Source organism: Pseudomonas sp. 1121_17, assembly GCF_052850745.1.
In genome coordinates this window covers 1-114,795 of sequence record NZ_VXCX01000011.1, presented here as the reverse complement: position 1 = coordinate 114,795, position 114,795 = coordinate 1, and the positions used below count along the sequence as shown (strand labels likewise).

The 114,795-nt window shown below is 61.3% G+C and carries 102 protein-coding genes, 2 tRNA genes and 3 pseudogenes (1 of these 107 only partly in view); 53 read left to right on the top strand and 54 right to left on the bottom strand.

Annotated features, from left to right (window positions below; genetic code table 11):
• The 3 genes in view from tauC to tauA are tightly spaced (at most 13 nt apart) and all read right to left on the bottom strand, a layout consistent with a single transcriptional unit that may run on beyond the window.
• On the bottom strand, positions 1-216 hold the start of the coding sequence (gene tauC / locus FW789_RS19165; RefSeq protein ID WP_186701393.1) for a taurine ABC transporter permease TauC. 615 nt of this gene lie to the left of the window's left edge; 216 of the gene's 831 nt are visible here — the first part of the coding sequence; the start codon lies at positions 214-216; the stop codon falls past the left edge of the window.
• Complete coding sequence (gene tauB, locus FW789_RS19160; RefSeq protein ID WP_101322565.1) at positions 213-1,007, bottom strand: taurine ABC transporter ATP-binding subunit; 795 nt, start codon at positions 1,005-1,007, stop codon at positions 213-215. Before tauB ends, tauC begins: the two co-directional genes overlap by 4 nt.
• Before the next feature lie 13 nt (positions 1,008-1,020).
• On the bottom strand, positions 1,021-1,992 hold the full coding sequence (tauA, locus tag FW789_RS19155; protein WP_103435330.1) for a taurine ABC transporter substrate-binding protein: 972 nt from the start codon (positions 1,990-1,992) through the stop codon (positions 1,021-1,023).
• 488 nt (positions 1,993-2,480) lie between these two features.
• On the opposite strand from tauA, the gene FW789_RS19150 reads away from it, so the two are divergent.
• The 8 genes from FW789_RS19150 to FW789_RS19115 all read left to right on the top strand — a co-directional run bounded on the left by FW789_RS19150 (position 2,481) and on the right by FW789_RS19115 (position 9,710).
• Positions 2,481-3,827, top strand: a complete 1,347-nt coding sequence (locus tag FW789_RS19150) for an OprD family porin (protein ID WP_411564140.1) — start codon at positions 2,481-2,483, stop codon at positions 3,825-3,827.
• Positions 3,828-3,985: 158 nt separating this feature from the next.
• A complete protein-coding gene (locus FW789_RS19145; protein ID WP_101322562.1) occupies positions 3,986-4,624 on the top strand; it encodes a peroxiredoxin in 639 nt (212 codons plus the stop codon).
• 372 nt (positions 4,625-4,996) lie between these two features.
• Positions 4,997-5,590, top strand: coding sequence for an NADPH-dependent FMN reductase (ssuE, locus tag FW789_RS19140; protein WP_101322561.1), 594 nt, complete (start codon positions 4,997-4,999; stop codon positions 5,588-5,590).
• Between the two features lie 81 nt (positions 5,591-5,671).
• Positions 5,672-6,637 (top strand): sulfonate ABC transporter substrate-binding protein, encoded by a 966-nt coding sequence (locus FW789_RS19135; protein ID WP_446431884.1) that lies wholly within the window; start codon positions 5,672-5,674, stop codon positions 6,635-6,637.
• A 60-nt stretch (positions 6,638-6,697) separates the two neighbouring features.
• Complete coding sequence (gene ssuD, locus FW789_RS19130; RefSeq protein WP_181089023.1) at positions 6,698-7,846, top strand: FMNH2-dependent alkanesulfonate monooxygenase; 1,149 nt, start codon at positions 6,698-6,700, stop codon at positions 7,844-7,846.
• A 10-nt stretch (positions 7,847-7,856) separates the two neighbouring features.
• Positions 7,857-8,654: an aliphatic sulfonate ABC transporter permease SsuC gene (ssuC, locus tag FW789_RS19125; RefSeq protein ID WP_103435326.1), complete on the top strand. Its 798-nt coding sequence runs from the start codon at positions 7,857-7,859 to the stop codon at positions 8,652-8,654.
• Positions 8,651-9,463, top strand: a complete 813-nt coding sequence (ssuB, locus tag FW789_RS19120) for an aliphatic sulfonates ABC transporter ATP-binding protein (RefSeq protein WP_103435325.1) — start codon at positions 8,651-8,653, stop codon at positions 9,461-9,463. The genes ssuC and ssuB overlap by 4 nt, the downstream gene beginning before the upstream one ends.
• A gap of 31 nt (positions 9,464-9,494) precedes the next feature.
• A complete protein-coding gene (locus tag FW789_RS19115; RefSeq protein ID WP_101322556.1) occupies positions 9,495-9,710 on the top strand; it encodes a TOBE domain-containing protein in 216 nt (71 codons plus the stop codon).
• Positions 9,711-9,745: 35 nt separating this feature from the next.
• Here FW789_RS19115 and FW789_RS19110 read toward each other — a convergent pair whose 3' ends face one another.
• The 4 genes from FW789_RS19110 to FW789_RS19095 all read right to left on the bottom strand — a co-directional run bounded on the left by FW789_RS19110 (position 9,746) and on the right by FW789_RS19095 (position 14,809).
• Positions 9,746-10,372: a TetR/AcrR family transcriptional regulator gene (locus tag FW789_RS19110; RefSeq protein WP_103435324.1), complete on the bottom strand. Its 627-nt coding sequence runs from the start codon at positions 10,370-10,372 to the stop codon at positions 9,746-9,748.
• Positions 10,372-11,949, bottom strand: coding sequence for a glutamate--cysteine ligase (gene gshA / locus FW789_RS19105; protein WP_189691747.1), 1,578 nt, complete (start codon positions 11,947-11,949; stop codon positions 10,372-10,374). Before gshA ends, FW789_RS19110 begins: the two co-directional genes overlap by 1 nt.
• 152 nt (positions 11,950-12,101) lie before the next feature.
• Positions 12,102-12,488, bottom strand: coding sequence for a PaaI family thioesterase (locus tag FW789_RS19100; protein WP_103435322.1), 387 nt, complete (start codon positions 12,486-12,488; stop codon positions 12,102-12,104).
• Entirely contained in the window at positions 12,485-14,809 is a 2,325-nt protein-coding gene (locus FW789_RS19095; RefSeq protein ID WP_103435321.1) for a Tex family protein, read from the bottom strand. The genes FW789_RS19100 and FW789_RS19095 overlap by 4 nt, the downstream gene beginning before the upstream one ends.
• Positions 14,810-15,039: 230 nt before the next feature.
• Here FW789_RS19095 and ompR point away from each other — a divergent pair, with 230 nt between their 5' ends.
• Both ompR and FW789_RS19085 read left to right on the top strand, forming a co-directional pair.
• Entirely contained in the window at positions 15,040-15,780 is a 741-nt protein-coding gene (gene ompR, locus FW789_RS19090) for an osmolarity response regulator transcription factor OmpR (RefSeq protein ID WP_103435320.1), read from the top strand.
• A 118-nt stretch (positions 15,781-15,898) separates the two neighbouring features.
• The gene (locus tag FW789_RS19085; protein ID WP_178080802.1) at positions 15,899-17,212 is read left to right on the top strand and encodes an ATP-binding protein; all 1,314 of its coding nucleotides are present in this window, start codon (positions 15,899-15,901) and stop codon (positions 17,210-17,212) included.
• 31 nt (positions 17,213-17,243) lie between these two features.
• Here FW789_RS19085 and rimK read toward each other — a convergent pair whose 3' ends face one another.
• On the bottom strand, positions 17,244-18,149 hold the full coding sequence (gene rimK / locus FW789_RS19080; RefSeq protein ID WP_101322549.1) for a 30S ribosomal protein S6--L-glutamate ligase: 906 nt from the start codon (positions 18,147-18,149) through the stop codon (positions 17,244-17,246).
• Entirely contained in the window at positions 18,146-18,628 is a 483-nt protein-coding gene (gene rimB, locus FW789_RS19075; RefSeq protein WP_101322548.1) for a retropepsin-like aspartic endopeptidase RimB, read from the bottom strand. Before rimB ends, rimK begins: the two co-directional genes overlap by 4 nt.
• Before the next feature lie 109 nt (positions 18,629-18,737).
• Here rimB and FW789_RS19070 point away from each other — a divergent pair, with 109 nt between their 5' ends.
• The 6 genes from FW789_RS19070 to FW789_RS19045 all read left to right on the top strand — a co-directional run bounded on the left by FW789_RS19070 (position 18,738) and on the right by FW789_RS19045 (position 23,085).
• Complete coding sequence (locus tag FW789_RS19070; protein WP_101322547.1) at positions 18,738-19,139, top strand: RNA-binding S4 domain-containing protein; 402 nt, start codon at positions 18,738-18,740, stop codon at positions 19,137-19,139.
• 101 nt (positions 19,140-19,240) lie between these two features.
• A complete protein-coding gene (hslO, locus tag FW789_RS19065) occupies positions 19,241-20,143 on the top strand; it encodes an Hsp33 family molecular chaperone HslO (RefSeq protein WP_101322546.1) in 903 nt (300 codons plus the stop codon).
• Between the two features lie 179 nt (positions 20,144-20,322).
• Positions 20,323-21,867, top strand: coding sequence for a phosphoenolpyruvate carboxykinase (locus FW789_RS19060; protein ID WP_103435319.1), 1,545 nt, complete (start codon positions 20,323-20,325; stop codon positions 21,865-21,867).
• A 190-nt stretch (positions 21,868-22,057) separates the two neighbouring features.
• The gene (locus tag FW789_RS19055) at positions 22,058-22,342 is read left to right on the top strand and encodes a type II toxin-antitoxin system Phd/YefM family antitoxin (protein ID WP_103435318.1); all 285 of its coding nucleotides are present in this window, start codon (positions 22,058-22,060) and stop codon (positions 22,340-22,342) included.
• Positions 22,308-22,616, top strand: a complete 309-nt coding sequence (locus FW789_RS19050; RefSeq protein ID WP_340612800.1) for a Txe/YoeB family addiction module toxin — start codon at positions 22,308-22,310, stop codon at positions 22,614-22,616. Before FW789_RS19055 ends, FW789_RS19050 begins: the two co-directional genes overlap by 35 nt.
• Positions 22,617-22,650: 34 nt before the next feature.
• The gene (locus FW789_RS19045) at positions 22,651-23,085 is read left to right on the top strand and encodes an acyl-CoA thioesterase (protein ID WP_411562447.1); all 435 of its coding nucleotides are present in this window, start codon (positions 22,651-22,653) and stop codon (positions 23,083-23,085) included.
• Positions 23,086-23,154: 69 nt separating this feature from the next.
• On the opposite strand, the gene FW789_RS19040 is transcribed toward FW789_RS19045, so the two are convergent.
• The 3 genes from FW789_RS19040 to fdhD form a co-directional block, all read right to left on the bottom strand.
• Positions 23,155-23,637 carry a glycine zipper domain-containing protein gene (locus FW789_RS19040; RefSeq protein ID WP_186700526.1) on the bottom strand — a complete coding sequence of 161 codons (483 nt, stop codon included), beginning with the start codon at positions 23,635-23,637 and terminating at the stop codon, positions 23,155-23,157.
• Between the two features lie 223 nt (positions 23,638-23,860).
• A complete protein-coding gene (locus FW789_RS19035; RefSeq protein WP_446431883.1) occupies positions 23,861-26,200 on the bottom strand; it encodes an FdhF/YdeP family oxidoreductase in 2,340 nt (779 codons plus the stop codon).
• Positions 26,197-27,036: a formate dehydrogenase accessory sulfurtransferase FdhD gene (fdhD, locus tag FW789_RS19030; protein WP_103435314.1), complete on the bottom strand. Its 840-nt coding sequence runs from the start codon at positions 27,034-27,036 to the stop codon at positions 26,197-26,199. Before fdhD ends, FW789_RS19035 begins: the two co-directional genes overlap by 4 nt.
• 173 nt (positions 27,037-27,209) lie before the next feature.
• On the opposite strand from fdhD, the gene lysM reads away from it, so the two are divergent.
• Positions 27,210-27,650, top strand: a complete 441-nt coding sequence (lysM, locus tag FW789_RS19025; RefSeq protein ID WP_103435313.1) for a peptidoglycan-binding protein LysM — start codon at positions 27,210-27,212, stop codon at positions 27,648-27,650.
• A gap of 57 nt (positions 27,651-27,707) precedes the next feature.
• Here lysM and yrfG read toward each other — a convergent pair whose 3' ends face one another.
• The gene (gene yrfG, locus FW789_RS19020) at positions 27,708-28,370 is read right to left on the bottom strand and encodes a GMP/IMP nucleotidase (protein WP_103435312.1); all 663 of its coding nucleotides are present in this window, start codon (positions 28,368-28,370) and stop codon (positions 27,708-27,710) included.
• Positions 28,371-28,434: 64 nt separating this feature from the next.
• On the opposite strand from yrfG, the gene nudE reads away from it, so the two are divergent.
• The gene (gene nudE, locus FW789_RS19015) at positions 28,435-29,001 is read left to right on the top strand and encodes an ADP compounds hydrolase NudE (protein ID WP_446431882.1); all 567 of its coding nucleotides are present in this window, start codon (positions 28,435-28,437) and stop codon (positions 28,999-29,001) included.
• A complete protein-coding gene (gene cysQ / locus FW789_RS19010) occupies positions 28,998-29,825 on the top strand; it encodes a 3'(2'),5'-bisphosphate nucleotidase CysQ (protein WP_186700519.1) in 828 nt (275 codons plus the stop codon). The genes nudE and cysQ overlap by 4 nt, the downstream gene beginning before the upstream one ends.
• Here cysQ and FW789_RS19005 read toward each other — a convergent pair.
• Genes FW789_RS19005 through rfbB form a run of 7 tightly spaced genes read right to left on the bottom strand, consistent with a single transcriptional unit; the run spans position 29,814 to position 36,885 of the window.
• Positions 29,814-30,269, bottom strand: coding sequence for a YiiD C-terminal domain-containing protein (locus tag FW789_RS19005; RefSeq protein ID WP_103435309.1), 456 nt, complete (start codon positions 30,267-30,269; stop codon positions 29,814-29,816). The two genes, cysQ and FW789_RS19005, sit on opposite strands and share 12 nt — an antisense overlap.
• The gene (locus tag FW789_RS19000) at positions 30,266-31,678 is read right to left on the bottom strand and encodes a sigma-54-dependent transcriptional regulator (protein ID WP_101322534.1); all 1,413 of its coding nucleotides are present in this window, start codon (positions 31,676-31,678) and stop codon (positions 30,266-30,268) included. The genes FW789_RS19005 and FW789_RS19000 overlap by 4 nt, the downstream gene beginning before the upstream one ends.
• Positions 31,675-33,489, bottom strand: a complete 1,815-nt coding sequence (locus tag FW789_RS18995; RefSeq protein WP_101322533.1) for a sensor histidine kinase — start codon at positions 33,487-33,489, stop codon at positions 31,675-31,677. The genes FW789_RS19000 and FW789_RS18995 overlap by 4 nt, the downstream gene beginning before the upstream one ends.
• Before the next feature lie 39 nt (positions 33,490-33,528).
• Positions 33,529-34,389, bottom strand: coding sequence for a dTDP-4-dehydrorhamnose reductase (gene rfbD, locus FW789_RS18990; RefSeq protein ID WP_103438670.1), 861 nt, complete (start codon positions 34,387-34,389; stop codon positions 33,529-33,531).
• A 5-nt stretch (positions 34,390-34,394) separates the two neighbouring features.
• Complete coding sequence (gene rfbC / locus FW789_RS18985; protein ID WP_446431881.1) at positions 34,395-34,934, bottom strand: dTDP-4-dehydrorhamnose 3,5-epimerase; 540 nt, start codon at positions 34,932-34,934, stop codon at positions 34,395-34,397.
• Positions 34,931-35,806, bottom strand: a complete 876-nt coding sequence (gene rfbA, locus FW789_RS18980; protein WP_103435307.1) for a glucose-1-phosphate thymidylyltransferase RfbA — start codon at positions 35,804-35,806, stop codon at positions 34,931-34,933. The genes rfbC and rfbA overlap by 4 nt, the downstream gene beginning before the upstream one ends.
• Positions 35,803-36,885 (bottom strand): dTDP-glucose 4,6-dehydratase, encoded by a 1,083-nt coding sequence (gene rfbB / locus FW789_RS18975; protein WP_103435306.1) that lies wholly within the window; start codon positions 36,883-36,885, stop codon positions 35,803-35,805. The genes rfbA and rfbB overlap by 4 nt, the downstream gene beginning before the upstream one ends.
• Positions 36,886-37,063: 178 nt before the next feature.
• Here rfbB and FW789_RS18970 point away from each other — a divergent pair, with 178 nt between their 5' ends.
• Entirely contained in the window at positions 37,064-39,964 is a 2,901-nt protein-coding gene (locus FW789_RS18970; RefSeq protein WP_446431880.1) for an aminotransferase, read from the top strand.
• Positions 39,965-40,140: 176 nt separating this feature from the next.
• Entirely contained in the window at positions 40,141-41,247 is a 1,107-nt protein-coding gene (gene aguA, locus FW789_RS18965; protein ID WP_101322529.1) for an agmatine deiminase, read from the top strand.
• Positions 41,248-41,703: 456 nt separating this feature from the next.
• Here aguA and FW789_RS18960 read toward each other — a convergent pair whose 3' ends face one another.
• Positions 41,704-43,806, bottom strand: a complete 2,103-nt coding sequence (locus tag FW789_RS18960) for a TonB-dependent receptor (RefSeq protein ID WP_446431879.1) — start codon at positions 43,804-43,806, stop codon at positions 41,704-41,706.
• Between the two features lie 469 nt (positions 43,807-44,275).
• Here FW789_RS18960 and FW789_RS18955 point away from each other — a divergent pair, with 469 nt between their 5' ends.
• The 4 genes and pseudogenes from FW789_RS18955 to FW789_RS18940 all read left to right on the top strand — a co-directional run bounded on the left by FW789_RS18955 (position 44,276) and on the right by FW789_RS18940 (position 48,783).
• Positions 44,276-45,595, top strand: coding sequence for an OprD family porin (locus tag FW789_RS18955; RefSeq protein ID WP_103435302.1), 1,320 nt, complete (start codon positions 44,276-44,278; stop codon positions 45,593-45,595).
• A gap of 154 nt (positions 45,596-45,749) precedes the next feature.
• The gene (locus FW789_RS18950; RefSeq protein WP_446431913.1) at positions 45,750-47,102 is read left to right on the top strand and encodes a Fic family protein; all 1,353 of its coding nucleotides are present in this window, start codon (positions 45,750-45,752) and stop codon (positions 47,100-47,102) included.
• Positions 47,103-47,358: 256 nt separating this feature from the next.
• Positions 47,359-47,610 (top strand): helix-turn-helix transcriptional regulator, encoded by a 252-nt coding sequence (locus FW789_RS18945; protein WP_103438668.1) that lies wholly within the window; start codon positions 47,359-47,361, stop codon positions 47,608-47,610.
• Positions 47,607-48,783 (top strand): annotated as a pseudogene (locus tag FW789_RS18940) (type II toxin-antitoxin system HipA family toxin). Before FW789_RS18945 ends, FW789_RS18940 begins: the two are co-directional and overlap by 4 nt.
• 9 nt (positions 48,784-48,792) lie before the next feature.
• Here FW789_RS18940 and FW789_RS18935 read toward each other — a convergent pair.
• The 3 genes from FW789_RS18935 to FW789_RS18925 form a co-directional block, all read right to left on the bottom strand.
• On the bottom strand, positions 48,793-49,011 hold the full coding sequence (locus FW789_RS18935) for a DUF3079 domain-containing protein (RefSeq protein ID WP_446431878.1): 219 nt from the start codon (positions 49,009-49,011) through the stop codon (positions 48,793-48,795).
• A 145-nt stretch (positions 49,012-49,156) separates the two neighbouring features.
• Positions 49,157-49,441: a DUF3077 domain-containing protein gene (locus FW789_RS18930; RefSeq protein WP_446431877.1), complete on the bottom strand. Its 285-nt coding sequence runs from the start codon at positions 49,439-49,441 to the stop codon at positions 49,157-49,159.
• Between the two features lies 1 nt (position 49,442).
• A complete protein-coding gene (locus FW789_RS18925; protein WP_103435297.1) occupies positions 49,443-49,712 on the bottom strand; it encodes a hypothetical protein in 270 nt (89 codons plus the stop codon).
• A gap of 534 nt (positions 49,713-50,246) precedes the next feature.
• On the opposite strand from FW789_RS18925, the gene FW789_RS18920 reads away from it, so the two are divergent.
• Positions 50,247-50,438 carry a type II toxin-antitoxin system HicA family toxin gene (locus tag FW789_RS18920; protein WP_446431912.1) on the top strand — a complete coding sequence of 64 codons (192 nt, stop codon included), beginning with the start codon at positions 50,247-50,249 and terminating at the stop codon, positions 50,436-50,438.
• Between the two features lie 15 nt (positions 50,439-50,453).
• Positions 50,454-50,861, top strand: coding sequence for a type II toxin-antitoxin system HicB family antitoxin (locus FW789_RS18915; protein WP_446431876.1), 408 nt, complete (start codon positions 50,454-50,456; stop codon positions 50,859-50,861).
• 604 nt (positions 50,862-51,465) lie between these two features.
• Here the strand turns inward: FW789_RS18915 and FW789_RS18910 are convergent.
• The 11 genes from FW789_RS18910 to FW789_RS18860 form a co-directional block, all read right to left on the bottom strand.
• Complete coding sequence (locus FW789_RS18910) at positions 51,466-55,275, bottom strand: SIR2 family NAD-dependent protein deacylase (RefSeq protein ID WP_446431875.1); 3,810 nt, start codon at positions 55,273-55,275, stop codon at positions 51,466-51,468.
• A gap of 220 nt (positions 55,276-55,495) precedes the next feature.
• Complete coding sequence (locus FW789_RS18905; protein ID WP_446431874.1) at positions 55,496-55,789, bottom strand: hypothetical protein; 294 nt, start codon at positions 55,787-55,789, stop codon at positions 55,496-55,498.
• Entirely contained in the window at positions 55,786-56,766 is a 981-nt protein-coding gene (locus FW789_RS18900) for an integrase domain-containing protein (protein WP_446431873.1), read from the bottom strand. The genes FW789_RS18905 and FW789_RS18900 overlap by 4 nt, the downstream gene beginning before the upstream one ends.
• Before the next feature lie 928 nt (positions 56,767-57,694).
• On the bottom strand, positions 57,695-59,014 hold the full coding sequence (locus FW789_RS18895) for a tyrosine-type recombinase/integrase (protein WP_446431872.1): 1,320 nt from the start codon (positions 59,012-59,014) through the stop codon (positions 57,695-57,697).
• Positions 59,015-59,177: 163 nt separating this feature from the next.
• Positions 59,178-59,253 (bottom strand) — tRNA-Thr (locus tag FW789_RS18890).
• 97 nt (positions 59,254-59,350) lie between these two features.
• Positions 59,351-59,599: a hypothetical protein gene (locus FW789_RS18885; protein ID WP_446431871.1), complete on the bottom strand. Its 249-nt coding sequence runs from the start codon at positions 59,597-59,599 to the stop codon at positions 59,351-59,353.
• Positions 59,600-59,901: 302 nt separating this feature from the next.
• Positions 59,902-61,101, bottom strand: a complete 1,200-nt coding sequence (locus tag FW789_RS18880) for a methyltransferase (RefSeq protein ID WP_446431870.1) — start codon at positions 61,099-61,101, stop codon at positions 59,902-59,904.
• A 7-nt stretch (positions 61,102-61,108) separates the two neighbouring features.
• On the bottom strand, positions 61,109-61,798 hold the full coding sequence (locus FW789_RS18875) for an ABC transporter permease subunit (protein ID WP_207072341.1): 690 nt from the start codon (positions 61,796-61,798) through the stop codon (positions 61,109-61,111).
• Positions 61,798-62,490 carry an ABC transporter permease gene (locus FW789_RS18870; protein ID WP_103435289.1) on the bottom strand — a complete coding sequence of 231 codons (693 nt, stop codon included), beginning with the start codon at positions 62,488-62,490 and terminating at the stop codon, positions 61,798-61,800. Before FW789_RS18870 ends, FW789_RS18875 begins: the two co-directional genes overlap by 1 nt.
• Positions 62,491-62,545: 55 nt before the next feature.
• Positions 62,546-63,301, bottom strand: a complete 756-nt coding sequence (locus tag FW789_RS18865) for an ABC transporter substrate-binding protein (protein WP_186700509.1) — start codon at positions 63,299-63,301, stop codon at positions 62,546-62,548.
• Between the two features lie 11 nt (positions 63,302-63,312).
• Complete coding sequence (locus tag FW789_RS18860; protein ID WP_103435287.1) at positions 63,313-64,086, bottom strand: ABC transporter ATP-binding protein; 774 nt, start codon at positions 64,084-64,086, stop codon at positions 63,313-63,315.
• 603 nt (positions 64,087-64,689) lie between these two features.
• Here FW789_RS18860 and gabP point away from each other — a divergent pair.
• Entirely contained in the window at positions 64,690-66,087 is a 1,398-nt protein-coding gene (gabP, locus tag FW789_RS18855) for a GABA permease (RefSeq protein WP_446431869.1), read from the top strand.
• 215 nt (positions 66,088-66,302) lie between these two features.
• On the opposite strand, the gene FW789_RS18850 is transcribed toward gabP, so the two are convergent.
• The 7 genes from FW789_RS18850 to FW789_RS18820 all read right to left on the bottom strand — a co-directional run bounded on the left by FW789_RS18850 (position 66,303) and on the right by FW789_RS18820 (position 72,412).
• A complete protein-coding gene (locus FW789_RS18850; protein WP_101322508.1) occupies positions 66,303-66,746 on the bottom strand; it encodes a hypothetical protein in 444 nt (147 codons plus the stop codon).
• 80 nt (positions 66,747-66,826) lie between these two features.
• Positions 66,827-67,846 (bottom strand): polyphosphate kinase 2, encoded by a 1,020-nt coding sequence (gene ppk2, locus FW789_RS18845; RefSeq protein WP_446431868.1) that lies wholly within the window; start codon positions 67,844-67,846, stop codon positions 66,827-66,829.
• Positions 67,847-67,990: 144 nt separating this feature from the next.
• Positions 67,991-68,452, bottom strand: a complete 462-nt coding sequence (locus FW789_RS18840) for a DUF4234 domain-containing protein (protein WP_157831768.1) — start codon at positions 68,450-68,452, stop codon at positions 67,991-67,993.
• Between the two features lie 213 nt (positions 68,453-68,665).
• Positions 68,666-68,741 (bottom strand) — tRNA-Phe (locus FW789_RS18835).
• A gap of 91 nt (positions 68,742-68,832) precedes the next feature.
• On the bottom strand, positions 68,833-69,105 hold the full coding sequence (locus tag FW789_RS18830; RefSeq protein WP_340612631.1) for an oxidative damage protection protein: 273 nt from the start codon (positions 69,103-69,105) through the stop codon (positions 68,833-68,835).
• A complete protein-coding gene (gene mutY / locus FW789_RS18825; RefSeq protein ID WP_446431867.1) occupies positions 69,102-70,169 on the bottom strand; it encodes an A/G-specific adenine glycosylase in 1,068 nt (355 codons plus the stop codon). The genes FW789_RS18830 and mutY overlap by 4 nt, the downstream gene beginning before the upstream one ends.
• Positions 70,166-72,412 (bottom strand): AsmA family protein, encoded by a 2,247-nt coding sequence (locus tag FW789_RS18820; protein ID WP_446431866.1) that lies wholly within the window; start codon positions 72,410-72,412, stop codon positions 70,166-70,168. The genes mutY and FW789_RS18820 overlap by 4 nt, the downstream gene beginning before the upstream one ends.
• A 379-nt stretch (positions 72,413-72,791) precedes the next feature.
• Between FW789_RS18820 and FW789_RS18815 the strand changes: the two genes are divergently transcribed.
• From FW789_RS18815 to hisF, 6 genes are all read left to right on the top strand, one after another.
• Positions 72,792-74,447: an OFA family MFS transporter gene (locus FW789_RS18815; RefSeq protein ID WP_101322502.1), complete on the top strand. Its 1,656-nt coding sequence runs from the start codon at positions 72,792-72,794 to the stop codon at positions 74,445-74,447.
• A 208-nt stretch (positions 74,448-74,655) separates the two neighbouring features.
• Entirely contained in the window at positions 74,656-75,249 is a 594-nt protein-coding gene (gene hisB / locus FW789_RS18810; protein ID WP_101323128.1) for an imidazoleglycerol-phosphate dehydratase HisB, read from the top strand.
• Entirely contained in the window at positions 75,250-75,888 is a 639-nt protein-coding gene (hisH, locus tag FW789_RS18805) for an imidazole glycerol phosphate synthase subunit HisH (RefSeq protein ID WP_186700506.1), read from the top strand.
• Positions 75,889-76,149, top strand: a complete 261-nt coding sequence (locus tag FW789_RS18800) for a DUF2164 domain-containing protein (RefSeq protein WP_101322500.1) — start codon at positions 75,889-75,891, stop codon at positions 76,147-76,149. It abuts the gene before it with no gap.
• Positions 76,150-76,176: 27 nt separating this feature from the next.
• A complete protein-coding gene (gene hisA / locus FW789_RS18795; protein ID WP_101322499.1) occupies positions 76,177-76,914 on the top strand; it encodes a 1-(5-phosphoribosyl)-5-[(5-phosphoribosylamino)methylideneamino]imidazole-4-carboxamide isomerase in 738 nt (245 codons plus the stop codon).
• Positions 76,915-76,924: 10 nt separating this feature from the next.
• On the top strand, positions 76,925-77,695 hold the full coding sequence (gene hisF, locus FW789_RS18790; protein ID WP_101322498.1) for an imidazole glycerol phosphate synthase subunit HisF: 771 nt from the start codon (positions 76,925-76,927) through the stop codon (positions 77,693-77,695).
• Between the two features lie 37 nt (positions 77,696-77,732).
• On the opposite strand, the gene choV is transcribed toward hisF, so the two are convergent.
• The 3 genes from choV to FW789_RS18775 all read right to left on the bottom strand — a co-directional run bounded on the left by choV (position 77,733) and on the right by FW789_RS18775 (position 80,785).
• The gene (gene choV, locus FW789_RS18785; protein WP_103435281.1) at positions 77,733-78,911 is read right to left on the bottom strand and encodes a choline ABC transporter ATP-binding protein; all 1,179 of its coding nucleotides are present in this window, start codon (positions 78,909-78,911) and stop codon (positions 77,733-77,735) included.
• Positions 78,908-79,756 carry a choline ABC transporter permease subunit gene (gene choW, locus FW789_RS18780; protein WP_178080849.1) on the bottom strand — a complete coding sequence of 283 codons (849 nt, stop codon included), beginning with the start codon at positions 79,754-79,756 and terminating at the stop codon, positions 78,908-78,910. Before choW ends, choV begins: the two co-directional genes overlap by 4 nt.
• Before the next feature lie 81 nt (positions 79,757-79,837).
• A complete protein-coding gene (locus FW789_RS18775; protein WP_446431865.1) occupies positions 79,838-80,785 on the bottom strand; it encodes a choline ABC transporter substrate-binding protein in 948 nt (315 codons plus the stop codon).
• A gap of 452 nt (positions 80,786-81,237) precedes the next feature.
• Between FW789_RS18775 and FW789_RS18770 the strand changes: the two genes are divergently transcribed.
• From FW789_RS18770 to FW789_RS18740, 7 genes are all read left to right on the top strand, one after another.
• Positions 81,238-82,614, top strand: a complete 1,377-nt coding sequence (locus FW789_RS18770) for an L-serine ammonia-lyase (protein WP_207072336.1) — start codon at positions 81,238-81,240, stop codon at positions 82,612-82,614.
• A 460-nt stretch (positions 82,615-83,074) separates the two neighbouring features.
• On the top strand, positions 83,075-84,181 hold the full coding sequence (gene gbdR, locus FW789_RS18765) for a choline metabolism transcriptional regulator GbdR (protein WP_101322493.1): 1,107 nt from the start codon (positions 83,075-83,077) through the stop codon (positions 84,179-84,181).
• Positions 84,182-84,299: 118 nt separating this feature from the next.
• Entirely contained in the window at positions 84,300-84,800 is a 501-nt protein-coding gene (locus FW789_RS18760; RefSeq protein WP_181089912.1) for a sigma-70 family RNA polymerase sigma factor, read from the top strand.
• Positions 84,801-84,900: 100 nt separating this feature from the next.
• Positions 84,901-85,878: a FecR family protein gene (locus FW789_RS18755; RefSeq protein WP_446431864.1), complete on the top strand. Its 978-nt coding sequence runs from the start codon at positions 84,901-84,903 to the stop codon at positions 85,876-85,878.
• Positions 85,879-86,044: 166 nt separating this feature from the next.
• Positions 86,045-88,885 (top strand): TonB-dependent receptor plug domain-containing protein, encoded by a 2,841-nt coding sequence (locus tag FW789_RS18750; RefSeq protein ID WP_411562461.1) that lies wholly within the window; start codon positions 86,045-86,047, stop codon positions 88,883-88,885.
• Between the two features lie 29 nt (positions 88,886-88,914).
• Positions 88,915-91,698, top strand: coding sequence for an insulinase family protein (locus tag FW789_RS18745; protein WP_446431863.1), 2,784 nt, complete (start codon positions 88,915-88,917; stop codon positions 91,696-91,698).
• Positions 91,695-93,362 carry an ABC transporter ATP-binding protein/permease gene (locus FW789_RS18740; RefSeq protein WP_446431862.1) on the top strand — a complete coding sequence of 556 codons (1,668 nt, stop codon included), beginning with the start codon at positions 91,695-91,697 and terminating at the stop codon, positions 93,360-93,362. Before FW789_RS18745 ends, FW789_RS18740 begins: the two co-directional genes overlap by 4 nt.
• Before the next feature lie 6 nt (positions 93,363-93,368).
• Here FW789_RS18740 and FW789_RS18735 read toward each other — a convergent pair whose 3' ends face one another.
• From FW789_RS18735 to choX, 5 genes are all read right to left on the bottom strand, one after another.
• Positions 93,369-93,626 (bottom strand): hypothetical protein, encoded by a 258-nt coding sequence (locus tag FW789_RS18735; protein WP_103435274.1) that lies wholly within the window; start codon positions 93,624-93,626, stop codon positions 93,369-93,371.
• Between the two features lie 239 nt (positions 93,627-93,865).
• On the bottom strand, positions 93,866-94,357 hold the full coding sequence (locus FW789_RS18730; RefSeq protein WP_446431861.1) for a thioesterase family protein: 492 nt from the start codon (positions 94,355-94,357) through the stop codon (positions 93,866-93,868).
• 10 nt (positions 94,358-94,367) lie between these two features.
• Complete coding sequence (locus FW789_RS18725; protein ID WP_446431860.1) at positions 94,368-95,333, bottom strand: L-carnitine dehydrogenase; 966 nt, start codon at positions 95,331-95,333, stop codon at positions 94,368-94,370.
• Between the two features lie 18 nt (positions 95,334-95,351).
• Positions 95,352-96,236: a 3-keto-5-aminohexanoate cleavage protein gene (locus FW789_RS18720; protein WP_446431859.1), complete on the bottom strand. Its 885-nt coding sequence runs from the start codon at positions 96,234-96,236 to the stop codon at positions 95,352-95,354.
• A gap of 70 nt (positions 96,237-96,306) precedes the next feature.
• Complete coding sequence (gene choX / locus FW789_RS18715; RefSeq protein ID WP_103435270.1) at positions 96,307-97,251, bottom strand: choline ABC transporter substrate-binding protein; 945 nt, start codon at positions 97,249-97,251, stop codon at positions 96,307-96,309.
• A gap of 145 nt (positions 97,252-97,396) precedes the next feature.
• Between choX and FW789_RS18710 the strand changes: the two genes are divergently transcribed.
• The gene (locus tag FW789_RS18710; RefSeq protein WP_103435269.1) at positions 97,397-98,344 is read left to right on the top strand and encodes a GlxA family transcriptional regulator; all 948 of its coding nucleotides are present in this window, start codon (positions 97,397-97,399) and stop codon (positions 98,342-98,344) included.
• A gap of 10 nt (positions 98,345-98,354) precedes the next feature.
• On the opposite strand, the gene FW789_RS18705 is transcribed toward FW789_RS18710, so the two are convergent.
• On the bottom strand, positions 98,355-98,756 hold the full coding sequence (locus FW789_RS18705; protein WP_371411593.1) for a lysozyme inhibitor LprI family protein: 402 nt from the start codon (positions 98,754-98,756) through the stop codon (positions 98,355-98,357).
• A 233-nt stretch (positions 98,757-98,989) separates the two neighbouring features.
• Here FW789_RS18705 and FW789_RS18700 point away from each other — a divergent pair, with 233 nt between their 5' ends.
• The 6 genes from FW789_RS18700 (at position 98,990) to etfB (ending at position 106,823) form a co-directional block, all read left to right on the top strand.
• Positions 98,990-99,967, top strand: coding sequence for a dipeptidase (locus tag FW789_RS18700; RefSeq protein WP_446431858.1), 978 nt, complete (start codon positions 98,990-98,992; stop codon positions 99,965-99,967).
• 75 nt (positions 99,968-100,042) lie between these two features.
• Complete coding sequence (locus tag FW789_RS18695; RefSeq protein WP_101322482.1) at positions 100,043-100,573, top strand: DUF5943 domain-containing protein; 531 nt, start codon at positions 100,043-100,045, stop codon at positions 100,571-100,573.
• A gap of 21 nt (positions 100,574-100,594) precedes the next feature.
• Positions 100,595-102,655 (top strand): dimethylglycine demethylation protein DgcA, encoded by a 2,061-nt coding sequence (gene dgcA / locus FW789_RS18690; RefSeq protein WP_101322481.1) that lies wholly within the window; start codon positions 100,595-100,597, stop codon positions 102,653-102,655.
• A gap of 202 nt (positions 102,656-102,857) precedes the next feature.
• Positions 102,858-104,810, top strand: coding sequence for a dimethylglycine demethylation protein DgcB (gene dgcB / locus FW789_RS18685; RefSeq protein ID WP_103435268.1), 1,953 nt, complete (start codon positions 102,858-102,860; stop codon positions 104,808-104,810).
• Positions 104,810-106,042: an electron transfer flavoprotein subunit alpha gene (etfA, locus tag FW789_RS18680; protein ID WP_103435267.1), complete on the top strand. Its 1,233-nt coding sequence runs from the start codon at positions 104,810-104,812 to the stop codon at positions 106,040-106,042. The genes dgcB and etfA overlap by 1 nt, the downstream gene beginning before the upstream one ends.
• 10 nt (positions 106,043-106,052) lie before the next feature.
• On the top strand, positions 106,053-106,823 hold the full coding sequence (gene etfB, locus FW789_RS18675) for an electron transfer flavoprotein subunit beta (protein WP_103435266.1): 771 nt from the start codon (positions 106,053-106,055) through the stop codon (positions 106,821-106,823).
• 690 nt (positions 106,824-107,513) lie between these two features.
• On the opposite strand, the gene gbcA is transcribed toward etfB, so the two are convergent.
• Positions 107,514-108,806 carry a glycine-betaine demethylase subunit GbcA gene (gene gbcA / locus FW789_RS18670; protein WP_103435265.1) on the bottom strand — a complete coding sequence of 431 codons (1,293 nt, stop codon included), beginning with the start codon at positions 108,804-108,806 and terminating at the stop codon, positions 107,514-107,516.
• A 293-nt stretch (positions 108,807-109,099) separates the two neighbouring features.
• Here gbcA and gbcB point away from each other — a divergent pair, with 293 nt between their 5' ends.
• The gene (gbcB, locus tag FW789_RS18665) at positions 109,100-110,200 is read left to right on the top strand and encodes a glycine-betaine demethylase subunit GbcB (protein WP_101322475.1); all 1,101 of its coding nucleotides are present in this window, start codon (positions 109,100-109,102) and stop codon (positions 110,198-110,200) included.
• Positions 110,201-110,230: 30 nt separating this feature from the next.
• Here the strand turns inward: gbcB and FW789_RS18660 are convergent, their stop codons facing one another.
• Both FW789_RS18660 and FW789_RS18655 read right to left on the bottom strand, forming a co-directional pair.
• Entirely contained in the window at positions 110,231-111,094 is an 864-nt protein-coding gene (locus FW789_RS18660; RefSeq protein ID WP_371411592.1) for a methyl-accepting chemotaxis protein, read from the bottom strand.
• Positions 111,086-111,841 (bottom strand): annotated as a pseudogene (locus tag FW789_RS18655) (MCP four helix bundle domain-containing protein); the annotation flags it as partial. The pseudogene FW789_RS18655 and the gene FW789_RS18660, both read right to left, overlap by 9 nt.
• Positions 111,842-112,138: 297 nt before the next feature.
• On the opposite strand from FW789_RS18655, the gene FW789_RS18650 reads away from it, so the two are divergent.
• The 4 genes and pseudogenes from FW789_RS18650 to FW789_RS18635 all read left to right on the top strand — a co-directional run bounded on the left by FW789_RS18650 (position 112,139) and on the right by FW789_RS18635 (position 114,765).
• Positions 112,139-112,369, top strand: coding sequence for a hypothetical protein (locus tag FW789_RS18650; protein WP_103435263.1), 231 nt, complete (start codon positions 112,139-112,141; stop codon positions 112,367-112,369).
• Positions 112,366-112,668 (top strand): cell division protein ZapA, encoded by a 303-nt coding sequence (locus FW789_RS18645; RefSeq protein ID WP_101322472.1) that lies wholly within the window; start codon positions 112,366-112,368, stop codon positions 112,666-112,668. Before FW789_RS18650 ends, FW789_RS18645 begins: the two co-directional genes overlap by 4 nt.
• A 159-nt stretch (positions 112,669-112,827) precedes the next feature.
• Positions 112,828-113,901, top strand: a pseudogene (locus FW789_RS18640) (HAMP domain-containing protein); the annotation flags it as partial.
• A gap of 126 nt (positions 113,902-114,027) precedes the next feature.
• Positions 114,028-114,765 carry a methyl-accepting chemotaxis protein gene (locus tag FW789_RS18635; RefSeq protein WP_371411591.1) on the top strand — a complete coding sequence of 246 codons (738 nt, stop codon included), beginning with the start codon at positions 114,028-114,030 and terminating at the stop codon, positions 114,763-114,765.
• Positions 114,766-114,795 lie beyond the last annotated feature (30 nt).

The following is a 114,795-nucleotide window of genomic DNA, read 5'->3' as shown; positions in this document are numbered from 1 at the left end:
GTAGCCTTGAGTAAGCAGCACCCAGGCTTTGCCGAGGATGTCTGCCGGTGGTGGTAGAAACAGCGGTTCGACCAGCTCGGCGGCGGTGACCGCCCACCACAGCAGTAACAGGCTGGCCAGGGTCAGGGCGCTGATCCAGCGGGTCGACAGTGGTTTGCGCGGCAGCGGTTTGAGGTTGGCTGGTTTGGCGGCCAGCGGCAGTTCGACAGTGCTCATGCTGAGTGCTCCCGGCGGGCGTCTTCGCGTTGCGAGAAGACTCTCGCCAGCACGTGTTCGCGTGTTTCGATAAAACGCGGGTCGGACTTGATCGCCCGCGCCGATTCGCCGGCGGCGTAGCGTTGGCCGAAGTCCAGTTGCAGGCGTTCGACGACACGGCCCGGGTTGGGCGCAAGCAGCACCAGCTCGCTGGCGAGAAACACCGCCTCTTCGATGTCATGGGTAATCAGGAATACCGGTTTGGCTGTGCGTTGCCACACCTGCAGCAACAACTCCTGCATCTGCTCGCGGGTAAACGCATCGAGGGCGCCGAACGGCTCGTCCATCAACAGCACACGCGGGTTGGCGGCCAGGGCGCGAGCCAGGCCGACGCGCTGCTTCTGGCCGCCCGAAAGCTGCCAGATGCGCCGCTCGGCGAAACCTGCGAGGTCGACCAGTGCGAGCATTTCGCGCGCCTTGGCTTCGCGCTCGGCACGGCTTACGCCGGCCAGCTCCAGGCCAAAGGCGACGTTGCCGAGCACGTTTTGCCAGGGCAGCAGGGCGTCGTCCTGAAACACCACGCCGCGCTCGGCACTCGGGCCTTGCACCGGCACGCCGTCGAGGCTGATACGGCCAGCACTGGGAGGCACGAAGCCGGCGATCAGGTTGAGCAGCGAGGTCTTGCCGCTGCCCGATGGCCCAAGGGCCACCAGCAGCTGGCGCGGGCCCAGGCTCAGGTTGATATCGGCCAGCACCGGGGTGTCGGCACCGGGGTACTGTGCGCTGATGCGCTCCAGCTCGAGCAAGGCCATGACGGGCTCCGGATCAGTTGGGCAGGTATTTGGCGGTGACGTATGGGGCGTAGTCAGGCAGAACGGCGTCGACCTTGCCTTGCTCCTTGAGGAAGGCTGCGGTGTTGCTCAGGGCCTGGGTGGTCGGCGCGCCGAGGGCGCTGGTCTGGTCGGCGGCCAGCGGGTAGACGTTGCCTTGCAGCAGCACCGGGATATCGCTGCTCTTGGCGCCCGAGAGCTTGGCCAGCTTGGCGACGTTGTCCGGGTTGGCCAGCCAGGCTGCCGGGTCCTTGCGGTAGTCGGCGTAGGCATCCAGGGTGACCTTGGCGAAGGCCTTGACCACGTCCGGGTGCTTGGCGGCAAAGTCTTTGCGTACGATCCAGGCGTCGAAGGTCGGCGCGCCTTTTTGTGCCAGCTCACCGGAGGTGATCAGCACCTTGCCGTTCTCCTTGGCGACGCCCAGTGCTGGGTCCCAGACATAGGTGGCGTCAATATCGCCACGCTTCCAGGCGGCGATGATGGCCGGCGGGGCGAGGTTGAGGATCTGCACCTTGGACGCATCGATGTTCCACGCTTTGAGCGCAGCGAGCAGGCTGTAGTGGCCGGTCGAAACGAACGGTACGGCGACCTTTTTGCCGATCAGGTCCTGCGGGGTCTTGATGCTGTCGCGGGCAACCAGCGCTTCACCGGCGCCGATCTGGGTGGCGATCAAAAAGGTTTCGACCGGCAGCTTGCGGGTCGCGGCTGCGGCCAGCGGGCTGGAGCCGAGGTAGCCGATCTGTACGTCGCCCGAGGCCACGGCAGTGATCACGTCGGCGCCGTTATCGAATTTGCGCCAGTCGATATCGGCCTTGCTGGCTTTTTCGTAGGCGCCATCGACTTGGGCCACCTTGGCTGGGTCAACGGTGGTCTGGTAGGCCACGGTGAGGTCAGCGGCCTGGGCCAACCAGCTGCTGCTGGCGAGGGTCAGGGCGGCGAACAGGCGCAGCGGAGCGTGCGGGATCATGGGTTTGCCTCTCGTCAGCAATCTGGGTAGTGGATGATGAGAGACTAAATGATCTAAGAATTGTAAAATAAATAACTTTTTTGCATTAGCTTAGGCTCCAGAAGTTCCGCAGCCAGTGACCCACGGCTGGCGCATCACCTATTCACTGCTACGCTTGCCCGGCCTAGAGCAAAAGGAAATAAGGTTATGAGCAAACGTTTGCAAATAACCTAAAGCTCTTAAGGGCCCCTGCCGATACCGCAAATGGTAGTAAAGGTTCCTATGATATGCCGCAATAGTCTTAGCAATTCATAAAACAGTCATTTTGGATTTATAGGATTGTCATTATCCTGTAGCCCAGGGGGGCGGCTTAGACCTTAGTCGTGAAACGTTCGGAAATGATTGACTGGACGGTCACGCTCTGCGACTAAATCGCCAGTCCATGGTGAGTGAGGCAATAGACCTCGCCGCCACTGATATACAAAAATTAGAACGTAGAGGAGCAAAACATGTACAAGTCAAGCCTGGCTCTGGCCGTGGCACTGGGGGTTCTCGCCCAACAAGCAGGTGCTGCTGGCTTCGTCGAGGACAGCAAGCTGTCCGTAAGCTCGCGTACCATGTACTTCAACAACGATAACCGTGAAGCCGGCGGCAACAAGCCACGTCCTGACAACCGCGAGTCGGGTCAGGGCTTCAAGCTTGACTTCATTTCCGGCTTCACCGAAGGCACCGTTGGTTTTGGTGTAGATGCTCAGGCGCTGTGGGGCATCCACCTGGACGGCGGCAAGGGCTACCATCCTGATGGCAGCAGCTTCTTCCCAAGCGACTCCGACGGTTCGTCCGAGAAGCAATGGGCACGCTTCGGCGCCAACGCCAAGGCTCGTTTCTCCAAGACCGAAGCTCACTTCGGTAGCGCGCTGGCGCCAGCCTTGCCGATCCTGGTTGCCAACGATGGCCGTCTGCTGCCGCAGACCTTCGAAGGTGCCACCATTTCCTCCAAGGAAATCGACAACCTGACCATCAACGCTGGTCAGATGACTCACGCCATGGGCCGTGCGTCCAGCAACCGGACTGGTCTGTCGGTCAACGGTGCTACCGCTGACAGCAACAAGTTCCGCTACGGTGGTCTGGACTACAAGCTCACCCCAGACCTGACCCTGCAGTACTACTACTCGAACCTGGAAGACTTCTACAAGCAGCACTTCCTGGGCGCGACTCACGTCTTCAAGATCGCTGACGACCAGTCGTTCAAAACCGACCTGCGCTACTTCGACAGCAGCAGCGACGGCAAAAACGGCAACGGCGGTGGTTACAACTTCAACAACAACGGTGGCTACGCCAAGAACGTAGGCGAGGTCGACAACAAGACCTGGTCTGCAATGTTCACCTACTCCCTGGGTGGTCATGCCTTCTTGCTCGGTCATCAACGCGTCAGCGATGACGGCGGTTTCGTCTGGTTGAACCAAGGTTCGGTACGTGATGGCAATGGCCGTCCGGAAGGCGCAGGTGGCGCGAGCTTCTACCTGTTCACCGACAGCATGATCAACCAGTTCGCCAAGGCCGGTGAAAACACCACCTTCGGTCAGTACTCCTATGACTTCGCGCGCGTTGGCGTGCCGGGTCTGAAAGCGGCTGTTTCCTACCTGCGCGGTGAAGATGGCCGCAACGCCAACGGCAACGGCACCTTCTCTGAATGGGAACGCGACGCCCGGATCGACTACGTGATCCAGGAAGGCACCCTGAAAGGCCTGGGCGCTACCCTGCGCCATGGTATGTACCGCGGCACTGGCACCAGCTCGCTGGCTGACCAGGACCAGACCCGCTTCATCGTCAACTACACTTACGCTTTCAAGTAAGTCGTAGCTGCACCGAAAAGAGCCTCGCCTAGTGCGAGGCTTTTTTATGCCTGTAATTCGTAATTCGTTCTAGTTATAAATAAATCGATATTTATTCTTTTTAATCCTTTTCGATTGCAGGCACATTGGACCCATAACGCAGACACAGGAGCCGTACCATGAGCCTCAAACTCGGCGACATCGCCCCCGATTTCGAACAGGATTCCAGCGAAGGCAAGATTCGCTTCCACGAGTGGCTTGGCAATAGCTGGGGCGTGCTGTTCTCGCACCCTGCCGACTTCACCCCGGTGTGCACCACTGAGCTGGGCCTGACCGCCAAGCTCAAGGACGACTTCGCCAAGCGCGGGGTCAAGGCCATCGCCCTGTCGGTCGACCCGGTCGATTCGCACCACAAGTGGATCGATGACATCAATGAAACCCAGAACACCGTGGTCAACTTCCCGATTATTGCCGATGCCGATCGCAAGGTCTCCGATCTGTACGACCTGATCCACCCCAACGCCAACGACACCCTCACCGTGCGCTCGCTGTTCGTCATCGACCCGAACAAGAAGGTGCGCCTGACCATTACCTATCCGGCCAGCACCGGGCGCAACTTCAACGAAATCCTGCGGGTGATCGACTCGCTGCAGCTGACCGACAACTACAAGGTCGCCACGCCAGGCAACTGGCAGGATGGCGACGAGGTAGTGATCGTGCCCTCGCTCAAGGATGAAGCTGAAATCAAGGAACGCTTCCCCAAAGGCTATCGCGCCGTGAAGCCCTACCTGCGCCTGACACCGCAGCCCAACCGCTGAATACAGAATCCTCGTTGCACATGCTCTTAGCCAAGCAGGGATATTCGGGCCGCTCATGCGGCCCTTTTTTATTCGCCCCACGTACGGCCCCTGTAGGAGCGGCCTTGTGTCGCGAAAGGGTCGCGTAGCGGCCCCGAGATTTATGCAGCAGCACAGATTGCTGGGGCCGCTACGCAGCCCTTTCCGACCGGTCCGGCGCCCCGGCAAGGCCGCTCCATAGAATTGTGCGAGGCTTGGCTTTATATTCATTAAAAGAATAAACAAATGAAAAAATATGATTTATAGATATATATGAACTGCTGTTAAGGTCACTTACATCAAGCGGGACCACTACTGAACAGGCCCCGCCACGAATCGAAGGAAGCGTTGCTCATGTTGGTTGTCTCGGTAGGTGGTAGCCCAAGTACCCGTTCCCGCTCCGGCGTGTTGCTGGAGCGTTCACGCCAGTGGCTGCAAGAGCGTGGGGTCGAGGTCGTGACCTTTCAGGTCCGCGAGTTTGCCGCCGAAGACCTCCTCCATGCGCGCTTCGACAGCCCGCAGGTGCAGCACTTTCAGCAGCTGGTAGCGCAGGCCGATGGCCTTATCGTCGCTACCCCGGTGTACAAGGCGTCGTTTGCCGGCGCCCTGAAAACCCTGCTCGATCTGCTGCCCGAGCGCGCTCTGGAACACAAGGTGGTGCTGCCAATCGCAACCGGCGGCAGCATCGCCCATATGCTGGCGGTGGACTACGCCCTCAAGCCCGTGCTGTCGGCACTCAAGGCGCAAGAGACCCTGCAAGGGATCTTCGCCGACGACAGCCAGATCGCCTATGGCGAAGGCAGCGCCCCGGCGCAGCTCGCGGCCAGCCTCGAAGCGCGCCTGCTGGACTCGCTCGACACGTTTCACAGCGCCTTGGTTCGCCGGCCACAACCGGTCGCCCCAGGCGTGCTCAATGAACGCTTGATCAGTGCTCGCTGGAGCATCTGAAGCCACACGTTTTTCCACCTTACTCGCCCGTCAACGAGGCAAGCAGGTGCAACCCGAACCCTATACGTCTTGGAGAGCGCCATGCGCACAGTCTTCTTGCGTCGCGGTCTGGTCGCCCTGTTTGCGGCGGCTGTATCCTTCGGCGCCATTACTCAAGCCCAGGCCGAGAGCCTGCGCATCGGTTATCAGAAATACGGCACGCTGGTGCTGCTCAAGGCCAAGGGCACGTTGGAAAAGCGCCTGGCCGAGCAAGGCATTCAGGTGCAGTGGACCGAATTCCCCGGCGGCCCGCAGCTGCTTGAAGGGCTCAACGTCGGCTCGATCGACTTTGGCGTCACTGGCGAAACGCCGCCGGTGTTTGCCCAGGCCGCCGGCGCCGATCTGCTCTACGTCGCCTACGAGCCGCCAGCGCCGCACAGCGAAGCGATCCTGGTGCCAAAGGGCTCCACGGTGCAGTCGGTAAAAGACCTCAAGGGCAAGAAAGTCGCCCTCAACAAAGGCTCCAACGTGCACTACCTGCTGGTGCGTGCGCTGGAAGATGCCGGCCTCAAGTACAGCGATATTCAACCGGTTTACCTGCCGCCCTCAGATGCCCGCGCCGCGTTCGAGCGTGGCAGCGTCGACGCCTGGGTGATCTGGGACCCGTACCAGGCCGCCGCCGAAAAGCAGCTGCAGGCGCGTACCCTGCGTGACGGCCAGGGCCTGGTCGACAACCACCAGTTCTACCTGGCGACTCGCGACTATGCGACCCAGCACCCGGCGGTGATCAACACCTTGATCGAAGAAGTCCGCGCGGTCGGCCAGTGGTCCCAGGCCAATCCGCAGGAGGTCACCGATCAGGTCGCACCGCTGCTGGGCCTGCCGGCCGACATCACCCTGACCTCGGTCAAACGTCAGGGCTACGGCGCAGCGCCGCTGACCCCTGAAGTGGTCGTGGCACAACAGAAAATTGCCGACACCTTCCAAACGCTCAAGCTGATCCCCAAGCCGCTGAGCATCAAGGACGTGATCTGGACACCCCCGGCCAAGGTCGCAACTGCGCCTTGATTGATCTGCCTGCGCCGGGGCGCCGCTCCGGCTTGAGCCACCCTTGAGGAGACAACTCCAGTGAGCCTTAATATTTTCTGGTTCCTTCCAACCCACGGTGACGGCAAGTACCTGGGTACTTCCGATGGCGCCCGTGCGGTCGACCACGGTTACCTGCAACAGATTGCCCAGGCGGCGGACCGCCTTGGCTTTGGCGGCGTGCTGATCCCGACCGGACGCTCCTGCGAAGACTCCTGGCTGGTGGCCGCGTCGCTGATCCCGGTCACCCAGAACCTGAAGTTTCTGGTCGCGCTGCGTCCCGGCATCATTTCGCCGACCGTGGCGGCGCGCCAGGCAGCCACGCTGGATCGGCTGTCCAATGGCCGGGCGCTGTTCAACCTGGTCACTGGCGGTGATCCGGACGAGCTGGCCGGCGATGGCCTGCACCTCAACCACCAGGAGCGTTACGAAGCCTCGGTCGAGTTCACCCGTATCTGGCGCAAAGTGCTCGAAGGCGAAAACGTCGACTACGAAGGCAAACACATTCAGGTCAAGGGCGCCAAGCTGCTCTACCCACCGATCCAGCAACCACGTCCGCCGCTGTACTTCGGCGGCTCTTCGGAGGCCGCGCAGGACCTGGCTGCCGAGCAGGTCGAGCTGTACCTGACCTGGGGCGAACCGCCTGCAGCAGTAGCCGAGAAGATCGCCCAGGTGCGCGAGAAGGCCGCCGCGCAAGGCCGCGAAGTACGCTTCGGCATCCGCCTGCATGTGATCGTGCGGGAAACCAACGACGAAGCCTGGGCCGCCGCCGACAAGCTGATCTCGCACCTGGACGACGCCACCATTGCCCGTGCCCAAGCCTCGCTGGCGCGCTTCGACTCGGTTGGTCAGCAACGCATGGCCGCTCTGCACGGCGGCAGCCGCGACAACCTCGAAGTCAGCCCCAACCTGTGGGCTGGGGTTGGCCTGGTGCGCGGCGGTGCTGGCACTGCGCTGGTCGGCGATGGCCCGACCGTGGCAGCGCGGGTCAAGGAATACGCAGCGCTGGGCATCGACACCTTCATCTTCTCTGGCTACCCGCACCTGGAAGAGTCATACCGCGTTGCCGAGCTGCTGTTCCCGCACCTGGATGTACAGCGCCCGGAGCAACCGAAAGCGGGTGGCTACGTCAGCCCGTTTGGCGAGATGGTCGCCAACGACATCCTGCCCAAGTCCGTGTCGCAGAGCTGAGGACCGGACCATGAGTCGTGCAACCTCATCCACCCTGGCTCAGCGCCTGGCCCCCTGGGCACTGCCGGTACTGCTGCTGGCGATCTGGCAACTGGCGGTCAGCGCTGGCTGGCTGTCGACGCGCATCCTGCCGGCACCCAGCGCAGTTGTCAGCGCCGGTGTCGAGCTGGTGCGCAGCGGCGAGATCTGGACTCACCTGGCCATCAGCGGCTGGCGTGCCGGGCTGGGCTTTGTCATTGGCGGCAGCATCGGCCTGGTGCTGGGCTTTATCACCGGCCTCTCGAACTGGGGTGAACGCCTGCTCGACAGCTCGGTGCAGATGATCCGTAACGTGCCGCACCTGGCGCTGATCCCGCTGGTGATCCTGTGGTTCGGTATCGATGAGTCGGCGAAGATCTTTCTGGTTGCGCTGGGCACGCTGTTCCCGATCTACCTGAACACCTACCACGGTATCCGCAACGTTGATCCGGCCCTGGTGGAAATGGCCCGCAGCTATGGCCTGTCCGGCTTCAGCCTGTTCCGCCAGGTAATCCTGCCGGGTGCGCTGCCATCGATTCTGGTCGGTGTGCGCTTTGCTCTGGGCTTCATGTGGCTGACCTTGATCGTCGCCGAAACCATCTCTGCAAACGCCGGCATCGGTTACCTGGCGATGAACGCCCGGGAGTTTCTGCAGACCGACGTGGTGGTGTTGGCAATCGTGCTCTACGCCGTGCTCGGCAAGCTCGCGGACCTCGCCGCCCGCGGCCTGGAACGTGCCTGGCTGCGCTGGCACCCGGCCTATCAAGTGGCCAAGAAGGAGGGCGCATGACCGTGCTCAAGGAACAACCGCCACGCTTGCTGCGTGGCATCCCGCTGGCCACCCAGGGTGTGCGCAAGACCTTTGGCCAGCGCGAAGTGCTGCGCGGCATTGATCTGCACATCCCGGCCGGGCAGTTCGTCGCCATCGTTGGCCGCAGTGGCTGCGGCAAAAGTACTTTGCTGCGCTTGCTGGCGGGTCTCGACCAGCCCACCGGCGGTCAGTTGCTGGCCGGCGCTGCGCCGCTGGCCGAGGCCCGCGAAGAAACCCGTTTGATGTTCCAGGATGCGCGCCTGCTGCCGTGGAAAAAGGTCATCGACAACGTCGGCCTCGGCCTGAAGGGCGACTGGCGGCAAAAGGCGCTGGACGCACTGGAAGCCGTTGGCCTGGCCGACCGCGCCAATGAGTGGCCAGCGGCGTTATCTGGCGGGCAGAAGCAGCGTGTGGCCCTAGCCCGCGCACTGATTCACCAGCCACGCCTGCTGCTGCTCGACGAGCCACTTGGCGCGCTGGATGCGCTGACCCGGATCGAGATGCAGCAACTGATCGAACGCCTGTGGCGCCAGCATGGCTTCACCGTGCTGCTGGTCACCCATGACGTCAGCGAGGCGGTTGCCGTGGCCGACCGGGTGATCCTGATCGAGGACGGTGCGGTCGGCCTCGACCTCAACGTCGAGCTGGCGCGGCCTCGGGTACGCGGCTCGCACCGTCTGGCCGCACTGGAAAGCGAAGTTCTCAACCGAGTTTTGTCTGTACCGGGCGCTGCGCCCGAGCCGGACCCAGTAGCACCTTTGCCCACGCAGTTGCGTTGGGCTCACTGAACCCCTGAAACCAGCACAAAGGAATCACACCATGACTATCAAAGCGATCAACGTCCGCAACCAGTTCAAAGGCACTGTGAAAGAAATCCTCGAAGGCCCGGTATTGTCGGAAATCGACGTGCAGACCGCCTCCGGTGTCGTCACCTCGGTGATCACCACGCGTTCGGTAAAAGAGTTGGAACTGCAGGTGGGCAGTGAAGTGATTGCCTTCGTCAAATCGACCGAAGTATCTATCGCCAAGCTGTGATGGCCGCCGGGGGGCGCCTGGCGCCCCCTGCCCATTCAGCGTTTGGGCAGAAACGGTGGCAGGTACAACCCCAGATACGCATCACAAACCCGCTTGCCTTCCTCGGCCATGCGCGGGGTGATCTGCTCGTGCAACTGCACCGAACGGGCATAGACCCGGTCGCTCAGCTCCATCGCCAGGGCAAACACATCGACGTCGTGCGGCATTGCCGGTAGCTGGAAATGCTGATCGAACAGCTTGTGCATCAGCTCGCCCAACTCCAGATCATGCTTGCGATCCGCCTGGGTCACTTCGCTCAAGCCATGCTGGGCCAGAATCAACTGCCGCGCTGCGGCATCCTCCTGATAGATCTCCAACATCCGTTGCTCGATCAGCCGCGACAGGTCATGCCAGGTGCTCAGCGCGCTGCTGTCGATCGGCGCGCGCAGTGCCTCACGAAAGGCCCGGTGCACATCTGCCGTCAGCGCTTCGAGCAGGGCCGGCACGCTGGCAAAGAAGTGGTACACCGACGACGGCGGGATCTGCGCGTGTTCAGCCACGCTGTAGATCGACAGCCCGGCCACACCGTGCGCCGCAAGCAACTCGCGGGCTGCCGCCAGGATCGTGACGATCCTGGCCTGGCTGCTGGCGCGCGGCTTACGTGGTGTGGGCGTGCGGGTCATCAGTTGCTGATGGCCAGGATGCTGGCCTGGTAGGCACCGACGAACAGGTCGAAGTCACCCACCTCGTCCTGCTCCAGGCGCGCCTGCTCGGCCAGCGAGTCACGTGCCAGCGTCTCGAAAGCTTGTTGGCGCTCGGGGCTCAACGGCTGCTCACGGAAGGTTTCGGCATGCAGACGGCTCTGACGCATGGAGAATTCGACAAAGCTCTCATCGTGCTCGGTCATGCGCGCCAGCACCTGCGCCGACGGCGTCAGTTCGGGATCATCGACCTTGGCCTGCTGCGCATCAACAGCTTTGACATGCGCATTACCGCCGTTGGCTTGATCGAGCAACGCGGCCAGCGGCGCGATACGCTCGAGCAGCTCGCCGGCCCACTCCTTGAGCGTCACCGGTTGTCCATTGCGCTGCAGCTCCAGGCCCGGCTTGCGGCCTTGCTTGACCACGCTGAGGAAGTTGCTGGTGCACTGGCCGCATTCGCCGTTGCTCAGCTGCGGGCTGTCGTCCAGCGCGCACAGCAGCAGGAATGCATCGAGGAAACGCGACTGCTGCAGGTCGATACCGACCGGCAGGAACGGGTTGATGTCCAGGCAGCGCACTTCGACGTACTGCACGCCGCGCGAGGCCAGCGCCTGGATCGGCCGCTCGCCGGTGTAGGTCACGCGCTTGGGGCGGATGTTCGAGTAGTACTCGTTTTCGATCTGCAGGATATTGGTGTTGAGCTGAACCCACTCGCCATCCTTGTGCGTACCGATCTCGACATATGGCGGGTACGGCGTGCCAACCGCCTTGCGCAGGCTGTCGGTGTAGCTGGCGAGGTCGTTGTAGCACGGCGTCAGGCCGGCCTGGGCGTTGCTCTGGTAGCCCAGGTCGCTCATGCGCAGGCTGGTCGCGTAGGGCAGGTACAGGGTGTCGGGGTCGAGCTGTTCGAGCTGGTGCGCACGGCCACGCATGAAGCCTGCATCCAGCGCCGGGGAAGCGCCGAACAGGTACATCAGCAGCCAGCTGTAGCGGCGGAAGTTACGAATCAGGGCGATGTACGCCGCCGACTGGAAGTCACGGTCGCTGTCGGCGCCGCCTTCCTTGTCGCGCAGCAGAGGCCACAGTGCCTCGGGCAGCGAGAAGTTGTAGTGAATACCAGCAATGCACTGCATGGTACGGCCGTAACGCAGGGCCAGGCCCTTGCGGTAGACATACTTGAGTTGGCCGATATTGGAGGTGCCGTAATAGCCGATCGGAATATCCTCTTCGGCCGGCAATGCGCAGGGCATCGACGGGCTCCACAGGTATTCGTTACCCAGCTTGGACTGGACGAAGCGATGCACCTCTTCGAGGTTATCCAGCACCGCAGCCGGGTCGGCCAGGGCCGGAGTGATGAACTCCAGCAGCGATTCTGAATAATCGGTGGTGATCTGCTCGTTGGTCAGCGCCGATCCCAGGGCCTCGGGATGCGGGGTCTGGGCCAGGCGACCTTGATCGGTCACGCGCAGGCATTCGCGCTCAATACCGTGCAGGCACTGCTTGAGCAAGGGGAGATTGGCACTGAGCAGGCTCAGGCGGCTGTTGAGGAGTTCGCTCAAGATGTATTCCTTCACGCGTCAGTCGCCCCAATATGGGGGTAGAAATAACGGTCTACAAGGGTAGGGACAAAGGAACTGGCGTTGTCGCCTGGTTACGCGGTTTCGGCAGTGCCATCACACTGCCGAAAATACCGCAGATAGCGCTTTGTGAGCTAGAGAACCGCGAAGGTTCCCTGAGCTTTCGCAACCAGCTTGTCGCCTTGGACTACGTCGGCGTCGACCACCAGTGTGCGCCGGCCCGCATGCAGCACGCGCGCGGTGCATAGCACCTCGCCGTCGCTGACCGCGCGCATGTAGTTGATCTTGCACTCGATGGTCACGCTTTGCTGGTCAAAGCCATGGCTGGCCGAGCAGGCCAGGCCCATGGCGATGTCGACCAGGCTGAAGATCGCCCCGCCGTGCAGCTTCTGGCCACGGTTACGCAGCTGTGGCGTCAATGTCAGGGCCACCGTCGCAACACCCTCTTCAAGGCGCTGCAGGCGGCAGCCAAGCAACTGGCTGAAGGCACTTTCGACGTATTCGCTGGGCAGGTCGGTCATTTCTTCTTCAACTGCTTGGCGTTGGCGAACAGCGAGGCCATGGCGTTGTTGGCTGGCGCGGCCGTAGCCGTCTCACGCGGGCGCGCTGGCTGCTGCGGGCGGTTGCCGCCATTGGCCCGGCCACCACCGCGGTTGCCTTCGACCTTCTCGCCGGGGGTGTCGCCCATGCGCATCGACAGGGCGATACGTTTGCGCGGGATATCCACCTCCATCACCTTGACCTTGACCACATCACCGGCCTTGACTGCTTCACGCGGGTCCTTGATGAACTTCTCCGACAGCGACGAGATGTGCACCAGGCCGTCCTGATGCACGCCGATATCGACGAAGGCACCGAAGTTGGTGACGTTGGTGACCACACCTTCGAGGATCATCCCAGGCTCGAGGTCCTTGAGCTCTTCGACGCCGTCCTGGAACGAGGCGGTCTTGAACTCCGGGCGCGGGTCACGGCCGGGCTTGTCCAGCTCTTGCAGGATGTCGGTGACGGTCGGCAGGCCGAAGGTCTCGTCGGTGAAGTTTTTCGGGTCGAGGCGCTTGAGAAAGGCGCTGTCGCCGATCAGCGAGCGGATGTCGCGGTCGGTGCCGGCGGCAATCCGCTGAACCAGCGGGTAGGCTTCCGGGTGCACGGCGGAGGCGTCCAGCGGGTTGTCGCCGTTCATCACGCGCAGGAAGCCGGCGGCCTGCTCGAAGGTTTTTTCGCCGAGGCGGCTGACCTTTTTCAGTGCTGCGCGGGTGGCGAACGGGCCATTGGCGTCGCGGTGGGCGACGATATTCTGCGCCAGGGTCGCGTTCAGGCCAGAGATGCGCGTAAGCAGCGCCACCGAAGCGGTGTTGACATCGACGCCGACGGCGTTCACGCAGTCTTCCACCACAGCATCGAGGCCGCGGGCGAGTTTGAGCTGCGAGACATCATGCTGATACTGGCCGACGCCGATCGATTTCGGGTCGATCTTGACCAGCTCGGCGAGTGGGTCCTGCAGGCGCCGGGCAATCGACACCGCGCCACGGATCGATACATCAAGGTCCGGGAACTCGCGTGCTGCCAGCTCCGAGGCGGAGTACACCGAAGCGCCGGCTTCGGAGACCATCACCTTGGTCATCTTCAATGCTGGATATTTTTTGATCAGCTCAGCAGCCAGCTTGTCGGTCTCGCGGCTGGCGGTGCCGTTGCCGACCGCGATCAGCTCCACCGAATGCTTGGCGCACAGCGCTGCCAGCACGGCAATGGTACGGTCCCAGTCGTTGCGCGGCACGTGCGGGTAAACCGTGGCGGTGTCGAGCAGCTTGCCGGTGGCATCCACCACCGCAACCTTGCAGCCGGTACGCAGGCCCGGGTCGAGGCCCAGGGTAGCGCGCGGGCCTGCCGGGGCGGCGAGCAGCAGGTCGTGCAGGTTATGCGCGAAGACGTTGATCGCTTCGCTCTCGGCGGCTTCACGCAGCTCGCCGAACAGGTCGGTTTCAAGGTGGGTGTAGAGCTTGACCTTCCAGGTCCAGCGCACCACTTCGCCGAGCCATTTGTCGGCCGGGCGGGCGCGGTTTTCCACGCCGAAGTGCTGGCCGATCATCATCTCGCACGGGTGCAGGGTGCCCGGCAGCTCTTCGCCGACTTTAAGCGCTGCGCTGAGCACGCCTTCGTTGCGGCCACGGAAGATCGCCAGCGCACGGTGCGACGGGGCGCTGCGCAGCAGCTCGTCATGGGCGAAGTAATCGCGGAACTTGGCGCCTTCCTCTTCCTTGCCCGGTACCAGGCGGGCACTGAGTACGGCTTCCTGCTTGAGGAAGTTGCGCAGTTTTTCCAGCAGGCCGGCGTCTTCGGCGAAGCGCTCCATGAGGATGTACTTGGCGCCTTCCAGCGCGGCCTTGACGTCGGCTACGCCCTTGTCGGCATCGACGAAGCGCGCGGCTTCGGTTTCCGGGGTCAGCTGCGGGTCGTTGAACAGGCCGTCGGCCAGCTCGCCGAGGCCGGCTTCGAGAGCGATCTGGCCCTTGGTGCGGCGCTTTTGCTTGTACGGCAGGTACAGGTCTTCGAGGCGGGTCTTGGTGTCGGCCAGCTTGATCTCGCGGGCCAGCTCCGGGGTCAGCTTGCCTTGCTCGTCGATGCTGGCGAGGATGCTCGCGCGACGGTCATCCAGCTCGCGCAGGTAGCGCAGGCGCTCATCCAGGTGGCGCAGCTGGGTGTCGTCGAGGCTGCCGGTGACTTCCTTGCGGTAACGGGCGATGAAGGGCACCGTCGAGCCTTCGTCCAACAGGGCCACGGCCGCCTCGATCTGTTGCGGGCGAACGCCGAGTTCTGCGGCAATACGGCTGTTGATGCTGTCCATGAAAACCACCTGACAATATGTGAATACTGGAGGCCGCAGGTGGGCATTCGTGCCCGGCGGCGCTGGGTGAAAGGCGCGCATTATACCCATCGCGCCGAGCTTGCGGTGATAGCGCCGCGCCATCGGCGGCCGCGTGGAAGTGGCGCCCGGGGAAAAATCTGCTAACAATGCACACGGCACGCGCTGCAATGGCTACGCCATAATGCGCAGCGATCTCAGAGGAGTTATTGATGACCAGCACGCCTAACACAGTTGAAGGTGACAAGATTCTCATCGTCGACGACGATCCGGGGCTCAGCAGCCTGCTGGAGCGTTTTTTCACCAGCAAGGGCTACCGCACCCGGGCAGTACCCAATGTCGAACAGATGGACCGGCTGCTGGCCCGTGAGGTGTTCAACCTGGTTGTACTCGACCTGATGCTGCCTGGCGAAGACGGCTTGTCTGCCTGCCGCCGCCTGCGCGCAGCGAACAACCAGATCCCGATCATCATGCTTACCGCCAAGGGCGACGAGTTGAGCCGGATCAAAGGCCTGGAATTGGGCGCCGACGATTACCTGGCCAAGCCGTTCAACCCCGACGAGCTGATGGCGCGGGTCAAGGCCGTGCTGCGCCGTCAGTCGGCGCCGGTGCCTGGTGCGCCTGGCAGCGAAGACGAGACCGTGACCTTCGGTGACTACGAGCTGTCGCTGGCCACCCGCGAGCTCAAGCGTGGCAATGAAGTGCACATGCTCACCACCGGCGAATTCGCCGTACTCAAGGCGCTGGTGATGCACGCCCGCGAGCCGCTCACCCGCGACAAGCTGATGAACCTCGCCCGTGGCCGCGAGTGGGACGCGCTGGAGCGCTCTATCGACGTGCAGATCTCGCGTCTGCGCCGCATGATCGAACCGGACCCGTCCAAGCCGCGCTATATCCAGACGGTCTGGGGCGTGGGCTACGTGTTCGTGCCGGACGGAAACGCCGGCAAATGAGTCTGCAGGCTTGCCACTACGCTGCAGGGCGACCCGAACGGGCCGCCCTGTTTGCGTCTGTGGCCAGCCGGCAATCTGGCGGGCTCTGCTCGCGCCTGTTCTGCAGTAGATGTCCTCGATGAAAACCCCTGTTTGGTTCCCGCAAAGCTTCTTCGCCCGCACCCTGTGGCTGGTGCTTATCGTCGTGCTGTTCTCCAAGGCGCTGACCCTGGTCTACCTGCTGATGAACGAAGACGTGCTGGTCGACCGTCAGTACAGCCATGGCGTGGCCCTGACCTTGCGCGCCTATTGGGCAGCCGATGAAGAAAACCGCGAGAAGATCGCCGAAGCGGCCGGCCTGATCCGGGTAACCGGGGCCGGCGTGCCGGAAGGCGAGCAGCACTGGCCTTACAGCGAAATTTATCAGCGGCAGATGCAGGCCGAGCTGGGCGAGGACACCGAAGTGCGCCTGCGCGTGCATGCGCCGCCGGCGCTGTGGGTCAACGCGCCGAGCCTGGGCCCGGGCTGGCTTAAGGTGCCGCTGTACCCGCATCCGTTGCGCGGGCAAAAAATCTGGAACGTACTCGGCTGGTTCCTGGCCATCGGTTTGCTGTCGACAGCGTCGGCGTGGATCTTCGTCCGTCAGCTCAACCAGCCGCTCAAGCGCCTGGTGTTTGCCGCCCGTCAGCTTGGCCAGGGGCGCAGTGTGCGCTTGCCGGTCAGCGACACGCCAAGCGAAATGGCCGAGGTGTACCGCTCGTTCAACCAGATGGCTGAAGACGTCGAACAGGCCGGGCGCGAGCGTGAGCTGATGCTGGCGGGGGTCTCGCATGACCTGCGTACGCCGCTGACGCGCTTGCGCCTGTCGCTGTCACTGATGGACAACGACAACGACCTGACCGACGACATGGTTCGCGACATCGAAGACATGGACGCGATTCTCGATCAGTTTCTGGCGTTTATCCGTGATGGCCGTGACGAGCCGTTGGAAGAAATCGACTTCTCCGACCTGGTGCGTGAGGTGGTTGCGCCGTACAACCAGCCGGAAGAGCGCGTGCGCTTGTGCCTGGAGCCTATTCCGCCGTTCCCGCTGCGCCGTGTTTCGCTCAAGCGTATGCTCGGCAACCTGATCGGCAATGCCTTGCACCATGCGGGGCAGGGCGTTGAAGTAGCAGCTTATGTATCGGGCGACGACAGCGCGCCGTATGTGGTGTTGAGCGTGCTCGACCGCGGCGCGGGGATCGACGAGTCGGAGCTGGAGACCATCTTCAACCCCTTCATCCGGGGCGACCGTGCGCGTGGTGGCAAGGGTACGGGGCTGGGCCTGGCCATCGTCAAACGGATTGCGGCGCAGCATGGCGGCAATGTCGAGTTGCGTAACCGCTCTGGCGGCGGCATTGAAGCGCGGGTGCGTTTGCCGTTGGGCTTGCTGCTACCGCGCAACGCAGTGTGATTGCCGGGGCCGCTCAGCGGCCCCGACAATGTCAGCCCTTACCCTTGGTGCGGGTCTGATTCGGCCCGCCGTTCTTCTCCAGGTGCTCGATGATCATCCCGGCAACGTCCTTGCTGGTGGTGACCTCGATGCCTTCCAGGCCTGGCGATGAGTTGACCTCCATCACCAGTGGGCCGTGGTTGGAGCGCAGGATGTCGACGCCGGCCACGCTCAAACCCATGACCTTCGCCGCGCGAATGGCGGTGATGCGCTCTTCCGGGGTGATCTTGATCAGGCTGGCAACGCCGCCACGATGCAGGTTGGAACGGAATTCACCCGGCTTGGCCTGACGCTTCATCGAGGCAATTACCTTGTCGCCAACCACGAAGCAGCGGATATCGGCGCCGCCGGCTTCCTTGATGTATTCCTGAACCATGATGTTCTGCTTCAGACCCATGAACGCCTCGATCACCGATTCGGCGGCCTGAGTGGTTTCGCACAGCACCACGCCAATGCCCTGGGTGCCTTCCAGCACCTTGATCACCAGGGGCGCGCCGTTGACCATCTGGATCAGGTCGGGAATATCGTCCGGCGAGTGGGCAAAGCCGGTAATCGGCAAACCGATACCGCGCCGCGACAGCAGTTGCAACGAGCGCAGCTTGTCCCGCGAGCGGGCGATTGCCACCGATTCGTTGAGCGGATTCACGCCCATCATCTCGAACTGGCGCAGCACTGCGCAGCCATAGAAGGTAACGGACGCGCCGATCCGCGGGATCACCGCATCAAAGCCCTCCAGCGGCCGCCCACGGTAGTGGATCTGCGGCTTGTGGCTGGCGATGTTCATGTAGGCTCGCAGGGTATCGATCACAACCATCTCGTGGCCACGCTGGGTACCGGCTTCAACCAGGCGGCGGGTGGAATACAGACGCGGGTTCCGCGACAGCACAGCGATCTTCATGCAGCACCTGTGACAGGGAGAGGGTTGACCGGAAAGGCCGGTTTTTCCTGAACGTATTTCGAGCTTGGGTCCACTACCAGTTGGCCGTGGATCAATGCCTTGGAACCGAGCAGCAAGCGGTAGCGCATGGCCTTGCGACAGGCCAGGGTGAATTCGACCTCCCAGACCCGGTCTCCCAGCGCCAGCGGCGTGCGGATCACATAGCGGACCTGAGCATGGCCGTTGGAGCTCTTGATGCTTTTCATGGTCACCAGCGGGGCTTCACAGCGGCGATGGCGCAGCTGCACCACGGAGCCGAGGTGTGCAGTAAATCGGACCCACTGCTCACCGTCGCGTTCAAACGGCTCGACATCGGTGGCGTGCAGGCTGGAGGTGCTGGCGCCGGTGTCGATCTTGGCGCGCAGGCCGGCCAGCCCGAGTTCGGGCAGCGCCACCCACTCGCGCAGGCCGATCACACTCAGATGGTCAAATGTCTTCACTAATCACACCCTGGGGATAAGGTGGTGAACTTTAAGCACCGCGCAGAATTTTTGCATCCGTCAGTGACGGTAGTACAGTTCGGTTAAAGACAGAATTCGAGGTAAAGAGATGGCACAAAAGTCGGAAGAAGACGACAAGGTACGCCTGGACAAATGGCTGTGGGCCGCGCGGTTCTACAAGACCCGCGCCCTGGCCAAGGCGGCCATAGAAAGCGGCAAGGTGCACTGCCGCGGCGAGCGCTGCAAGCCCGGCAAGGAGCCACGGGTGGGCGACGAGTTCGTCCTGCGTACCGGCTTTGACGAGCGCACCATCGTCGTCAAGGCGCTGTCGGTGGTACGCCGCGGCGCGCCTGAGGCGCAGCTGCTGTATGGCGAAACCGAAGAGAGCATCCGCCGCCGCGAGCAGGCCGCGCAGCAGCGCAAGGATGGCGCCCTGGGGATGACGACCGATGGTCGGCCCAACAAGAAACAGCGCCGGCAGATCCACCAGCTGCACGGCAGCTTCGACTGATCTGTGCTGTTTCAAGAGGATGAGACAGGGAGCGCCTCATGCGTGGGCCGTACCAGGCCTGTTAATATGTGGACATTATTTTTCCAGATAGCCAAAACCTTATGAGCGACCTCCCTGCTACCGATTTCACTCAACGTTTCCTGTTCGACGACCGCGACGTGCGTGGCGAGATGGTCGGGCTGGAGCGCAGTTATGCCGAAGTGCTGGCCAAGCACCCCTATCCGCAGCCGGTCGCGCTCCTGCTCGGTGAGTTGATGGCCGCCGCCGCGCTACTGGTGGGCACCCTCAAGTTCGACGGCCTGTTGATCCTGCAGGCGCGCTCTGAAGGCCCAGTGCCGTTGCTGATGATCGAATGCTCCAGCGAGCATGACATCCGTGGCCTGGCCCGCTATGAGGCGGACCAGATTGCCGCCGATGCAACCCTCACCGACCTGATGCCAGATGGCGTACTGGCCTTGACCGTCGACCCGATCAACGGTCAGCGCTACCAGGGCATGGTCGACCTGCACGGCAAGGACCTGTCGGAGTGCTTCACCAACTACTTCGTCATGTCGCAGCAGATCAACACCACCATCACCCTGGCTGCCGACGGCTCGCGTGCCCGTGGCTTGCTGGTGCAGCAGTTGCCTGCCGACCGTCAGAAAGACAGCGATGAGCGCGATGAAAGCTGGAACCACGTCAAGGCTTTGGCGAACACTGTCAAAGCCGAGGAATTACTGGGCCTGGACAACGAAACCATGCTCCATCGCCTGTACCACGAAGAGGCTGTGCGCCTGTTCGACTTGCAGCCGTTGCAGTTCCGCTGCAGCTGCTCGCGGGAACGTTCAGGCAATGCCTTGGTCAGTCTCGGTCAGGAAGACGCTCAGCAGCTGGTAGTTGAACATGGTGGCCAAATCGAGGTCGATTGCCAGTTCTGCAATCAGCGTTATCTGTTTGATGCGACCGACGTTACGCAATTGTTTGCTGGCGGCGGCACAAGCGGCGCAGCAGAAACACGTCACTGAAGCGTTTAATTGCAGTGAATTCTCCTGTCGTTCTGCGATAAACCGCAGTTCTGACAGGAGGGGTCTACTTTTTTTGGGCTTTTCTGGCATAATCCGGCCACTTTTTTCGCTGTAGTCGTTTTTTTCGGACCACTACAAAACGTTTGGAGCACTCGGCCTCGGGCCGGATGGGGTATCTCATGACGCAAGCCAACAACACCGTGTACACCGACCTGAGCGTCGATGAGCTGGTAAAAGAAGCGCTGTCCCGCGGTGAAGGCGAGCTGGCCGATACTGGCGCGCTGGTCGTGAAAACCGGTCACCGCACCGGCCGTTCGCCAGCGGACCGTTTCATCGTCGACGAACCCAGCACCACCGAGGCAATTGCCTGGGGCCCGATCAACCGCAAGTTCCCGGCCGACAAGTTCGATGCTTTGTGGGCTCGCGTTGAAGCGTTCAACAACGCCCAGGACCATTTTGTGTCCTATGTTCATGTAGGTGCTGCCGCCGAGCACTACCTGCCAGTGCGCATGACCACCCAGACTGCCTGGCAGAACCTGTTCGGTCGTTGCCTGTTCATCAACCCGGAGCAGTACAACCCGGCCGGTCGTGATGAGTGGCAAGTGCTCAACGTTGCCAACTTCGAATGCTCGCCTGAGCGCGATGGCACCAACTCCGACGGTTGCGTGATCATCAACTTCGCCCAGAAGAAAGTCCTGATCGCTGGCATGCGTTACGCCGGCGAAATGAAGAAAGCCATGTTCTCGGTGCAGAACTTCCTGCTGCCGGCCGCTGACGTACTGCCTATGCACTGCGCAGCGAACATCGGCGAAGAAGGCGATGTAACCTTGTTCTTCGGCCTGTCCGGCACTGGCAAGACCACTCTGTCGGCCGATGAAAGCCGTTACCTGATTGGTGACGACGAACACGGCTGGGGCGAAGGCGTTGTCTTCAACATGGAAGGCGGCTGCTACGCCAAGTGCATCGACTTGTCCGAGAAGAACGAGCCGGTCATCTGGAAAGCCATCAAGCACGGCGCAGTTCTGGAAAACGTGGTCATCGACGACGCTTCCAAGCACGCCGACTACGCTGATGTCAGCCTGACCCAGAACAGCCGCGCAGCCTACCCGCTGGAGCACGTTGCCAAGCGTTCCGAAGCGAACCTGGGCGGCGAGCCAAATGCCGTTATCTTCCTGACCTGCGACCTGACCGGCGTGCTGCCGCCAGTGTCGATCCTGAACAACGAGCAAGCGGCCTACCACTTCCTGTCGGGTTACACCGCGCTGGTCGGTTCGACTGAGATGGGTTCGGGCGGCGGCATCAAGTCGACCTTCTCCACCTGCTTCGGCGCGCCGTTCTTCCCGCGTCCTGCTGGCGAATACGCTGAGCTGCTGATCAAACGCATCAACGGCTTCGGCTCCAAGGTCTACCTGGTCAACACCGGCTGGACCGGCGGCGGCTATGGCGTTGGCAAGCGCTTCAGCATCCCGACCACCCGTGCTGTGATCGCTGCGATCCAGAGCGGCGCGCTGGTGGGTGCCGAAACCGAACACCTGGACATCATCAACCTCGACGTGCCGAAAGCCGTTGAAGGTGTCGATACCAACCTGCTCAACCCGCGTACCAACTGGGAAGACAAGGCTGCCTACGACGAGGCTGCCAAAGGTCTGGCCAAGCTGTTCATCGAGAACTTCAAGAAGTTTGACGTTTCCGACGCAATCAAGGCTGCCGGGCCGAAGCTGTAAGCTTTAACCGGTACGCTGGATAGAAGCCGCCCTTAGGGGCGGCTTTTTTTTGCGTCAGATTTGTCATCTTGACGCATGTACAAAGTGTCGTACAATGATTCGCGTCTGATCATGCGCTCCACGAGCGTTTGTTGAAGCGAAACACCTTCTGAAACACCTGCTCCAGGCGCTTCCTGGAAAGGATTGACCAATGCATGTATTGACCTTTAGCCAGGCTCGCGCCGACCTGAAGCAGACAATGGATGACGTCTGTCGAGATCACGAGCCAGCAGTCATCACCCGCCAGCGCGGTGAGCCCGTTGTGATGATCTCTTTGGACGATTACAACGGCATGCGCGAAACCATGTACCTGTTGGGATCATCTGCAAACGCCAAGCGTCTGCGCTCCTCTATCGCTCAGATCCGTTCCGGTAAGGCGATTACCAAGGAACTGACTATCAATGAGCACGAAGTCCAAGCAACGCAACAAGACTGAGGCCCGTAATACCGCAAGCATCGCGTTTACCTCGGAAGGCTGGGAAGACTACAACCACTGGCTTTCGAACGATGCCGATGTCTTTCAGCGGCTGGACGCCTTGATTGCCGATTGTCTGCGTAGCCCATTCAAAGGAATCGGCAAGCCTGAGCCGCTGAAAGGTGACTTGTCTGGGTTCTGGTCTCGGCGCGTCACCCGCGAGCATCGCATGGTCTATTTTTACGAAAGCGGCACGCTAACCATCCTGCAATGTCGTTTCCACTACGATGACTGAAGCGGCTTCATGTAATCAACCTGCGTGGTAATCCATGACCGAATCCCCCCTGCGCTCCGACTTCAACCACTTCCACCCAATCCTCACCCGTCCGCAAGACAACGACGTCAACGGCCACATCGCTGGCGCCACTGTGCATGGCTTTTTTGAAACCGCGATACAGGCATTTCTGGTGGAGCAGGCCGAGCTCGACCTGCGCGACGGCGCGCTGGCGGGTCTGGTGATCAGTTCGGCAGCCGACTTCTACGCCTTGCCGGCGTTTCCGGATGTGCTCGAGGTAGGCCTGGGCGTGACGCGGCTGGCCGGCAGTACCGTGGAGTACCGTTTGGCGCTGTTCCGCCCAGGCGAGACCCAGGCGTGTGCGGCGGGCAGCCTGGTGCAGGTGTTCATCGAGCGCAGCTCAGGCCAGCCTGCCGTGCTGCCTGAGGCCATGCAGGCGACCCTGGCAGGCCTGCGGGCCAACCTTTAAAGGGCACAAATGCAAAGGCCCCGCCGGGAGGGGCGGGGCCTTTTGATGCCTGGGCAAAGCCCTTGGCTATCAGTGACGCCAGTGGCGCTTCTGTTTGTGCTTGCGGTGGCCATAGTGGTGGCCGCGGTCGTAGTGACGACGGTCATCGTAGCCGCGACGGTAACGACGGTCGTCGCGCTCGTCTTCATCGGCCTTGTTGCCCATGTAGTTACCCAGCGCGCCACCTGCGCCGCCGCCAGCGGCTGCACCGATGTAGCTGCCATTGGTGCCGCCGACGCTGCGGCCAATCACGTTACCGCCGGCTGCGCCCAAGGCACCACCGATTGCGGCTTCACCGCGTTGACGTTTATCGGCACCGACCGCACTGCCGGCTGCGCCGCCCAGGCCTGCGCCAATCGCGCCGCCGGTGCTGCCGCCAAGCTGCTGGCCGACCACTGAGCCGAGTACCCCACCCAGTGCGCCGCCAATACCTGCTTCAGTCGTGCCGCCTGCCATGGCAACGCCGCTGAGCAAGCCAAAAGACAACAACAGAATCGAGGAGTACTTCTTCATCAAGAGAACCTCAGAGGGATGACGAGGGCGAATTTGAGGCTCGGCGAGCACTCTGGCAATTGAAATCCGACGAGTAACACGAGTTGTACACAATTCTCTAAGTTACTGTTTTCAGTATGAAACTTAATCGTTTTTTGCCTGTCATACGTTACTTGAGACAAAGCCCTGACCATTGCGGAAAGGGCTTTTTTTTGGTCTTCAGAAAGCCGATGAGGCTATGCCGTCAGAGGATCCGACCGGTGTCGCTGGCACGTTCCAGCTTGATCGCGATGAACTTAGAAGTCGGCGTGTGGCTGCCGTCGCCAATGCTCTCCAGCGGCACCAGCGGGTTCACCTCTGGATAGTAGGCCGCCGCCTGCCCAGCCGGAATATCGTAGGCCAGCAGAGTGAAGCCACGTACCCGGCGCTCGATGCCATCGTCCCACAGCGACACGATATCGGCCTTCTGCCCAGGCGCGAAGCCCAGACGAATGATGTCGGCTTCGTTGACGAACAGCACGTCGCGCTGCGCCTTGACCCCGCGGTAACGGTCATCCAGGCCATAGATGGTGGTGTTGTACTGATCGTGCGAGCGCATCGATTGCATGATCAGGTCCGGCAACTGGCCGCTGGCGCGTACGCGCTCATCGAGCAGCGAGTCGGGCAGCAGGTTGGCCTTGAAGTTGGCGCGCCCGTTCGCGGTTTGCCATTTGCGGCTGCCAGCGCTGTTGCCCAGGTAGAAACCGCCCGGGTGTTTCAGGCGCTGATTGAAGTCGGCAAAACCGGGGATGGTGTCGGCGATCAGCTGGCGAATCCGGTCGTAGTCAGCCACCAGCCAGTGCCAGTCGACCGGGCGCTTGCCCAGCGCTGCCGCGGCAATACCGGCAATCACTGCAGGCTCGGAACGCATCTGTTTCGACAGCGGCTTGAGCTGGCCATTGGAGGCGTGGACCATGCTGAACGAGTCTTCCACCGTGACCGCCTGCGGGCCATCGGCCTGCATGTCGATGTCGGTACGGCCCAGGCACGGCAGGATCAACGCCTGCTTGCCATGCATCAGATGGCTGCGGTTGAGCTTGGTACTGATCTGCACCGTCAGGTCGCAGTTGCGCAGCGCCTGAGCGGTGCGCGCGGTGTCTGGCGTGGCTTGGGCGAAGTTGCCACCCAGGCCGATGAATACCTTGGAACGGCCATCGAGCATGGCGTGGATCGCCTCGACGGTGTTGTGGCCGTTGGCGCGCGGCACCGGGAAGGCGAAGCGTTGTTGCAGGGCATTGAGCAGCGCTGCTGGCGGCCGCTCGTTGATGCCCATGGTGCGGTCGCCCTGCACGTTACTGTGGCCGCGCACCGGGCACAGGCCGGCACCGGGCTGGCCGATGTTGCCGCGCAGCAGCATCACGTTGACCATTTCCTGAATGGTCGGCACCGAGTGGCGATGCTGGGTGATGCCCATCGCCCAGCACATGATCACGCGCTTGCCCTTGCAGTACATGCGCGCAGCCTGTTCGATCTCGGCCAGATCCAGGCCCGACTGGGCCTGCAGCTGATCCCACGGGGTGGCATCAACCACCGCCAGGTACTCATTGATGCCGTGGCCGTGCTCGGCAATGAACACATGATCGAAGATCGCCGGCTCGCCCTTGGCCTGGGCCTCGCGCTCCCACTGCAGGAGGAACTTGGCCATGCCGCGCAGCAATGCCATGTCGCCGCCCAGGGCAGGGCGGAAGTACGCCGAGTTGGTTGGGCGATCGCTGTTGGTGAGCATCTCCAGCGCATTCTGCGGGTGCTGGAAGCGCTCCAGGCCACGCTCCTTGAGCGGGTTGACGCAGATCACCTGTGCGCCGCGTTTGAGCGCATCGCGCAGCGGGTCGAGCATGCGTGGGTGGTTGGTGCCAGGGTTCTGGCCCCAGACGAAGATCGCATCGGCGTGCTCGAAATCATCGAAGGTCACCGTGCCCTTGCCGACCCCGACACTCTGGCCCAGGGCCACGCCGCTGGCTTCGTGGCACATGTTCGAGCAGTCCGGGAAGTTGTTGGTACCGAACGCGCGGACAAACAGCTGATACAGGTAGGCCGCTTCGTTGCTGGCCCGGCCCGAGGTGTAGAACTCGGCCTGATCCGGGCTGGTGAGGCCGTTCAGGTGCTGGGCGATCAGGGCGAAGGCGCTGTCCCAGTCGATCGGCTGGTAACGGTCGTTGGCCGGGTTGTACAGCATCGGCTCGGTCAGGCGGCCTTGGTACTCGAGCCAGTAGTCGCTTTGCTCAAGCAGCGAGGTCACGCTGTGGCGAGCGAAGAAGGCCGCATCGACACGGCGCTTGGTGGCTTCCCAGTTGACTGCCTTGGCGCCGTTCTCGCAGAACTTGACCATGCCGCTTTCAGGCGAGTCGCCCCAGGCACAGCCCGGGCAGTCGAAACCGCCGTTCTGGTTGGTCTTGAGCAGGGCGCGGATGTTCTTTAGTGCGTTGTCGCTGCCAACCCAGGCCTTGGCCACACTGCGCAGCGCACCCCAGCCGCCGGCGGCGCCGTTGTAGGGCTTGTAGCGAGGTGGAGTTTGTTCTTGCGGAAGCTTCTGATGCGAGGTCACGGCGATTTCGACTCCGCCACGGGGCTGAACACCCGTGGTGCACTGTGTTTGGGCAAATGAATAAGGTTGAGCTGATGCTTGCGCGCCCATTGCAGGGCAAGGCCGGTGGGCGCCGACAAACTGACCAGGGTCTGGATGCCTGCGCGCAGCACTTTCTGGATCAGTTCCAGGCTGCAGCGGCTGGTGACGATGGCCAGGCCGCCCTGGGTGTCGATCTGCTCGCGCAGCAAGGCGCCGATCAACTTGTCCAGCGCGTTGTGCCGGCCGATGTCTTCACGGCCCAGCAACAGCTCACCTTGGCTATTCATGAACAACGCCGCATGGACTGCACCGCAGTGCTGGCCCAGCGGTTGAAACTGATCGATGCGCCGACGCAGGTCGTGCAGCCACTCTACCGGTGGCAGCGGCGCGCCGGGCAGGCTGGCCAGTTCTGGCAGCGCTTGCTCCAGCGCTTCGACACCGCACAGGCCGCAGCCACTGGTACCGGCCAACTGGCGGCGCTGGTTTTTCAGGTTCCAGAACGCCCGGCTGGCAATCTCCAGGTCGGCATACAGCGCCGAGCCACTGCCAGAAAGCTTTACGTCGTAGATTTCATTGGTGCTTTCGACGATGCCGCTGCCGACACTGAAACCGACGGCAAAATCTTCCAGATCGGTCGGGCTGACCAGCATCACGGCCTGGCTCAACCCGTTGTAGGCGATCGCCAGCGCGACTTCTTCGGCAAGCGGCGTGCTGGCACGCTCGGCATCGCTGAGTTGGACGTAGTCGTAGGTGTTGCTGGCGGCAGGCAGGGACAGTGCAGTGGACGCCGCGCAGACCGGAGGTTTGCTGTTCATCGGGCGCAGTACCGTCTGGCTCATTAGTGCACAAGCCTAGGCTTGTGCGTCGGCGACGTCTAATCGCAAGGTTCTATGCCGTGATAGAGCGCGTCGATTGGTCGCACCCGGGCGGGTTGGGCAAACCTGTCCTAGACTTGCCGTTCCGAGGATTTATCAACAAGGAGCGCGCAATGAGCCTATTCAGTTTCGTGAAGGAAGCCGGCGAGAAGTTGATCGACCTGCTCACGCCTGGCAATGCCAAGGCCCAAGAGCAGATCAAGGAGCACGTGAGCAAGGTGGGGCTAGGTAACCCTAATATCACCGCTACGGTTGATGGGGACAAGATTACCCTCACGGGCGACGTGGCCAGCCAGGAGGAGAAGGAAAAGATCATCCTCGCGGCGGGCAACATCGAGGGTGTGGCCAGCGTTGACGACCAGATTACCGTGACCGGGCCGGTGGTTAAGGCGGCTGTTTTCGTTACTGTCGTGAAGGGCGATACGTTGAGCGCGATTTCCAAGCGGGTTTATGGTGACGCGAACAAGTACAACAAGATCTTTGAAGCCAACAAGCCGATGCTTTCGCATCCGGACAAGATCTATGTGGGGCAGGTGTTGCGGATTCCCGAGTAAGCCAGTTCCGGCCGGGTGCAGGGGCTGCGCTGCGGCCCCTGCATTCTTGCGTCCAGCTCAGAGCCCCGCCAACAACTCCCGATAATCCTCTACCGCCGCAAACTCCTGAGTATCCCGCGGCGCTGCCTTGCTGTCCGGCTGGCGTACCGCGAGCAAATACCCGACCCCATACCGCTGCGCACTGCGCAAAATCGCCAGAGTGTCATCAATGAACAAGCTGCGCGCCGGATCAAAACCAATATCGGCCTGCAGCGCATCCCAGAACAGCGGACTTTCCTTGGGATAGCCGTAATCATGCGAGCTGATCAAACGCTCGAAATACCCCGCCAGCTCCACCCGCTCCAACTTCAACGACAACGAATCACGATGGGCATTGGTGATCATCACTACACGCTTGCCCGCTTTGCGAATCGCCGCTAGAAACGTATCGGCATCCGGGCGCAGGGCAATCAGGTCGGCGATCTCTTGCTTCAGCTCGCGGATCGGCAGGTTCAGCTCCTGGCTCCAGAAGTCGAGGCAGTACCAGTTCAGCGTGCCGGCGTTACGCTCGAACAGCGGCTGCAGCTCAAGCTCGGCCATCGCCCGGCTGATACCGTGCAGCTCGGCGTAGCGCTGGGGCAGGTGTTGCAGCCAGAACTGGTTGTCGTAGTGCAGGTCGAGCAGGGTACCGTCCATGTCGAGCAGAACAGTGTCGATGGCAGACCAGGGAAGAACAGGCATGGGAAACTCTCGATCAGTCGGCTAGCCACGGTATAGTAACCCGTTCACGCCAAGGAGCTGCCCCATGCGCCAGAAACCCACCGTCCTCAGCCGCGAAATCGTCGCCGATAGCCGTTTGTTCCGGGTCGAATCCGTCGAGCTGCGCTTTTCCAACGGTGTCGAGCGGACCTACGAACGGTTGGTCGGGCGCGGTAATGGCTATGGCGCGGTGATGATCGTGGCGATGCTCGACGCCGAGCATGCAGTGCTGGTCGAGGAATACTGCGGCGGCACCGACGAATACGAGCTGTCGCTGCCCAAGGGCCTGATCGAACCGGGCGAGGATGTGCTGGTAGCGGCTAACCGCGAGCTCAAGGAAGAGGCCGGTTTTGGCGCACGCCAGCTGGAACATTTGACCGAGCTGTCGCTGTCGCCGGGCTACATGAGCCAGAAGATCCAGGTGGTGCTGGCGACCGACCTCTACGAAGAACGCCTCGAAGGCGACGAGCCGGAGCCGATGGGTGTCGACAAGGTAAACCTGCGCGAGCTGTCGGCCCTGGCGATGCACCCGCAGTTCAGCGAAGGCCGCGCACTGGCGGCGCTGTACCTGGTACGTGACATGCTCACCCAGCGCGGGTTGCTCAGCGTATGAACGATCAACAACTGATGCACGAAGTGGTCAAGCTGGCGCTGGCTGCCGGCGAAGCGATCCTGCCGCACTGGCGCGCTGATGTGGCGGTGATGTCCAAGGCGGATGATTCGCCGGTCACCGCCGCCGATCTGGCGGCCCACCACGTCATCGCTGCAGGCTTGCAGGCGCTGGCGCCGCAGATTCCGGTGCTGTCGGAAGAAGACTGCGACATTGCCCTTGCCGAACGCGCCGGCTGGAGCCGCTGGTGGCTGGTCGATCCGCTGGACGGGACCAAGGAATTCATTGCCGGCAGCGAAGAGTTCACCGTCAACATCGCCCTGATCGAGCAGGGCGAAGTGGTATTTGGCGTGGTCAGCATGCCGACCAACAACCGCTGCTACTTTGGTGGCCGCGAGCTGGGCGCCTGGCGCGCCGATCAGGATGCGCCAGCTGCGCCGATCCAGGTGCGCACTGCGCCGCCTGCTGACGCCCAATTCACGGTGGTCGCCAGCCGCCGTCACTCCAGCCCACAGCAGGAAGCGCTGCTGGCTGGCTTGAGCGGTGCGGTGGGTGAGCTGGACTTGGTCAGCGTCGGCAGCTCGCTGAAGTTCTGCCTGCTGGCAGAGGGTGAAGCCGATTGTTATCCGCGCCTGGCACCGACCTCGCAGTGGGACACCGCTGCCGCGCAAGGCGTGCTCGAAGGCGCTGGCGGTGAGGTGATCGGTCTGGACGGCCAGCCGTTCCGTTACCCGGCGCGGGAGTCGCTGCTCAACCCCTTCTTCCTGGCTTTGCCCAGCGCCGCCCCGTGGCGCCAGGCACTGATCAAGCTCGCCTCAACGATGTAGCACGTACTGCCCACTGAACGTGACGGCGGGCTCAGTGCTGCCGCTGTTGCTGACCACCGTATCCAGCGTCAGGCGCGCTCGCCCTCGGCGCTGGTACATCGTCACGAAGCGCTCCCAGGCTTTGTCTTGCGGCGGCTGGCAGCGGGCAACCGCGGCGCCGGTGACCGGCAGCGGATAGCTGATCTGGCCTTCCTGAATGACGATATGGCCGTCATCGATGCCCGCCTCGCGCAAGCGCAGGTGCAGCCAGCCCCAACCGACCAGCACCGCCGCGCAGTACAGGCTGCCGCCAAACATGGTGCTCTTGTGATTGACGTTGGCCTCCAGTGGCAGCTGCAGTTGCAGGCACTGGTCTTGCCAGCTGAGCACTTGCAGGCCCATCTCGCGGGTCAACGGGATGTCGCTGTGCAGTACTTCTTCCAGATATTGGCGGTCGTCGCTCATGGGCGCGAGTCCTCGTGATCGTCAGCGCCGCCGGCATGATCAGCAAAGCTCAGGCCGTGCTTGCGCAACTTGTCGTGCAGGGTTTTGCGCGGCACGCCCAGCGCTTCGGCGAGGCTGCGCATGGAGCTGTGTGGCTGGGTCAGTTCGGCAGCAATCAGCGAGCGTTCAAACTGCTCGACCTGATCGCTGAGGTTGCCGCTGAGCAGCGGCGTGGCGCTGGCCGTGGCGGGCGGCTGCTGGCCGTCGAGGGCCAGTTCCAGGCCGAGGGCAAAGCGTTCCGCAGCGTTTTGCAGCTCGCGGACATTACCGGGCCAGTCATGGCGCAGCAGCAGTGCCCGTTGCGCCGGTTGCAAGCTGTGCGGGGCGAGGCCGTGGCGCTGGCTGGCGGCATCGGCGAAGTGCTGGAACAACACCAGGATATCGTCGCCGCGCTCGCGTAGTGCAGGGATGCGCAGCGGTGCAACGTTCAGGCGGTAATACAGGTCAGCACGGAACCGGCCCTGATCAGCAGCCTGGCGCAGGTCTTCCTTGGTGGCGGCGATCACGCGGATATCCAGCGGTATCAGCTGATTGCCGCCCAGGCGTTCGACCACCCGCTCCTGCAGCATGCGCAGCAGTTTCACCTGCACATCCAGGCTCATGCTCTCGATCTCGTCGAGGAACAGCGTGCCGCCATTGGCGAATTCGAACTTGCCGATGCGGCGCTTCTGCGCGCCGGTGAACGCGCCGGGCTCGTGGCCGAACAGCTCGCTCTCGACCACTGACTCTGCCAGGGCGCCGGCATTGATTGCCACAAACGGGCCATCGCGGCGGCTCGACAGATCATGCAGGGCGCGGGCGACGACCTCTTTGCCGGCGCCGGTCTCACCAAGAATCAGCACATCGGCGCGGGTGCCGGCGAGGGCGCCGATCTGGTCGCGCAGGCGCTGCATCGACGGCGACTGGCCCACCAGGCGGGTCGACAGTTGCTGGCGATCACTCAAGGCCAGACGCAGGCTGCGGTTGTCCAGCACCAGTCGGCGCAGGGCCAGGGCGCGGCGCACGCTGTCGAGCAGGGCGTCGCTGGCGAAGGGTTTTTCGAGGAAGTCGTAAGCGCCGGCGCGCATCGCCTGCACCGCCAGCGGCACGTCGCCGTGGCCGGTGATCAGCAGCACCGGCAGCTCCTGATCGCGGCCACGCAGGTGCTCGAGCAGTTGCAGGCCGTCGATCCCGGGCATGCGGATATCGCTGACGACGACGCCCGGCCAGTCTGGCTCGATGCGCTCGGCCAGGCCCTGGGCATCGGCCAGGGTGACTACCTTGAGCCCGGCCAGGTCGAGGGTCTGGCCCAAGGCCTGACGCAGGTGCGGGTCATCGTCGACCAGGATCACCTGGGTACGGCTGTCGATCAGTGTCGTCTCGGGCGTCATGCCGAGGGGTCCTCCGAAGTGGGCAGGGTCGCGCCGGGCTTGGCCACGCGCATGCGCAAGGTCAGCAGGGCGCCACCTTCAGGGTGGTTGCCGAGCAGCAGTTCACCGTCCAGCGCCAGCATCAGGCTCTCGCAGATCGCCAGGCCCAGGCCGAGGCCTTGGGTGCGGGTCTTGGTGGTGAAGAACGGCTCCTTGGCGCGCTCCAGCGCCTGGCGGGTAAAGCCTGGGCCGTTGTCGCGAATGTACAGGTAGACGTGCTCGTCGCGCCGTTCGGCACTCAGCCACAGCTTGCGCGGGTTGGCTTTTTCGGTGAGCGCATCGAGGGCGTTGGCGAGCAGGTTGCCGAGCACCTGGCGCAGGCGCGTTTCGCCGGCCTGAACCCACAGCGGCGCGTCCGGCAGGTCGCGAACCAGCTCCACCGCCATCGCCCGGCGACGCTTGGCCAGCAGGGCCAGGGCGTCGTCCAGCGCCGGTTGCAGGGCGACGCTTTCTGGCGCATGGCGATCACGCCGGGCAAAGGCGCGCAGGTGGGCGATGATCGAGGCCATGCGCCCGGTCAGCTCGCCGATCAGCTTGAGGTTGCCGCGGGCGTCTTCGGTGCGTTCATGGTCGAGCAGCACTTCGGCGTTTTCGGCGTAGCTGCGGATCGCCGCCAGCGGCTGGTTGAGCTCGTGGCTGATGCTTGCCGACATGGTGCCGAGCACCGACAGCTTGCCGGCCTGGACCAACTCGTCCTGAGCGCGGACCAGTTCCTGCTGGGCGCTCTCGCGCTCGAGCACGGCGCTTTTCAGTAGGGTATTAAGGCCTTCGAGGTCGGCGGTCCGGGCCACCACGCGGTTTTCCAGGTCTTGCCGGCCGCGGGCTTCGAGATCGATGCGGTCGATATAGTGGCGCCGGCGCTGCATTACCAAACCGGTCAGCAGGATCAACACCAGCAGCGCGCCGGCGCCAATTGCCATGACCGTCTGCACCGAGCGGTCGATGAGGATGTGCGGGGCAAGGATGCTCACCTGCCAGCCGGTTTCCTTGATGTCGCGGGTCTGGATCAGCCAGGCCTCGGGGTTGAGGTTGAGCGGCTGCGGTGCCTGGGTCGGGTAGGGCTGAATGGCGAGCATCGCCGAGCGCTCCGCCGGGGTCAGCGGGCGGGTGGCACGGAAGCGCCAGTCCGGGCGCGAGGTCAGCACCACCACGCCGTTCTGGTCGGTCAGTAGCAGTTGCTCGGGGGTGTTGCCCCAGAGGGTTTCGGTGTGGTCGAGGTCGACCTTGACCACCAGCACGCCGATCACCCGCTCGCCATCGCGCACCGCAGCCGCGAAGAAGTAGCCGCGCTTGGCTGAGGTCGTGCCTTGGCCAAAGAAGCGCCCCAGGCGGCCTTCCATGGCTTCGATGAAATACGGCCTGAAGGCGAAGTTACGACCGACGAAACTGTCGCGTTTATCCCAGTTGGAGCCGGCCAGGGTGTTGCCGCTGACGTCCATCAGGTACATCACCTCGGCGCCGGTCTGGCGGGTGATGTCCTTGAGCAGGCGGTTGGCGTTGGTGATTGCTTCGATCTTGAACGGATCGGCCAGCGCCTGGCGCAGCGCCGGCAGCTCGCCGAGGATCTGCGGCAAGGTTTCGTAGCGGTGCAGGGTGCCGAGCAGGTTGGCCACGTACAGGTCGAGGGTCTGGCGATTCTGCGAGGCGAGCTGGTCCTGGTAATAGCGTTCGGCCAGGTGATGCAGCGGCCACAGCAGCGGCGCCAGGCACACTGCCAGAAGGGCCAGGCTGCGCCAGCGGGGGCGTCGCGGGGAGGTCGGGGTGTGCATCATGTGCCAACTGCGCCAGAAAGAGTCTGGCGCAATTATGCGCTAGTTCAGGCAGTCGTTGAGCGCGTCCAGCCAATGCGCCTGGCTGACGTGCCACTGTTGCGCCAGAAGCGAGCAGTCCAGCCGCGAATTGGCTGGGCGCTGCGCAGGGGTTGGGTACTCACTGGAGCTGATCGGGATCAGCTCGGCGCAAGGCAGGCCGCGCGCCTTGAGCTGCGCGGCGATCGCCTCGGCAAAGCCGAACCACGAGGTTTCACCTTGGGCGCTCAGGTGGTAAGTGCCCCAGGCGCCCGCATCGCCGGCCTGCCAGCGCTCGAACAAGGCCAGGGTGCTGGCGGCAATGGTGCCGGCCCAGGTGGGCGCGCCGATCTGGTCGGCGACTACCCGCAGTTGCGGTTTCTCCTGCAACAGGCGTTGCATGGTCAGCAGAAAGTTGCGCCCGTGCTGCGAGTAGACCCAGCTGGTGCGCAGGATCAGGTGCTGGCCGCCAACAGCAGTGATCGCCTGTTCACCGGCCAGCTTGCTGCTGCCGTACACGCCCAGAGGGTTGGGCGCGTCCTGCTCGGTGTAGGGCGTGGCTTTGCTGCCGTCGAAGATGTAATCGGTGGAGTAGTGGATCAACGGCACACCGAGCTGGGCGGCTTCTTCAGCCAGCACCTGCGGGGCTTGGGCATTGATCGCGAAAGCCAGCTCCGGTTCGCTTTCGGCCTGGTCGACGGCAGTATGGGCAGCGGCGTTGATGATCAAGTCCGGGGCCAGCTCGCGCAGCGGCGTGCGCAGCTGCTCGGGACGGGCCAGATCGAGCCGATCGCGGCCCAGGGCGTGTACCTCAGCTCGGCCTTTGAATTGCGCCTGTAGGGCTTGGGCGACCTGACCGTTGTGGCCGCATATGAGAATCTTCAGTGGCTTCATGGGAACAGCTCACGAAAGCTCAGCCCTTGCTGGTCTTTGGCCGACAGCAACGGCGCTTCGATCAGCCCCCAGTCGATTGCCAGGTCCGGGTCGTCCCAGCGGATGCAGCGCTCGGCAGTCGGGTTGAAGTAGTCGGTAGTCTTGTAGAGGAAGTCGGCCGACTCGCTCAGCACCAAAAAGCCGTGGGCCAGGCCCGGTGGAATCCAGAACTGGCGATGGCTTTCGGCGCTCAACCGGGTGGCCACCCAGCGGCCAAAGGTCGGCGAATCAACGCGCACGTCTACCGCAACGTCGAGCACTTCGCCCTGGACCACGCGCACCAGTTTGCCTTGTGGGTTTTTCACTTGATAGTGCAAGCCGCGCAGCACGTTTTTTTGCGAGCGCGAGTGGTTGTCCTGAACGAAGTTGATGCTGACCCCGGTCTGCTCCTTGAAGGCGCGCTCATTGAAGCTTTCGAAGAAAAAGCCACGGCTGTCGCCAAACAGCTTTGGCTCGATGATCAATACATCAGGGATGTCGGTAGCGATGACGTTCATGGGTACTCTTCAGCCAGTTTGCGCAGGTACTGGCCGTAGCCGGTCTTCTTCAAGCCTTCAGCCTTGGCCAGCAGTTGCTCACGGCAGATCCAGCCCTTCTGGAAGGCGATTTCTTCCAGGCAGGCGACCTTCAGGCCCTGGCGGTTTTCGATGGTCTGCACATACTGCGCGGCTTCCAGCAGGCTCTCGTGGGTGCCGGTGTCGAGCCAGGCGAAACCACGGCCAAAGCGCTCGACGCGCAGGTCGCCGCGTTGCAGGTAGGCATTGGTGATGTCGGTGATTTCCAGCTCGCCGCGTGCCGAGGGGCGCACGGCCTTGGCGATCTCGATCACATCGTTGTCGTAGAAATACAGGCCGGTGACGGCGTAGTTGGACTTGGCCACAGCGGGTTTTTCTTCGATCGACAGGGCGCGGCCCTGCTCGTCGAACTCGACCACGCCAAAGCGCTCCGGATCTTTCACCAGATAGCCGAACACCGTTGCGCCGGACGGCTGGCTGACTGCGCGCAGCAGCTGCTCGCTGAAGCCTTGGCCGTGGAAGATGTTGTCGCCGAGGATCAGGCACACCGGGTCTTTGCCGATGAATTCTTCGCCGATAATGAACGCCTGGGCGAGGCCATCCGGCGAAGGCTGCTCGGCATAGCTTACGTGGATGCCGAACTGGCTGCCGTCGCCGAACAGCTGGCGATACTGCGGCAAGTCCTGCGGGGTGGAAATCAGCAGGATGTCGCGGATGCCGGCAAGCATCAGCACCGAGATCGGGTAGTAGATCATCGGTTTGTCGTAGATCGGCAACAACTGCTTGGACACGCCGAGGGTGATCGGGTGCAGACGGGTGCCGGAGCCGCCCGCCAGGACAATGCCTTTGGTCATGAGATCAGATCCTTGAATTGGGTGTTGCCCAGCCGCTCGCCCTGGTAACTGCCATCCTGGACGTTACGGCACCACTCGCGGTTGTCGAGGTACCACTGCACGGTCTTGCGCAGGCCGCTGGCGAAGGTCTCGGCCGGCACCCAGCCGAGTTCGCGCTCGATCTTGCTGGCGTCGATGGCATAGCGCAGGTCGTGGCCTGGGCGGTCCTGGACGAAGGTGATCAGCTCGGCGTACTGGCTGACCCCGGCCGGATGCTGGGGTGCCAGCTCATCGAGCAGGGCGCAGATGGCGCGGACCACGTCGAGGTTGGTCTGCTCGTTATGCCCGCCGATGTTGTAGGTCTCGCCGACCTGACCCTGGCTGACCACGGTGAGCAAGGCGCGGGCATGATCCTCGACAAACAGCCAGTCGCGCACTTGCTGGCCGTTGCCATATACCGGCAGCGGCTTGCCGGCGAGGGCGTTGAGGATCACCAGTGGAATCAGTTTTTCCGGGAAGTGATACGGGCCGTAGTTGTTTGAGCAGTTGGTCAGCAGCACCGGCAGGCCATAGGTGCGCTGCCAGGCGCGGACCAGGTGGTCGGACGCCGCCTTGCTTGCCGAATAGGGCGAGCTGGGCGCGTAGGGGGTGGTTTCGGTGAACAGGTCATCGACACCGTGCAGGTCGCCGTAGACCTCGTCGGTAGAGATGTGATGAAAGCGAAATGCTTCGCGCCGCGCCGCCGGCAGCTGGCTCCACCAGGCGCGGGTGGCCTCGAGCAGGGCGTAGGTGCCAACGATGTTGGTCTGGATGAACGCTGCCGGGCCGTCAATCGAACGGTCCACGTGCGACTCGGCCGCCAGGTGCATGATCGCGTCTGGCTGGAACCGTTCGAGCACGGCGCTGACCAGCGGCTGGTCGGCGATATCGGCCTGGACGAACTCGTAACGGGTGTTGCTGGCGATCGGCTGCAACGACTCAAGGTTGCCGGCGTAGGTCAGCTTGTCGAGGTTGAGCACATCGTGTTCGGTGTGGGTGATCAGGTGGCGGATCAGCGCCGAGCCGATAAAGCCGGCACCGCCGGTGACGAGTATGCGCATCAGTCTGCCTCTGTAAAACCGGTTGACGTCGGATGGAGCGTAGCTTGTCGATTGCCGCCGGTACTGACAAGCGCATTGATTTGGGCAGCTGTTCTGTCGACTTGTTTGCAGCTGCCTCTTGTATATCGGCCGCAGCAGTGGCGATATAAGCGACAAAAAAACCGAGGTCACACGCAAAATGCCCCTCAGCACCCTGATTCAGCGTTCCAGCCAGCCAAGCCCTTCGCTCAGCGAAGCGCAGGCACATGCTTTGCTCAGGGCGCATTTTGACCTCGGCGGTAACCTGCAGGCGCTGGGCAGCCAGCAGGACCTGAACCTGCGCCTGGACAGCGACCAGGGCCGCTTCGTGCTCAAGGCCTGCCACGGCAGCTACGCCGAGATCGAGCTGCAGGCGCAGCATGCGGCGCTGGCCTATCTGGCCGAGCAGGGCGTGCCGGTGCCGGGTGTGCGCGCTGCGCGCAACGGCGAGACGCTGCTGGCGCTGGACGTCGACGGCCAGCCACTGCGCGTGCGCGTGCTCGACTATATCGAAGGGCAATCGCTGACCCGCCTCAAACATATGCCGGCCAGTTTGATGGCCGAACTGGGCGCCTTGTGCGCGAAGGTTGACCTGGCCCTGGCCGACTTCGACCATCCGGGCCTTGCGCGCACCCTGCAGTGGGACCCGCAACATGCCCAGGCGTTGATCGAGCACCTGTTGCCGGTGCTGGGCGATACGCCGCGCCGCGCCCAGCTGCAGGGGGTGGTTGCGCAGGCAGTTGAGGTGTTGGCCAAGGTGCAGGCGCAACTGCCGAGCCAGGCGGTGCATCTGGATATCACCGATGACAATGTGGTCTGGCAGCGCGATGCCCAGCGCGAGTGGCAGTTGCAAGGTGTGATCGACTTTGGCGACCTGGTACGCACCTGGCGCATCGCTGACTTGTCGGTGACCTGCGCGGCGCTACTGCACCATGCCGAAGGTGATCCGCTGCGGATTCTGCCGGTGGTCAGCGCTTATCACGAGGTCAATCTGCTCAGCGAGGCCGAGCTGCTGGCGCTGTGGCCGCTGGTGTTGATGCGTGCTGCGGTGCTGGTGCTGAGCAGCGAGCAGCAACTGACGGTCGATCCGGACAATCATTACATCCGCGACAACATCACCCACGAGTGGGAGATCTTCGAGACCGCCACCTGTGTGCCAGCAGCATTGATGGAAGCGGCGATTCTGCAAGCCGCTGGCCAGCAATTGCCGGCGCTTCCATTGACCGGCTGCACACCTTTACTGCCGGCGCTTGCAGGCCAGGCAGTCACCCGAGTCGACCTCGGCGTGCTCAGCAGGCACTGCGAGGCGGGCAACTGGCAGCAGCCTGGTTTTGATCAGGCTGTGCTGGCCGCCGAACCTGGCGTGGCTTGCAGCCTGCATGGGCAATATCGGCTGTCGCAAACCCACATCGACCGTCCCGACGAGCCGGCCACCTGTGCCCTCGGTGTCGAGCTGAAGCTACCTGAGGGCAGCCCGCTGCAAGCGCCGCATGCCGGTGTATGGCAGCGTGTGAGCGCCAACCACGGCTGCCTGCGCAGCGAGCATTTCAGCCTGTGGCTGCAAGGCTTGCAGAGCATGCCGGAGAATGGCCAAGCGCTGAATCTGGGTGAGGCGCTCGGCACTACTGGCAGCCTGCTCAGCGTGCAGCTGTGCCGCGATAGCAGCGTGCAGCCGCCGTTCTTCGCCACGCCTTCAGCGGCGGCCGCCTGGCTGGCGCTGTGCCCGTCACCGCAAGCCTTGCTGGGGTTTGCCTGCGACGCCGAGCCACTGCCCGATGCGCAAGCGCTGCTGGCGCGCCGCGATGCCAGCTTCGCCCGCTCGCAGAAGCACTACTACGCACAGCCGCCGCATATCGAGCGCGGCTGGCGCAACTACCTGATCGACATGCAGGGCCGCTCGTACCTGGACATGCTCAACAACGTCGCCGTGCTGGGCCACGGCCACCCGCGCATGGCCGCCGAGTCGGCGCGGCAGTGGTCGCTGCTCAACACCAACTCGCGCTTCCACTACGCCGCTGTCGCGGAGTTCTCCGAGCGCTTGCTGGCGCTGGCGCCGGAAGGCTTTGATCGGGTGTTTCTGGTAAACAGCGGCACCGAGGCCAACGACCTCGCCATCCGCCTGGCCTGGGCCTACAGCGGCGGGCGTGACCTGATCAGCGTGCTGGAGGCTTATCACGGCTGGTCGGTGGCTACCGATGCGATTTCCACCTCGATTGCCGACAACCCGCAAGCGCTGCAAACCCGCCCGGACTGGGTGCATCCGGTGGAGGCGCCGAACACCTTCCGCGGTCGCTATCGCGGCGATGACAGCACCGCTGACTACCTGCGTGACGTCGATGCCAAGCTGGCCGACCTCGACGCCCGCGGCCGTCAGCTGGCGGGAATGATCTGCGAGCCGGTGTACGGCAACGCCGGCGGTATTTCGCTGCCGCCGGGCTACCTGCGCGAGGCCTACGCCAAGGTCCGTGCCCGTGATGGGGTGTGCATCGCCGATGAGGTGCAGGTCGGTTATGGCCGCCTCGGTGATTACTTCTGGGGCTTCGAGCAACAGGGTGTTGCCCCGGACATCATCACCATGGCCAAAGGCATGGGCAACGGCCAGCCGCTGGGTGCGGTGATCACCCGTCGTGAGATCGCTGAGGCGCTGGAAGCCGAGGGTTACTTCTTCTCGTCCGCCGGCGGCAGCCCGGTCAGTTGCCGGATCGGCCTGGCCGTGCTCGACGTGATGCAGGAGGAGGGCCTGTGGGACAACACCCGCAAGGTCGGCGGCTACTTCAAGGCGCGCTTGCAGGCATTGGTCGATAAACATCCGCTGGCGGGTGCTACCCATGGCTCAGGGTTCTATCTGGGGCTGGAGCTGGTGCGTGATCGGCACACCCTTGAACCGGCCACTGAAGAAACCACTACCTTGTGCAATCGCCTGCGCGATCTGGGCATCTTCATGCAGCCAACCGGCGATTACCTGAACATCCTCAAGATCAAACCGCCGATGTGCACCACCCGGACCAGCGTTGATTATTTTGTCGATTGTGTGGATCGCATCCTGCAAGAAGGCCTCTAGCAGCGAACTGGGTCGACTCAATACTCGATTGTTATCGGTTATTTAGTCGGCCCTTCGTCTGTATTTTCTTCTTCGTCACTATAATTACAGATAATTATCGGCTATAACTGCTCTCAGTGCATGCCGGGCTACCCTGTGCGCCCTCACATACCTCAACTGTAATGCAGAGGACACCGATGAAAACCCTCACCTCGACTCCCCGCGCCGATGGCTTCCATATGCCTGCCGAGTGGGCGCCACAGACCCAGGCCTGGATGATCTGGCCCGAGCGCCCGGACAACTGGCGCCTCGGTGGCAAGCCGGTGCAGGCGGCGCACGTGACCCTGGCCAAGGCAATTGCCCGCTTTGAGCCGGTGACGGTTGGGGTGTCTGCTGCTCAGTACCAGAACGCCCGGCGCCAACTCGACCTGCCTAACATCCGCGTGGTCGAGCTGAGCAACGACGACGCCTGGGTGCGTGACACCGGCCCGACCTTCGTGATCAACGACCACGGCGAAGTGCGCGGCGTCGATTGGGCTTTCAACGCCTGGGGCGGTTTTGATGGTGGCCTGTATGCACCGTGGAACCGTGACGAAGACGTCGCCACCAAAATTCTCGAAATGGAACGCTGCCAGCGTTACCAGACCGAAGGCTTCGTGCTTGAAGGCGGCTCGATCCACGTCGACGGTGAAGGCACGCTGATCACCACCGAAGAGTGCCTGCTCAACCGTAACCGCAACCCGCACCTGAGCCGCGAGCAGATCGAACAGATCCTGCGCGACCAGTTGGCGGTAGACACCATTGTCTGGCTGCCTGACGGCCTGTTCAACGACGAGACCGATGGCCACGTCGACAACTTCTGCTGTTACGTCGCCCCAGGTGAGGTGTTACTGGCCTGGACCGATGATTCCAACGACCCCAACTACGCGCGCTGCCACGCCGCATTGGAAGTGCTGGAAAACACCCGTGACGCCAAAGGCCGCACTTTTGTAGTGCACAAGATGCCGATCCCAGGCCCGCTCTACGCAACCGAAGAAGAGTGCGCAGGTGTCGACCAGGTGGCCGGTAGCCAGGAGCGCAGCCCTGCCGAGCGCCTGGCGGGCTCGTACGTGAACTTCCTGATCGTCAACGGCGGCATCATCGCGCCAAGCTTCGATGACCCGGCAGATGCCGAAGCTAGAGCCATTCTGGCGAAGATCTTCCCCAACCATGAGGTGGTGATGATCCCCGGCCGCGAGCTGCTGCTCGGTGGCGGTAACATCCACTGTCTGACTCAGCAACAACCGGCGCCGCATAAGCGCTAACTCCCTGATCAGAAAGAAGCCCGTCGATTGACGGGCTTTTTTTATGCGCGGCTGACGGCAGACGCGGTAAATGGCACACCTCTTGTATCGTTTCCCATTGTGTTTCAAGCAGATAGGTTTAAACCGATCTGTCACAAACTCAACGTAAGTTAGCCGCTCACGGGCCCAGGGAGTATGTGTTGAAATGAATGCAGCAAGTGAGTCGGTTTTGCGCCCATCGGCAGTAAATCACCAATCGCTCAAAATGCTGACGCAGTGGTTGAAGCACCATGGAAGCAAGCGGGTCAGGACGACCGATACCCGACGTCTGTTGCATGAGCGCTATCCACGAGGACTGATCAGCGATGCTGAGCTGGAGGCGCTGGTAGCCATCTGGCATTGAGCAGACAGTGCTCCCGAGCTGTTGAACAAGAACGCCACCGCTGATTGCGGTGGCGTTTTTATTGGGCGAGTGAATCAGAAGTTGTAGGTGCCGGTCACGACCAGGCTGCGCGGGTCGCCGAACTGGATCTGTGCGGCGCTGGTGGCGGAGGCGTAGTAAGTCTTGTCGGTCAGGTTGTTCAGTGCGGCGCGCACATCCCAGTCCGTGGTGCGCAGGCCGACCAGCGCGTCCCAGCGGCCATAGCCTGGCAGCAGGGTGGTGTTCTGGTTGTCGGCAAAGCGCTCGCCAACCATTGTCAGGCCGGTTTCGGCGTACCAGCCCAGTTGCGGTTTCCAGCTGATGAACAGACTGCCGTTGCGCTTGGCCACATCATTGATGCGGTTGCCTTCCAGGCCGTTGTTGTCTTTGACGATGGTTGCATCCTGCAGACCGATGCCACCGCGCACATACCAGTTGCCGACGATGTTGCCGGTTGCGGTCAGCTCTATTCCTCGCGAGCGTTGCAGGCCGCTGAGCTGGATCAGCTCAGGGTTGATCGGGTCGCGGGTGCGGCGGTTGTATAGCTCCAGTTCATAGATAGCCAGGGTGGTGCTCAGACGCTCGTCGAACCAGTCGCTCTTGACCCCGACCTCCTTCTGCCGGCTCAGCTCAGGGTCGGTGTCGTTGGTATTGCCGGCGGCATCTGGCGTGATGCCGATCAGGCCACCGCCGACTGGCGAAAAGGTCTTGCTCCACGAGGCGTAGAACGAGTGCTCGCGCCACGGTGAGTACACCAGGCCAATGCGCGGGCTGGTGCTGGTACTGGTTTGTGGCTCGCTGCGGTTGGTCAGGCGGTTGGTGGTCTCGACTTCGAAGCGATCGAAGCGCAAGCCTGCGAGGATCTGCCATTGCTCGTTCAGGCGGATCTGGTCTTGCAGGTACAGGCCGCGGCTGTCGACCACGGTGTGGTTGTTGCTCGACACGCGCATTCGGCCGTTGTGTTGCAGGCTGCGGTCAGGGTTGTTCAGGTCAAGGCTCGGCACCGCTGTGCCGCCTTGGTTGGTCGGCAAGGCATTGCGCAACAGCGGGTCGCGGCGCTGGTGGCCCAGCTCCAGGCCGACCAGCACGGTGTGGTGCAGGCCCCAGGTGGCGAACTCGCCTTCGGCTTCGAGGTTGTTGAACAGGTTGCGGGTTTTCAGATCCTGCTGCCAACGCTGGCGAGTCACCGTGTTGCTGGCGGCGTTGTAGCCGGTGGCGTAGGTGTTGTCGAACTGGCTGTCGAGCTGGAACAGGCCCAGCGTGTGGCGCAGCTGCCAGTTGTCGCTGAGCTGATAGTTCAAGCGCGAGCGCAGCGACTGCGCCTGGTCATCGATGAAGTCGCGCTGGGTGTCGCTGTAAGTGGTGCCACGGTCAACGTCGGCCGGGCGGCCATTGACGCCGGGGATGCCGCGGTCCGGGGTGCGGTTGAAGCGGCTGTATTCGTACTGCACCAGCCAGTTCAGGTCTGGCGTCAGTTGCCAGCTCATCGACGGCGCGAACAGCTGACGGTTGCCATCGACACCATCGCGAAAGCTGTTGTAGTCGAGGTTGCCCATGTTCAAACGCAGGCTGATGGTGTCGCTTGGGTCGGCGCTGAGGTCGGCGTACAGGCTGCGCATATCTTCGCTGCCCGCCTGGGCTTCGATGCTCGAGCGCCGGCCATGCTCTGGCGCCTTGCTCACCCGGTTGACGATACCGCCCTGGCCGCCACGGCCATACAGCACCGCAGCCGGGCCCTTGAGCACCTCGACCCGCTCGATGTTGTGCAGATCGCGTATGTATTGGCTGTCGTCGCGAATGCCGTCCAAGTAGAAGTCGTTGCTGCTCTCGAAGCCGCGGATACGCACGCTGTCGAAACGCGTGTCGGCACCGCTGCTGACGTTGGGGATGCCCTCCAGTGCCTTGCCCAGGTTGTTGCTGCCGTAATCCAGCAGGTTGCTGGTCTTCACCGTGTCGATGGCTTGCGGTACGTCGCGCACCGGGGTGGAGGTGCGAGTTGCAGTGCTGACGTCCTTGACCCGGGGGTTGTCCCGTTCGCGCTCGCCATCGGCGGTGACTGAAAGCTCTGGCAGGGTGGTGGTGGCGGCAGTGGCAACACCTGCGCTGCACAGCAGCGACAGGCTCAGGGACAGGGGCGAAAGGCGGCGAGGCACACGCATGACGGCATCCAAACAAGCAGTTAATGAAAAATGGATGCGGATGGTAATGCTTGCTATTAACGTTTGCTCGGATAATTGTAAAGCCCTGTCTTTACATGTGTGTCTGGATGTAACAGGGACGGCGGCGCTGATCGTAGAGCCATTTATTGCTGCATGTAGGTTGAATTACCGCCTCTCGGGACAAAATGCCCCACGCAACGGCAGATACGCATTGAAATGCACTATTGCGAGGTGTTTTTTTGGTTATATACACCTGCCTTTCACGATTTTTTGACATTGAGAAGCAGGGGCGGCTAGGATTCGCCATCGCTTGCTGGCCATGACATGGCCATGCGGCTGCGAAAGCCCGCCAGTTGAGCATCGGCACGGCTTGTCAGTTGGATCCGCATAACGTCGAACCTACGAAGGGGCGTTGGTTTCCGGGCGTAAAAATGCACAGTGTTTTTGATTAAAAATAAAGGAAAAGAAAATGTTGAAAACCAGGATCAGCCTGATCGCCCTGGCACTCGTTGCCGCGACCCAGGCACAGGCCAATGACCAGGCCGAGAGCAAGGGCTTTGTTGAAGACAGCCACGCCAACATCCTGCTGCGCAACGGTTTCATCAACCGTGACAAGAAACACGGCACCAATGACCAGTCCCAATGGGGCCAGGCCTTCATCGGTAACTTCTCCTCCGGCTTCACCCAAGGCACCGTCGGTGTAGGCGTTGACGCCTTCGGCCTGTACGCACTGCGCCTGGACGGCGGCAAAGGCCGTAACGGCGGCGGCGGTATCGATTTCTTCAAGCGGGAAAACACTGTTGACGCAGATGGCCAGAGCGCTGCTGCCAACGACCTCGCCCGTGCTGGTGCTGCGGTCAAGTTCCGCATCTCCAACACCGTGCTGAAGTACGGCGACCAGATGCCTGCCCTGCCAGTTCTGCAGTACGACGATTCGCGCCTGCTGCCAGAGAGCTTCACCGGCACCATGATCACCTCCAAGGAGATCGAAGGCCTGGAGCTGAACGCCGGTCGCTTCACCCAGGAAGCTCGCAAGAGCGCCCAAGGCCGCGACAGTGGTGGCCTGAAGTCGATCAACGTGCTGGGTGGTAGCTACAAGTTCACCGACAACTTCACCGCGTCGCTGTACAGCGCCGACACCGAAGACGTCATGAAGAAGCACTACCTGGGCTTGAACTACGTCTTCCCGATCGCTGCTGACCAGTCGCTGACCCTCGATTTCAACGGCTACAAGTCGGACATCGACAAGAAGTTCGTCCAGGCTGCAGGCCTGAACGGCGACTCCAACACCATCTGGAGCCTGGCCGCTACCTACGCCTACGGCGCGCACTCGTTCACCCTGGCGCACCAGCGCAGCACCGGCAGCACCGGCTACAACTACGGCTGGTACCAGAACGAAGGCGGCGTGGGTGACGGTGGTTCGACCATCTATCTGGCCAACTCGTACTGGTCTGACTTCAACGCTGAAGACGAGCGCTCCTGGCAGCTCGGCTACGGCCTGGACTTCAGCACCTTCGGCGTGCCTGGCCTGACCTACAAGCTGGCCTACGTTGTCGGCGACAACATCAACACCCGCAACGCTGCCAACCCACAAGGCTTCGGCGAAGGCAAAGAGCGCGAGATCTTCAGCCAGGTCCGTTACGTCGTTCAAGACGGCCCGGCCAAGGACCTGTCGGTCAAACTGCGTGGCTCGTTCCTGCGTACCAACAACGCGGTACAGCAGAACGGCTACAACGACGACGGCAACGAAGTTCGTGTGTTTGTTGAGTATCCGATCAGCATCTTCTGATTCTGGTTGGGTGACGGAAAGGGCCGCTTAGCGGCCCTTTTTGCGTTTTGGAATCCAGGTCTTTGAAATGCGGCCATCTCAAATTGCATGAAAATTGAAATGGCTGAGTTACTGCTGTAGTCTCATTTCAAACTCTCTGGTTTTTGAAATGAATATCATCAAGCGTCCGCCTGAGGTTATCCTCGATCCCTACGCGCTCATCATTGCAGAGCACAAGGATCACGCGGCGCAATACCTTGAGCTAGCACACCCGCTCGATCCCAAGGGCAGGTACCTGCATTTTGACGAGTGGCGGTTTCGCTTCCCCGCTGGACTGGATGCCGCGCTGGCGTGGTCCGTGATCAAATTCTCGAGAAATGGCCAGCTCAGCCCTGCGCTGAAACTCGGCGATCCTCCACATCAGTGCCGCTACCTACACACGCCTGCCATGCATCTGGCTGTTTCGAAATGCGATCAGCACACAACCACGGCGCAACTGGAGTGGATGTGCTCGAAGATCGGCGAAAGCAAGCATCTACAGTACCTGCTCAACGACCTTGTAGAAGACGAGGCGATCAGCAGCAGCCAGCTTGAAGGCGCAGCTACTACTACAAAGGCTGCGAAGGACTTGCTGAAGAGAAGCAGAGTGCCACGCTCCGCCGATGAGAAAATGATCATCGGTAACTACAAGATGATGAATTTCGCCTGGGAAAACAGGGACAAGGAGCTAAGTGAGGAGCTGATCACCGAGCTGCACAAGATCGGTGTAGAGGGCATCGATGATGACAAATACCATCCCGGTGCATTCAAGAATACCGACGACGTCGTAGTTGGGGATGGCGGCGAAGTGGTGCATCAGCCGCCTCCGGTCGCCGGGCTGCCTCAACGGATTGGCCAGCTATGTGACTGGATCAACACCGACCACACCGACGGGCTCAGCAAGGCCTACATGCATCCATTGATCAAAGCGATCATTCTGCATTTCGCTATTGGCTACGAGCACCCGTTTCACGACGGCAACGGCCGGGTCGCCCGATCGCTGTTCTACTGGTTCATGTTCAAAAAAGGCTTCAGCGCGTTCCGCTACATCGCCATCAGCACCCTGCTGAAAAAAGCCCCGATCCAGTACGGCAAAAGCTATCTCTACACCGAAACCGACGGCATGGACCTGACCTATTTTCTCGACTACCAATGCCGGGTGCTGGCCAGAGCGATCAGCAAGTTTACCGAGACCTACGAAAAGACGGCGCAGTCGATCATGGAGTTCAACGCGTTCCTGTTTCAGTCCGGGCTTTATAACAAGCTCAGCGAAAAGCAACGGGTTGTGCTCAATGTCGCCAAACAAGGCGTGGCTACCGAGTTTACGGTTAGTCAGGTCAAGGACAACCTTGGGTGCGCATACAACACCGCAGCGACTGCGCTGAATGGCCTGGTTGAGCTAGGGATCTTCCAGAAGCAGAAGGTGGGCAGTGAGTGGGTCTACTGCATGTATGACAGCGATCGGATCATGAAGACCTGGAAGGGGTGATCTGCGGCTCCGATACTTGCGGTGATTCAGCTACGAGCATGAGCGCCGCGATGGCCGAGAACCCGTCTTCTACTCGCTTCTCGAGGTATACAAACCCGGCCTCCCTGAACCTGCGCTTTGAGCGAGGATCACCGGCTCAGCAAACTGCCAAAACGGTCCGGCATATGGCCCAGGCCAGCAGTTATCACATACCAATTGATTTTCGATCTGGTCACGTATACGTTACATGTCAATCCAATTGTCTCGTATTCTAAACATGGACCACGAACTGCTAACTCAGCGCTTAGGGCGACAAATACGCACACGGCGCCTTCATCGAGGACTCACCCAGCAACAGCTTGCAGAGCTGGCAAACCTTACTCGTCAGAAAATCATCGCTGTGGAGAAAGGTAGCCTATCCGTTGCTATCGCCGCCTATGCTAAAGCTCTTGGCGCAATGGATTGCGAGTTGCAAGTGATTGCTGCAGCCATGCCTACGTTGGAAGAGATCCAGGGGATGTTTGAATGAGCGCTGTAACGACACCCCAAGGGATCAGCGGAACAATCCTTACCAGCGCTGCTGATTACCTGTTTCGTTACGCTGCGGAGGCTGAGCCGCGCGCTGCAGTCAGCCTGCTCATGCCTACCCGCATTGAAGAGTACCGCCATCGAGATTTGCATCCGGTATTTCAGATGAACCTGCCGGAAGGTTATGTGCTCGAGCAGCTACGCAACCGCCTGGCAAAGATCGCAAAAGTCGACCCCATGTTGCTACTGGCGTTATCTGGCAGCAGCTCTCCCATAGGCCGGGTGCACGTCAGCTCGCGCACGGTTGATGCGTTGCTTGAGCGTGAGCAGTTTCCTGGCGAAAAGCTGGACGGACGGCTCGCACGACATCTTCGCCGACCTGGTGGATCGCTACATCCTGCGTGCCGGTATCTCGGGTGTGCAGCCTAAAGTCCTGGTGCCTGAACAACAAAATTCAACACCACAGCGGTTCACCTCGAAGACTTCGGAATTGATTATCAAAAGTGGCCCCGACGAATATTCCGGCCTGGCCATCAACGAGTACCTGTGCATGAGCATCGCGCAGGCCTCAGGGCTGCCCGTGCCGCCGTTCTTCCTCTCGGACAACGCCAAGTTGTTCGTCCTGCGCCGCTTCGACCGGGACGAGCAGCACAACCCAATCGGTTTTGAAGACATGACGGCGTTGATGGGACTGCCAGCAGAGCAGAAGTACAGCAAGAGCTATGCAGCGATTGCCAAGGCAATCCGCGTGTTCTGCGCACCCGAGCACCTCAATGCCTCGCTCACGCAGCTGTTCGAGATGGTTACGCTGAGCTGCATCGTCGGTAACGGCGATGCCCATCTGAAAAACTTTGGCCTGCTCTATTCTGACCCCGTGATGCGCGATGCCCGCCTGGCGCCCGCTTACGACATCGTCAACACCACGGCTTACATCCCCGAAGATGTGCTCGCGCTTACGCTCGCCGGCAATAAGTCGATGTTTGCATCCCGTCAGGGCTTGCTGGACTTCGCCGAGACGTGTGGTGTAGCGCAACCGGGTGAAATTATCCGCAAGCAGTTGCAGGCGCTTGAGCAAGTACTGGCGAAAGCGCCGGAGCTATGCGGGCAAGCGCCGCACGTAGTTGCGGCGATCAAGCAGAGTGCAGGGCCTTTTATTCGGAGCTTTGGCAGCTGAGACGCACGGTCAGATACTTGAATTTTGCGGCAGGTTCTCACCGCTGTGAACGTCCGTCTCTCGCGACCACGCTTCATGCTCGTACCAATCCTCACCAAACAACTCAGCTGGGTGCATCGTCCGATCGGCACCATTTCCGCAGGCCAGCGCCTTGGACGGGCAGTAAATGTCGCATCCCCAGCAAATGCGTTCGGGATGGCTCGGGTTGAGGGGGAATTTCTTGGCCATGCAGCGCCCTCGTTGTCGCGGTCATTGCGCTTAGGTTACTGCTGCCGTGAGTGCGGATTTTGATCGGCATCAACTTGATGCTGCTTACCCTGTGCCTCGTCTAACTGCGCAGTGTGAGGGCCGCTGAGCGACCCTTGCTGCGCGCCTATGGCGTTGTGCGTTGAGCTCGGTTTCGCGCGATCTCGATGTCGTCCATGATCGCCTTGGCGAAGGTGCTTAGGTAGTCCGCTGCGCCCAGCAGCTTGTGGTCATTCTCCATATCGCCCTCGCGGACCAGATGCTTGATGTAGCCGAGTAGCACTGACACATGCTCATAGGCGTGCTCGAACGGCACTCCGGGCATGACCCGGAATATGTGAGAGGACTCCGCTCCTGACTCGAAGAACGTCTCGACACCGGCGGTGACGTTGGTTTTTGGATCGGCGCTCATCTCAGCACTCCTCCGGCTTTGTTGGCAGGCAGGTCACCGCATAATCGATCAATACGCGTGAGGCGTCGGCAGTGTGAGCAGCGTTTGCGAGCATGTTCAGCCCGGCGTGGTAAGGGTGGACGCGACGGTGTTGTTCAATGGTTTCGGCTACGCCGCGCAGCAGTTCGCTGGCGTGGGCGAGGATTTCAGAGGTCGTGACGTTTGGGTGGAGGCTGAAGGAGGGCAGTTGGGTGAAGTCTTGGCGGGGTGGGTCGGGGACGAGTTTCTTCATGGTGGATCTCTCATTTCGTGACAGGAGCCACCAGCTCGACCTTTCTCACGGATCAAGGTGGCAGCCGTACGCAGGGTGAGAAACCGAGGAAACGAGCAAAACCCGGCCAGACCGAAGTCTGCCCGCGCACGGCTGCCATAACGACTTGCCGCTGCATTTCATGCGGGTTCTCACACCCGGTCACCGGAAACTGGCGACCCAGAGACGTTATCCCTGAGGCATTTCCCCGACAACAGCGAAGGTTCGGCAAGGTGCGTAGGATAGTTCCGAAGAGCGCTCGGCTGAAGCATTTGGTTGCAGGTTGGGAAATTTCCTACCTGAGAGTCGCAGGTGAAATCTGCGTCTTGAAGCAGGCAGTCAGACGCATACGGCCATCCACAGTCATGCAAGATTCCGTATCACATCGAGCGCTGCATACATTTCCCTGCCGACCTAGTCTTGGGCAACCGCCTGCCGCCTAATGGTGGGTATAGTGTTGATTGAAAATGCGTTGGTGGTTATAGTCTCTACCGGCGCAGCGACCAAGGAAAGGTCATCCAGAGCCGCGAATTGACATCGGTAATCGAAGCGGATGGTTGGTACCTGGTGCGCACGCGCGGCAGCCATCACCACTTCAAGCATCCTCACAAACCAGGGCTGGTCACCGTCCCGCACCCGAAGAAGGATCTGCTGCCCAAAACCGCGGCCAGCATCCTCAGGCAAGCGCGGATCGGCTACGTCAGCTAACCACGGAGAACGCCCATGCTGTTCCCAATCGCAATTCTCCCCGGCGACGACACCCATGCCTGGGGTGTGGAAGTGCCGGATATCCCCGGCTGCTACTCGGCAGGAGATGACCTCGACGACGCCATGGCAATGGCTCGCGAAGCTATTGAAGGTCATCTTGAGCTGCTTGCTCAGGATCAACAGGAGATTCCCAAGGCCAGCAAGGTGACTGTGCATGCTGCCAATCCAGATTATCTCGGTTGTACCTGGGCATTGATCGAGATTGATATCACCCGCTATCTGGGCAAGGCGGAGAAGCTCAACATCACTTTGCCGGCGTACTTGCTGAGCCGGATCGACGCTTTTGTGAAAAGCCACCCAGAACACAAAAGCCGCTCTGGCTTTTTGGCTGAGGCTGCACTGAAGGTTCTTCAGGGCAACTGAGGCAGGACGTTTTCAAGACAGTATGCGTGCGGTGACCCCAGCATTAGAGCAAATATGTTAGGCGGGCACCGTAATGTGGTTTGGGACCGCTTTGCGACCGGTCCGGCGCTCTGGCAAGGCCGCTCCAGGGCGGTGTTGGTGGGACGTACTGACCCAAAACGAAAAACCCGCCAGAAGGCGGGTTTTCGGGGGTTCCAGAGATTTTGAAAGCTTTCTATGGGACCTTGAATGGTGCGGCACCAAGAGTCGAATTGTTGACTAACTCATTCAAAACAAAGGACTTACTTGTTTAGTCGTTATTTCCTATCCCAATAACTACCCTTTAAGAAAAAATGTGCGCTAATAACCAGATTGGCATCACTGATGGTGGAGTTGGCTCGCCTGATTATGGCTGTAAGGCAAACATAGCGCTGCCGATTGAAAAAAAGTGGTGCTTGTAAGCAGTGTATGTGGGTGATAAAAACGCCATAGTATAGTTGCATAAATATAGTATTATGTGACTCCGCCGCAACTAATATTGTCGAGGTGGAGTTGTCCAGGGGCGATCTGGCACTTTTGGTTTTAGCTAGATTATGAAGCAGCACAAAGTATGCTGCATCAATTCTTATTTCATTTTTGAGTGTTTCAAACCTTCGGCAAAAGCTCGCTTGACCTCCGGGAGGCAACTGTTGGCGCATAGTTCACGCCAGTGTTTAATCGCGGTGTGTTGCTTTAGCGTTCCCGGGTTATGAGATAACCACGCCGACAACGCGCCAGCCAAAGTTGCTATTCCGGCCTGAAGGTCTGGTCTTGTCAATTTATGGAAGCCATGACTTCCATCTTCTACAGGGAGTGAAACGGCCTCGCTCCAATAGATTAGACTATTGCAAATCATCAAGATCGTATTTTCATCAAACGCGCTTGGGAATTGCGCTACTAACAACATGGTGCGCTCTATAACTTTAGTAAGTCCGACCTCGGATCGGAAGGCAACACGATACACTAGCTGTAATAGAAGTTCGGAGTCTACCGGCCGTGATTGTGTGTGTGCTATTGCGTATAGGTATTGTATGGCATCAGCTGCGCCTAATACTTTCAGTTCGTCGCAACTAGTTATATCTTCCAGTATTAGAGTTTTTATGGTTTCTTGGGAAGAAGAACTGTGAAAATATAATGCGGATAAGGCTGTGTCGGCAAAAATTTCGTATTTTCTAAGCGATAGGACCCAATCGATAACTCGTTGCACAAATGTTACAGGCAGCGTGTCGGCATTCGTACCAACCAGGCGAGCTACGAAATCTCCAATGTTTCTTGCTCCAGGTCGACGAATTTCTTCAAATTTTAAACTGTACTCTTTTATCTCACTCCACCAGTTTGAGAGTTCATCGAATAAATCTGTTACTTCGTTCGCTGTCCAGGTGATTAAGCCATTGGGCTGATTGATCAGCTGCACTGGCGGTTTGGATGACATTGTGATGTTGTTAAAACGTTCTGAGGGGAATTCATGATTTGATCGAAGGGTAGCTCGTCCATCATCTACAGTGAGGCTGCTGACAAATGGGATGCTGATTAAATGTTTTTTGAAAAGTTCATGAAATGACCGCTCATTGCGCTTAGGCAAATGGAGGTAGTTAAACGGATGCAAGTCCGATGGCAGTGCATCAGGTGCTACATCAAGCCATAATAGATCCTTGAAGGTTTTTTTGTTATCTTTGTCAAGCAGAGCAGCGGAGTTCAACATTAGCAATCGCCAAATTGCCGATGACTTCGATTCACCGGTTAGGCTATGAATCTTGCCGTTTAGCCAGGCTATGGAACTCTTTAGATCTGAGGATAACTGCCTGGGTTTTAAGGAAATTCTGTGTACTGGCAAAGTGCTCATGGGGTCTATCCAACCGCTGCGGTCTCGTGAGTAGTCACTCTCTGCTTCGCGGAAGGGAGCTCTTAATAATTGCGGTAACCAATTTTCAAGTTGTTGATCCGTCGCTGCTTGATAGATCCGAGTAAGCCAAACGTGACAAACACTGGTCATCGCCCGAACGGAAATATTAGATAAGTTAGAGTACAGTCTTAGGGCAACTGTGAACGAATGCTGTAGCTCTTCCGGTGAAAGTTTAAATGAGAGTCTTGATAGAATTTCCGGTAAACCAACGACTAGATTGTCTTCAAGTATTTCTTGGTGTCGCGACTGGTAATATTTTTCTGTTTGGTTCTCAAATATAGCTAGCGCCCACCTATTAAGCCTTTTTGCTAGCTCTACATCCATAATAGCTACTTCAGGACGGCTCAGTAAATTTGGGTTCGCTGTGATCTGCTCAAACTGGCGTGCCCTTACCATCATTGCTGGGCTCCAAAAGCCCAAATAAGGTCTGACAATCTGCAGAGCTTTTTCCAAATGATTGCCAGAAACTCTTATGCCGGGGCAGTACATCGGCATGCCGACTTGCTCAAAATGACGTAAGTAAGCGAAAGCGGATCTGATGGAGCGTATACTACCACCATAAATTCTTGTACGGCTGACCGCCTTAGGGTCAAAGCCAATACGTTTAACGATTTCGTTCGTAGTATCTGTTAAATTCGTCTCGTCGAGCGGGCGCTCAAGTTCTCTGCGCAGTTCCCATGGATTGCAATCCCATGCTTTGAGCTCTTGCCACCGGTGGTTGAATTCTACCTCCCGGCGATAACTCAAGCTTACATAGCTAATTAAGTATGTGCACCAGCCTTCAAGTGAAAGAAGTTCGATATTGTTGGTCTTGTTTCGCGCGCTTCTTCTTATGTTTTTTAAAGCGGATCGTAGAAGCGACTTTGCTTCGTTCGTTGCGCCAGTTTCGATCAACAAGCCGGCTTTCCAAATTTGTGCTATTGGCATACTGGAGGGCGGAGCCCATGCTGATAGCTCTTTCATATCCACGTCCAGCTGAACATCCCATGCAGCCTTTAGAAAACCCTCATATATGAATTTTTCAGATTTTATCCTAGTTTCCGATAAAAAATTATTAACCATTTCCGCGATTTCAGACCAGCGACTATCGTCATATACCTCTCGCGCCTCACGCATGACTTCAAGCGCAATATATAACCACATTTCATTAATTTGAACGCCGGATAGATCACCAAACAGAGCGCTCTTGTGATTCTTGGTTTTAAATTTCTGAGATTCGAGCTCTGAATAAATTTTTACCAGGTCATCGTAAAACGAAAATATTAAACCTTGATCGAGCGGCATCATCGAAAGCTCGAATCGCCAGATTAACTCTTTTACACAAACCAATTTATCAATTTCATCTAGCGTGGTGATCGTGCTTTGAAAGGCACTTAGCCATTTTTGCGTTGATCTCCAAACGATATCGCGTTTCGCTTCTGGGGCAACTATCCATCCTGGGTATGAAAGTCTCTCATGTTTCCATATGTTTGTTAGGTCACGAATATCGCTTGGGAGCAGTACTTTTGTACCTGAATCAAAGTCTGGGAGGGCTGGTGGAAGATCTTGAGTTGCGGTGGCTAGTGCTAATGTAGATTGAAATTTCGTGGTTGGAAGTTTGTCCAGCCAGTTCTCAGGGCGCTGTGGTTCTGCTTTTGCCAATGACTCTAAAAACCATAACAGTGCATCGTAATGTTCATTTTTTTTGAACATTGGACAAAGATCTACTGGCGTGACTCCACGTTTCTTTAGCAGTAATCGATCTGTATTGTCTAGATTCAGTGGCCCCACAAGATAAATTGCGGAGTGTCTATCTTGTAATTCATCTCTAATCCAGCCAGTCCATGCTAAGAAGTTAGGATCGTCTCCTGAAAATCCTAACAGGACAAAGCTGTTTTCCAGCAATGATTGTTGCACCGAGTTAACAAGCGGAGCTGAATCTTTTGGGTAGGTTCTGTAATGCTCTTCGGCAATTACCAAACGTTCGGTTCTAGAGAATGATCCGTGTAGCTTAAATATTCTTGGTGATAAAGTTCCAGGTAGCTCTGCCGCGTTCGATACAGTCTGATATGTCCTCTCTAAAACTTCCGTGCGCTCTAGTAATGTGTCATAATTTGTAGTGAAAACATCATTCCATGGCAGTTCAAGAAGTTTTTTGTGTAAAGTTCCCGGCAGGTGGTCATTGTCAGGATTCATGTCTCTTATTAATTTGTCTAGTCGGGCATAACCAAAAGCTGCCTCATATTTGCTAGCCAATCTAAGATAGTTTTCACTTTGAAAACGCTCTTTTCTATTTTTCTTTTCAGCGTCTGTCATCCCAGCCTGTAATGGGTAGAGCTCGTCAAACATTCTATTGACTAACTGATTCCATGTCGGGAAGCGTGAAGTTACCCCGGGCAGTGCTTGGGAGTTCAAGCTAAAACCTGCACCAATCATCACGGAAGATCTAGACTTTGGCCAGCGCCACAGATCTTTTTGTAATTGAAGGATGTGTTGTAGATCATCTGTAATCATCGAGGGTCTCAATTAATCACGTTTCCAGACTCTAGGGTCGTTAAGCAGCTACATCAATACCGAATCCGCTAGCTGAATTGACACATATCTATTCACGTCTGCGCCATTAAAATGCTACTACAATATCCGTGTCGGCGGTTTCGCGCAAGGTGAATATATCCTCTCCAGGAGCGTTAGCAGCATACCGCCGTACGCAAAGAAAGCGCGTGTTAAACCAATCCTAGGTACGTACTTGCCTTGGGGCATTAAAATTCCATGGTTTTCCTAAGCGGCGAGTGATTAAGCGGCTTGTGAGTAGATAGTAATAGCGTGTTGATTCAGTGAGTACGCTCACATGGTGATTTAGAAACCACTCGAGATGCTTTTGTTGCCAAGTCCATGGGTTTTCTCGGTGCCAGCGATTAGAAATGGCTGCTTGGATGACCTTTGCTTGGCGTAGATGACGTTCGCGTGTGGAATGAGACCCGGTAAGTACCCCTGACATGAATAGTTCCATATCGAATGGCTTGATCATGCTCGACCACCAATGTAGGCAGCGACCACATCGATCCGACCGTGCCCCAGTTCATAGCTGATTTGCCTCCGGGCCTCACGATCAAGGTGCTGATCTAGCTGACAGCACCGACCTCCGTTAATAGGTGCGCGGTGTTGGCTGATTTGTTCATAGCGCTCACATGCGTAAGCCGCTCGTAGCTCATGGAGGCCTTTGAGGCCGCTGGCATGGAGGATGTCCCGCGCAGTGCGGATAATTTTTTGGAGAAAACTCAAGTAGCTTTCGTGCGGCGCAATCAGGTTGCGGCTACCCGCAGGCGACACCTGCCGCGCAAACCCAAGTGCATCTCGAACATAGTCGTCCACCGCAATCCAGCGCGGCGCTGAGGCGCCGGCACGGCCGCCTTTAGTACCATCCTGAATGTTAATCCTGCTTAGCTCGTTAGCCTCACGGCTTAACCGTGGAAGATCAGCCAAGATGGTTTCACGTAAGCGCATGCCGGTAGCACGCGCCAACAGAACGATCGCGGCGGCCCGTAGCTGATGATGGCGGCAAAGCGCATCGACGATCTGATTAACCTGTTCGCGGTCTTGGCCCTGCGGCATCGACTTGCGAACTCCAATGCGCTGCATCCCCAACGCCTTGCTCGGGCTGGGTAATTTTATGCACTGATCACCGCGAAGCGCCGCTATGGTTCTGTTAACGCTGGATAGCCGATTTTGCGCGGTGCTGATGGCGAGGTCACCGCGCCCAACCATTTCGCGCAGATACGCCGCATAGTCCGCCAATACCTTCCGATCAATGTGCCGCGCATCATTGATACCGGGCCCCTGTTCGGAGCGGCACCACTTCACAAATGCCTGCCACCGATCACAGTGCGCCCTGACCGTGCCGTAATGGCCTCCGCCAAACATGTCTTTCAGCGCTTGAGGCCCCGCGTAGCTCAACTGCCTGCCGTAGCCGAAATTGCGGCCATCGCGTCTACCCACCAATGCCATGTCGGTCACCTCATCTGCCGATCTCCGATCCTCGCCCCACGTCATCCCGCCAAGAATGTTGAGTGTTATCAGGGATCAAGGCCCCTGCGACCTGTGGGGATGTCCTCTAACGCGGGACTGGCGGCTCCTTACGTCCGGGAGCAAGGGCATCTCATGATCTGGCCTCCTGAACACCGTTACCGGTGGGCGGGTGGAGGCAGCACTGGCTGACGAGACCAGCGCCTGAAGATCCTGAGCCATGTGCAAGCAGCAATGCGATGACCGGGGCATACCTGACTGTCAGTCAGGTGCAGTCCATTCCTTGGTCTGCGGCACCATCATCTACAGCGCTGTTGCTGGTGACATCGCGTTTGTCACGCCGATTGTCACGAGGGGGAATGCCGCAAAGCCTTGTGCGATCAGGGCTGCAGCAGTGGTAGAAGTGCCCGTCTCTTTGCAGAAGAAAGAGACGGGCACAGGTTGGCGCAATATTCGGCCAAGCGGATAGGTTGCTGCAGGGCAGCGAGGTACGGTGTATCTGGCGCACGAGCGCTATATGTGTAAGAGCATCCATCACATGGGTAGTGACCGGGCGAGCTGCCGGATGCGAATCGCCCTTGGGGGGAACCACCGCGGGAGCGGCGTGACCTTTAAGGTTCGGGTCACCTGGGGTGCTGTCATCGACAGCGCTTGCAACTCCCGGTCTACGCCTGTGGACAATATTCGTCAAGCAAAGCGATTTCAGGGATTTAGCGCCTGTGGATAAAACTATCCCCCGGTTGACATCAGTGGTTTTCCACAGACGCACTCTGTGCCAGCAGTTTTTTTCTTAGGTATGGTCCTTTCAAACGGGGCGGCTTTGCAGCCCCGTTTGAAAGGACCCGCGCGGAGGAGCTTCATGCGGTGCTGTGGGTAACTTCACTGCGAGTTGAGGTGGTGGTGCGGCGGGTTACTCGGTCCTTTTGGCACTGCGAAGCCGCGTGACGTTCTCGCCCGTCTGCTTGGCAAACTCATGCGGCGTCACATGGTCCTCGCGGTTCGCCTCTAGAAACCGGCTCCACCAGGTCATGATCATCCGGCGCTCTTCGAGGAACTCGGCCTTGTGGGTATAAGAGGCCCGTACGTTATTGCGTTCCTTGTGACTCATCTGCCGCTCGATAGCCGTCTCCGACCACAGCCCGGATTCGACCAGCGCACTGCACGCCATGGCTCGGAACCCGTGGCCGCAGATATCCACCTTGGTGTCGTAGCCCATCGTCCTGAGCGCAGCATTCACCGTGTTCTCGGACATCGGTTTCCACGGTTTGGCATCCCCCGCGAACACCAGGTCGAACTTGCCGGTGATCGTGTGGATCTGCTCAAGCAAGGCCACAGCCTGTGGCGATAAGGGTACAACGTGGATGTCACCGGCCATCTTCGTACCCCTTGTGGAGAAGGGCACTCCGTCCAGCGCCGGGCGGGTGTCGGGGATCTCCCAGATTCCGCGCTTGAGGTCGAACTCGTTCCAGCGGGCGAAGCGCAGTTCGCTGGATCGTACGAACACGTGCAGCGATAGCATCACCGTGAGGCGCGTGAGCGGGCGACCTTTGTAGTCCTCGATGCATGCCAGTAGCTCTGGCAGCCGCGATAAGGGTAGTGCGGGTCTGTGAGTTACCCGTGGTGTCTTGATCGAGCCATCGAGGTCGTGAGCTGGGTTCGCTGTGATCAGCCGCAGCCGTTTGGCTTCACGCATGATGCTTTGCAGGTAGTTCTTGATCCTGAGCGCCACGTCGATGGTGCCGCGCTTCGTCACGGCTTCCAGTGGCTGCATGAGGTCGTGGGTGTCCAACTCAACGATTGCTCTGGCACCGAGCAAAGGGAATACGTGAGTCTTCAAACGGCTGAGCACTGTCTTGGCGTGGCCGGGCGCCCACTTGGGCACCATGCTCGCGTGCCAGTCGAGCGCAACGCTTTCGAAGGTGCGGCCATTGATCACGGCCTGGGTCTTGGCTTGTTGCTTGGACTGGATCGGGTCTATGCCGTTTGCGAGCTGCTGCTTGATGTCGAAGCGCTTGCGGCGTGCGTCGCCCAGCCCGACCACCGGGTAGCTGCCGAGGGCGGTCAGGCCTTCGCGGCCATCGGGTTTCACGTACCTGAGCCGCCAGCCTTTGCGGCCGTTGGGTTGCACAAGCAGGTAGAGACCGTCGCCGTCGAAGAGCTTGTACTCGCGCTCTCTGGGCTTTGCCGTGCGACAGGCGGTGTCTGTAAGCGGGGCAGTGGTGCGGGCCATAAGGGTAGTCTCCGATATCGAAACGGACCTCTATCCTTAAAACTACCCTTATTAGCGCTGGCTACCCTCGGAATCCGACGGAACGCCAAAACGAAAAAACCCGCCAGAAGGCGGGTTTTTCGGGGGTTCCAGAGATTTTGAGAGCTTTCTATGGAACCTTGAATGGTGCCGGCACCAGGAATCGAACCCGGGACCTACTGATTACAAGTCAGTTGCTCTACCATCTGAGCTATACCGGCACAGGGGCGCATTATAGCTATCCGAGCAGCCGTGTAAACCACTTCCGTGCAATCAATGCAAAAACCCGTAACTCACCGGCCTGAAAGGAGAAATTTCCTACCAGCCGCGGTGGATGGTGTTTATGCCTGGCTCGGCCTTGGCGGGGTTGAAAAACAGCTTGTCGTTGTCGCAGCCGCGTTTGCGGCAGGGCTGTGCGACGTGCAGCGGCAGGCCGCGGTCGCCGCCGAGTTGCATGGCGGGGGTGTCCCAGCCCAGGGCTTTGTCGGGGGCGTGGCTGGTGGTGTTGGTGCAGCCGGTTACGGCGAGGGCGAAGCTGAGCAGGACGGTGGATTTGATCGGGATCACGATGTCGAAGTCCGTTCGGTGACAGTCTTTATTGCGGGCAATTGTAACTCAGTAGGCGCGGGCGAAGGCGGGTGGCCATCACGCTTTCGGACAATTCTGAAAATGCTTATGCACAAGCGGCATGCCAGGATTGCCGTGCGGGCATACCGTTGGTCGCAACCGCCGGTCTTTGCGCAAAGTGCTGTTTTTGCTGGGCTTGAAGGTTTAAGCGAATAAGCAGACAGCCCTAAATAGCCAGTTGGATCCACAAATCTGCCAATTTCATCAAAAGCTTGTGCACAGACTTATCCACAGGTTGCTCATCACTCGCGCTCGGCCAAAAGTAGCAAATTGCGGGGTGTAAGGAGGTAGTCGCAGAACAGTCCAAGGCGCACGTTGTAGCCTTGTTCCTGCATGTACAGCGCTCGATCGAGCACCAGCCATAACTCCAGCGGGCGGCGGAACAGGTTGCGTACGCGCTCCAGGTTGCGCACCTGGGCGAGGCGTTGCCAGCCGGCGGCTTCGAGTGCCTCCCAGTCGGGGTTGCCAGTGAGGGGCAGCTGTTTGAGCGCGGCGAGGTCCTGGCAGTACGCGGCGAAGGTCTTGTCCAGCCAGCTGACCGGCAGCGATGGCGTCGGCAGGTAGCTGTCGTTCTGGCGTTGTTCGCGTTGCAGCAGATCGAAGCCTAGGCGGCGGGCCATCGAGGCATCGCGCTGGCGGCGGACGCGGGCGCCGGCGGTGACGGTTTCGCTCAGGGGCAGGCCGAGGTCGTCGAGGTCGAGCTGCAGAGTCGAGGCGCGGGCGTGGCTGGACAGGGCCTGATAGGCGCTGGCCTGGATGCGGTTGTAGCAGCAGGGCGCCAACGCGATGTGTTGGCAGCCTTGGCTGGCGGCTAACTGCAGCAGGCGCACGTGCAGATCGCCGCAGGCGTGCAGGGCGACCACGCTTTTGCTTTGGTCGAGGCAGCGGGCGCTGTCGGCGGCCATGACGTCTTGTTGCAGGTGCTGGGCGGGCAGCTTGTGGTGGTCGCTGAGGGCCTGGCCGGCGGCGACCAGTTCGGGGTTGTATTCAAGGCAGGTGAGTTGCTGGCCGGGCTGCAGCAGGCGGCGGCCGAGATGCCCTTTTCCTGCGCACCAGTCGAGCCAGTGCTGAGTCTGTTGGCGAAAGCCGAGGCGGCGGCTGAAGGCTTCGATCTGCTGCCACTTGCGACCGGGCACGTTGACGTCGAGGCGGTGGCCGGCGGGCGATAAGCCTGCGTCGGGCAACTCATCCAGGGCTGTCAGTTGCTGAGCCTGGGCGGCCAGCTGTGGATAAGGTGCGGGTGGCAGGTTTGGGTCGAGGTTGGCTTCGGCGTCTTCGAGGGTGCACTGGCGCAGCCAGCTGGCCAGTTCTGGGTGCTGCTGTTCCCAGCCCAGCTGCAAGGCGGTGAAGGGCCTGGGCTTCCACAGCGCTTGATGCTCGACCAGAAACTGGTCGAGGGCGTGGAAGCGGGCGTGTAGCTGGTCGGTTTCAAGGATGGCCATGGGCGCCTTAGCGCCCTTGGCAGGCGTCCACCCGCAACCAGCGCTCCAGCAGCTTGAAGCCTTGCACCAGCAGGAACGAGATGACCAGGTAGAACAAACCGGCCGCGAAGAAGATCTCGACCGGCAGGTAGGTGCGGGCGATGATCGTGCGGGCCATGCCGGTCAGTTCGAGCAGGGTCACGGTGCTGGCCAGGGCGCTGGCCTTGAGCATCAGGATCACTTCGTTGCTGTAGGCCGGCAGGCCGATGCGCGAGGCGCGTGGCAGCATGATGTAGAACAGGGTTTTGCTGCGGGACATGCCCAGCGCCCGCGCTGCCTCGATTTCGCCCTTGGGGATGGCCTGCAGCGCGCCACGCAGGATCTCGGCGATGTAGGCGGCGGTGTGCAGGGTCATGGTGAGCACGGTGCACCAGAACGGATCGCGCAGGTACGGCCACAGCACACTGTTGCGCACGGCTTCGAACTGGGCGAGGCCGTAATACACCAGAAACAGCTGCACCAGTAGCGGCGTGCCGCGGAAGAAGAAGATGTAGCCGTAGGGCAGGGCGCGCACGTACCAGTGGCGCGAGGCGCGGGCGACGCCCAGCGGGATCGCCAGGATCAGGCCGGCGATCACGGCGATGGCCACCAGCTCCAGGGTCAGGGTCGCGCCCTGGGCCAGGCGTGGCAGCCATTTGATGATGACTTCCCAGTTCATTATTCAGCCCTCACGAAGCCGCGAGCGGCGCGTTTTTCCAGGAAGTACATGCCGGTCATGGCGACTACGGTCAGGCTCAGGTAGATGCACGCGGCAACCATGTAGAAGGTGAACGGCTCCTTGCTCACGGTCACGGCGATCTGCGAGTGACGCATGATTTCTTCAAGGCCGATCACCGACACCAGCGCGGTGTCCTTCATCAGGATCATGAACAGGTTGCCCAGGCCAGGCAGGGCAATGCGCCACATCTGCGGCAGGATGATCCGCGAGAGGATGCGGCCTTTGGACAGGCCCAGGGCCAGCCCGGCTTCGCGGTGGCCCTTGGGGATCGCCAGGATCGCGCCGCGGAATACTTCGGTAGCGTAGGCGCCAAAGCACAGGCCCAGCGCGATCACGCCGGCGGCAAATGCGCTCAGCTCAAGGCCGGGCATGTTCAGGGCGTCGCCGAGGCTGTTGACCAGGCCGACGGTGCCGAAATAGATCAGCAATACCCACAGCAGCTCGGGAATCCCGCGCACCAGGGTCGAATAGAAGCCGCCAAGCCATTGCAGTGGCTTGATGGCAGAAGTCTTGGCAAGGGCGCCGAGCAGGCCCAGGATCAGCCCCAGCAGCAAGGCGCAGAGCGCCAGTTTTACCGTCATCAGGGTGCCAGCCATCAAGGCCGGACCGAATCCGTGCAGGTCAATATTCATTGATTAGGTGCGTTCTAGGGACCGACACGCCGCGAGGGCGTGCCGGTCGGGCGAATCATTCGATGCTGAACGGGAAGTACTTGTCGTTGATCTTCTTGTACGTACCGTCGGCTTTGATTTCTTTCAGGGCAGCGTTGAGCTGGTCACGCAGCTTGTCGTCACCCTTGCGCACGGCAATGCCGATCTTGTCGCTGTCCATCACCGGCTCGCCTTTGAACTCATAGGCTTTGCCGTCGTTGGATTTGAGCCACTCGTACTGCACGTACTTGTCGGCGAGGATGGCGTCGACGCGGCCCGAGATCAGGTCGAGGTAGGCGTTTTCCTGGGTGTCGTACAGTTTGATCTGCACGTCGTCACCGTAGTTGTCTTCCAGCCAGGTGCCGGCCAGGGTCGCGCGCTGGGTGCCGATGATCTTGCCCTTGAGCGAGGCCTTGTCGGTCTTGAAGTCTTTGTTCTTCGGCGCGATGAACTGCAGCTTGTTCGAGTAGTACGGGTCGGTGAATTCAACCGCTTGCTTGCGCTCGTCGGTGATCGACAGCGACGACACCAGGAAGTCGAACTTCTTCGCGTTCAGGGCGGGGATGATGCCGTCCCAGTCGGAGGTGACGACCGAGCAGTCGACTTTCATCTTGGCGCACAGGGCGTCGCCGATGTCTTTGTCGAAGCCGACCACGTTACCGCTGGCATCCTTGTTGTTGAACGGCGGGTAGGCCGCTTCGATACCCATGCGCAGTTTGTCTGCGGCCAGGGCATTGGCCGAGAACACCAAAGTGGCGGCAGCGGCCAGGAGAAACTTCTTGTAGGTCTGCATGTATTGCTCCGTTAGCGGTGGCTGGACATGAATTGCTTGCAACGCGCCGAGTTCGGGTTTTCGAAGACCTGCTGCGGCGTTCCTTGCTCTTCAACCAGGCCCTGGTGCAGGAAAACCACTTCACTGGACACCTGGCGGGCAAAGTTCATCTCGTGAGTTACCAGCAGCATGGTACGGCCTTCGTCGGCCAATGCGCGGATAACGTTAAGCACTTCCTGGACCATTTCCGGATCGAGCGCCGAAGTTGGCTCGTCGAACAGGATCACCTTGGGCTTCATGGCCAGGGTACGGGCAATGGCGGCACGCTGTTGCTGGCCACCGGAAAGCTGGGCGGGGTAGCTGTGGCGCTTGTCGAAGATACCGACTTTGTTCAGCAGCGCCTCGGCATGTTCAGTGGCTTCGGCCTTGCTCTGGCCAAGCACGCGGCGCGGCGCCTCGATGATGTTGTCGAGGATCGACATGTGCGGCCACAGGTTGAAATTCTGGAAGACGAAACCGATTTCGCTGCGCAGGCGGTTGATCTGGCGGTTGTCCGACGGGATCAGGTCGCCGTTCTTGGCGGCCTTGAGCTTGAGCTCTTCACCGGCTACGAGGATCTGCCCTTGATGCGGGTTTTCCAGCAGGTTGATGCAGCGCAGCAGGGTGGACTTGCCGGAACCGGACGATCCGAGGATCGAGATCACGTCACCATCGCGCGCGGTCAGGGAAATGCCCTTGAGAATTTCCTGGGTGCCGTAGCGCTTGTGCAGATTGCGGATTTCCAGCGCGGGCGTGGCCTGGGCCATGTGCGGTCCTCTTCGGTTCGGGTGCGTTCCCAGCTGTTGGCGGCCTTCCTGGCGAGCGCCACGCTAGCATAGCGGCTCATTGACAGCCAACGGGGTCGCAAGGGGCTCGGGTCGCTGGCGGGGCAGTTTGTCGCATCGTTGCAGTGCAACGTCGCGAGGATGTCCGCCGGCCTTGTGCCCAGCACCAGAGCCTTGATGAAAAAAGGCGCGATGGTGCCAGTTTTGCACCGCACTGGGAAGCCGTTTTTAGCCGTAGTGGCTACTGCCCTCTTTCTCGCTTGAAGGGAGGTTGCGCTGACGGTTGCACCTGAGCGCTTCGATTTTGTGCGCGGGTGTTACCAAGGAGCACCTTTGGTGCATTTGTAAGTGGGTATTTCAGTAATCTGCTCGGCATAAGCCGATTTAATGTGCATTCGGTCAAGCCTTGGCCGAATGCCCTGCAGGCCCCGCCGTGATTGATATCGGGCCTGGCGCTGATGAGCCAAGCACGCAGATGGCGCGGTAATTGCCACAGGATATTTCCAGAATGCAGCGACGCCTACCTAAATCCCGGGTGCGCTGGCCAGTCATTCAGGTAGTCCACCTCCTTACAAAGGTAGTTTTATGAGCGGTAAGCACAATTCCAATGACCTCGCTCAGGGGCTCAAATCGCGTCACGTCACCATGTTGTCCATCGCCGGTGTGATCGGCGCGGGGCTGTTCGTTGGCTCCGGCCACGCCATTGCGGCGGCCGGCCCTGCGGTGCTGTTGGCCTACGCGGCAGCCGGTACCCTGGTGGTGCTGGTGATGCGTATGCTTGGCGAAATGGCGATCGCCTCGCCCGACACCGGTTCGTTCTCGACTTACGCTGATCGCTCGATCGGCCACTGGGCGGGCTTTACCATCGGCTGGCTGTACTGGTGGTTCTGGGTCCTGGTGATCCCGCTCGAAGCCAATGCTGCGGCCGCGATCCTCAATGCCTGGTTCCCGGCGGTTGATCTGTGGGCGTTCTCGCTGTTGATCACTCTGGCGCTGACCGTTACCAACTTGTTCAGCGTGAAGAACTACGGCGAATTCGAGTTCTGGTTCGCACTGCTCAAGGTGCTGGCGATCATCGGCTTCATCGTGGTCGGTTGTGCGGCCATGTTCGGCATGGTGCCGGGCAGCCAGGTCAGCGGCGTCAGCCACCTGTTCGACACCCAGGGCTTCATGCCAAACGGCCTCGGCGCAGTGCTGGCAGCCATGCTGACCACCATGTTCTCGTTCATGGGTACTGAAATCGTCACCATTGCCGCCGCTGAATCGAAAGACCCGGGCAAACAGATCAGCAAGGCCACCAACTCAGTGATCTGGCGGATCTGCCTGTTCTACCTGGTGTCGATCTTCCTGGTCGTGGCCCTGGTGCCATGGAACGACCCAGCCCTGGCGGCCACCGGTTCGTACCAGACCGTGCTGAGCATGATCGGCGTGCCGAATGCCAAGCTGATCGTCGACATCGTCGTCCTGATCGCCGTGACCAGCTGCCTCAACTCGGCGCTGTACACGTCCTCGCGCATGCTGTTCTCGCTGAGCAAGCGTGGCGATGCGCCGGCCGTTGCCCAGCGCACCACCAGGGCGGGTACGCCGCATTGGGCAGTGCTGCTGTCGACCGCTGCAGCGTTCCTCTGCGTATTTGCCAACTTCGTCGCGCCAGCGCAGGTGTTCGAGTTCCTGCTGGCCAGCTCCGGCGCCATTGCCTTGCTGGTGTATCTGGTGATTGCCGTGTCGCAACTGCGCATGCGCAGCCAGCGTGAAGCCCGCGGCGAGAAGATCGAGTTCAAAATGTGGCTGTTCCCTGGCCTGACCTGGGTGACCATCGCCTTTATCGTCGCCGTGTTGGTGGTGATGGCGATTCGTCCAGACCACCGCATCGAGATCATCGCCACCGCGCTGCTGAGCCTGGCTGTGGTCGCTGCCGGCCTGCTGGTGCAGCGCAAGCGCAAGGCCGCCGTGGCAGCTGGGCGGGTTGTGCTGAGTAACTGATCTGCCGGCTCGTTGAGCTGAATGCAAAAAGGCCGCGCTCTGGATTAGGGCGCGGCCTTTTTAATGTCGCAACGCTGCCGGTGTAGGAGCGGCCTTGTGTCGCGAAAGGCCCGCGTAGCGGGCCCGGCAATTTCGGCGGCGAAGCTGAGAATCAGGGGCCGCTGCGCAGCCCTTTCGCGACACAAGGCCGCTCTACAGGGGCGGCTGAGGCAGATTTAGCCGAACTGCTTCTGTTGCAGCTGCTGCTTGGCGACCACTTCAGAGGCCGCTACGTAGGCTTCCTGGAACTCGTCGCTCTCCAGCCAGGCCATGGTGGTTTCTTCGTCGGCGCCGTCCAGCCAGGTGCGGTAGGCGGTGAACACCAGCACGATGTAGTCGGTGGCGTGCTCTTCCTTGTGGCCTTTGAGCACCAGGGTCAGCAACGGGTCGACCAGGAACACCGCGATCATCGCTACCAGGCCGGTTTCCTGGGCGGCTTTCATCTTGCTGAACAGCTCGCTGTAGCTGTCCGACTCCAGCGCCTTGTTGAAAATCTGCTCGACGCTGGCGCTGTCACCGGCGCTCGCCTTGACTGCCTGGCCGCTGCGCACCATGCGGTTTTGCTTGGCTTTGCTGGCGGCGCGCTTGGCGCGTTTTTGCTGCTTGGTGTTGGAAGCCATGGGGCCTGAAATCCTTGGAGGGCAAAAGTGCGCGTATTGAATCGCACTTGCCCGACAAACCCAAGAGGCACGCGTCGCGATCAGGCGGTCGGCGCCTCATCTTCTTCAAAGCCACGCGATGCCCGGCCGACCAGCAGCGGGTCGGGCGCATGGGCCACGCGCAGGTCCTTGCCGGGGTACTCCAGCGAATGCAGGAAGTGGCGGATGCAGTTGATCCGCGCGCGCTTCTTGTCATCCGACTTGATCACCGTCCACGGCGCATCGCCGGTGTCGGTATGGAAGAACATCGCCTCTTTGGCGCCGGTGTAGTCGTCCCACTTGTCCAGCGACTTGATGTCGATCGGCGACAGCTTCCAGTGCTTGAGCGGGTCGTCCCGGCGCGAGACGAAACGGCGCAGCTGCTCTTCGCGGTTGACCGAGAACCAGTACTTGAACAGCAGGATGCCGCTGTTGGTGAGCATCCGCTCAAGGTCTGGCGCCTGGCGCATGAACTCCAGGTATTGCATCGGGGTGCAGAAGTCCATCACCCGCTCGACCCCGGCGCGGTTGTACCAGGAGCGGTCGAAGAAGACCATTTCCCCGGCGGTCGGCAGGTGCTGGATGTAACGCTGGAAATACCACTGGCCCTGTTCCTGCTCGGATGGCTTCTCCAGCGCTACGATGCGCGCGCCACGCGGGTTCAGATGCTCCATGAAGCGTTTGATGGTGCCACCCTTGCCGGCCGCGTCACGGCCCTCGAACAGCACCACAATGCGCTGGCCGGTGTCCTTGGCCCAGCTCTGCACCTTGAGCAGCTCGATCTGTAGCTCGGTCTTGGCCTTCTCGTATTCGTTGCGGCGCAGCCGGGTGCGGTACGGATAGCTCGCGGGCAGACGTGCCGAAGTGCTGTCCTCGTTGCTGCCTTTGCGTGCGGTAGCCACCTGCAGCGCGGCGGGCTGCTGGCTGATGCTGAGGATCGCCGGCTCGGCGCTGACCTTGGCGGCCGGCTTGCGCTGGCGTGGGCGACGGCTGCGCGGGGCTGGTGTGGCGCTTGCGCTGAGGGTGGCGCTGGTGTCGGCAGTAGGGGCGGGGGAGAGAAGCGGGGTGGATTCGTCGCTCATGGAAATCCTTGCGGGTCGGTTCGAGTGTCCACCGATCATGCTAAGGATATTGCGCAAATGGCTTGTTGATACTGGTCAACGACGCGTGCGTTGCGCCACGGCTGCCAGGCGGCCGGGCGCAGCGGATACGCTGTTACTGGCTGGTCAAGGCTGCATGGCCTGGCTGTATACGGGCTGCTGGCGTTGGTCAGTCTCGCCCAACTCGTTGATGCAGTAGTTGATGTAGTACAGGTTGAGCACGAAGGTGTTGAAGCCGTTCATGCGGAAGTGGATCTGGTTGTTGGCGTGGGCGAAGGCCAGCAGTATGCGTCGGGCATTGAATGCCCAGACGATTTGCAGCACAAGGGCAGCAATGCTCAGCAAGCCGGCTGCAATTTCCAAGGCCAGTTGCTCATCGTTGATGAACAGGCCGCTCAGGCCCGTGCAGACAAACATCCAGATAATGTAGGTCTCACTGCACGCCTCTTGGCCGGTGGCTTCACGCAGGTGCTGATTGGTCTTGTACAGCCACAGCAGCAGGTACAGGCCGCCGGTCGCCATGGTCAGCAGCACCATGTGCAGCGTCTTGCGGTTGACCTTGTTCATGAGTTCGCTTGGGGATGTCATAGCGCTTCCGATTTTCGAGTGTGAAAAACGGGCTGAGGCATTGCGTGTCTTGGGAGGCAGTCCATGCTCAACCATCGTCCTTGGGGGCTATCTGCTCAGGGATGGCAGATGCGGCGCGGATGATAGCACGGGGCCACACATGCTCTGCGGCCTGCTGATTAAATCCCAGGCATAAAAAAACCCTGAATCTTTCGATTCAGGGTTTTAGTGTTTTGGTGCCCAGAGACGGAGTCGAACCGCCGACACGAGGATTTTCAATCCTCTGCTCTACCGACTGAGCTATCTGGGCAACGGGGCGCATTAAAAGACTTTTTCAGGTTTGCGTCAACGACTTTTTGAAAATTTTTTAAATTAATTCCGTCGCTTACGCTTTTACGGGGTCATTCGCTCGGCGGAACGTAGCCTTCGGCCTTGGCGTAGTCCTCGCCGGAGAAGTACTTGTCCATCTCCAACTGGAGGAATTTGCGGTCCTCGGCGTTCATCATGTTCAGGCGCTTCTCGTTGATCAGCAGGGTCTGGTGCTTGAGCCAATCACCCCAGGCTTGCTGGGAGATGTTATCGAAGATGTCCTGGCCCTTGGCACCCGGGTACGGTGGGCGCTCGAGGCCGGGCAGTTCCTGGTGGTATTTGCGGCAGTTCACGGTGCGGGTCATTGCGGCTCTCCTGCAATCAATTCGTCGGCCGCGCGTTTCAGCAGCTTCTTGACCGGGGCGGCGAGGCCCAGGCGCGGCGGGGTGGCGAGGTTATACCAGAGCCAGTCAGGCTCGGCCACGTGCGTACCCAGTGGGTCGACGCGCACCAGCCAGGGCTCGATGGCCAACTGGAAATGGCTGAAGGTATGGGTAAGGCCGTCCAGCGCCTGTGTGCCGTTCAGGCGCAGGCCGTGCTGATAGGCAAGGTCATCGAGCTGCTCGAGGTCATCCAGCTCAGGCAGGCTCCACAAACCGCCCCACAGGCCGCTAGACGGGCGCCGGTAGAGCAGGATGGCGCCCTCGCGGTTGGCCAGCATCGGCATCAGCGTGCGCCGCTGTGGCAGCGCCTTGCGTGGCTTGGGCTCGGGGTAGTGGGTTTCCTGGCCGAGCAGGTGCGCTTCGCAGCCGCGCTGCAGCGGGCAGATCAGGCATTTGGGCTTGCTGCGGGTACACAGGGTGGCGCCAAGGTCCATCATCGCCTGGGTGTAGTGGTTGGCCCGGGCTTGTGGGGTGTAGCGCTCGGCGGTCGCCCACAAGGCGTTGGCAACCTTGGGTTCGCCCGGATAACCGCCCTGAGCGGTGAAACGGGCCAGCACGCGCTTGACGTTGCCGTCGAGGATCGGCGCGCGGATACCCATGCTGATGCTGGCGATCGCGCCGGCTGTGGAGCGGCCAATGCCGGGCAGCTCGGTGAGCTGCTCGACACTACGCGGGAACTCCCCCCCATGTTGGCTGACGACGATCTGCGCGGCCTTCTGCAGGTTGCGGGCGCGGGTGTAGTAACCGAGCCCGGTCCACAGGTGCAGCACTTCGTCTTCCGGCGCTTCGGCCAGCGCCTGCACGGTGGGCAGGGCCTGCATGAAGCGGTCGAAGTAGTTCAGCACGGTGCTGACCTGGGTCTGCTGCAGCATGATTTCCGAGACCCATACCCGGTACGGGTTGATGCCTTGCTGCCAGGGCAGGTCGTGGCGGCCGTGCTGGTCATACCATGCCAGCACGGCGCCGGAGAATTGCTCGGGGCTCATCGTTTGAACAGCCCCTTGAACGCGTCTTTGAGTTCCGGGCTGACCTTGTCGCCCAGCTTCTCATCGAGTTTCTCGTCGATCTTGTCCTTCAGGCGGTTGCCGGCCAGCTTGGCGGCGACCTTGCCCAGGCCGTCCTGATCCAGGCGGCAGGCTTTGGCACCCAGTTCCAACGGGCCACGGCAGCGCAGTGGCAGCTCGACGCCGACAAAGCGCTCGTTGACCTGGCAGGCAGGGTCCGGCATGGCGCGCTGGTCACCTTCGATCACCACGCCAACGCGGTAGTCCATGCCGAGCACGCGCAGGTCCAGATCGCCCTGGCCGTTGACCGTCAGGCCGGGGATGCGCGCTTTCAGGTCAGGGTTGCTGGCCACGCCGTTACGCACTACAAGGCTGCCGCGCAGCTCTTCGAATGGAGTGTCCTTGCCACGCGGGTCGCCGCTCAACTGTTTGCGGTTGAGGGTGGCGATGGCCTGACACAGCTGCTGCTCAAGGTTGGCATTGACCAGCACCCCATCATTGATGGTGAAGTTGGCGTTGCCGTTGAGGGTGTCGATCAGCGCTTTCTGACTGTTGCCGCTGGCGGTGAGGTCGCTGCTCAGGGTCAGCAGGCCTTTGACTGGCGGCGCCTGTTCCGGGTTGTCGGACTTGATGAAGTGCTCGACCGGGACCCGGTTGATCTTGGTGTTGATGCCGATCTGCGGCACGGCCGGGCGTACGTCGACGCTGCCCGTTGCTTCAAAGGTGCCGTTATACAACTCGCCGCGCAGGCTTTGCAGAGCAATCAAACCGCCCTGGCCGCTGGCCTTGAGTTGGGCATCGCTGATCGGCAGTTTGTCCAGGGTCAGTGCGCCAAAGCTCAGGTCGGCTTGCAGGTCGAGGGCACGCAGGCGGTCGACCGGCAGCAGTTTGTCGGTGCTCCAGGCAACCTGGGTCGGTGCGCTTGGCAGCGGCGAGCTGCCGGCACCGGCAACGGCGGTTGCTTCCTGCTGCTGGACCTCGGCCTGACGCGCCGCCTTGGCGCCCTTGGCCTGCTCGCTTTTGGCCGGGAAGTAGCGATCGGCGTCGAACTTGTCGCCTTTGAGCTGAATGCGCAGGGCTTGCTTGGCGAAGTCTTCAATAGCTACGCGACCACTGAAGCTGCTGTCATCCAGTTTCACTGCCAGGCCTTCCAGAGCCAGGCTGGTCGGGCTGGCGCTGAGCCGGCTGACCAGTTCCAGTTTGCTGAAGGCGGCCGGGTCGGCAGTGGCTGGCAATGGCTGGCCAATGCTGTCGAGGAAGGTGCGCAGGTCGAACTGGGCGATGGAGATACCGCCGCCGACCAGCGGCGTCTTGTCCAGCTCGCGCACGTTCAGCTCACCCAGTGCACGCAACTGGTTGGCGGAAACCTTCAGGCCATTCCAGGACGCGACATTGGCTGCCATGTCGACCAGCAATTGGCCCTGAGCAGCAAAGGTCATGGTCTTGCCGGCAAACGGCTCGCCCGAGGCTTCGCCGGACAGGCGCATGTCTTCGAGGTTGTAGCGCTTGAGCTTGCGATCAAAGCGCAGTTCGCCGGCCAGTTCGCTGCGCACCTTGATGTTCGGCTGCGCGGCGCTGATGAAGGCGCTGGCCTTGAGCGGGATGTTCGCCCCTTCGTGGACCGCGCCGGTGCTCAGCTGGATGCTCTCGGCGGTCAGGCTCTGGCCAGTCTTGGCATCGGTGTACTGCACGCGGGCGTTGTTCACGGTCAGGCTGTCGATATCCAGCTTGACCGAGCGCTCGCTGGCGCTTTCTTCACTGCGCTTCGGTTCGCTCGGCGCCGGCGCAGGCTGGCCAGGCGTGGTGCTGGCCTGGGTCGGCAGTGGTTTGCCGATGTCCTGCCAGTTGCCGTGGCCGTTTTCGTCACGCATCAGGCTCAGGTTGAGCCCCTCGACGCGTACGTCGCTCATCTGCACTTCACGGCGCAGCAATGGCAGCACGCGCACCGACAGGCCGAGCATCTGCAGGTCTGCAAACGGTTCGGTGGGTTTGTTCAGGGTGGCGATGCTGGCTTCATGCAGCTCCAGGCCCAGCCACGGGAACAGGCTCCAGCCAATGTCACCGTTGAGGGTCAGCTCGACATGAGCCTTGTCCCGTGCCAGCTGGCGAATCTCGTCTTTATAGTCGTTGGGATCGAAGAGGTGGGTCAGGGCAAAGCCCAGTGCCACGATGATCAGCAGCAACCCGAGAAGCCCCAGCCCCAGGATTTTGCCGAACGCTTTCATGGGCGAGTCCTTGTAGTCCGAAATGAAAATTCAAGCGCCAGAGTATAGCGCTGTGGCTGGTTAGCCTGAGTACCCGCCGGTAGATATAGGTTATTTCCTACCTAAGTATCGGTTTCGCCGGGTTGCGCAGCCTGGTTCTACTCAGGCTGATCAGTTTCTGACCGCCAGCTACTCTACAGTTCAGCTGGCTTGCGCAGGTGGCAAAAAAATAACGATGTCAGATTGCTTCCATTGAGCGTTTCAGCTGGTTAACCTTGCGCCGCTTTCGCCGCATTACGCGACCGATTGTCGCGGATGCCGTGAATATCCGACCACAGCGTGCGTGCAGCCAACTCGGCCGAAGAGCCGAGGGCAACGTCTACTTATAAGAGGAAACACCATGAGCAGCAGTACTGCGGGAGAAGCGGCGCGCGCGCCGGGCTTCCTGTCCAAGGAGCGCATCATTGCCCGGCCGGGCTTCAACCGTTGGCTGGTGCCCCCAGCAGCGCTGGCAATCCATCTGTGCATCGGCATGGCGTATGGTTTCTCGGTGTTCTGGCTGCCGTTGTCGCAAGCTATCGGCATCACCGCACCGGTTGCCTGTTCGGCGGACATGGGCTTCATCGCGCGGATGTTCAGCGCCGAGTGTGACTGGCCGATCTCGATGCTGAGCTGGATCTACACGCTGTTCTTCGTCTTCCTCGGCTGCTCGGCTGCCGTGCTCGGCGGCTGGCTGGAACACGCCGGCCCACGCAAGGCTGGCCTGGTTTCGGCGCTGTGCTGGTGCGGTGGCCTGCTGATCTCGGCGATCGGCATCAAGACCCACCAGCTGTGGCTGATGTGGCTCGGCTCGGGGGTGATCGGTGGTATCGGCCTGGGCCTGGGCTATATCTCGCCAGTGTCGACCCTGATCAAGTGGTTCCCGGACAAGCGCGGCATGGCTACCGGCATGGCAATCATGGGCTTTGGTGGCGGCGCGATGGTCGGTGCGCCTTTGGCCACTGCGCTAATGGGCCATTTCGGCAGCTCGGTTGAAGTCGGCGTATGGCAGAGCTTTGTGGTCATGGCGGCGATCTACTTCGTGTTCATGACGGCTGGCGCCTTGACCTACCGCGTACCGCCAACCGGCTGGAAGCCTGAGGGCTGGACGCCGCCGGCGAAAAAAGCCAACGCGATGGTCACCGACCGTCACGTGCATGTCAGCGTTGCCTGGAAAACCCCACAGTTCGCGCTGGTCTGGCTGGTGCTGTGCCTGAACGTTTCGGCCGGTATCGGCATCCTCGGCATGGCTTCGCCACTGCTGCAGGAAGTGTTCGCCGGCAAGCTGATCGGCAACGAGCTGAGCTTCAGCGAGCTGAACAGCGCGCAACTGGCGCAGATCGCGGCAATCGCCGCCGGCTTCACCGGCCTGCTCAGCCTGTTCAACATTGGCGGACGGTTCTTCTGGGCTTCGTTCTCCGACTATATCGGCCGCAAGAACACCTACTTTGCCTTCTTCGCCCTCGGCGTTGGCCTCTACAGCCTGGTGCCGAACATGGGCCATCTGGGCAACGTGGCGCTGTTCGTGGCGGCGTTCTGCATCATCCTGTCGATGTACGGCGGTGGTTTTGCGACGGTGCCGGCTTACCTGGCTGACCTGTTCGGTACGCAGATGGTCGGTGCGATCCATGGTCGCCTGCTGACCGCCTGGGCTGCTGCCGGCGTGCTCGGTCCGGTGCTGATCACCTACCTGCGCGAGTCGCAGCTGGCGGCCGGGGTTGCCCGTGCGGCGGCCTACGACATGACCTTGTACATCCTCGCCGGTCTGCTGGTGCTGGGCTTTATCTGCAACGCCCTGGTGCGTCCAGTAGCCGACAAGTACTTCATGACCGATGCCGAGCTTGCGGCCGAGCGCGCGCTGAGCCACGACAAAGGCGTCGACAACGCCCGTTCGCTGGAGTGGCACGCCGCGCCGGGCAGCCTGCCGCTGGTGCTGCTGGCCTGGGCCGTGGTGGTGATTCCGCTGGCGTGGGGTATCTGGATTACCCTGCAAAAGACTGCCGTACTGTTCCACTGACAACCGCGCTGGCTGGCTTGCATGCCAGCCAAACCGGGCCAAACGCGGGTAAATTCGCTGTCGCAGGGGGCTTATAGCCCTGGTGCCAGCGGGTTTACCCGCGTTTGCATTGCCCCGGCGAGTTGCCATATGTCATCCGCGTTTCAAGCTGACGCGTTCTAGGCCTATAATGTCGACCTTTTCGCCCAATGATTTTGCGGAGCTGGTGATGGTCGAACGTAAGGCTTCCGTCGAGCGCAATACCCTGGAAACCCAGGTGAAGGCCTCGATCAACCTCGATGGCAGTGGCAAGGCCCGATTCGATATCGGCGTGCCCTTCCTTGAACACATGCTCGACCAGATCGCCCGGCACGGGCTGATCGATCTGGACATCGAATGCAAGGGCGACCTGCATATCGATGATCACCACACCGTCGAAGACGTCGGCATCACCCTTGGCCAGGCGTTTGCCAAGGCCGTTGGCGACAAAAAAGGCATCTATCGTTACGGTCACGCCTATGTGCCGCTCGATGAAGCCTTGTCGCGTGTGGTCATCGACTTCTCCGGCCGCCCAGGCCTGTCAATGCACGTGCCCTACACCCGGGCTTCGGTTGGTGGCTTCGATGTCGACCTGTTCCAGGAGTTCTTCCAGGGCTTCGTCAACCATGCGCTGGTCACCCTGCACATCGATAACCTGCGCGGGCACAACACCCACCACCAGATCGAGACCGTGTTCAAAGCCTTCGGCCGTGCCCTGCGCATGGCGGTCGAGCAGGACGAGCGCATGGCCGGGCAAATGCCGTCGACCAAGGGATGCCTGTAAATGCAGACCGTAGCCGTAATCGACTATGGCATGGGCAACCTGCACTCGGTGGCCAAGGCGCTTGAGCATGTAGGCGCCGGCAAGGTGCTGGTCACCAGCGACGCTGCGGTGATCCGCGAGGCCGATCGCGTGGTGTTCCCCGGTGTAGGCGCTATTCGCGACTGCATGGCCGAGATTCGCCGGCTGGGCTTTGACAGCCTGGTCCGTGAAGTCAGCCAGGACCGGCCGTTTCTCGGCATCTGTGTCGGCATGCAAGCGCTGCTCGATCACAGCGAAGAAAACGACGGCGTCGATTGCATCGGCTTGTTCCCCGGCCAGGTGCGCTTCTTCGGCAAGGACCTGGAAGAGCAGGGCGAGCACCTCAAGGTGCCGCACATGGGCTGGAACGAAGTCAGCCATGCCATCGAGCACCCGCTCTGGCATGACATTCCCGACCGTGCCCGGTTCTACTTCGTGCACAGCTACTACATCAATGCCGGCAAGCCTGGCCAGGTAGTCGGTCGCGGCCACTACGGCGTCGACTTCGCTGCTGCGCTGGCCGAAGGCTCGCGCTTTGCCGTGCAGTTCCACCCGGAGAAGAGCCATACCCATGGCCTGCAGTTGCTGCAGAACTTCGCCGCCTGGGATGGCCGCTGGTAAATGAGCAAGTCGCGGACCAAACCACCGATCCTGACCCTCGCCCCCGAACAGGAGCGCGAGGCCCTGGACAAGCTCAAGCGCTTTCTTGAAGACCGCTTCGAGCTTGAGCTGGGGTCGTTCGAGGTGGCCGAGGTCCTCGACCTGTTTTCCCGAGAAGTGGCTCCGTATTACTACAACAGGGCGATTGCCGATGTTCAGCTGCACCTCAAGGAGCGGTTCGAGAGCATCGAAAGCGACCTGTGGGCGCTCGAGAAGCCCTGAACCCCAACGATTAGACAGGTTGCCAAGATGCTGATTATTCCCGCTATCGATCTCAAGGACGGTGCTTGCGTGCGCCTGCGTCAGGGCCGCATGGAAGACTCCACGGTGTTCTCCGATGACCCGGTGAGCATGGCCGCCAAATGGGTCGAGGGTGGCTGCCGCCGCCTGCACCTGGTTGACCTCAACGGCGCCTTCGAAGGCCAGCCGGTCAACGGCGAAGTGGTTACTGCCATCGCCAAACGCTACCCACAACTGCCGATCCAGATCGGCGGCGGTATCCGTTCGCTGGAAACCATCGAGCACTACATCAAGGCCGGCGTCAGCTACGTGATCATCGGCACCAAGGCGGTCAAGCAGCCTGAGTTCGTCGCCGAAGCGTGCAAGGCGTTTCCGGGCAAGGTCATCGTTGGCCTGGACGCCAAGGACGGTTTCGTCGCCACCGACGGCTGGGCTGAAGTCAGCTCGGTGCAGGTGATCGACCTGGCCAAGCGCTTCGAGGCTGATGGCGTGTCGGCAATCGTCTACACCGACATCGCCAAGGACGGCATGATGCAGGGCTGCAACGTGCCCTTCACCAAAGCCCTGGCCGAAGCCACGCGCATCCCGGTGATCGCCTCGGGCGGCATCCACAACCTGGGTGACATTCGTGCCCTGCTCGACGCCAAGGCGCCGGGCATCGTCGGTGCCATCACTGGCCGGGCGATCTACGAGGGTACCCTGGACGTCGCCGAGGCCCAGGCCTTCTGCGACACCTACCAAGGCTGAGGAGCAACCCATGGCACTGGCCAAGCGCATCATCCCTTGCCTGGACGTGGACAACGGCCGGGTGGTCAAGGGCGTCAAGTTCGAGAACATCCGCGATGCCGGTGACCCGGTAGAAATCGCCCGTCGTTACGATGAGCAGGGCGCCGACGAGATTACCTTTCTCGACATCACCGCCAGCGTCGATGGCCGTGACACGACCTTGCATACCGTCGAGCGCATGGCCAGCCAGGTGTTCATCCCGCTGACCGTGGGCGGTGGCGTGCGCACCGTGCAGGATATTCGCAACCTGCTCAATGCTGGTGCCGACAAGGTCTCGATCAATACTGCGGCGGTGTTCAACCCCGAGTTCGTGGGCGAGGCTGCGCAGCGTTTCGGCTCGCAGTGCATCGTGGTCGCTATTGACGCGAAGAAGGTCTCTGGCCCGGGCGAAACCCCGCGCTGGGAGATTTTCACCCACGGCGGGCGCAAGCCGACCGGGCTCGATGCAGTCGAGTGGGCAAAGAAGATGGAAGGCCTGGGTGCCGGTGAGATTCTGCTGACCAGCATGGATCAGGACGGCATGAAAAACGGCTTTGATCTGGGCGTGACCCGGGCCATCAGCGATGCGCTGGGGATTCCGGTGATTGCCTCAGGTGGTGTGGGCAATCTGCAGCACCTGGCGGACGGCATTCTGGAAGGGCATGCCAGCGCGGTGCTGGCAGCGAGTATCTTCCACTTTGGCGAATACACCGTGCCTGAAGCCAAGGCTTACATGGCCGCGCGCGGAATCGTCGTACGCTGATGCACCCGAGTGGGGCCGCCAGACGGCCCCACTGTCATCAACCGTGGTTCTTGCCGAGCAACGCGTGATACAGCTCGGTATCGCCAAGAATCCCGACTACCTTGTCGTTATCCTGCAACACCAGCTTGTTGCCGGTCTGATAGCGAATCTGCAGCGCTTCGCGCATGCCGATATCGGCGTGCACCACGGTCGGGCGGCGGTCGAGCAACGCCACATCCTGCCCCGGCGCCCAGTTCTGCATGTCCATGCCGTTCTGGCCCTGGCGTGCGCGGGTCAACGAGTTACCTTCGCCCAGGTCGAGCCAGGAATCGCCACTCGGGTCCAGACACACTGAGCCATTGACGCGCTTGCACTTGTCCAGGGTGCGCATCAGGCTGCGTCCGCACAGCACGTTGAGTGGGTTGGTGTGGGCAACGAAGGTGCGCACATATTCATCCGCTGGGTTCAGCACGATTTCTTCGGGCTTGCTGTACTGGATGATGCGGCCGTCTTTCATGATCGCGATGCGGCTGCCCAGCTTGAGCGCCTCGTCGAGGTCGTGGCTGACGAACACGATGGTCTTGTTCAGCTTGCTCTGCAGCGCCAGCAGCTCGTCCTGCAGGCCCTGGCGGATCAGCGGGTCGAGGGCCGAGAACGGTTCGTCCATCAGCAGAATGTCGGCATCCATGGCCAGGGCGCGGGCCAGGCCGACGCGCTGCTGCATGCCGCCAGAGAGCTCGTCAGGCTTTTTATTGCGCCATTGGGTCAGGCCGACCAGCTCAAGCTTCTCGTCCACCAGCTTGCGCCGGTCCTTCTCGGGGCGGCCTTGCATCTCCAGGCCAAAGCTGATGTTTTCCCGCACTGTCAGCCACGGCATCAGGGCGAACTTCTGGAACACCATGGCGATGCGCTTGGTGCGCATCATCTTCAGTTCGGCCGGTGTGCAGTGGGCGATGTCGATGTGCTTGCCTTCGTGCTCGACGAAAAGTTTGCCGCGGCTGACCGTGTTAAGGCCGTTGATGCAGCGCAGCAGGCTCGACTTGCCCGAACCGGACAAGCCCATCAGCACGCAGATTTCGCCTTTCTCGATATCCAGGTTGGCCTTTTCGACGCCAACCACCAGGCCGGTCTGCTTGAGGATCTGCTCGCGAGTCTGGCCCTGGTCGAGCAGCGACAGCGCCTCGCGCGGCTTGTTGGTGAAGATGACGTCGACGTCTTCGAATCGAATGATGCTCATGCCTCACTCCTTGCCGTAGCTTCAGGTTGCTTGCAGATACGGTCGAGCATGATTGCCAGCAGCACGATCGCCAGGCCTGCTTCGAAGCCCAGGGAGATATCAGCGGTGTTCAGTGCGTTGACCACAGGTTTGCCCAGGCCGTCAGCGCCGACCAGGGCGGCGATCACCACCATCGACAGCGACAGCATGATGCATTGGGTGACGCCAGCGGCAATGCTCGGCATTGCGTGCGGCAGTTCGATGCGCGTCAGCAGTTGCCGGCGCGAGCAGCCAAAGGCCTTGCCGGCATCGAGCAGCTCTTGCGGTACGTCACAGATGCCCAGGTAGGTCAGGCGAATCGGCGCGGCAATCGCAAACACCACGGTAGAGATCAGCCCCGGCACAACGCCGAGGCCGAACAGGGTCAAGGTTGGGATCAGGTAGACGAAGGTGGGTACCGTCTGCATCAGGTCGAGTACCGGGCGCAGGCCGGTGTAGAACATCGGTTTGTGCGCGGCAAGAATGCCCACCGGCACGCCGATGGCAACGCACACCACCGTGGCGAAGGTGACCTGGGCGAGGGTCTCCATGGTTTCCTGCCAGTAGCCCAGGTTGAGAATCAGCAGAAACGACAGTGCAACAAAGGCCGTCAGCGACCATTTGCGCTGGATCAAGTGCGCCAGCGCGGCGAACAGTGCGATCAGCACCAGTGGGTTGAACCAGGTCAGGGCGCTGGTCACCCCGTGAATCATGAACTCCAGGCCTTGAGCGATGGCATCGAAATAATCTGCGCCGTTCTGAGTCAGCCATTCGACGAACGACGCGATGTACTGCCCCAGAGGTATTTTCTGATCAATAAGCATGATAGCGAGCTTCCACCTGCATAGATTGGAATCAGTCCGGGGCAGGCACGGTCCTGCCCCGAGAGAGTGCCGGTTGTGTGTTGGTTATTGCGCCAACTTGGCCTTGGCTGCCTCCAGCCCTGGTTTGCCATCTACGGTGGTGACTCCGGCGAGCCAGGTATCGAGCACTTGTGGGTTGTTTTTCAGCCACGCCTTGGCCGCGGCATCAGGCTTCATCTTGTCGTCGAGAACATTGCCCATCAGCTCGCTTTCCATGTCGAGCGAGAACGACAGGTTCTTCAGCAACTGGCCAACGTTGCTGCACTCCTGGGTGTAACCCTTGCGGGTGTTGGTCAGCACGGTGGCCTTGCCAAAATCAGGGCCGAAGAAGTCGTCGCCACCGGTCAGGTACTGCATCTTGAAGCGCTTGTTCATCGGGTGTGGTTCCCAGCCGAGGAACACCACCGCTTCACCGCGCTTCTGCGAGCGATCGACCTGCGACAGCATGCCTGCTTCACTGGACTGGACGATCTTGAAGCCGGCCGTCTTGAGGCCGAAGGCGTCCTTGTCGATCATGCTCTGGATGGTGCGGTTGCCATCGTTGCCAGGCTCGATGCCGTAGATCTTGCCGCCCAGTTCGTCTTTGAATTTGGCGATGTCGGCGAAGTCTTTCAGGCCCTTGTCATACAGCGCCTGTGGCACTGCCAGGGTGTACTTGGCGTCTTCCAGGTTGGCGCGCACGGTCTCGACGGTACCGGCGTCGCGGTACTGTTTGATGTCGTTTTCCATGGTCGGCATCCAGTTGCCGAGGAATACATCCAGATCCTTGCCTGCGGCCAGCGACTTGTAGGTCACCGGGACCGAGATCATGGTGGTGTGGGTCTTGTAACCCAGCGCTTCGAGCACCGCACTGGTAACCGCAGTGGTTACCGTGATGTCGGTCCAGCCGACATCGGAAAAACGTACCGTCTGACACTGTTCCGGCTCTGCAGCCTGAGCCAGCAACGGTGCCGTGAGCATCGCAACCAGCAACAGCGAGGGTGAACCTTTCATAGGTGGACTCCTGTAGTTTTTTCTTCGGGTTCGCGTGGGTCGCCGGGGCTTCTCAGGGTCCGGTCGACCAGGCCTGCAGAGGGCAGGTTGCGGGGCCGTGCAATACGAGTCGCTTTCGATAATCCTCCAGCGCCGGGCAATCGCCTACTGCCTGAGTCGCATCCAGTACAGGATGGGTCGTATCCAGTACGGGCAATGTCGCATATGGATTTTTCCACCCGCTGCACCCCCTCTTTGCGGCATTTACCCAGCCGAAAACGGCTGGAACAGGGCCTAAGCTGCGCCAGCACATCGCGGCGCGGCCGGACAAAAGTACGTCGGTTGCAGACGGCGAGTGGCGGCGCAAAAGGCTGATGATGCAGGTAATAGCGGCAGCTCGCAGGTTCAGCCTAGCAGTTGCCAGACGCGCCACATGGCGCGGCCAGACAAGCCCAGCAAGAGGTGTTCCGACCATGGCCATCAGCGTGTTCGACCTGTTCAAGATTGGTGTAGGGCCTTCCAGCTCGCACACTGTCGGCCCAATGCGCGCCGCAGCGCTGTTCGTCGAGGGTTTGCGTGAGCGCGGCGAGCTTGAACAAGTGGCGCGTATCGAGGTGCGCCTGTATGGCTCGCTGTCGGCCACCGGCATCGGCCATGGCACCGATCACGCCACCATCATGGGCCTGATGGGCGAATGGCCAGACGCCATTGACCCAAGCCAGATCGTCCCGCGCATCGCCGATCTGCGCGAAACCAATACCCTATTGCTGGACAACCGCCTGCCGGTCGAATTTGTCTGGGCGCGCGACATGCTGCTGCTCGACGAGAACCTGCCGTACCACCCCAACGCCATGACCTTGAAGGCCGAGGGCGCGCACGGCGAGCTGCACCAGGACACTTATTACTCGGTTGGCGGCGGCTTTGTGGTCGACGCCAAGCAGGCTGCCAGCGGTGTGCTCGATGCTGATCAAACCGAGCTGCCGTACGATTTCAACAGCGCTGCCGAGTTGCTCCGGCTGTGCAAGCAAAACGACCTCAGCGTGTCGCAATTGATGCTGGCCAACGAGAAGGTCTGGCGCAGCGAGGCAGAAATTCGCGCCGGCCTGATCAAGCTCTGGAGCGCCATGCAGGACTGCGTCAACAACGGCTTGAAGCATGAAGGGATCCTGCCTGGCGGGCTCAATGTGCGTCGCCGGGCAGCCAAGCTGCACCGCAGCCTGCAAGAGCTGGGCAAGCCCAACGTGATCGGCTCGACCCTCAGTGCAATGGAGTGGGTCAACCTGTTCGCCCTGGCGGTCAACGAAGAAAACGCCGCCGGCGGGCGCATGGTCACCGCGCCTACCAATGGCGCTGCCGGGATCATCCCGGCGGTGCTGCATTACTTCATGCGCTTCTCCGACGTGGTCGATGAAAGCCACGTCGTTGATTTCCTGCTGGCTGCAGCTGCGGTAGGCATTCTGTGCAAGAAGAACGCCTCGATCTCGGGCGCCGAAGTGGGCTGCCAGGGTGAAGTCGGCTCCGCCTGCGCAATGGCCGCCGCCGGCCTGGCTCAAGTGCTTGGGGCAACTCCGGCGCAACTGGAAAACGCCGCCGAAATTGCTCTGGAGCATAACCTCGGCCTGACCTGCGACCCGGTCGGCGGGTTGGTTCAGGTGCCGTGCATCGAGCGCAATGCAATTGCCGCAGTGAAGGCAATCAACGCAGTGCAGATGGCCTTGCGCGGTGATGGCGAGCACTTCATCTCGCTCGATCAGGTAATCCGCACCATGCGCGATACCGGCGCCGACATGCACGACAAGTACAAGGAGACCTCCCGCGGAGGTCTTGCCGTCAGCGTCATCGAATGCTGATTCAGCGTTGATTCCCAAGGGCCGCATGCGGCCCTTTTTTGCAGCCGAATGCGCACCTCGCACAACTCGAAATTGCCACTAATGACCACTGCGCCTCTTTTTGGTGCGCCGGTCATCTGCATTTTCAAACAAATTGTTTAACAGGCTGATACTGGAGCGGTGACAAGGTTACATGTCGTTTAGAGACATGTTTCCCGGCACTGCTACTTAAATGCTCACTGGCGATAAGGAAAAGCCCTACGACGGGGCTTGCGGCTAGAACCATCGCTGTAGCAGAAGCCCATGGTCGCTGGTGCGCAAGGTCGTTTTTGGACTTTGTTGGCGGGCCATTCAATTTAGGCATGCCAATTGCGTTGTAATCGCTAGTGCTATCAACAGAGCCCCCGCATACGAACTGGGGCCATGACAAGAACCAGTGCCCGCCTGAGGCACCCCTGTATTTGAGTGAGGAGAAATCGCGATGACGTCGTACACTTCCGGGACCCAAACCCAGAACCGCAGCGCACCACAGTCCATCGGATTTCTTCTCCTGGACAACTTCACCCTGATATCACTGGCGTCGGCGGTAGAGCCGCTGCGCATGGCCAACCAACTGTCGGGTCGCGAGCTGTATCGCTGGCATACCCTGACTGTCGATGGCGGCCAGGTGTGGGCCAGCGATGGCTTGCAGATCACCCCGGATGCCTCCATGCACGCCGCGCCGCAGATCGATACGGTGATTGTCTGCGGCGGTGTCGGCATTCAGCGCACGGTTACCCGCGAGCACGTCACCTGGCTGCAGGCGCAAGCGCGTCAGTCGCGTCGCCTCGGTGCGGTGTGCACCGGCAGCTGGGCCCTGGCTTGTGCCGGCTTGCTCGACGGCTTTGATTGCAGCGTGCACTGGGAGTGCCTGGCGTCGATGCAGGAGGCGTTCCCGCGGGCCAACATGAGCACCCGTCTGTTCACCCTCGACCGCAACCGCTTCACCAGCTCCGGTGGCACTGCGCCGCTGGACATGATGCTGCACCTGATCAGCCGTGATCACGGCCGTGAGCTGTCGGCAGCCATCTCCGAGATGTTTGTCTACGAGCGCATCCGCAACGAACAGGACCACCAGCGCGTGCCACTCAAGCACATGCTCGGCACCAACCAGCCGAAGCTGCAAGAGATCGTCGCGCTGATGGAAGCCAACCTTGAAGAGCCGATCGATCTCGACGAGCTGGCAGTCTATGTCGCCGTTTCGCGCCGTCAGCTCGAGCGCCTGTTCCAGAAGTACCTGCATTGCTCGCCGTCGCGTTATTACCTCAAGCTCCGCCTGATCCGCGCCCGCCAGTTGCTCAAACAGACGCCGATGTCGATCATCGAAGTGGCTTCGGTATGCGGTTTCGTTTCCACGCCGCACTTCTCCAAGTGCTACCGCGAGTACTTCGGCATTCCGCCGCGCGATGAGCGTGTCGGTTCCAACACCACCCAGCAGGTGGCAATGATGCCGATTCCGCAGGCCATGACCCTGTCGCCGCACAGTGGGCCGTTGGCTGCACTGAGCCAGGCGCGCAACGAGTCGACGTTTGCCAGCGTAAGGCTGTAATTCTCAGCAGGCCTTCGCGGCTTTCCGCGAAGGCGGGGGCAAGTAGCGTGAATCTGTTGATAATGATTCTCGACTACAGGTAACATCGCCGCCCCGAGCATTGCTGGCATACCACCCCGTGGCGGACGACAAACTGCAGCTGTACCTGAGCCACCGGGCGGCGTTGCTTGATTACGCCGCGCCGATCGTAGGTTGCCGCGCCCGCGCCGAGGATGTTGTGCAGGAGGCCTGGTTGCGTTTCAGCCGCCAGGACGACAGCGCCGACATCCGCCACCCAGCCAGCTACCTGTACCGCATCGTGCGCAACCTGGCGCTCGATCAAACCCGCCGCAATGCCACCGAAAAGGCCCAGCCCGGCGGCGATGAGCTGCTTGCCGATATACCCTCGAGCAGCGCCTCCCCGGAGCAATCCGTCAGCCAGCAGAATGAGCTGGCAGCCATCAGCCGCGCGCTGGAAGAGCTGCCCGAGCGCACGCGTCTGGCGTTTGAGATGCATCGTCTCGGCGGCTTCACCTTGCAGCAGGTGGCCAACCACCTGAATGTCTCGGTCAGCCTCGTCCATCAGCTGGTGCACGATGCCCTGCGCCATTGTCTGGAGCGGCTGGAGGGCGATCTTTGAAAGCATCTGTGAAAAAACCACGCGCTGCCGCGTCTTTTGCTCAACGGGCCGACTCTATGCGACCCTTCGCGCCCGCTAATCCACAGGAGACTGGCCGCACATGACGTCAGCAGACCCCGCTTCCAGCCGTCGTGATCAGGCGCTGTACTGGCTCCTGCGTGTGCAGCAGGCGCCCGACGACATTCAGCTGCGGGCTGAGCTTGCGCAGTGGTGCGCCAGCGATGTGGCCAATGCCGAGGCCTATGGCAAGGCCGAGCGGGTCTGGCGCCTGACCGCTCAACTGAGGCCGACTAGCGCCGCCCAGTGGCCGCTGCCGGTAACCAGCAATCCCGTTTCACTGCCGCCAGCGGCTCGGCCAACGCGGCGCCGGCGGCGCTGGCTCGGCGCGGCAGTAGCTGCCTGCTTGCTGGTGGCGCTGGCTCCTTCGCTCAGCTTGCGCATGCAGGCCGACTACCGCACCGGCCAGGGCGAAACCCGTGACGTCACCCTGGCCGATGGCAGTGTGGTGCAGATGGACAGCGACAGCGCCATCGCCGTCCAGTACGCCGGCACTCAACGCGATGTGCGTCTGCTCGCCGGGCAGGCCTTCTTCAAAGTCACCCCGGACGCTACCAGGCCGTTTCATGTCCGCGCCGACGCTGTGCAGGTGACGGTTACCGGCACTGCCTTCAATGTTGAGCTGCGCCCGCAGCAGGTGGACGTCGAGGTCGAGCACGGTTCGGTGCGCGTCGCTGATGCCAGCCAGGCGCGGGTGTTGTCCAGCGCGCTGACGGCAGGGGAGCGCCTGCGCTATATCGACGGGTTGGTCCAGGTCCGCACTTTCCAGCCGTCGCAGGCGGCCGCCTGGCGCAAGGGCCAGTTGATTGCCGATGACGTCTCGATAGCCGAGCTGATCGGTGAGCTTGAGCGTTACCTGCCAGGCAAGGTGCTGTTACGCGACCAGAGCTTGGGCAGCAAACGCGTGACCGGCGTGTATGACCTGCGCAAACCCCAGGCGGCGCTCAATGCCGTGTTGCGGCCACATGGTGGCAAGGTCGAAAATTTTGGTCCCTGGTTGCTTGTCGTCAGCCGCCCTTGAGGCCTGTTCGGGGCTGAGCGACAGCCCTGAAGCCGCTCCCAGAAAAAATATTTCAAAATTTTCTGAAAAATCCGCGAACCACCTCGTCTTCTACCCCGCGCGCAATAACTGAGATCGATTCGTATTCTATTTGCTACCCGGACTGTGTTCGGGGCGGGGACGTGGGATGACTGTAGTAGCAAGCCGTAGGTCGCGCCCAGCGCGGGGTTGGTCGTTGCGCCTGAAGAACGCCGCAGGTAGCGGCATGCTTGGGTTGTGCTGCTTGTTTGGCGCGCTGCCAGCGTATGCTGAAGAGGCCGCCGAGCGCACGCTGTTGAGCCAGGTGCACATGTTCGACATCCCCGCGCAGAACCTCGCTATCGCGCTGATCAACTTCGGCCAGCAGAGCAACCTGCAGGTGACGGTCGACCCAGACCTGCTCGACGGCCTGCAATCGAGTGCCATCAGCGGCCAGTTCAGCAGCGAAATCGCCCTGTCGCGCTTGCTCCAGGGCAGCGGCCTGGCCTGGGACTACGAGTACGGCGCGCTGGTCTTTCGTCGCCTGCAAAGCGCCGCCGACGGCGCGCTGGAGCTGCATAACACGGTAGTTCTCGGCGATACCGAAGAAAACAGCTACATGGGCGCCACGGTCATCGACCGCAAGGCGATCAAAGCCTTCCCCGGCGCTAACGGCGACATCACCACGCTGCTGCAGATGCACCCCAACGTGCAGTTCAGCACCGACCAGAAAAGCTCGAACACGCCCGGCGAAATCGACCCGGCCGACATCAGCATCAACGGCGCCAGGTTCTATCAGAACAACTTCATGATCGATGGCATCTCGATCAACAATGACCTCGACCCCGGCGCCCACGGTTACAACGAAACCCGCCAGTTCGACTCGGCGCCAAGCCGCTCCCACGGCATCGCGCTGGACGCCGACCTGCTTGAAGAAGTGAAGGTCTACGACAGCAACGTGCCGGTCGAGTTTGGCGGCTTCAATGGCGGTGTGGTCGATGCCATCACCCGCCGCCCAAGCCAGGATCTGCACGGCAAGATTTCCTACGCCATGACCCGTTCGGAGTGGACCAGCTACCACATCACCCGGGAAAACAAAGAGAACTTCGAGACCTCGTCAAACGAGAAAAACCAGCCGGAGTTCACCAAGACGACATTGCGCGGCACCCTCGAGGGCCACCTCACCGACAACTTCGGCGCGTTGCTGAACTTCTCGCAGAAGCGCTCGTACCTGCCCCTGCGCGGCTACGCCAATGGCTACAGCAGCCCCACCAGCGACAACGACCAGGAGCAGACCCGCCAGCTCGACAACTTCCTGCTCAAGACCTACTGGACGGTCAACGACCGCCTGACCCTGGACACCTCGATCGTCTACGCCCCGCAGGAAAACACCTACTACCGGGAAGACTACCGGGACTCCGGCTACACCAATATCAATGGCGGCTGGCAGGGCTCGTTCAAGGCCATCTATGAGGGCGACAACGCGCGCTGGACTCAGCAACTGGCTATGAGCGATCTGTATGCGTCGCGCGAGTCTGATCGCGATCAGGAGATCAAGTGGTACTGGTCCGATAGCAAGGACTGGGGCAACCCGGGCCTGAACAATGCGCGCAGCTCGGAGGGTGGTTTTGGTGATATCTACCAGACCCAGCGCAGCCTCGACTACAAGCTCAAGGCCGACTGGCAGACCTTCAACCTGGGCAGCAGTACCCACAGCCTGACCACAGGCCTTGAACTTGGCTACCAGCAAGCCACTTGGGAGCGGGAAGACTCGGCGTTGTCGATCACCACCCTCAAACGCGACAACGGCGCCTGCGGCGGCAGCGACCCATGGTGCTCCAACGGGTTGCTGCTTACTGGTCAGAATCGCCAATGGGGTTCGGCGATGATGAACTACGGTGCCGGCAAGATCGACATGACGCAGAAGAAGTACGCCTTGTTCATTCAGGATGAAATCGGCTACGGCAACCTCACCCTGCGCCCGGGTCTGCGCTATGAGGGTGACGACTACATGGAGAAGAAAAGCCTGGCGCCGCGCTTTGCCGGCGACTACGACTTCTTCGGTGATCGCAGCACCGTGCTGGTGTTCGGCGCCAACCGTTACTACGGTCGCAACCTGTTCAAGTACCGACTTGCCGATGGGCGCCAGGGTTTTACCAATCGTTATACCCGCACTGCCCAGGCTGACGACTGGACCCTGGCCAGCCGCAACCCGAACCTGAGCAAGTTCTCGACGATGGACATCCCCTACGACGATGAGTGGATGCTGGGTCTCAATCAACGCTGGTTCAACACCGAGTTCCAGCTCAAGTACGTCAACCGTACCGGCAAGGGGCAGATCTACCGGACTCGTCCGTATTACTACCTTGACGCCAAGGATATCCCCGAAGGCTACAGCAAGGATTACTACACCTATCTCAATGCGGGCACCAGCGAGAGTGAAAACCTCAGCCTGACGGTGACGCCGATGCAGCCGCTGCGTTTCCATGGCACCAGCACCAGCGTGCAATTGGCACTGGACTGGTCGCGTTCCAAAAATGCTTATGGTGCGACCTATGAAGCGGGCCTGGACGGCGACCAGCTGGACAACGAAGACGTGGTTCTCGACGGCAAGCGCATCGCCTATCACGAGTTGCCGGCCAGCGATTTCAACCGGCCGTGGACCGGGCGCCTGACCACCATCACCGACATCCCTCAGTGGAACCTGTCGGTAAGCAACTTCTTCCGCTACCGCGGCCCGTACGACCAGGTGGTCGGGGTCAGCCCGGATGCCGAGGTCGACGGTGAGGTGCTCAAGCGTTACGAAACCGTGGCCACCCCCGGCGCGCCAACCTGGGACATGCGTGTGGCCTGGGAGATCCCGACTGGCAAGGACCAGGCGATGTTCGTCAATGTCGACGTGACCAACGTCACTGACCGGGTCAACAAGATCGCCAGCCGCGAGTCGGTCAGCCTGGTCAGCTACGAAGTCGGCCGCCAGTACTGGCTGGAAGTCGGCTACCGCTTCTGATCCTCCTATAAAAAACCGTGGACACCCTGATGAAAAAGCTCATTGCCGGCCTGCTTGGCCCGCTGCTGCTCGGCGCCTGCGCAGCGCTGCCTGACGCCGATACACCGCTGCCGTGGGACACGGCAGTCAGCCAAGGCACCCTGGCCAACGGCCTGCAATACCGGCTGGTGCGCGAGACCAGCCAGCCTGGCCGGCTCGATTTGCGCCTGGCGGTCAACGCCGGCTCCATCGACGAAGCTGAAGACCAGGTTGGCGTCGCGCACATGGTCGAGCACTTGCTGTTCCACAGCCGCGCCGGGCAGAACAGCAACGTGCGCGAGCGCATGACCGAGCTGGGCTGGGTGCAGGGCAGGCACTTCAATGCCATGACCAACTATGAACGCACCCAGTACATGCTCAGCCCGCCGGCTGGCGTGAAGCAGACGCCGCAGGCCTTGCAGGTACTTGCAGACATGGTTTTTGCGGCTGACTACACGGCGGCGGACCTTGAGCGCGAGCGGCCGATTGTCATCGAGGAATGGCGCGGCGGCCTTGGCGTGGCCCAGCGCATGAACCAGCAACGCACGGCGTCGCAGCGGGTCGGCTCGCGCTACCCCGAACACCGCACCATCGGCAATGAAGCGGCGATCCGCAGTGCCAGCCTGGGCAGCCTGCAGGCGTACCAGGCGAAGTGGTACCAGCCTGGCAACATGGTCATCTCGGCGGTCGGTGACTTTGAACCGGCGGCGATGCTGGCGCAGATCGAGCAGACCTTCGGCAAGGCCGCTGGCACTGGCAGCCCGGCGCGGGCCTATCGCGACCTGCCGCTGGACAACAGCCTCAAGGTCTTCCACCTGCACGACCCGCAGTCGGGCAGCAATCAAGTCTCGCTGCTGCTGCGCCTGCATGAGCCGGACAGCCGCGGCAGCAGCCGCAATGCCTTGCGTGAGCGGCTGATCGACCGCATGACCCTGGCCGTCCTGCTCGACAGCCTGCGCCGCCAACCGCTGCAACCGGGCGTGCGTAGCCTGATTGCGCAGAAGACCCTGATTGGCAGTCAGTCGACCGTGCTGGGTATCGCCGCCGGTGTCGAGGGCCAGGCCCACGATCAGGCGCTACGCCAGTTGCTCAGCGAGATCGAGCGGCTGCGCCAGCATGGGTTCAGCGAGGCCGATTTCCAACGTGAGCAGGCGCATATTCGCGGCCTCGGTAAGAAGACGGTGGCCAATACCAAAGCGCGCAGCTTCGAACAGTGGGTCGAGCAACTGAGCAACGCTACTGCCCCTGAAGGGCGGGTGACTGATCGTCAGGCCACCGCCGGGCGTTATCTTGAAGTGCTTGAGCAGATCGATCGCAGCGACCTTGAGCAGCGCCTGCAGCGCTGGCTCGCCAGCCGTGACCGGGTGCTGCAGATCAGCGCGCCAGAGGCCAGCCTGGTGCGCCTGCCGACGGTCGCGCAAGTCGAAGCGCTGCAGGCAAGCATTGCCCAGACACGCCTGTCGGCACCCGTCAGCGAAGCGCCCAAGGTCGCTGCAACGCCTCGCTTCGAGCTGCCTGCACCCGGCCCGGCCGGCACCATCGTTGCGCGCAAGGCTTTTGCTCAAGAGCAGGTCGAGCACTGGCAGTTGAGCAACGGTGATCGGCTGGTCTGGCTGCGCCGCAACGGCCCGGACGGCAAGTGGTTGCTGCAAGCGGAATCATCGGCGGGCTATAACATCGGCGGTGCGCCGGCTTGGCGCTTGCAGATGGCGGCGCAACTGGCGCTGGCCAGCGCCCCGCAGGCAGGCGCAAGCCAGGCGTTGGCCGAGTGGCGCAGACAGCAGCGCGCCACCATCAGCCTGGAGCACTCACCGCAGCGCCTGCAGATGAACCTCAGCGCAGCGCCCGAGCAGCTGCCAAGCCTGTTTCAGAGCTATCGCCTGAACCAGCAGGCGAACATCGACCCGGCGCTGTTCAGCGAGGCACGCGCTGACCTGCTGGCACGCAGCAACAGCCGCCCTGATGATGTGCGCAGCCAGCAGGACAGCCAGCAGCGCCGGCTCAAGTTCGGCGCCGATGCCTGGCAGTCGCCAACGCCTGCCACGCTGCAAGCGTTGACCAGCGAGCAACTGCGTGCTGATTGGCAGCGCTTGGCAGGTGCGCCAGTAACCTATTACCTGATGGCCGACATTGACCCTGCCCAACTGGAGCCGCTGGTGCGTGAGCAGCTCGCCAGCGTGCCGCGCACGTCCGCCTTGCCGAGCAAGCCGGTTATGCAGCAACCCGGCCAGCGTCGGCATGACCTGGCCATCGCGCTGGAGCCCAGGGCGGTGCTCGAGGCCAGCAGTTATCAGCCGCAGGCCTGGAGCCCTGAAGCGGCCATGCGCGTGGCCACCCTGCGTGATCTGGCCAACCAGCGCCTCAAGCAGCGCCTGCGCGGGGAAGCCTCGGGGATCTACCGCTTGCAGTTCGACAGCGAACTCAACCCACAGACCCAGCGCATCGAGAGCCGCTTGAACTTCACCTGCGACCCGGCCCGGGTCGATGAGCTGTGGGCGCTGGCGCAGCAGACCCTGGCCGAGCTGGACGTCGACGGGCAATGGGTTGCTGCGCAGCGGCGAGAGCTGTCCCGCCAGGAAGCCAAGCGCCGTGACGACCCGCAAACCCAGTTCAAGCGCTTGATCCTCAGCGAGCGTCACTGGCAAGACCCACGCTACCTGCGTACCCAGGCACAATTACCGGCAGCGCTAAGCTTGCCGGCCCTGCAGCAGCAGGCGCGGCAGTTGTTCCCTCAGGCCAATCAGGTGCAGTTGCGCTTGCTGCCGTCGGTGACTGCGCTGGAGCAGGCGCTGTGAATACGCTGCGCAGATTCGTCCGTCTGAGCCGCCCTTTTTGGCATGATCGCGGCCAGTGGCAGGGCTGGTTGATGCTGGCGGCAGTGATCGGCCTGGGCTTGCTGGTGGTGCAGATCAACGTGCTGATCAACAGCTGGAGCAAGGCTTTCTACGACACCCTGGCGGCGTTCGATACCGCTGCCTTGTATGGGCTGGTGGGCCAGTACGCGCTGTACCTGGGCGCCTACGTGCTGATCATCGTCGGCCTCGATTACATCCGCAAACGTCTAGAACTGCGCTGGCGCCAGGCGATGACCGCACGCCTGACCGATGCCTGGCTGGCCGATCACGCCTTCTATCGGCTGGGCCTGAGCGGCGAGCCGGACAACCCTGACCAGCGTATCGCTCAGGACGTCGACCTGATGGTGGGGCTGAGCATCGAGCTGGTGGCGTCACTGGTGATCAACCTGGCCCAGGTCGGTGCCTTTGCGCTGATCCTGTGGAACCTGTCCGGGGTGCAGACCTTCAGCCTGTTCGGCGAGACCTTCACCGTACACGGCTATTTACTGTGGATCGTGGTCATCTACACCCTGACCGGTAGTGTCCTCACGCACCTGATCGGCAAGCCGCTGCACGCTCTGAACTATGAACGCGAGCATCGTGAAGCGGACTTTCGCGCGAGCTTGCTGCGCAAGCGCGACCATGCCGAGCAGATCGCCCTGTACCGCGGCGAAGGGGTTGAGCGCGAGCAACTGGCCCGGCGTTTTCAGGCGATTGCGAGCAACTGGCGGCAGTTGATTGGCCGTGAGCGCGACCTGAGCTTGTTTACCGTCGCCTATCAGCGCTTGAGCCTGATCATTCCGGTGTTCGCGGCCATGCCGGCGTTCATGAGCAAAGCCATCACCCTGGGTGGCTTGATGCAGATCCGCAGCGCCTTCAGCGCTGTGCACGATTCGTTGAGCTGGTTCATCAAGCTGTACAACAAGCTGGTGCGCTGGAGCGCGGCAATGGAGCGGCTGGATCAGTTCGAGCGGGCCATCGAAGCCAGCCGGCAGCAGGTAGTCAGTGCGCCGCAGGGTAGTTGCCTGTGCGCGCAAGGGCTGACCCTGTGCCGGCCAGATGGCAGCGCGCTGCTGAGCAATCTCGATCTGCGGGTGGGCCAGGGCCAGTGGCTGCGCCTGGCCGGCCGCAGCGGATTGGGCAAGTCGACCCTGCTGCGCACCCTGCAAGGCTTGTGGCCGTACTGCCGGGGTAATTGGCAGTTGCCGCCCGGGCGCAGCCTGCTGCTGCCGCAAAAGCCGTATCTGCCGCAGATGCGCCTGCATGAACTGCTGGCGTATCCGCAGTTGCAGCGCTTCGACGATGTGCTGTTGATCGACGTACTGGTCAAGGTCGGTTTGAGCGAACTGGTCAGCCGCCTGGGTGACGAAGCAGAGTGGGAGCGGGTGCTCAGTGGCGGTGAACAACAGCGCCTGAGCCTGGCGCGGGCGTTGCTGTACCAACCCGACACGCTGTACCTGGACGAAGCCACCAGCCAGCTCGACTTCAACGCCGCCTATGGCCTGTTGCGCATGCTCCGTCGCGAGTTGCCGCAGTGTACCGTGGTAGGGGTGACCCACCAGGTCGGCCTCGGCGAATTGTTCGAGCGCACGCTGGAGCTGGAGCCCCAGCCCCAGCCCGCATGAGCCGAATCAGGCGCGGTTGTTGAACTGCGCCAACGCCGGCAGCAGCTGTTTTTCGATGGCCTGGCGCACTGCCGGGAGGATCGTCGCGCTGCCGGTGTACATCTGCTCGACCATGCCCTTGAGTGCACGTGCGTTGGGTTCGGTCAGCCCGCGCACGACCACTTCGCAGGCTTGCTCGGCGCTGGCGCCGGCGGGAATATCAAAGCCGCGAGCGCGCATTTGCCCCAGCAGGTCGTCCTGATCAATCAAATCCGCATGCATCATGGTTGTTGTCCCTTCTTATCGCCAAGAGAGTGCTGCTGTGATTTACGACCGATTCTGTGACGACCGCGACATGCCCGCAACAACAGAATGCCGACATGGCTGCTTTGGCTATGAACAGGTCGCTCATGGCTAACTCGATCAACCAATGGGCCCGCACACTGGGGTCATTCACCGCAACGTGGGGTTTGGTCACCCTGACTCGTCACAGTGAATATCGCTCACTCTCCCGCCCCGACAGCTCACGGCTTGTCGGGGTTTTTTTTGCCCGGTAGCTGCAAGGTACGACCGATCCATGTATCTGCTGGCAATGGCGCTTGAGCCGCAACCATGGCCTGCAGTTGCGACCGGCTGTAGTCGCTGAACGGCACCGAACTCGGCCCGGCCAGGTCCACGTGCAACAGCATCTGCTCGCTGGCCGCCAGTGCCTGTTCGAGGTCTGTCCGGTGCAGGCTGTGGTAAAGGTGCAGGCGTTTGTTGTCAAAGCCGAGGATGTGGGTTTGCACCCACACCTCGCTGCCCAGTTTGACCTCGTGCAGGTAGTTGATATGTGCCTCGAGGGTAAACAGCGAATGGCCGCTGTGCCCACGCGCGTCGGCGTCCAGGCCGATCTGCTCCATCAGCGCATCGGTGGCGTAGCTGAAGATCAACAGGTAATAAGCATCGCGCAGGTGGCCGTTGTAGTCGACCCAGTCCGTCTGGACTGGGGTGCGGTAGGTAATCTGGGCAGGCATCGTCTGCTCCTCAGTCCGCAAAGCTCATGCCGTGCTGGGCTTTGCTGGTTTTCACCGCTTCCAGCACGGCCAGCAGGGTGTCGTCACGGTAGCGTTCAAGGGCCGCGATACTGCGCTCGCCGAGTTGCTCCGAGGTGCCTGCAACCACGTCTTCGATCAACTGTTTGCTGAGCTCCGGCGCGGCTAGGTAGGTCCAGGGCAGCTTCAGCGCCGGGCCGAACTGGGCCATGAAGTGGCGCATGCCAGCGTCGCCACCCGCCAGGGTGTAGGTAAGGAAGGTGCCCATGAACGACCAGCGCAGGCCGGCGCCAAAGCGGATCGCATCGTCGATCTCGCCGGTGGTGGCGACGCCGTCGTTGACCAGGTGCAAGGCCTCGCGCCAGAGCGCTTCTAGCAGGCGGTCGGCGATAAAACCGGGAACTTCCTTGCGCACGTGCAGCGGGCGCATGCCGAGTGCGGTGTAAATGACCTTGGCGGCTTCGATGGCTTCGGCAGCGGTATTGCGGCCGCCAACGATTTCGACCAGCGGCAGCAAATAGACCGGGTTGAACGGGTGGCCGACCACGCAGCGTTCGGGGTGGCTGGCCGACTCGTAGAATTCACTCGGCAGCAGCCCTGAGGTGCTCGAGGCGATGATTGCAGCGGGCTTGGCGGCAGCGCTGATGCGCGCATGCAGATCGAGCTTGAGCTCCAGTCGCTCGGGTGCGCTTTCCTGGATGAAGTCGGCGTTGCGCACGCAGTCTTCGATGCTGTCGACAAAGCGCAGCCGCTGTTGCGCGGCACCTGCGCCAAGGCCTTGCTTCTCAAGCGCGGGCCAGGCATTGGCGACCCGTTGGCGCAGGGCTTGTTCGGCACCGGGGGCTGGGTCCCAGGCGACTACATCAAGGCCGTGGGCGAGGGCGCGGGCGACCCAGCCGCTGCCGATGACGCCACTGCCAAGCGCGGCAAAAATCTTGATATCGGTAATGAAAGGCATGTTCGACTCCTGAGGAAATTACCGGCGCTTGAGGTTCATTTTTGCCCGACCTTCAGCCGGCGTGAGCACGCGGGCACCGAGCCGGCTGAGGATCTCCACTGCACGCTCGACCAGCTGGCCGTTGCTGGCCAGCACGCCTTTGTCCAGGTACAGGTTGTCTTCCAGGCCGACCCGCACGTTGCCGCCGAGCAGCACCGCTTGCGCGGCCATCGGCATCTGCATGCGGCCAATGCCGAAGCCAGCCCAGGTCGCGCCCGGCGGCAGGTTGTCGACCATTGCCTTCATGGTCCCGGTGTCGGCTGGCGCGCCCCAGGGGATGCCCAGGCACAGCTGGAACAGCGGGTCATCGAGCAGGCCTTCCTTGATCATCTGCTTGGCGAACCACAGGTGGCCGGTGTCGAAGATTTCCAGCTCGGCCTTGACCCCCAGCTCGGTGATCCGTTTGGCGCCCGCGCGCAGTTGCGCCGGGGTCGATACGTAGATGGCGTTGCCATCACCGAAGTTGAGCGTGCCGCAGTCCAGCGTGCAGATTTCCGGCAGCAGCGCCTCGATGTGCGCCAGCCGCTCCAGCGGACCGATCAGGTCGGTGCCGGGGCCGAACGCCATCGGCGACTCGCCAGGGCCGATTTCCAGGTCGCCACCCATGCCGGCGGTGAGGTTGACGATGATGTCGACGTCGGCCTCGCGGATGCGCTGCATGACTTCGCGGTACAGCTCGACGTCACGGCTGAAGCGGCCGGTCTGCGGGTCGCGGACATGGCAGTGGACGACCGTGGCGCCGGCCTTGGCGGCCTCGACCGCGGCGGCGGCGATCTGCGCCGGGGTGATCGGCACCAGGCGGCTTTTGGCGACCGTGTCGCCAGCGCCGGTGAGGGCGCAGGTAATGATGACGTCGTGGTTCATGCTGGGGTTCCTGGCTAGAAGTCTGGATGGCGGGGGCTGTACGCGGTCCTACAAGGACCGCGTAGGTCGCTTAGTTGGCACTGAGCTTGAGGTTGTCGGCAGCCGGCTTGCCGTCGAAAGTGGTTACCCCTTCAAGCCAGCGGGCTTTGTCTTCGGGGTGCTCCTGCAGCCATTTGCGGGCTGATTCCAGCGCGTCCTTGTGCTCGAGCAGCGGCTGCATCATGCGGCTCTCGGTCTCGGCGCTGAAGGTCAGGTTGGCCAGCAGCCGGCTGGCGTTGGGGCAGCGCTCGGCATAGTCAGGCGCGGTCACCGTCCACACTGTGGCGCGGCCTTCGTCCGGGCCGAGGGCGTCTTCACTGGCGCCCAGGTAGACCATGTCGATGTTGACGTTCATCGGGTGTGGGGTCCAACCGAAGAACACCACCGCTTCCTTGCGCCGTACCGCGCGGTCAACCGCCGCGAGCATGCCGGCCTCGCTGGACTCGACCAGCTGGAACTTGCCCAGGCCGAACTGGTTCTTGGCGATCATTGCCTTGATCTGGGTATTGGCACCTGAGCCGGGCTCTATGCCGTAGATCTTGCCGCCCAGCTGCTTCTCGAACTTATGGATGTCGGCAAAGCTTTGCAGGCCCTGATCGGCCAGGTACTTGGGCACCGCCAGGGTAGCGCGGGCATCGTTCAGGCTCGGCTCAGCGAGCACCTTGACCTGCTTGGCCTCGACGAACGGGGTGATGGTCTGGTTCATGATCGGGTTCCAGTAACCGAGGAACATGTCCAGGCGCTTGTCGCGGATGCCGGCAAAGATGATCTGTTGCGAGGCACTGGTCTGTTTGGTCTGGTAACCAAGGCCATCGAGCAATACCTGAGCCATGGCGCTGGTGGCGATGACGTCGGTCCAGTTGACCACGCCGAGGCGGACCTTCTGGCACACCGCAGGTTCGCCAGCAAATGCTGGCAGGGCAAAGCTGGTACTCAACACAAGGGGTAACAGGCTGCGGCGGATCAAGCTGTGCATGGTGGCTCTCCATCGGCAGTGCATGTTGTTATGGTGGGCGACCTCTGCGGGCCGTGTGACTAAGCTACCCGGCAAGCCCAGGCAAAAGTCGCACGCTGGCGACCAACATTTGCACCCTGGCGACTACCTTGTGCGGGAGCCCTCGATGGCCGTTACCATTCACTTTCTGCTGTTGCCGGGTTTTTCCGCGATGGGCTTTATCAGTGCCCTGGAGCCGTTGCGGGTGGCCAACCGCTTTCGCGGGGCGTTGTATCGCTGGCGCGTGCTCAGCCTGGACGGCGGCGCGGTGCAGGCGAGCAATGGCATGTCGGTCAATGCCGATGCTGCATTGGCGGGGGAGGCAGCGCCGCAGATGCTGTTGGTGGTGGCCGGCTTTGACCCGCTGGCGCACTACAGCCTGGGGTTGCAGCAGGCACTGCGCCGGCTCGAGCATGAAGGAGTGATCCTCGGCGGGATCGATACCGGCGCGATGCTGCTGGCTGAAGCCGGCTTGCTCGAAGGCTATCGGGCGACTTTGCACTGGGAAGCGCTGGAGGCGTTCAAGGAGCGCTACCCACGCTTGCAGGCCACGCAGGAGTTGTTCGAGATCGACCGGCGGCGGATCACCTGTGCCGGTGGTACGGCCTCGATCGACCTGATGCTGGATCTGATCGCCCAGGCCCATGGCAGCGAGTTGGCGGTACAGGTCTCAGAGCAGTTCGTGCTCGGCCGTATCCGCCCACGCCAGGATCACCAGCGCATGCAGATTGCCGCGCGCTACGGGCTGAGCAACAAGAAGCTGGTCAAGGTGATCGGCGAGATGGAGCGCAATACCGAGGAGCCGCTGCATACCCAGGTGCTGGCCGACCTGATCCAGGTCACCCGACGCCAGTTGGAGCGGTTGTTCCGGCTGCACCTGAACGACACGCCGAGCGGCTTCTATCTGCGCCTGCGGCTGGACAAGGCGCGCCAGTTGCTGCGCCAGACCGACATGAGCGTGCTGCAGGTCAGCATCGCCTGCGGCTTTGACTCGGCGTCGTACTTCACCCGCTGTTACCGGGCGCGCTTCGAGCGCTGCCCGCGGGCCGACCGCCACACCAGTGCGGCGTCATGAAGGCGGCGGGTTATTGCTGGCCGATCGACTGCAGGTATTCGGAGCGATCATCGCTGCGCTGCGCCACGCAGGTGTTCCAGGCGGCTTCGAAGGCCTTGCTGCCGGGTTTTTCAGCGGCGGTCTCGACCTTGCAGTCGGCATCGCGTAGTTGCGTCCACAGGGTCTGCGCAGCGCGGAAACGCTCGGACAGGCTCTGTACCTTGTCGCCCTCATCCGGGTACTGGTCGCGAATCCGCTGGATCAGGTCATCGAACGCCGCTTGCAGCTCGCGTTCTGCGGTTTGCTTGTTGTAAGCGGCGCAGGCGTAGCCCTGGGCATCGCTGTCGACGTTGTCGCATGGGGTGGACTCATCGTCGGCGGCGAACGCGAACGGCGCGCTCAACAATAAAGTCAGGCCTATCAATGAATTGATCCGCAGCATGTTCACTTCCCATGAAAAAGTCGGGCAATTCTCGCTCAGCGCTGCCCCCTTGAACAGGCTTGAGCGACATTTGTCATGAAGCCAACTGTCGCGATGAGGGCTTTGACGCTTTCGGTATGGCCCTTGTCGTTTTTGCATCCGGCTCGTCGTTCGCGCAGGCATATGCTGGCCCTAAACGCCGACACCTGATTCGGCGCAACCCATATCAAAAAGGGGACAGCCTGATGAGCCCAGCCGAATTACACGCCGACAGCATCGTCATCGATGGCCTGATTATCGCCAAGTGGAACCGCGAGCTGTTCGAGGACATGCGCAAAGGCGGCCTGACCGCAGCCAACTGCACAGTGTCGGTGTGGGAAGGGTTCAAGGCCACCGTCGACCAGATCGCCGCCAGCCAGAAGCTGATCCGCGACAACAGTGACCTGGTGATGCCGGTACGCACCACCGCCGACATCCGCAAGGCCAAGGAGCTGGGCAAGACCGGCATCCTCTTCGGCTTCCAGAACGCCCACGCCTTCGAGGACCAGATCGCCTACGTCGATGTGTTCAAGCAGCTCGGCGTCGGCATCGTGCAGATGTGCTACAACACCCAGAACCTGGTCGGCACCGGTTGCTACGAGCGTGATGGCGGCCTGTCCGGTTTCGGTCGCGAAATCGTCGCCGAGATGAACCGCGTCGGGATCATGTGCGATCTGTCCCATGTCGGCTCGAAAACCTCCGAAGAAGTCATCCTCGAATCGAAGAAGCCGGTGTGCTACTCGCACTGCCTGCCGTCGGGCCTGAAAGAACACCCGCGCAACAAGTCCGATGCAGAACTCAAGTTCATCGCCGACCACGGCGGCTTCGTTGGCGTGACCATGTTTGCGCCGTTCCTGACCAAGGGCATCGATTCGACCATCGACGATTATGCCGAGGCGATCGAATACACCATGAACATCGTCGGTGAAGATTCCATCGGCATCGGCACCGACTTTACCCAGGGTCACGGCCAGGAGTTCTTCGAATACCTGACCCACGACAAGGGCTATGCCCGCCGTCTGACCAACTTCGGCAAGATCATCAACCCGCTTGGCATCCGCACTGTGGGGGAGTTCCCCAACCTCACCGAAACCCTGCTCAAGCGCGGCCACAGCGAACGCGTGGTGCGCAAGATCATGGGCGAGAACTGGGTCAACGTGCTCAAGGATGTGTGGGGCGAGTAAGCCGCACTCCAAACCGTTCTGCCCAGGCCAAAACAGTCTGGGCCATCTCTCAAAAATTTCTGGAGTTAAGTTTCCATGGCCAAGATCGCCCCGCAATTGCCAATCGAAGTCGACAGCGAGACCGGTGTCTGGACTTCCGACGCGCTGCCGATGCTGTATGTGCCACGCCATTTCTTCGTCAACAACCACATGGGTATCGAAGAAGTACTGGGCGCCGACGCCTACGCCGAGATCCTTTACAAGGCCGGCTACAAGTCGGCCTGGCACTGGTGTGAAAAAGAAGCCGAATGCCATGGCCTGGAAGGCGTGGCGGTGTTCGAACACTACATGAAGCGCCTGTCCCAGCGCGGCTGGGGCCTGTTTGAAATCGAAGCCATCGACCTCGACAAGGGCACCTGCAGCGTCAGGCTCAAGCACTCGGCGTTCGTCTATGTGTACGGCAAGGTTGGCCGCAAGGTCGACTACATGTTCACCGGCTGGTTTGCCGGCGCCATGGACCAGATTCTCGCCGCCCGTGGCAGCTCGCTGCGCACCGTGGCAGAGCAGGTCTACGGCGGGTCGGAAGAGGGCCACGAAGATGGCCTGTTCGTTACAAAGCCGTTGTAAGCCTGAGCCGGAGATAGCGTCATGGCCTTCGAAGCAATGTTCCAGCCGATCCAGATCGGCAAACTGACCATCCGTAACCGTGTGTTGAGTACTGCTCACGCCGAGGTGTATGCCACCGACGGCGGCATGACCACCGACCGTTACGTCAAATACTACGAAGAGAAGGCCAAGGGCGGTATCGGCCTGGCCATCTGTGGTGGCTCGTCGGTGGTCGCCATCGACAGTCCGCAGGAGTGGTGGGCTTCGGTCAACCTGTCGACCGACCGGATCATCCCGCACTTCCAGAACCTTGCCGACGCCATGCACAAGCACGGCGCCAAGATCATGATTCAGATTACCCACATGGGCCGTCGCTCACGCTGGGACGGTTTCAACTGGCCAACCCTGATGTCGCCGTCGGGCGTGCGTGAGCCAGTGCACCGTGCTACCTGCAAGACCATCGAGCCGGAAGAGATCTGGCGGGTGATCGGCAACTATGCGCAAGCTGCGCGCCGGGCCAAGGAAGGTGGCCTGGATGGCGTCGAACTGTCGGCTGTGCACCAGCACATGATCGACCAGTTCTGGAGCCCGCGGGTCAACAAGCGTACCGACGAATGGGGCGGCAGCTTCGAAGGCCGGATGAAGTTCGGCATGGAAGTGCTCAAAGCCGTGCGCGCCGAGGTTGGTGACGATTTCTGCGTGGGCATGCGCATCTGTGGTGACGAGTTCCACCCCGATGGCCTCAGCCACGAAGACATGAAGCAGATCGCCGCGTACTACGATGCGACCGGCATGCTCGATTTCTTTGGTGTGATCGGTTCCGGCTGCGACACCCACAACACCCTGGCCAACGTCATCCCCAACATGAGCTTCCCGCCGGAGCCGTTCCTGCACCTGGCAGCCGGCATCAAGGAAGTGGTCAAGGTCCCGGTGCTGCACGCGCAGAACATCAAGGACCCGAACCAGGCGCAGCGCATCCTCGAAGGCGGCTATGTCGACATGGTCGGCATGACTCGGGCGCACATGGCTGACCCGCATCTGATCGCCAAGATCAAGATGGGCCAGATCGACCAGATCAAACAATGCGTCGGTGCCAACTACTGCATCGACCGCCAGTATCAAGGGCTGGATGTGCTGTGCATCCAGAACGCCGCAACCTCCCGTGAATACATGGGCGTGCCGCACATCATCGAGAAGACTACCGGCGTCAAACGCAAGGTAGTGGTGGTCGGTGCCGGCCCTGCCGGCATGGAAGCGGCGCGGGTTGCCGCCGAGCGTGGCCACGACGTTACCGTGTTCGAGAAGAAAGAGCAGATGGGCGGGCAGATCACCATTGCTGCCAAGGCTCCGCAACGCGACCAGATTGCCGGTATCACCCGCTGGTACCAGCTCGAATTCGCCCGCTTGAAGATCGACCTGCGCCTGGGCACTGCGGCTGACATCGCGACCATCCAGGACCTGCGCCCGGACGTGATCGTGCTGGCGGTCGGTGGCCATCCGTTCGTCGAGCAGAACGAGCATTGGGGCGCTGCCGAAGGCCTGGTGGTCAGCAGTTGGGACGTGCTCGATGGCAAGGTTGCGCCGGGCAAGAATGTGCTGGTGTACGACACCATCTGCGAATTCACCGGTATGTCGACCGCGGACTTCATTGCCGACAAGGGCAGCCAGGTCGAGATCGTCACCGACGACATCAAGCCAGGCGTAGCCATGGGCGGCACCACCTTCCCGACCTACTACCGCAGCATGTACCCGAAAGAAGTGATCATGACCGGCGACCTGATGCTGGAAAAGGTCTACCGCGAAGGCGACAAACTGATCGCGGTGCTGGAAAACGAATACACCGGCGCCAAGGAAGAGCGGGTGGTTGACCAGGTGGTAATCGAGAACGGTGTGCGTCCTGACGAAGAGCTGTACTACGGGCTCAAAGAGGGGTCGCGCAACAAGGGCCAGATCGATGTGGAGGCGCTGTTTGCCATCAAGCCACAGCCGATCCTCAGCCAGCCGGGCGAAGGCTACTTGCTCTATCGCATTGGTGACTGCGTGGCCCAGCGCAACGTGCACGCGGCGATCTACGACGCCTTGCGCCTGTGCAAGGACTTCTGATCGATCGCACATGAACTGGCCCTCCTGTAGGAGCGGCCTTGTGTCGCGAAAGGGTCGCGAAGCGGCCCCGGCGATCTTGTGACGCTACATAGATCCTGGGGCTGCTTTGCAGCCCTTTCGCCACGCAAGGCCGCTCCTACAGGGGGCCGCGCCGCGCTTGCTTGAGAGCGGCGCACGATTTCAGCTGTTGTGGGAGCCTCCCATGTTGAACACCCTTCTACCCATTCTGCTGTTCGCGGCCCTTGGCCTGGCAGTGCTCGGCGCGTTGCGCCGGGTGCGCATGTGGCGTCGTGGCCGGCCGTCCAAGGTCAACCTGCTCGGCGGTCTGCTGGCCATGCCGCGGCGCTACCTGGTGGATCTGCACCATGTGGTCGAGCGCGACAAGTACATGTCCAACACCCACGTCGCCACTGCAGGCGGCTTTGTGTTGTCGGCAGCGCTGGCGATTCTGGTGCATGGCTTTGGCCTGCAGAGCAAGATCCTTGGCTACGCCCTGCTGGTCGCCACCGTGATCATGTTCAGCGGCGCACTGTTCGTCTTCAAGCGGCGCCTCAATCCGCCTGCGCGGCTGTCCAAAGGGCCGTGGATGCGCTTGCCGAAAAGCCTGTTGGTATTCGCTGCAAGCTTCTTCATTGCGACGCTGCCGGTGGCCGGCATCCTGCCCGCCAATACTGGCGGCTGGGTGATGGTCGCTGTACTGGGTCTTGGCGTGTTGTGGGGCGTGTCCGAGCTGTTCTTCGGCATGACCTGGGGCGGGCCGATGAAGCATGCCTTTGCCGGTGCCCTGCACCTGGCCTGGCACCGCCGCGCCGAACGCTTTGGCGGTGGCCGCTCGACCGGGCTCAAGCCAATCGATCTGGAAGATCCAAACGCACTGCTCGGTGTGGAAAAGCCTGCCGACTTCACCTGGAACCAGCTGCTCGGTTTTGACGCCTGCGTGCAGTGCGGCAAGTGTGAGGCGATGTGCCCGGCGTTTGCCGCCGGCCAGCCGCTGAACCCGAAGAAGCTGATCCAGGACATGGTCATCGGCCTGGCCGGTGGCACCGACGCCAAGTTCGCCGGCAGCCCGTATCCGGGCAAGCCGCTGGGCGAGCATGGCGGCCATCCGCATCAGCCGATCGTCAATGGCCTGGTCGATGCCGACACGCTGTGGTCCTGCACCACCTGCCGTGCCTGCGTCGAGGAATGCCCGATGATGATCGAGCACGTCGATGCCATCGTCGACATGCGCCGTCACCTGACTTTGGAACGCGGCGCCACGCCGAACAAGGGCGCCGAGGTGCTCGACAACCTGATCGCTACCGACAACCCCGGCGGCTTCAATCCGGGCGGGCGGATGAACTGGGCCGCCGACCTCAACCTGCAACTGCTCAGCGAGGTGAAAACCACCGAGGTGCTGTTCTGGGTCGGTGATGGTGCTTTCGACATGCGCAACCAGCGCACCCTGCGTGCTTTCGTCAAAGTGCTCAAGGCGGCAGGCGTGGACTTTGCCGTGCTTGGCCTGGAAGAACGCGACAGCGGCGACGTCGCCCGTCGCCTGGGCGATGAAGCTACTTTCCAGCAACTGGCCAAACGCAATATTCAGACCCTGGCGCAGTACCGCTTCAAGCGCATCGTCACCTGCGACCCGCACAGCTTCCATGTGCTGAAGAATGAATACGGTGCGCTCGGTGGTGATTATCAGGTGCTGCACCACAGCACTTATATCGCCGAGCTGATCGCCGCCAACAAGCTCAACCTCGGCCAGCACAAAGGTTCCAGCGTGACCTATCACGACCCGTGCTACCTGGGCCGCTACAACGGCGAGTACGAGGCGCCGCGCGAAGTGCTCAAGGCGCTGGGCATCGAAGTACGCGAGATGCAGCGCTCGGGCTTCCGTTCACGCTGCTGTGGCGGCGGTGGCGGTGCACCGATCACCGACATCCCGGGTAAGCAACGGATCCCCGATATGCGTATGGACGACATTCGCGAAACCGAGGCCGAAGTGGTCGCCGTGGGTTGCCCGCAGTGCACCGCGATGCTTGAAGGCGTGGTCGAACCACGGCCACTGATCAAGGACCTCGCCGAGTTGGTCGCCGATGTGCTGATCGAAGCCGATGCTCCAGCTACTGCGAAAGCTGCAGCAGCCAAACGTGAACCTGCGGAGGTGCATTGATGAGCGACATCATCCGCCGCGACCCACGCGCCGAGTGGATCGCCCGTAACCGTCTGCATCCGCTGCACGCAGCGATGCAAACCCAGCAAACCAGCTGGATGGGGCCTAACGGCATCATCCGCAAGAACCCCCACGCAATTGCCGCAGGCTTCATTGCGGCCAGCGGCCTCAAACGCCTGGACCGCAGCGGTGCGCAGCAAGGCACCGCTACCGGGGGCCGGCGTACGGCTGCAGCTGAAGTGCAGTTGCCGCTACATCAGGTGGCAGATCCTGCGTTCTACATCGCTGTGGTACCCGATATGGTCGGCGGCCGCCTTGGCCCTCACGACCGCGACTTGCTCGGCCTGGCCCACAGCCTGGCCGGCAAGGATGGCGCGGTGCTGGCGATTGTTTTTGGCGAGCACAAGGAAGGAAATTTCGGCGCCGCCGGTGTCGATCGTCTGCTGGTGATCGAAGGCGAGGCATTCCAGGGTTATGCACCTGAGCAACTGGTGCAGGGCCTGCGCGCTGTGGATAACCAGTTTGCGCCGCAGCACTGGCTGCTGCCGGACAGCCGCACCGGTGGCGGTGAGCTTGGCCGGCGCTTTGCTGCATCACTGGGTGAACGCCCGGCGACGCGGGTCTGGCAGATCAAGGATGGCCAGTGCATCGGCCGTGCTGGCGCGGGCCAACAAGACCTGCAACGGGGCATGGCACGGCTGATTCTGGCCGCTGCCGAGTGCGCCGAGCCGGTCAGTGAAACCCGCCATGAGGCGCTGCCGGTCGAGTTGTCCACAAGCGTTGCGCGCAGCTTGTCGCGCATCGAAGATCTTGGCTCGGTGGCGGTCGACCCGGCCGCCATTGCCATGGCCGAGTCTGAATTCATCGTCTCTGGCGGTAACGGCGTCAAGGACTGGGAGCTATTCCACCGTGCCACCGCTGCATTGGGCGCCACCGAAGGTGCCTCGCGGGTGGCGGTCGACGACGGCTTCATGCCGCGTACGCGCCAGGTGGGTGCCACCGGTACCTGGGTTACCGCACGGGTGTACGTCGCGGTCGGCATCTCTGGCGCGATCCAGCACCTGCAGGGCATTGGTGCCTGTGACAAGGTGGTGGCGGTGAACATGGACCCTGGCTGCGACATGATCAAACGGGCCGACCTGTCAGTGATTGGCGACAGCGCGGCGATTCTTCAGGCTCTGATCGAAGCTGTGGATAACTACCGCAGCGGCGGCCAGCGCGACGCGGCATAAGGGTTCCAACATGAGTACAAAGGTCATTAGCCTGGTTTCCATTGGTGCTCATCCCGGCTCTGGCCGTAGTCGCCGGGCCGAGCAGGATGCCCGTGCGGTCGAGCTGGGGTTGCAGCTGGCTGGCGATAACTTGCAGGTCGTGCATGCTGGCGATCACCGCCAGGAGGCGCTGCGCGCTTATCTGGGCATGGGCCTGGATCATCTGGATGTACTTGAGCAACCGGAAGGGGCTGACGTGCTCGAGGTGCTTGGCAACTATCTACGTGATGCTGGCGCCCAGTTGGTGTTGACCGGCAGCCAGGCCGAGACCGGCGAGGGTTCCGGTATGTTGCCGTTCTTGCTCGCCGAGAAGCTGGGTTGGCCATTAATTGTCGGGCTGGCCGAGGTCGAGTCGATCGAGAATGGCACCGCCCAGGTATTGCAGGCGCTGCCGCGTGGTCAGCGGCGCCGGTTGAAAGTGCGTTTGCCATTGCTGGCCACTGTGGATAACGCAGCGCCCAAGCCACGTCAAAGCGCGTTCGGACCTGCGCGGCGTGGCGTGCTGGCAGCGCGAGATGTGGCGATTGTCGAAGATGAGCTGCTGGCGGATGCCGAACTGCAACCGGCCCGGCCCCGGCCCAAGCGGCTCAAGGTGATCAAGGCCAAGAGCGGCGCGGATCGGATGAAGGCTGCAACAGCCAAGGCCAGCGGTGGTGGCGGCAAGGTGCTGAAGGATGTTTCCCCCCAGGAAGGCGCTGAGGCCATCCTCAAGTTGCTGGTAGAGGAAGGAGTGCTGCGCTAATAGCGGCCTCCCGACTCATGCGAGTACGGCGGTGGCGCGCGGTCCCTGTAAATACCGTCGGCCTTGTGTCGCGAAAGGGCGGCGAAGCGGCCCTGCATTTTCAACTTCACCGCTGACATCGTTGGGCCCGCTCTGCGGGCCTTTCGCGACACAAGGCCGCTCCTACAAGGGCAGTGGTGTTACGCACATTTGCTGTTAGCCAGGCTGTGGATAAAGTGTTCGCTCATGCCTGCAGCCCTTTGAATTAGCGGCGTACAGCCAGCTGTACAATAATTGATCAGCCTAAGCCATGGATTTTCATGGCTTTTTTGCGTGTTCAAGCTTTAAAGTTGCCCACAATCGCTGTTAACCGGCCTGTGGATAAACTGTTCGGCTAACTCGCTAGGCCACGTATTCCGTGGCTTACCTGGAGTTGATCAAAATTCGATCAATCATCGTCAGAAGATGCCCAGATGCCTGAGATTCAGGGCTCTCGATAGCTTATCCACATGTGTAGCGAACGTTGTTCACAAAGTCTGTTGGCGCTTCTGTGGACAACATGTTCGGCATCCGCTGCAAGCCATGTATTTAAAGGCCTGCATGGAATTGATCAATAATTGATCAGGAGGGAGTGGAGCGAGGTCTAAAGATGCTACCGGGTACCTGTGGACAACTTGCCGGGCACACCCATAGGCATGCCCGGCAGGTTAATTACTGCGTAACGACTTCTTTCAGATAAGGCGCAGGTTCCGCCCCGAGGTTTTCCAGCACGCGTTGGCTGTACCAGTCGATGAAGTTGACCACACCAAACTCGTAAGTCTTGGAGTACGGCCCAGGCTGATAAGCAGTGGAGTTGATCCCGCGCTGGTTCTCTTCAGCCAGACGGCGGTCCTGGTCGTTGGTCGCGTCCCACACTTTGCGCATCTGCTCTGGGTCGTAATCAACGCCTTCAACAGCGTCCTTGTGGACCAGCCACTTGGTGCTGACCAGGGTCTCCTGAGCACTGATCGGCCACACCGTGAAGACAATCATATGATCGCCCATGCAGTGGTTCCAAGAGTGCGGCAGGTGCAGGATGCGCATCGAGCCCAGGTCCGGGTTCTGGATGCGGCCCATGAGCTTCTTGCTCGCCTGCTTGCCGTCCATGGTCATCGACACGGTGCCCTTGAGCAGCGGCATGCGCACGATGCGGTTACGCAGGCCGTGGCTCTTGTGCAGGTAAGGGATCTTCTCCGCTTCCCAGGCCGTAGCGCAGGCGGCGACGTGGTCCTTGAACGACTGATCGGCACGCGGGTCGTTGGTGTCGTCCCACTCGAGCAGGGTCTTGAGCAGCTCTGGGTGCGAGCCCGAGCAGTGGTAGCACTCGCGGTTGTTCTCCAGCACCAGCTTCCAGTTGGCTTTCTCCAGCAAGGTGGTTTGCACCGCCACCTTGGTGTTCTCCATGTCGTACGGTTCCATGTAGTGGTCGAGCGTAGCCAGGAACTCGTCGATCGCCGGCGGGTTCTGCGCCAGGCTGATGAAGATGTAGCCACCAGCGACTTTGACGTTGACCGGCTTGAGGCCGTACTCCTTCATGTCGAAGTCATCGCCCATTTCGGTGCCGGCAAACAGCAGGCGACCGTCAAGCTCGTAGGTCCACTGGTGGTAATGGCAGACCAGCTTGGCGACCTTGCCCTTCTCGCTGGTGCACAGCCGCGAACCGCGGTGGCGGCAGACGTTGTGGAATGCATGCACCTTGCCTTCGGCGCCGCGGATGACAATGATCGGGTTTTTGCCGACTTGCAGGGTGAGGAAGTTGCCCTTGGTCGGGATCTCGCAGGTCATGCCCGCGATCAGCCATTCCTTCTGGAAAATTTCCTGCATGTCGATCTGAAACAGACGCTCGTCAGTGTAGAACGGCTGGGGCAGCGAGTAGGTGCGCTCGCGGGTCTGCAGCATCTCGGCGGTGGCCTTGCGTGCAGCTTCCAGTGGATCGCCCAGGCTCAGGGTTGCGGTGACGTCCATCGTTGTAATCCTCAAGGCCGATAAAGGCCGGCGAAAGGTGGCTAATCGTTGTTTTAGTGCCGCAAGGCAGGTGCAGAAAACATCAGGTCTATTTGCCGTGGAGTGTGCGATCAAGGGCGCCTTGAGCCGTATCCATGGGCGACATGGCCGAATCGAATTCCGACGCGCCAGCCCTTGTCGTGCGGGGCTGGTCGCGATAAGCACGCCGATGTCGCTGATGGGAATGTGCCGGGCCACGGCCTTGAGCATTATCGGAGCCATAAAAGGCCGGTAGTCGGCCGCTGGAGAACAACATGTCCGAAACATTCCTCAACCCGGTCAGCACCCAGACCTGGGCCAACGGCCGCCACATCGTGCGCTGCGTCAAGGTCATCCAGGAAACCTGGGATGTGCGCACCTTCTGCTTCATGGCCGACCAGCCGATCATGTTCTTCTTCAAGCCCGGCCAGTTCGTCACCCTGGAGCTTGAAATCGAAGGCAAGCAGGTGATGCGCTCGTACACCATCTCCAGTTCGCCGTCGGTGCCGTACAGCTTCTCGATCACGGTCAAGCGGGTACCGGGTGGGCATGTTTCCAACTACCTGCACGACACCATGCACGAAGGCGCCGAACTGCCGGTGCACGGCCCGGTCGGCTTGTTCAACGCCATTGATTTCCCGGCGCCGAAGGTGCTCTACCTCAGTGGTGGCGTGGGCATTACCCCGGTGATGTCGATGGCGCGCTGGTTCTACGACACCAACGCCAATGTCGACATGGTGTTCGTCCACAGCGCGCGTTCACCGAAGGACATCATCTACCACCGCGAGCTCGAACAGATGGCCTCGCGCATCCCCAACTTCAGCCTGCACATCATTTGTGAAAAGCACGGGCTGGGCGAGCCGTGGGCAGGCTACCGGGGTTATCTGAACCAGCGTCTGATGGAGTTGATCGCCCCGGATTACATGGAGCGCGTGGTGTTCTGCTGCGGGCCTACGCCGTACATGAGCGCGGTCAAACGCATGCTCGAGGCGGTCGGCTTCGACATGAAGAACTACCACGAGGAGTCGTTTGGCGCGACCCCGGCGGAGGCCAAGGCCGACGCTGTCGAGCACGCCGAACAGGCAGCCGATGCACCGGAAGTGGATCTGTCCGATCTGAACCTGGTGGAGTTCGTCGGCAGCGAGAAGAGCATCCGCGTGGCCCCGGGCGAGACCGTGCATGCGGCGGCGGCCAAGGTTGGCCTGATGATCCCGAAAGCCTGCGGCATGGGCATCTGCGGTACCTGCAAGGTGCTCAAGCTGGGCGGCGAAGTGGACATGGAGCACAACGGCGGCATCACTGAAGAGGATGAAGCCGAGGGCTACATCCTCTCCTGCTGCAGCGTGCCGCGCGGCGACGTTCGTATCGAGTACTAAGTCGAGGCCGCCGCAACCCAGCGGCCTGGATTAGACGCGGAAGCGTGCAACCAGGCTGCTGAGATCAACGGCCAGGCGGGACAGCTCGGCACTCGCCGCGCTGGTCTGGTGTGCACCCGTGGCGCTTTGCACCGACAGGTCGTTGATGTTGACCAGATTGCGGTCAACTTCGCGGGCGACCTGAGCCTGTTCTTCGGCCGCACTGGCGATGACCAGGTTACGCTCGTTGATGTGTGCTACGGCCGTGGCGATGGTGTCCAGCGCCAAGCCCGCGCCGCGGGCGATGTTCAGGGTCGATTCGGCGCGTTCGGTACTGGTGCGCATCGACTCGACCGCCTGGCCGGTGCCGCCCTGGATGGTGCCGATCATGCGCTCGATCTCGCTGGTCGACTGCTGGGTGCGATGCGCCAGTGCACGCACTTCGTCAGCCACCACGGCAAAACCACGCCCGGCCTCACCGGCCCGCGCTGCCTCGATGGCGGCGTTGAGGGCGAGCAGGTTGGTCTGATCGGCCAGGCCGCGAATCACGTCGAGTACCTTGCCGATATCACGCGACTGTTCGGCCAGGTGAGTGATCAGCTTGGCAGTACCCTGCACGTCACCGCTCATGCGCTCGATGGCGCTGACGGTTTCCAGTACCAGGTCACGGCCATCGCTGGTGGAACGGCTGGCTTCAGCCGAAGCCTCCGAGGTGCTGACGGCATTGCGCGCCACTTCTTCGACCGCGCTGGTCATCTCGGTAACGGCAGTGGCGGCCTGTTCGATTTCGGCGTTCTGCTGCTGCAGGCCGCGCGCGCTCTCGTCGGTCACGCTGTTGAGCTCTTCGGCCGCCGAGGCCAGCTGGGTAGAGGAGCCGGCGATCAGGTGCAGGGTGTCGCGCAGCTTTTCCTGCATGCGGGCCATGGCGCGCTGCAGGCGCGCTGCTTCGTCGCTGCCTTCGGCGCGAATGGTGTGGGTGAGGTCGCCGTCGGCTACCTGTTCAGCTGCCTGCAAGGCTTCTTCGATCGGCTTGACGATGCTGCGGGTCAGCAGCAATGCGCAGATCAGGGTCAGCACGGTGGCGGCGATGAGCAGGCCGATCACCAGGGTGAACGCCGTGCTGTACTGGTTGGCGGCGGTGGCGTTGGCGTTGCGCGCCTGCTCGGTGTTCATTTCCAGCAAGGTGTTCATGACCTTGTTGATCTGCTCGGAGTTGGTCAGCAGGTCGCGGTTGAGCAGGTCGGCCAGTTCGTCGATACGGTTGGCCTGGCTCAGGTTGCGCATGCGGGTTTCCAGCTGGCGGTACTGGGTCAGCAACTGGCCGTACTGGTCGAACGCGTCTTGTTCTTCGGCGGCGACGATAAACGTCTGGTAACGGCTCTGGGCCTTGTCGATTTGCGCGTTGCGCTCGTCCAGCAGGCGCAGGGTCTCTTGCTGAGTGGCCGGGTCACGATTGACCAGCAGACGATAGGACAGCGTGCGCAAGCGCAGGCTCAGCGCGGTCAGCTCATCGAGGGTCTTGATGCTCGGCACGTTGATGCTTTCGATGGCGACACCCGCCTGGCGAATCTTGCCCATCTGGACCAGCGAAAATACGCCAAGGCCAAGCATCAATGCACCGATCAAGGCAAACCCGAGCAAGGCGCGCGGGGCGATATTCATATTGCGTAGGGACATGATTTGGACAATCCAGGCAAGGTAAGGTGGCGCGCAATCCTTGCGTCGGGATAAGACCTGTATGGCTATCGGTCATGACCGGCCAGTCTTGAGTTCGATGAGCAAAAGCCCGAGCTGGCCGCGACAAATCCTGACCGGCGGTTGACCCAGGCCGGAACAAGGTGGCCGATCCTCTGTCAATCTGGCCTGGCTGAAGCCTTTTGACCCGATATTTAATGGCGGGAGCGCGTGCTTTTCTTTATCGTGTGCGCCCTCTGCAACAACCCGAGATAGACATACCCCATGTTGGAAACTTCCCTGAATCAACTCGAGCAGCTGGTCAACGACCTGATGCAGAAAAACACCCAGCTGAGCGAGCAGAACGCTGCCATCGCTCAGGAACTGGCCCAGGCCAAGGAAGACAACGACAGCCTGCAGCTGTCGCTGATGGAGCAGGAAGAGAAACACGGCGCCGCTGCTGCGCGTATCCAGGCGCTGGTTGAGCGCGCCAGCGCAGGTGTCGTCAACGCATGAAACTGCAAGCGCAGCCGATCAATGTCGTGTCGATTCTGGGTATCGACTATTCGATCAAGGCCCCTGAAGGCCAGGAAGAGACCCTCTCGCAGGCTGTGCGGATGCTCAACACCGCCCTCAACGAAACCAAGCGCCAGTACCCGACCCTGATCGGTGACAAGCTGCTGGTGCTGGCGGCGCTGAATCTGTGCTCGCGGCAGATCGAACTGCAAAAAGAGCATCAAGTGACGCTCGCCCGCACTCAGGCGCAGATCGATGCCACGGTAGATGCCATCGCACGCACCATCGGCGAGCAGTAAAGCACCAGCCAACGGCAAATTTCGAGCGGGGAACAGCCATGCGGTGACGCGTGGCTGTTCCCCGTTTTTGCGCTCAGCGTTTGTCGATGATTTGCTGGATTGAATGGATACGTAAGTGTATACAATCTCCCAAAACAAGAATCCTGGGGAGGAAAACGTATGCGTATCTGGCGGCGAAGTATCCAGTTGCAGTTGATCGCAGGCATGGGCGCGGCCCTGTTGGTGAGCATCCTGGTGGTGGTTGCGATCTATACCGTGGCGGTCAATCGCCTGACCGAGCGCTATTTGCTCGACACCGCTCTGCCGGCCAGCATCGAGGCCATTCGCAACGATATCGAGCGCATGCTTAGCCAGCCGCTGGTGGCGGCCGCCGATATTGCTGGCAATACCCTGCTGCGTGACTGGCTCGCTGCCGGTGAGAATCCCGCCGAGGCGGCGCGCTTCATCGAATACCTGGACGCTGCCAAGCAGCGCAACCATGCGTTTACCGCGTTATTCGCCGCCACTGCGAGCGGCCACTACTACAACGAGAAAGGCCTGGATCGCACCCTTAGCCGGCAGAACCCCAAGGACCAGTGGTTCTATGGCTACATCGACAGTGGTGCCGAGCGGCTGATCAATATCGACGTGGATGGCGCCACCGGCGAGGTGGCGCTGTTCATCGACTACCGCATCGAAAAGGCCGGGCAGCTGGTCGGCATCGCCGGCATGGGCTTGCGCCTGACCGAGTTGTCCAAGCTGATCCACGACTTCAGCTTTGGCGAGCAGGGCAGGGTCATGCTGGTGCGCAACGACGGCCTGATCCAGGTCCACCCGGACAATCAATACAGCGCCAAACGCACGCTCGCCGAACAGGTCGGTGGCGACGCCGCCAAGCTTTTACTGGGGCAGGGCGCCGGCCTGCAGCGTAGCCAGTTCGAACGTGACGGCGAGCAGTATCTGGCCCTGAGCCTGCCGCTGCGTGATCTCAACTGGACGCTGGTAGCCGAAGTGCCGCAGGCGCAGATCTACGCGCAGATGCACCAGGCGGTGTGGCTGACCAGCTTGATTGGTGGGGCAGTAGCCTTGCTCTCGTTGCTGCTGGTGGTGCTGCTGGCGCGCGGGTTGGTGCGCCCGATCCGTCAGGTGACCACGGCGCTGGTGCAGATTGGTGGCGGCGCCGGCGACCTGAGCCATCGCCTGGATGATTCCCGCGAGGATGAACTGGGCGACCTGGCTCGCGGGTTCAACCGCTTTCTCGACAGCCAGAGGGCGCTGATCGCTGAGGTGCTGAGCACTACCGAGCGCCTGCACCGTTCGGTCGAACAGGTGACGCAGGTAGTCGGTAACACCGCCGACCGCTCGGAGCGTCAGCAACAGATGACCGAGATGGTTGCCACCGCCGTGCACCAGATGGGCCTGACTGTGCAGGACGTTGCGCAAAACGCAGGGCATGCGGCGTACGCCTCGCAGTCGGCACGTGACGAAGCGGTGCAGGCGCGCGAGCAGGTGCGCCAGTCGGTACAGGGCATCCACGGCATGTCCGGTGAAATCAGCCGGGCCGCCGAGGCGGTGGGCCAATTGGCGCAGGAAGTGGCCTCGATCGATGAGGTGCTGGCGGTGATTCGCAGCGTTTCCGAGCAGACCAACCTGCTCGCCCTCAATGCGGCCATCGAGGCGGCCCGCGCCGGTGAAATGGGCCGCGGCTTTGCCGTGGTCGCCGATGAAGTGCGCACCCTGGCCCGGCGCACGCAGCTGTCTACCGATCAGGTGCAGCAGATGATTCAGCGCCTCAAGCAGGGCGCCGGCGTGGCTGTGACGTCCATGCAGGCAGGCCAGCTGGCCACCGGTAGCGGGGTTGAAGCAAGCCAGCGCACCGGCGCCTCGCTGGGGGCGATCACCGATCAGGTCGAGCGCATCAGTGACATGAACCAGCAGGTGGCCACCGCGACCGAGCAGCAGTCAGCGGTGACTGAAGAGATCAATCGCAACGTGCAGGGGATTTCCGACCTGGCTCGGCAGACCGCCGCCGAGGTGCTTGATTGTCGCGAGGAATGCCAGACACTGCGCCGCTTGGCCGATGACCTGGCGCGGCAGATGGGTGGTTTCAGGCTTTGAAATGCAGTAGCCGGTGTTGCCGCGCCCTCC

Coding starts and splice junctions, on each gene's coding strand:
- tauB (WP_101322565.1), bottom strand. CDS start 1,007: ATGGCCTTGCTCGAGCTGGAGCGCATCAGCGCACAGTACCCCGGTGCC.
- tauA (WP_103435330.1), bottom strand. CDS start 1,992: ATGATCCCGCACGCTCCGCTGCGCCTGTTCGCCGCCCTGACCCTCGCC.
- FW789_RS19150 (WP_411564140.1), top strand. CDS start 2,481: ATGTACAAGTCAAGCCTGGCTCTGGCCGTGGCACTGGGGGTTCTCGCC.
- FW789_RS19145 (WP_101322562.1), top strand. CDS start 3,986: ATGAGCCTCAAACTCGGCGACATCGCCCCCGATTTCGAACAGGATTCC.
- ssuE (WP_101322561.1), top strand. CDS start 4,997: ATGTTGGTTGTCTCGGTAGGTGGTAGCCCAAGTACCCGTTCCCGCTCC.
- FW789_RS19135 (WP_446431884.1), top strand. CDS start 5,672: ATGCGCACAGTCTTCTTGCGTCGCGGTCTGGTCGCCCTGTTTGCGGCG.
- ssuC (WP_103435326.1), top strand. CDS start 7,857: ATGAGTCGTGCAACCTCATCCACCCTGGCTCAGCGCCTGGCCCCCTGG.
- ssuB (WP_103435325.1), top strand. CDS start 8,651: ATGACCGTGCTCAAGGAACAACCGCCACGCTTGCTGCGTGGCATCCCG.
- FW789_RS19115 (WP_101322556.1), top strand. CDS start 9,495: ATGACTATCAAAGCGATCAACGTCCGCAACCAGTTCAAAGGCACTGTG.
- FW789_RS19110 (WP_103435324.1), bottom strand. CDS start 10,372: ATGACCCGCACGCCCACACCACGTAAGCCGCGCGCCAGCAGCCAGGCC.
- FW789_RS19100 (WP_103435322.1), bottom strand. CDS start 12,488: ATGACCGACCTGCCCAGCGAATACGTCGAAAGTGCCTTCAGCCAGTTG.
- FW789_RS19095 (WP_103435321.1), bottom strand. CDS start 14,809: ATGGACAGCATCAACAGCCGTATTGCCGCAGAACTCGGCGTTCGCCCG.
- ompR (WP_103435320.1), top strand. CDS start 15,040: ATGACCAGCACGCCTAACACAGTTGAAGGTGACAAGATTCTCATCGTC.
- FW789_RS19085 (WP_178080802.1), top strand. CDS start 15,899: ATGAAAACCCCTGTTTGGTTCCCGCAAAGCTTCTTCGCCCGCACCCTG.
- rimK (WP_101322549.1), bottom strand. CDS start 18,149: ATGAAGATCGCTGTGCTGTCGCGGAACCCGCGTCTGTATTCCACCCGC.
- FW789_RS19070 (WP_101322547.1), top strand. CDS start 18,738: ATGGCACAAAAGTCGGAAGAAGACGACAAGGTACGCCTGGACAAATGG.
- hslO (WP_101322546.1), top strand. CDS start 19,241: ATGAGCGACCTCCCTGCTACCGATTTCACTCAACGTTTCCTGTTCGAC.
- FW789_RS19060 (WP_103435319.1), top strand. CDS start 20,323: ATGACGCAAGCCAACAACACCGTGTACACCGACCTGAGCGTCGATGAG.
- FW789_RS19055 (WP_103435318.1), top strand. CDS start 22,058: ATGCATGTATTGACCTTTAGCCAGGCTCGCGCCGACCTGAAGCAGACA.
- FW789_RS19050 (WP_340612800.1), top strand. CDS start 22,308: ATGAGCACGAAGTCCAAGCAACGCAACAAGACTGAGGCCCGTAATACC.
- FW789_RS19045 (WP_411562447.1), top strand. CDS start 22,651: ATGACCGAATCCCCCCTGCGCTCCGACTTCAACCACTTCCACCCAATC.
- FW789_RS19040 (WP_186700526.1), bottom strand. CDS start 23,637: ATGAAGAAGTACTCCTCGATTCTGTTGTTGTCTTTTGGCTTGCTCAGC.
- fdhD (WP_103435314.1), bottom strand. CDS start 27,036: ATGAACAGCAAACCTCCGGTCTGCGCGGCGTCCACTGCACTGTCCCTG.
- lysM (WP_103435313.1), top strand. CDS start 27,210: ATGAGCCTATTCAGTTTCGTGAAGGAAGCCGGCGAGAAGTTGATCGAC.
- yrfG (WP_103435312.1), bottom strand. CDS start 28,370: ATGCCTGTTCTTCCCTGGTCTGCCATCGACACTGTTCTGCTCGACATG.
- nudE (WP_446431882.1), top strand. CDS start 28,435: ATGCGCCAGAAACCCACCGTCCTCAGCCGCGAAATCGTCGCCGATAGC.
- cysQ (WP_186700519.1), top strand. CDS start 28,998: ATGAACGATCAACAACTGATGCACGAAGTGGTCAAGCTGGCGCTGGCT.
- FW789_RS19005 (WP_103435309.1), bottom strand. CDS start 30,269: ATGAGCGACGACCGCCAATATCTGGAAGAAGTACTGCACAGCGACATC.
- FW789_RS19000 (WP_101322534.1), bottom strand. CDS start 31,678: ATGACGCCCGAGACGACACTGATCGACAGCCGTACCCAGGTGATCCTG.
- FW789_RS18995 (WP_101322533.1), bottom strand. CDS start 33,489: ATGATGCACACCCCGACCTCCCCGCGACGCCCCCGCTGGCGCAGCCTG.
- rfbC (WP_446431881.1), bottom strand. CDS start 34,934: ATGAACGTCATCGCTACCGACATCCCTGATGTATTGATCATCGAGCCA.
- rfbA (WP_103435307.1), bottom strand. CDS start 35,806: ATGACCAAAGGCATTGTCCTGGCGGGCGGCTCCGGCACCCGTCTGCAC.
- rfbB (WP_103435306.1), bottom strand. CDS start 36,885: ATGCGCATACTCGTCACCGGCGGTGCCGGCTTTATCGGCTCGGCGCTG.
- FW789_RS18970 (WP_446431880.1), top strand. CDS start 37,064: ATGCCCCTCAGCACCCTGATTCAGCGTTCCAGCCAGCCAAGCCCTTCG.
- aguA (WP_101322529.1), top strand. CDS start 40,141: ATGAAAACCCTCACCTCGACTCCCCGCGCCGATGGCTTCCATATGCCT.
- FW789_RS18960 (WP_446431879.1), bottom strand. CDS start 43,806: ATGCGTGTGCCTCGCCGCCTTTCGCCCCTGTCCCTGAGCCTGTCGCTG.
- FW789_RS18955 (WP_103435302.1), top strand. CDS start 44,276: ATGTTGAAAACCAGGATCAGCCTGATCGCCCTGGCACTCGTTGCCGCG.
- FW789_RS18945 (WP_103438668.1), top strand. CDS start 47,359: ATGGACCACGAACTGCTAACTCAGCGCTTAGGGCGACAAATACGCACA.
- FW789_RS18935 (WP_446431878.1), bottom strand. CDS start 49,011: ATGGCCAAGAAATTCCCCCTCAACCCGAGCCATCCCGAACGCATTTGC.
- FW789_RS18930 (WP_446431877.1), bottom strand. CDS start 49,441: ATGAGCGCCGATCCAAAAACCAACGTCACCGCCGGTGTCGAGACGTTC.
- FW789_RS18925 (WP_103435297.1), bottom strand. CDS start 49,712: ATGAAGAAACTCGTCCCCGACCCACCCCGCCAAGACTTCACCCAACTG.
- FW789_RS18915 (WP_446431876.1), top strand. CDS start 50,454: ATGCTGTTCCCAATCGCAATTCTCCCCGGCGACGACACCCATGCCTGG.
- FW789_RS18910 (WP_446431875.1), bottom strand. CDS start 55,275: ATGATTACAGATGATCTACAACACATCCTTCAATTACAAAAAGATCTG.
- FW789_RS18905 (WP_446431874.1), bottom strand. CDS start 55,789: ATGATCAAGCCATTCGATATGGAACTATTCATGTCAGGGGTACTTACC.
- FW789_RS18900 (WP_446431873.1), bottom strand. CDS start 56,766: ATGGCATTGGTGGGTAGACGCGATGGCCGCAATTTCGGCTACGGCAGG.
- FW789_RS18895 (WP_446431872.1), bottom strand. CDS start 59,014: ATGGCCCGCACCACTGCCCCGCTTACAGACACCGCCTGTCGCACGGCA.
- FW789_RS18880 (WP_446431870.1), bottom strand. CDS start 61,101: ATGGCCATCCTTGAAACCGACCAGCTACACGCCCGCTTCCACGCCCTC.
- FW789_RS18875 (WP_207072341.1), bottom strand. CDS start 61,798: ATGAACTGGGAAGTCATCATCAAATGGCTGCCACGCCTGGCCCAGGGC.
- FW789_RS18870 (WP_103435289.1), bottom strand. CDS start 62,490: ATGAATATTGACCTGCACGGATTCGGTCCGGCCTTGATGGCTGGCACC.
- FW789_RS18865 (WP_186700509.1), bottom strand. CDS start 63,301: ATGCAGACCTACAAGAAGTTTCTCCTGGCCGCTGCCGCCACTTTGGTG.
- FW789_RS18860 (WP_103435287.1), bottom strand. CDS start 64,086: ATGGCCCAGGCCACGCCCGCGCTGGAAATCCGCAATCTGCACAAGCGC.
- gabP (WP_446431869.1), top strand. CDS start 64,690: ATGAGCGGTAAGCACAATTCCAATGACCTCGCTCAGGGGCTCAAATCG.
- FW789_RS18850 (WP_101322508.1), bottom strand. CDS start 66,746: ATGGCTTCCAACACCAAGCAGCAAAAACGCGCCAAGCGCGCCGCCAGC.
- ppk2 (WP_446431868.1), bottom strand. CDS start 67,846: ATGAGCGACGAATCCACCCCGCTTCTCTCCCCCGCCCCTACTGCCGAC.
- FW789_RS18840 (WP_157831768.1), bottom strand. CDS start 68,452: ATGACATCCCCAAGCGAACTCATGAACAAGGTCAACCGCAAGACGCTG.
- FW789_RS18830 (WP_340612631.1), bottom strand. CDS start 69,105: ATGACCCGCACCGTGAACTGCCGCAAATACCACCAGGAACTGCCCGGC.
- mutY (WP_446431867.1), bottom strand. CDS start 70,169: ATGAGCCCCGAGCAATTCTCCGGCGCCGTGCTGGCATGGTATGACCAG.
- FW789_RS18820 (WP_446431866.1), bottom strand. CDS start 72,412: ATGAAAGCGTTCGGCAAAATCCTGGGGCTGGGGCTTCTCGGGTTGCTG.
- FW789_RS18815 (WP_101322502.1), top strand. CDS start 72,792: ATGAGCAGCAGTACTGCGGGAGAAGCGGCGCGCGCGCCGGGCTTCCTG.
- hisB (WP_101323128.1), top strand. CDS start 74,656: ATGGTCGAACGTAAGGCTTCCGTCGAGCGCAATACCCTGGAAACCCAG.
- hisH (WP_186700506.1), top strand. CDS start 75,250: ATGCAGACCGTAGCCGTAATCGACTATGGCATGGGCAACCTGCACTCG.
- FW789_RS18800 (WP_101322500.1), top strand. CDS start 75,889: ATGAGCAAGTCGCGGACCAAACCACCGATCCTGACCCTCGCCCCCGAA.
- hisA (WP_101322499.1), top strand. CDS start 76,177: ATGCTGATTATTCCCGCTATCGATCTCAAGGACGGTGCTTGCGTGCGC.
- hisF (WP_101322498.1), top strand. CDS start 76,925: ATGGCACTGGCCAAGCGCATCATCCCTTGCCTGGACGTGGACAACGGC.
- choV (WP_103435281.1), bottom strand. CDS start 78,911: ATGAGCATCATTCGATTCGAAGACGTCGACGTCATCTTCACCAACAAG.
- FW789_RS18775 (WP_446431865.1), bottom strand. CDS start 80,785: ATGAAAGGTTCACCCTCGCTGTTGCTGGTTGCGATGCTCACGGCACCG.
- FW789_RS18770 (WP_207072336.1), top strand. CDS start 81,238: ATGGCCATCAGCGTGTTCGACCTGTTCAAGATTGGTGTAGGGCCTTCC.
- gbdR (WP_101322493.1), top strand. CDS start 83,075: ATGACGTCGTACACTTCCGGGACCCAAACCCAGAACCGCAGCGCACCA.
- FW789_RS18755 (WP_446431864.1), top strand. CDS start 84,901: ATGACGTCAGCAGACCCCGCTTCCAGCCGTCGTGATCAGGCGCTGTAC.
- FW789_RS18750 (WP_411562461.1), top strand. CDS start 86,045: ATGACTGTAGTAGCAAGCCGTAGGTCGCGCCCAGCGCGGGGTTGGTCG.
- FW789_RS18745 (WP_446431863.1), top strand. CDS start 88,915: ATGAAAAAGCTCATTGCCGGCCTGCTTGGCCCGCTGCTGCTCGGCGCC.
- FW789_RS18735 (WP_103435274.1), bottom strand. CDS start 93,626: ATGATGCATGCGGATTTGATTGATCAGGACGACCTGCTGGGGCAAATG.
- FW789_RS18730 (WP_446431861.1), bottom strand. CDS start 94,357: ATGCCTGCCCAGATTACCTACCGCACCCCAGTCCAGACGGACTGGGTC.
- FW789_RS18725 (WP_446431860.1), bottom strand. CDS start 95,333: ATGCCTTTCATTACCGATATCAAGATTTTTGCCGCGCTTGGCAGTGGC.
- FW789_RS18720 (WP_446431859.1), bottom strand. CDS start 96,236: ATGAACCACGACGTCATCATTACCTGCGCCCTCACCGGCGCTGGCGAC.
- choX (WP_103435270.1), bottom strand. CDS start 97,251: ATGCACAGCTTGATCCGCCGCAGCCTGTTACCCCTTGTGTTGAGTACC.
- FW789_RS18710 (WP_103435269.1), top strand. CDS start 97,397: ATGGCCGTTACCATTCACTTTCTGCTGTTGCCGGGTTTTTCCGCGATG.
- FW789_RS18700 (WP_446431858.1), top strand. CDS start 98,990: ATGAGCCCAGCCGAATTACACGCCGACAGCATCGTCATCGATGGCCTG.
- FW789_RS18695 (WP_101322482.1), top strand. CDS start 100,043: ATGGCCAAGATCGCCCCGCAATTGCCAATCGAAGTCGACAGCGAGACC.
- dgcA (WP_101322481.1), top strand. CDS start 100,595: ATGGCCTTCGAAGCAATGTTCCAGCCGATCCAGATCGGCAAACTGACC.
- dgcB (WP_103435268.1), top strand. CDS start 102,858: ATGTTGAACACCCTTCTACCCATTCTGCTGTTCGCGGCCCTTGGCCTG.
- etfA (WP_103435267.1), top strand. CDS start 104,810: ATGAGCGACATCATCCGCCGCGACCCACGCGCCGAGTGGATCGCCCGT.
- etfB (WP_103435266.1), top strand. CDS start 106,053: ATGAGTACAAAGGTCATTAGCCTGGTTTCCATTGGTGCTCATCCCGGC.
- gbcA (WP_103435265.1), bottom strand. CDS start 108,806: ATGGACGTCACCGCAACCCTGAGCCTGGGCGATCCACTGGAAGCTGCA.
- gbcB (WP_101322475.1), top strand. CDS start 109,100: ATGTCCGAAACATTCCTCAACCCGGTCAGCACCCAGACCTGGGCCAAC.
- FW789_RS18660 (WP_371411592.1), bottom strand. CDS start 111,094: ATGCAGGAAAAGCTGCGCGACACCCTGCACCTGATCGCCGGCTCCTCT.
- FW789_RS18650 (WP_103435263.1), top strand. CDS start 112,139: ATGTTGGAAACTTCCCTGAATCAACTCGAGCAGCTGGTCAACGACCTG.
- FW789_RS18645 (WP_101322472.1), top strand. CDS start 112,366: ATGAAACTGCAAGCGCAGCCGATCAATGTCGTGTCGATTCTGGGTATC.
- FW789_RS18635 (WP_371411591.1), top strand. CDS start 114,028: ATGACCGAGATGGTTGCCACCGCCGTGCACCAGATGGGCCTGACTGTG.